The organism is Methylobacterium sp. ap11, from assembly GCF_900110515.1.
Classification (GTDB): Bacteria; Pseudomonadota; Alphaproteobacteria; order Rhizobiales; family Beijerinckiaceae; genus Methylobacterium; species Methylobacterium ajmalii.
Genome location: NZ_FOEB01000002.1, coordinates 342,433 through 452,685, shown reverse-complemented (window position 1 = coordinate 452,685; position 110,253 = coordinate 342,433). Strand labels below are relative to the sequence as shown.

Genomic DNA, 110,253 nt, shown 5'->3' with positions numbered 1-110,253 from the left:
TCGACCTGCTCACACACGCGGACGATCTCGGCCGGCAGATCCGCCGCCAGGGTGCCGCCGCAGCAGGGGCACTGACCCCGGCGGTGGGCCACGACCTCGTCGGGATCGGGGCTGAGCGTGCGGCTGTGCCCCTCGTGACCGGGTTTGGCGCCGCCCGGCTCGGCCTGCTCGCGCCGCTCCTTGCGATCGGTCGAGGCCGGCTTGGAGGAGGTGCGCGAGGTCTTGTCCGGCCGCTGCAGCCGCAGCACCGGCTCGATCAGCTCCTGCTTGCTCAAACGCTCAAGATCGCTGCGGCTCATCTCACGAGAGAATCAGCGAAATCAGCTCTCGGCAAGAGGCGCTGCGAGTGCACGCCATCGGCTCCTCGCCGGCGTCACGCCGCGACCGAGCGCACCCCCTGAGTAATTACCCTGAGGTGTTGACGCTCGGAGATCGCACGCGATCTATGATCGCCAGCACCTCAGGATGAGGTGGAGGGTAGGATAGAAAATCCTCTCGCGATTGTGCCGTCGCAAGGCAAAAAGGCTCCGATTCTTCTCGCACAGCGGATGACGATCGAGCTCGGCGCCACGCTGGCGGCGCTGGTCGGCATTCTGCTCGCGGCGATCCGTTACATGCCGGCGCGTCACGGCGTGGGGGTTCGGGACAGTCCCGCGGATCGGCAGGTGCTCCATCGCACCGCCGGCCCGGCATCGACGTTCGACCTTGCCGCCGGACGCTCGGAGGAGCATGTTTTTCCGTCAAACCGCCAAGCCGGGCCGGGCGGACCCCGTCGGCCCGGGATCTCGCGCAGGAGGCGGGGCGCGAGGTGCCGCGCCCGTCGCCCTCCGACCCATCAGGAATGCGCCGCCTTGGAACAGAGGCCTGACGCCGCCGCCGGCCTGCCGGACGACCTCCTTGCCCGCCTCGCCTTCGAGGGCGCGCCGGTCGCCCTCGCCTGCGTGAACGGCTCGGACGGGCGCATCGCGGCCGCCAACCCGGCGCTGGCGGCCCTGCTCGGCACGGCGCCCGGTCGCCTGATCGGGCGGACCCTCGGCGAGGGTGGCGGCGACCCGGCGACCGGGGAAACGATCTGGCACCGGGCGGATGGATCGACCGTCCGGCTGAGGCTGCGCGCCGGGCCGGAGCGGGACGGGCATCGCGTCGTCGCGGTCGACGCCATCTCGGAGGAGCCGACGCCCCGCGCGGATCCGCTCCGGGAGCACGGGCATCTCGCGCTCGCCGCCGCGGGCCTCGGCGAGTGGAGCTGGAGCCCGGCGGACGGCCGCGTCGTCCTGTCGGACCGGGCCGCCGCGATCCTGGGATACCCGGCCGGGGCGACGCCGGCCTGGGCGGATCTGCGGGAGGCGGTCGCCCGCGACGACCTCGACCGGCTGCGCGCCGCGGTGGAGGACGCCGTCGCCAAGGCGATCCCCTACGCGGTCGAGCTGCGGTTCCGCCGGGCCTGCGACGGCCAGGAGGCCTGGATCTCGGCCCGCGGCCGGGCGATCCCGGGGCCCGACGGGGCGCTCGCCGGCATGGCCGGCATCGTCCAGGACGTGACCGCCCGGGAGGAGGCGCGGCGCGCCCTGCACGACCGCGAGCAGCGGCTGCGGGTGGCGACCACGGTGGCGGCGCTCGGCATCTTCGAGTGGCACGTGCTGGCCGACCAGTCGCTCTGGGAAAACGAGCGCATGTGGGAGATTTTCGGCCGCCGCCCGCAGGACGGCACCATCAGCATGCGCGAGTTCTTCCGTACGGTGGTGCACCCGGAGGACAAGGCGGCGTTCCGCCAGGCCGTGACCGCGGCGCTCCACAGCGACGGGGTCCTGCACGCAACGACCCGCATCCGCCGCAGCGGTCCCGACGACGCCGGTACGGCCTGGCGGACCATCGAGATGGCCGGCCGCTTCGAACGCGACGGGCCGGCCGGCCTGCCGAGCCGGCTCATCGGCGTCGTCGCCGACATCACCGACCGGCGGCTCGCCGAGGAGCGTCAGTCGCTGCTGATCCGCGAGCTGCACCACCGGGTGAAGAACACGCTCGCCACCGTCCAGGCGATCGTCGGCTCGACCGCCCGCACCGCGTCGAGCATCGACAGCTTCTACGAGGCGTTCGTCGGCCGGATCATGTCGCTCGCCCACACCCATTCGGTGCTGACCGAGGACGTCTGGCAGACCGCCTCCCTGCGCACCCTGCTGGAGAACGAGCTGCGGCCCTACGCCGACGGCGCGATGCTGCCGGGGACCGGCGGGCGGGTCGAGCTCGACGGCCCCGCGGTCGACCTGCCGTCCGAGATCGCCGTCCCGATCGGCATGGCGATCCACGAGCTCACCACCAACGCCGCCAAGTACGGCGCCCTGTCGAACCGGGCCGGGCGGGTGCGGATCCGCTGGAGCCTCGAATCCGGGCCGGACCGTCCGCGCCTGCGCTTCCATTGGCAGGAATCCGGCGGCCCCGCAGTGGCGCCGCCGACCCGCCAGGGCTTCGGCTCGCGCCTGCTGCAGCGGGTCCTCACGACCCAGGTCCAGGCCGAGGTCGCGACCGACTACGCGGCCGGCGGCCTCGTCCTGACCATGCTGGCACCGCTGCCGGTCCGAAACGCCGCGCTCAACCCGCTGGCGGCGTTGTGAGCGGGCGGGCCGGGAGGGGGCGTTTCCGAGCCGTCACGCGCTGCGGGCCGCGCCCTCGCCGCCGGCGCTGCGAAACGCCTTCAGCTCCTCGATCGACGCGAAGTGGAAGCGCCCGGCCGGCGTCTCGGCGTCGATCGTGCCGTCGGCATACATCGTGTAGGTGTTGTCGCCGGCGTCGTAGGTGCCGATCACCGCCTTGCCCGGCGGCTCCTCGGGCGCGGGCTCCTCCCGGGCCGTTTCCTCTTGGACCAATTCCTGCTGGGCCGATTCCTCTCGGCCCGGCTCTTCCGCGATGGGTTCGGAGACCGGCGCGACGGGCGGCTCCTCCACGATCGGCTGGCGCGCCTCTTCGGGGTGCGTCGGCAGGGGAAGCGAGGGCTCGGGCGGCGCGACGGCCGGGGGCGGTTCGGCCTCGACGACCGGGTCCGGCAGGTGGGATTGCGGCTCGTGCGCGGGCGCGGCCTGTTCCGGGGGCACGGCCTCCGGCGGCGCGGGCTGGTGAGGCTCGTGAAGGTGAGCCTCGTGCAGGTGAGCCTCGTGAAGGTGAGCCTCTTGCGGCAGGGCCGGGTCGGCGTCGTCGGCCCGGCGCAGGCGGAGCTCGCTGGCCGCGAGCCCGACCGCCGCGGCGCCGGCCGCCAGGGCGGCGGCGTTGCCGAGGCCCGTCGGCTCGGAGGGCTGCGGCGCGGGGACCGGGAGCGTCCCGTGGGCCGCATCCTGGACCGGCAGCGGCGCCGTCGGGATCGGCGGCATCACCGGCTCGCTGCGGGCCGGGCGGACCGGGCCGGGGGGCTCGGGGAAGGCCGGCGCCGCGGCGAGCGGCGTGGCCGCCCGGTCGGACCGCAAGGCGCGCTCGATGCGCCCGAGCCGAGCGACCACGGCCGCGAGGCCGAGCAGCACCGCGCCCCCGCTCGCCCCGACCGTGCCGGCGATCACCATGGTCCAGCCGACCTCGAGCCGGATGAACGGAATGCCCTGGACCATCGCGGCGAGACCGCCGATCAGCATCAGGAGGGCGAGCACGGACAACGCAACGATCATCGGATTCTCGGAGGTGGCGGCACGAAGCGGGTCGATCCCGGCGGGCGATCGGGGACAGCCGGACGGTCGGCCGGGAGCCGTCGCCCCGCCCGCCCGCGCGACAGGCTTAAAGGTGCAGGCCGCATTTGCAAAATCGCCACGCTTGAACCGCCCTCGACGGCCTGCAGCAGGCCGCCAAAGCCCGGGACGGCGCCGCCGGGTTGGGCCGAGCGGCGTTGCCGCCGGCGCACGGCCGACTTAGGTAGACGCGGGTGACGCGGCGGCTTCCCCGGGAAGCGCCGCGAGGACCCGAGCGATCCGGAGACACGCCATGGCCTTCACGCTGCCCGAACTCCCCTACGCCTACGACGCGCTGCAGCCCTACATGTCGAAGGAAACCCTGGAGTTCCACCACGACAAGCACCACAAGGCCTACGTCGACACCGGCAACAAGCTGCTCGAGGGCTCGGAGCTCGCCGGCAAGAGCGTCGAGGAGGTGGTAAAGGCCTCCTACGGCCAGAACCAGCCGCTGTTCAACAATGCCGGCCAGCACTACAACCATATCCACTTCTGGCAGTGGATGAAGCCGAACGGCGGCGGCGCCATTCCGGGCGCGATCGAGAAGAAGATCGCCGAGGACCTCGGCGGCACCGACAAGTTCAAGGCCGACTTCATCCAGGCCGGCGTGTCGCAGTTCGGCTCCGGCTGGGCCTGGCTCGCCGTGAAGAACGGCAAGCTCGAGATCATGAAGACCCCCAACGGCGAGAACCCGCTGGTGCACGGCGCCAAGCCGATCCTCGGCGTCGACGTGTGGGAGCACTCCTACTACATCGACTACCGCAACCGCCGTCCCGACTACCTCAAGGCGTTCATCGAGAACCTGGTGAACTGGGAGCACGTCGAGAAGATGTACGGCGAGGCGATCGCCTGATCGGCGCCTGAGCGTCGGAAATCGAGAGCCCCCTCCCCGCCCGGGCGAGGGGGCTTTTCTATGCCGCGGGCCCCGGCACGAGCCGCAGGCTTTCCCGTTCCAGGAACGCCGCGAAGCGGTCGGAGCCGAGATAGGCGAGTTCGCGCGGCCGGCTCGCCACCACGGGATCGAGGGCGCGCAAGGCCTCGTCGCTCTCGCCCGGATGGCACATCACCACCGGGGCGGGCCCGAGCGCTCCGAAGCTCCGCTCGAAGGCTTCCGCGAACCCGTCGCCCTCGGCGAAGTTCGAGAAGCCGGAGAAGCCGCGATTGGTGGCGAACCCCGCCCGCCGGGCCGCCGCGCGAAAGCCGAGCCCGAGCCCCGCGACGACGGCCGCCTTGCGGGCCTGCGGGCGGGCGAGGATCGCCGCCGGACGATCGCCGGGATCGCGCAGCCAGCCGCGCCAGCCCCGCGCCGCCAGCGCCCCGAGGAGCGCACCGCGCACGCCGGGCAGGACGTGGACGTGCTGGTGCCCGTCGACGAAATCCGGCAGCCGGCCCATCGCCTGCGCGAAGGCGTCGAGCTGACGCTCGATCTCGCCGCGGATCTCGGCCGCCGGCAGGCGTCCCGACAGGCTCGCGGAGAGAATCCGGCCGAGCGGCGGCAGGCGCCCGTCCGGCGCCAGACGCGGCATCGCGCCGAGGGGCGCCCCCGCCGTCAGGGTGAGGTGGAGCCCGAGCCCAACCGTGCCGGCGAGTTCCCGCAGTGGCGGAGAGTCCGCGCGGAAGGCCGGGATGTTGGTCATCGACCCGGTGGCTGATATGCGGCCCTCCCGCGCCAGTTCGAGGATGCCCCGGCTGACGCCCGGGCTCAGGCCGTAATCGTCGGCGCAGAGCACGACCGGGCGCCGTTCAGGAAGCATGGCTTAGATCTCGCGCATGAACCGCCGGTGCCCTGCACCGGCCCGATGACCGATCGCCGCCGGCTCGCGCCGCGGCGCGACACCGAAACGAGGGACAGCACCGTGGAGCTGTTCGCACACCCCGCGCCGGTCGACCTGAGCGTCGTCATACCGGTCTTCAACGAGAGCGCCAACGTCGCCCCTCTGCTCGCGCGCCTCACCCCGGTGCTCGAGCGGCTGACGCCGGCCTGGGAGGTGGTGTTCGTCGACGACGGCAGCCACGACGAGACCGCCGCCGTGGTGGCGGCCCACCACGCCGCGGAGCCCCGCATCGGCGCGGTCTCGTTCAGCCGCAACTTCGGCAAGGAGATCGCCATCGCGGCCGGGCTCGACCATGCCGAGGGCCGCGCCGTGGTGATCATGGACGCCGACCTGCAGCACCCGCCCGAGCTGATCGCGGCCTTCTGGGAGCGCTGGCGCGAGGGCAACGTGATGGTCTACGCCCAGCGCACCGACCGCGACGACGAGAGCGCGATGCGGCGCGGTTTCGCCCGGCTGTTCTACCGGCTCTTCGCCCGCTTCGGCGAGATGCCGCTGCCGGAGGGCGCCGGCGACTTCCGGCTCATCGACCGCAAGGGCGTCGAGGTGCTGCGGGCGCTGCCCGAGCGGGCCCGGTTCTCGAAGGGCCTGTATTCCTGGATCGGCTTCCGCTCGGTCGGGGTGCCCTACCAGGTCGAGGAGCGCCAGCACGGCAGCTCGAAATGGAGCTTCCGCAAGCTCTTCCGCTTCGCCTTCGACGGCATCACCTCGTTCTCGACCGTGCCGCTGCGGGTCTGGACCTATCTCGGCGGCACGATCGCCGCCGTGGCGCTGCTGGCGGCGCTCTACTTCGTCGCCGACACGCTGCTGCGCGGGCCGGACGTTCCGGGCTACGCCTCGCTGATCGTCTCGGTGATGTTCTTCTCGGGCGTGCAGCTGATGTCGCTCGGCATCATCGGCGAGTATATCGGCCGCATCTTCGCCGAGGTGAAGCGACGCCCGCTCTACGTCGTGGCCGAGCGCATCGGCCCGGCGGCGGTCGGCCACGACCGCCTGGTCCGCGACGACCGCCGCGGCGAGCGGCGTGCCCGGTATTCCGGCGCCGTGTGAGCCCCGCGCGCAACCGCCACGCTGTGCTATGGAGCACGGCATGATTCGCAGCATCCTCTCGGTCGGCGGCTGGACGCTGGTCTCCCGCGCCACCGGCTTCCTGCGCGACGTGGTCATGGCCGCCGTGATGGGCGCCGGACCGGTCGCCGACGCCTTCGTGGTGGCCTTCCGGCTGCCGAACCACTTCCGTGCCATCTTCGGCGAGGGGGCGTTCAACGTCGCCTTCGTGCCGACCTACGCGGCGCTCGACGCGGAGGCCGGGGCCGCGCGCGCCTTCGCCGACCGGGTCTTCACCCTGATGCTGCTGGTGCAGATCGCGCTGCTGGCGCTCGCCCTGCCGCTGATGCCGGTGATCGTGCGGGCGCTGGCGCCCGGCTTCGCCGACGAGCCCGAGAAATTCGCGCTCGCGGTGACGCTCACCCGCATCACCTTCCCGTACCTCCTGTTCATCACCCTGGTGACGCTGCTGTCGGGCATCCTCAACGCCCGACGGCGCTTCGCCGCCGCCGCCGCCGCGCCGGTGCTGCTCAACGTCTCGCTGTTGGCCGCGCTCGCCCTCGCCTTCCTGTTCCCGAATGCCGGTCATGCCGCCGCCTGGGGCGTCGCGGTGTCGGGCGTGCTGCAATTCCTGCTGGTCTGGGCCGATGCGCGCCGGGCCGGGCTCGCCCCGTCGCTGGTGCGCCCGACCCTGCGCGATGCCGGAATGCGCCGGTTCTTCCGGATGCTGGGACCGGCGGTGATCGGCTCGGCCGGCGTGCAGATCGCGATGTTCGCCGATACGATCATCGCCTCGTTCCTGCCGACCGGCGCGGTCTCGGCGCTCTACTACGCCGACCGGCTCTACCAGTTGCCCTTCGGGGTCATCGGCATCGCAGCCGGCACGGTGCTGCTGCCGGAAATGAGTCGGCGCATCGCCGCGGGCGACCAGGACGGGGCGCATGCGGCGCAGAACCGCGCCACCGGCTTCTCGCTCGCCCTCTCGGCGCCGTTCGCGGTGGCGTTCCTGCTGGTGCCCGACCTGATCATGACCGCGCTGTTCCAGCGCGGCGCCTTCGACGCGGAGGCGGCCGCCCGCTCGGGCGCGGTGCTGGCCGCCTACGGGCTGGCGCTGCCGGCGGCGGTGCTGATCCGCAGCATCGTGGCGAGCTTCTACGCCCGCCAGGACAGCCGCACGCCGGTCGTCGCCTCGCTCACCGCGGTCGCGGTCAATGTCGGCCTGAAGGTGATGCTGACGGGACCGCTGGGGGTGATGGGCCTCGCGCTCGCCACCGCCGCCGGGGTCTGGGTCAACGTGCTGATCCTGTTCTGCCTCGCCTACGGCCGCGGCTGGACCGCGCCGAGCCGGACCCTGATCGTCACCGCCGGCGGGGTGCTGGCGGCCTGCGTGGTGCTCGCCGGCTGCACGCTCGGCGGCCTACCCCTCATCGACGGCCTGATGCCGGCGCTGCCGCGCTTCCGCGACCTCGCGGTGCTGTCCGCGCTCGGCGCCGCCGGGCTCGTCGCCTACGCGGCGACCCTGCTCGTGGCGCTACGGCTGTTCGGGGTGCGGCTGAAGCGGGTCTGACGCGAGACGGTCACGTCGCCCCGCGGGCTGATGTGGGCAGCGCGCCCGCCCGGTCCCGACGACCGGACGGGCTGGCCTTCCGGGTCAGACGCGGGCTTCCTCGAAGGCCCGCACCCACTCGGCGCAGATGCCGGAGCGCACGATGTCGTCGAGGCCGAACTCCACGATCGGGATCGGCATCATCCGGCTCTTCACCAGATGGATCACGGTGCGCAGGCCCGAGGTCTCGCGCAGGTCGGTCTGCGAGACATCGCCGTTGATGATGACCTGGGTGTCGTCGCCGATCCGGGTCAGGAACATCTTGATCTCGGCCGGGGTGGTGTTCTGGGCCTCGTCGAGGATCACCAGGCAGTTCTTGAAGGTGCGGCCGCGCATCACCTCGAACGGCACGACCTCGATGTCTCCGGCCTTCACGGCGATCTCGAAGGCGCCCTCCCCCATGCGCTCCTTCATGGTCTCGGTGAGGGGAGCGACCCAGGGGGCGATCTTCTCCTCGATGCTGCCGGGGAAGAAGCCGAGGGAGCGGCCGGAGGGCACGTTCGGCCGGGTGATGACCACCTTGGCGACCCGGCGCTGGCGCAGCAGGTCGGCGGCGCGGGTGCCGGCGATGTAGGTCTTGCCGGTCCCGGCAGGGCCGAGGACGATGACTTGCGGGTGGGAACCAAGGGCGTCGAGATATTCGGCCTGGCGGGCCGTCATCGGCTGGATCGGTGGCGGGTTGCGCTCTTCCTCGAAGCGAGTGCGGTGCACTCGGATCGGGCGGTCATCAACCAGTTCAAGTCGTGCGCGTCGTCTCTTCACGGATCAACACTCCCACTGGACTTGCGGTGCCGATTGTCGTGTGCCCTCTCGTGTCCCTGTTCTCCTGCGTTGTTCTGACGGCTTTAAGCCTCGGGAGGCCGCGACGGTTCCGGACGGGGTTGACGCAGGCGGTGGACAAGTCCGCCTGTTTCGACCGTCAGGGTAAGCAGAGGATGATGAACGAGCAATTGTCGCGCCGCACCATGCCGTTGCGAAACGGCGCGGGGCCGGTACGGAACGGCAAATTGTGATGAAAACCACACAGCGGCGCAGTGGCCGGGACGGTCGATGCGGATCGATGCGATCCGCGGGCCGGTCGAGGTCGCCACCTGATCGCCGCTCCCGGTCTGCCTCGAAGCCCCTCCCCGCCGGCGTCAGGCCGGCTGGACGAAGCTGTCGAGCACCATCTTTCGGCCGGCCTTGTCGAAGTCAACGGTGAGCTTGTTGCCGTCGACCGCCGCCACCGAGCCCGGCCCGAATTTGGTGTGGAAGATCCGCGCCCCGGCCTCGAAGGCGGACGGCGTGCCGGTGGATTTCGCCACCAGCGTCCCCTCGATCTGCTGCGGCCCGCGCCGGCCGGGCGAGGTGCTGCGCCCTCCCCCGCCAAAACCCCCCTGGCCGTAGCGGTCCTGGCCGGCGGTCTGGGCCTGCGCCCGCTGCCAGCCCGGGGTGGAGTAGGACGAGCCGAAGGCCGGCGCCTGGCGGTCGAAGCGCGACGGCCCCTGCGAGAAGCTCGCCGGCGCGTCGCGCACCTCGACGCTCGCCTCGGGCAATTCGTCGATGAAGCGGCTCGGCACGGTCGAGGACCACAGGCCGTGGATGCGGCGGTTGACCGCGAACGAGATTTTGGCCCGCTTGCGCGCCCGGGTGAGGCCGACATGGGCGAGGCGGCGTTCCTCCTCCAGGCCCGCGCGCCCACTCTCGTCGAGGGCGCGCTGGTTGGGCATCAGCCCGTGCTCCCAGCCGGGCAGGAAGACGGTGTCGAACTCGAGCCCCTTCGCCGCGTGCAGCGTCATCAGGCTCACCCGGTCGCCGCCCTCGGCCTCGTTGACGTCCATCACCAGCGAGACGTGCTCGAGGAAGCCGGCGAGGTCCGGGAACTCCTCCATCGAGCGCACCAGCTCCTTCAGGTTCTCGAGCCGCCCGGCCGCGTCGGCGGTACGCTCCTTCTGCCACATCTCGGTGTAGCCGGATTCCTCCAGGATCGTCTGGGCCACCTCGGTGTGCGGCTGGTCCTCCAGGAGCTTGGCCCAGCGGGAGAAGCTCTGGCACAGGGCGCGCACCGTCGAGCGGGGCTTGGGCTTCAGCTCCTCGGTCTCGCTCATCATGCGGGCCGCCTGGAGCAGCGGCACGTTGGCGCGGCGGGCCAGGCCGTGCAGGGCCTGGAGGGTCGCGTCGCCCAGGCCGCGCTTGGGCGTGTTGAAGATCCGCTCGAAGGCGAGGTCGTCGGAGCCGTTGGCGACGATGCGCAGATAGGCGAGCGCGTCGCGGATCTCGGCCCGCTCGTAGAAGCGCGGGCCGCCGACGACGCGGTAGGGCAGCCCGAGCTGGACGAAGCGGTCCTCGATCTCGCGCATCTGGGCCGAGATCCGCACCAGCACGGCGATCTCCGACAGCTTGTGGCCCTTGGCCTGCAGGCTCTCGATCTCCTCGCAGACGAGGCGCGCCTCCTCTTCCGAATCCCAGGCGCCGGTGACCGTGACCTTCTCGCCTTCCGGGCTGTCGGTGCGCAGGGTCTTGCCCAGCCGCCCTTCGTTATGGGCGATCAGCACGGACGCCGCGGCCAGGATGTGGCCGGTCGAGCGGTAGTTGTTCTCCAGCCGCACCACCAGGGCACCCGGAAAATCGTGCTCGAAGCGCAGGATGTTGTCGACCTCGGCGCCGCGCCAGCCGTAGATCGACTGGTCGTCGTCGCCGACGCAGGCGACGTTGCGGTGCCCCTGCGCCAGGAGCCGCAGCCAGAGATACTGGGCGACGTTGGTGTCCTGGTACTCGTCGACCAGAATGTAGCGGAAGCGCTGCTGGTAGTTGGTGAGGATGTCCGGGTTCTCCCGCCACAGCTTCAGGCACAGCAGCAGCAGGTCGCCGAAATCGACCGCGTTGAGCGACTTCAGCCGCTCCTGGTAGGCGGCGTAGAGCGCCCCGCCCTTGCCGAAGCCGAAGGCCGAGGCCTCGCCCGCCGGCACCTGCTCGGGGGAAAGGCCGCGGTTCTTCCAGCCGTCGATCGTACCGGCGAGGCTGCGGGCCGGCCAGCGCTTCTCGTCGAGGTCGGCCGCCGCGATCACCTGCTTGAGGAGCCGGAGCTGATCGTCGGTACCGAGAATCGTGAAGTCGGAGCGCAGGCCGACGAGTTCGGCGTGGCGGCGCAGGATCTTGGTGCCGATGGCGTGGAAGGTGCCGAGCCACGGCATCCCCTCGCCGGCCGCGCCGATGAGCGCGCCGATGCGCTCCTTCATCTCCCGGGCGGCCTTGTTGGTGAAGGTCACCGACAGGATGTCGAAGGGCCGGGCGCGGCCGGTGGCGATCAGGTGGGCGATCCGCGTGGTCAGCACCCGGGTCTTGCCGGTGCCGGCGCCGGCCAGCACCAGGATCGGCCCGTCCGTCACCTCGACGGCGCGGCGCTGTTCCGGGTTCAGCCCGTCGAGGTAGGAGACGCCCTGGGGCACCACCGCGGCGCGGGCGCGGGCGGAGATCGAGGTGGAGCCGGTCCCGGCGATATCGCGAGTCATGCCGGCATCACTGGACCAAAACGCGAACGGCGTCGAGGGTGCGGGACGCATGGGAGCCGGATGCCGGCGGGTCTCCGCGGGACCCGGAACCTTGCGGGGAGGAACCTTGCGGGGAGGAACCTTGCAGCAGGCGCCGCGTCGTCCCCACCTGACAGGTCTCGTCCGCGGAAAAGGTCCCCGATGCGCGCCCACAGCCTCCTGATCCTCGCCGCCATGGCGGCGCCCCTCCCGGCCCTGGCCCAGAACCAGGCCCCGGTGAACCGCGCCCAGCAGCGGGTCGAGGGGATCAACCGCTCGATCGAGAGCAGCGGCGAGATCCGTGGCATCCAGCAGCAGAACCGCTTCGAGACCAACCAGCTCCAGGGCCAGATCCAGCGCCAGCAGAGCCTGCCTCCGGCGCCCCTGCCCCCGCTCGGCGTGCGGCGCTGAGCCGGCGGCCGTCCGGCGTCAGTGACGGACCCGGGCGCCGGCGGCCGCGAAGGCCATGGTGTCCGGACGGTGGTGGCCGCGGGCCGGGATGCCGATCACACGGCCGAGATCGTCGGGCCGCGGCAGCCGGGCATGCGAGCCGAGCATGACCGCGAGGTTGGCCTGGATGTCCTCCGGGAACGGCGCGACGCGCCGCGTCTCCGGATCGACGTGGAGGGAGAGATTCTCCGACGAGGCGGCGACCCAGCCCTCGGTCGCGTGGCGGATCTCGGAGTAGAAGTGCAGCCGCTTCTCGTCGAAGGCGATGAGCTGCAGCGTGACCCGGATCGGGTCGTCGAGCACCAGTTCGCGGCGATAGCGCACGTGTACTTCCGCCGCGAAGGTCGTGCCGCGTCCGCTCTCCATGTAGTCCGGCCCGAGGCCGACGACGCCGAACGCCTCGTCCACCGCCCGGTCGAACAGGACGTGGTAATACGCCATGTTGAGGTGGCCGTTGTAATCGATCCATCCCGGCTCGATCACCATCGTGGACGACACGAACGGCGCGAAGAAGAAGATCGAGGCGGGGCGGTCGTCTGCCATTGTGGGGCTCCCGATGGCGCACGCGGGATGACAAGGGCGCCCAGGCACGTACCACGCTCGGGCCCGGGATGCACCCCCGCCCGCCTTGCACCTTGGGTCAAGGAGCCACCCCCGCAGCGCACTTCTCCGTGACCGATCCGGCGGATATGCCGTGGGGATCCGGCCTGATAGGGTGGCCGGCACAAGGCCGGGACGCACTTTCCCCACGGCGCCCGCCAGTCCGTTTCGGGAGTCGACACCGCCATGAACGCCCTGAGCCCCACCCCGTCGCGCGAGCGCCCGAGCCCAGAGACCGTCGAGGCGGTGATCCGCGAGCTGATCGCGCAGTTCGGCGACCGCGTCGTCACCTCGCAGGCGGTGCGCGAGCAGCATGCCAGCACCCTGACCTGGGTCACCAACCAGCCGCCGGACGCGGTGGTCTACGCCCTGAGCACCGAGGACGTGCAGGCGATCGTGCGGGTCTGCGCGGCGCACAAGATGCCGGTCGTCGCCTTCGGCACCGGCACGTCGCTGGAGGGCCACGTCAACGCGCCGTACGGCGGCATCTCGATCGACATGAACGGGATGAACAAGGTCCTGGCGGTCCATGCCGAGGACCTCGACTGCGTGGTCCAGCCCGGCGTCACCCGCAAGGCGGTGAACGAGCACCTGCGCGACCAGGGCCTGTTCTTCCCGATCGACCCCGGCGCCGATGCCTCGCTGGGCGGGATGGCGGCGACGCGAGCGTCGGGCACCAACGCGGTGCGCTACGGCACGATGAAGGACAACGTCCTGTCGCTCACCGTCGTGATGCCGAACGGCGACGTCGTCCGCACCAGCCCGCGGGCGCGCAAGACCTCGGCCGGCTACGACCTGACCCGGCTGATGGTCGGCTCGGAGGGGACCTTCGGCATCATCACCGAGCTGACCCTCAAGCTCGCCGGCATCCCGGAGGCGATCTCCGCCGGCGTCTGCCCCTTCCCGAGCATCAAGGCGGCCTGCGACGCCGTCATCGTGACGATCCAGTCCGGCCTGCCGGTGGCCCGCATCGAGCTCCTCGACGAGGTCCAGGTCGCGGCCTGCAACGCCTACTCGAAGCTCACCCTGCCGGAGACCCCGCTCCTGCTGGTCGAGTTCCACGGCACCGACGCCAGCGTGCGCGAGCAGGCCGAGCGCTTCGGCGAGATCGCGGCCGAGTTCGGCGGCGGGCCCTACGAGTGGGCGACGAAGGCCGAGGAGCGCACCCGCCTCTGGCAGGCCCGTCACGACGTCTACTGGGCGGCGGTCGGCATGCGGCCGGGCGCCAAGGTCATCGCCACCGACGTCTGCGTGCCGATCTCGCGACTCGCCGAATGCGTCGACGAGACCAAGCGCGACATCCTCGAATGCGGCATCACGGCGCCGATCGCGGGCCATGTCGGCGACGGCAACTTCCACACCGCGCCGCTGGTGATGATGGACGACCCCGACGAGATCGCCCGGGTCTCCGGCTTCATCGAGCGCCTGGTCGCCCGCGCCGTCGCCATGGAGGGCACCTGCACCGGCGAGCACGGCATCGGCCAGAAGAAGATGCACTTCATGGAGCTCGAGCACGGGCCCGAGGCGCTGAACCTGATGCGGGTGCTGAAGCGGGCGATCGACCCGGATAACATCATGAATCCGGGGAAGGTCGTGGCGGTGTAGGCCTCGACGTCTTAACGCCTGGAGCGAAGCGGCTCTGTCGGCGTTTGCGCCGACAGAGCCGCTTCGCTCAACGAAAACCAGACGAACCCTACGGCAGCACCACCACCTTCGTGCCCACCTTCACGCGACCATACAGGTCGATCACGTCCCGGTTGGTCATGCGGATGCAGCCCGAGGACACCGCCGCGCCGATCGTCTCCGGCTCGTTCGAGCCGTGGATGCGGTAGAGCGAGGAGCCGAGATAGAGCGCCCGGGCCCCGAGCGGGTTGTCGTTGCCGCCGGCCATGTAGCGCGGCAGGTCGGGCCGGCGCTTGATCATCTGCTCGGGCGGGCGCCAGGCCGGCCATTCCTTCTTCATCGTCACGGTCTTGGTGCCGGACCAGGAAAAGCCCTCGCGGCCGACGCCGACGCCGTACTGGACCGCCTCCTGGTTCGGCAGGATGTAGTAGAGCCGGCGCTGGCTGGTCGAGATCACCACCGTGCCGGGCTTGTAGGGGCTGTTCCAGCCGATGGTCTGGCGCGGCACGCCCTGCTGGCGGAAGACCGTCAGGAAGTCGGCGATCGGCCCGCGGTCGAGCAGGCTGATGGCGTGGGCCGGTGCCGCCAGGCTCAGAAGCGTGGCCGCCGTCAGGAGCGGTGTCAGCAGGCGCCGCGGCGCGGTCAGTCGGGTCATCGTCCCCTCCCGTTCGGTTAACGTCGAACGGGTTGGCCGCCGGGCTGTGGCGAAAACAGGGCGGAAACAATCGCCGGACGGTCCATGGTGCATCCGCGCCACAGGCCGGCGGGCGGCGGATTCGCCGATTCCGCGGCCTGTCGCGGCGGCATGAAGCCGATCGGCTGGCGCTGCGGTCCCTCCTGCTCGAGGGTCCGTTGCAGCGTCTCGCGAAGTGCCGCGTCGAAATGGCCCTTCGGGCCCCGGCTGCGGTCCCGCGAGGCCTCATCCCGGGAGGATCATCCCGCCGAAAGGGTCACCCCTTGAGGGTTAGGGTGCCGAGATCGCCCAGTCCTCCCTCCGGCAGGAGGCCGCGCAGGGTCGCGGTGAGGGAGAAGCCGGTGGCGGTGCGCTCGATCTCGTAGAGGTGGTAGCCGGCACAGTGCTTGAGCGCCCCGCCCCGGGCCGAGGCCGAGGGCGCGCCGATCACCGGCACGCGCCGCCCCCCCGGGGACATGACGAAGGCGACCGAACCGACATGGTTATGGCCGTGCAGCACGAGGTCGGCGCCGACCCGGCCGATCATCGCCTCGAAGGCGTGGGCGTCGGTGAGGTTGCGCCCCGCCTTGGCGCCGCCGACATGCGGCGGGTGATGGATCATCACCACCCGGCACGGCCGCTCGGGCTCGGCGGCGAGGTCCCGGAGCATCGTTTCGGCGGCCCGGATCTGGTCGGAGCCGAGGCGCCCGCTCGCCACGAAGGGTGCGGTCGGGATCGCCGAGGAGAGGCCGACGAGGGCCAGCGGTCCCCGGCGGCGCAGGTAGGGAAACGCCTTCTCGCCGCCGGCATCGTCCCGGGTCCAGGGGCCGACCGCGTCGAGGAGGCCCTTGAGCGAGCCGCGCACGTAGGCGTCGTGGTTGCCGGGCACGAAGCTGACGAAGCCGGGCTCGCCGAGCGCCTCCATGAAGGTACGGGCGGTCTCCCATTCGCTCGGCAGGCCGATGTTGCACAGGTCGCCGGTGCAGGCGATGTGGTCGGGGGCGCTCGCGCGCAGGTCGGCCACCAGGGCGGCCAGGATCTCCATGTCGTGCGTGAGCTTGCGGCCGCGGCTCCAGTTCACCCAGCCGGTGGCGCGCTTGCTCATCAGCTGGCGCAGCCGCGGGCGCGGCAGCGGGCCGACATGGGGGTCGGTGAGGTGGGCGAGGCGAAAGGTCATCGAGGGCGGCAACGCATGAGCGAGGATCAGGTCCGCTTCACGGATGTCGCGGCGGCTCTCCCGTAGCAGCGGACCGGGCCGTCACACACCCCCTTCGGGCTCGTGACACGCCTCGCAGAGCTTGTTGCCGTCGAGATCGCGAAAGTAGGCGCCGTAATAGGCCGGATGATAATGCGGCCGCAATCCGGGGAGCCCCTCGCAGGTGCCGCCCGCCGCCAGTGCCAGGGCATGGCAGCGATCGACGCTGGCCCGCGAGCGGGCGGTCAGCGCCGTCATGAGCCCGTTGCCCGGATTCGGGGCATCGCCGTCCCACGGCCGGCCGACGATCACGAGGGGCCGGTCGGCGTCGCGCGGCATCCAGCCGGCCCATCCGTTCTCCGGCTCGTGGAAGCGGAGCCTGAGGCCCAGCTCCTCGAACAGGGCGGCATAGAACGGAACCGCGCGGGCGAGGTCGGCGGTGCCGAGGCAGACATGCGAGATGACGCTCATGGCCGGGGGCCGCTCCCTCGGTGATGGGGGTCGGGTTTCAGATTCCGGCGTACATCCGCCCCGGGTTGAACAGGCCGGCGGGATCGTGGGCGGCCTTGAGGCCGGCGGTGATCCGCATCAGGGGTTCGGACAGGGGCTCGAAGACCGGCACCGCGGCGCGCACCGCATCGGGCGCCCGCACCAGCGTGGCGTGACCGCCCGGGGCGAGGGCCGCCCGGACGACCTCCGCCCCCGCATCGCCGGTCGCCGGGGTAGCGAGCCAGATCAGGCCGCCGCCCCAATCGTAGAACCAGCGCGCCGGGCGCGCCGCGGCGATGGCCGCCGCGACGGCGGGTCCGCGCCCCGGCGCGGTCGAGAGGCGCCACACCGCCTCGTCGCCGCCGGCGAAGGGCAGGACGTCGCGCACCGCGCGCCACTGCGAGGCAGCCTCCTCCCCCTCCCGCGTCGCCGGGGGGGTAAAGCCGCGCAACAGGCGGGTGAGCTGGCCGAGGCGGTAATCGACGGAGGCGGAAAAGCCTTCGATGCGCAGGAGCGTGCGGGCCGGGCCGTCGATCCCCTCCGGCAGGTGCGCCGCGCCGGTGATCTCGAACGGCGAGCCGAGCGCCACGCTCATCGCCTCGACGGCGCGGGCATCGTCGAGGCCCGCGAGCACCAGGGTCGCGGTGCGCTCGGGCACGGGCAGTACCTTGAAGGTGACCTCGGTGAGGAACCCGAGCGTGCCCCAGGAACCGGCCATCAGCTTCACGAGATCGAGGCCGGTGACGTTCTTCATCACCCGGCCGCCGGACTTCACCGCCTCGCCGCGCCCGTTGACGAAGCGCACGCCGATCAGGCTATCGCGGGCCGCCCCCCCGGCGATGCGCCGCGGGCCCGAGACGTTGCCGGCGGCGACCGCGCCGATCGTCGGCTCGCCGGTCGAACCCAACAGCGGGCGGTGGTCCATCGGCTCGAAGGGCAGCATCTGGCCGCCCCCGGCGAGCCGCGCCTCGACCTCGGCGAGCGGCGTGCCGGCCCGGGCCGCGATGACGAGCTCGGCCGGCTCGTACAGGGTGATGCCGGTCAGCCCCGCCGACGAGAGCGTCGCCTCGTCCTGCGCAGGCCGGCCGATCCCCGCCCGGGTGCCGCCGCCGACGAGCCGCAGCCGCTCGCGCCGCGCCGCCGCCTCGCCGATCAGAGTCGCGGCCTCGGCCTCGCTGCGGGGCTGGTAGGTGCTCATCGCGGGGCTCGCTCGGGCTGGGCCAGGGTCGCGCCGGAGCGCGAGGATCGGGGCGCGGATCATTGCGGGCAACCGGAGCCGGTTGCAAGCAGGTGCGGCGTTGATGAATTGGGGCCAAGGCAACGGCCTCAAGCCGCCGGCATACCTCGGCCGACGCGCGCGAGCACCGCGCTGCGCAGGCCCGCGATGTCGAAGCGCCAGACCAGGGCGCCGTAGACGAGGCCGCCGACGCCGAGGCAGGCCGGCAGGGCGAGCCAGGGCGCGAGGCCGCGCAGGGGCAGGAGCGCGGCCGTCATCGCCGCGGTGGCGAGCACGACGGCCAGCGGATCGCGCCAGGGCATCCGCAGGCGGCCGGGGCCGGTCAGCGCCCGCAGGCCGAGGAACAGCAGGGCGGCGACGAAGCCGAGGGATTGCGCCGCCGCGATGCCGGCCGGGCCGAAGGGACCGGCGAGCGCCAGGGCGGCGACGAGGTTCACCAACGCCCCGAGGCCGCCGGCGGCGACCAGCGGCAGGGTCCGGCGGCGGATCTGGAAGATCGGGTTGAGGGCGAAGTTCATCAGCGCCAGGGCGACGAGGCCCGGCAGCAGGAGGAGCGTGTAGCCCACGAAATGGCCGCGATACGCCTCCGGCACCGCGATCGCCTCGAGCGCCGGGGCCACGGCCCAGAAGCCCGCAGCACTCGGCAGGATCAGCGCCAACACGACGGCGCCGTTGCGGGCGACCTGCTCCTCGCCGGCCTCGTGGCCGCGGGTCTCTGCGGCGAGAACCGCGATCTGGAACAGCAGGAGATCGAGGGCGGCCCCGAGCGTGCTGAAGATCCGCCCGCCGATATCGGCCGCGAGCGAGAAGTAGCCGGCCTCGGCGAATCCCGCGGCGGCGGCCACCGCCGAGCGGTTGGCGAAGGGCATCAACTGGTAGACGACGTTGGCGGCGACCACCGGCAGGCCGTAGGCCATGAACAGGCGAAGGGATTCGCGGCGGCGGGCGGCCTCGTGCGCGGTCGGCGGGTCGCCGAGCGCCCGGTGGACAAAGAACGCGGCGAGGAACTGGCTCAGGCCCCCGGCGAGCATCACCGCGGCGGCGTCCCGCGTCGTCCAGGCGGTACCGACCATCATCACGAGGGCGAGGCCGTTCTTGACCAGGACCAGCCGCAGGTAGAGCCCGCCGACGAAGCGCGCGCGGGCCAGCGCCGCCTGGTAGTCGAACAGCCCGATGCCGATCGCGGCCCCGGCCGCGGCCGCCGCCAGCAGGGCCGGCTCGCCGAAGGCCGGCCGGCCGGCCAGCGCCATGAGCGCCGCGCCGGCAAGCCCGATCGCGGTGGCCGCGTAGGCCCGGTCGAGCATGGCACGGATCCACGGCTCGGCCGCCCGCACCCGCTCCGAGTAGAACCGAGTGGCCGAGAGGCGCAGCCACTCGAACAGCAGGATGTTGAGCACCACCGCGCCGGCCGTGCCGAGGGCGAAGCGGCCGAAATCCGCCGGCCCCAGGATCTGCGCGATGAGCAGGCCGAGGGCCAGGTTCAGGACCGCATTGACCACGAAGGCCGCGATGACCGCCATTGGTGTCGCACTCGTCAGGGTGCCGGGCGTCCTGTCCGGCGTGATTCGCTGGTTTGATCCCGGATCGCGTCCGAGGTGAAGCGCGGCCGGCGACCGGCTATCCCGCCCGTGCCAGGGGCCGCGCCCGCCCCTCCTGCCCCGCCACGTCGCGATACACTCGCTCCAGCCCGTCGAGGTGGCGCTCAAGGGTCAGCGGGTCGGCCCAGAACAGGTCGTAGGCGGCGCGCCCCATCCGGAGCGCAGTGGCGTCGTTGGCGAGGTGGCCCATGGCCTCGGCGAGCGAGCGGGAATCGTTGGAGCGGAACCACAGCCCGCTCTCGCCGTGGCGCACCGCCTCGCGGCCGGCGCAGACGTCGCTGACGATCACCGGGGTGCCGAGGGCGAGGGATTCGAGCACCGTGAGGGGCTGGCCCTCGTACCAGACCGACGGGAAGACGAGCGCGCGGGCGCCGCGCAGCACCGCCTTCACCTGATCGGGGCTCTGCCAGCCGAGGAAGGACGCCTCGGGGTATCGGGCCTCGAGCTCGGCCCGGGCCGGGCCGTCGCCGGCGAAGACCGCCCGCGCCCCGGCGAGCCGCGCCGCCTCGGCGAAGATCCCCGGCCCCTTCTCGGGCGAGAGGCGGCCGACGAACACGAAGTCGCCGGGCGGTCCGGCGCGGTGCCCGAGGGGCGCGACGTCGACCGGGTTCGGCACGTCGAAGTAGCGCGTCGTCGCGGGCAGGTAGGGCGCCAGCACCTCGCGCTGCAGCCGGCTGATCATGACCATCGCGTCGATGCCCTCGACGAGGCCGGTGCGGCGCATCAGGGCGTGGCGGGCGACGCGCAGGAGCTTGCGCGGATAGGTGCGCGAATCGCAATTGTGGGTCAGGCAGGCCGGCCCGTTCGGCACCCGGTGGCAGGTCGCGGCGACCGGATAGTCGTAGAAGCCGCCGTTCGGGCAGGCGAGGTAGTATTCGTGCGCGGTGTAGACCACCGGCGCGGCGCTCGCCCGCAGCACCGGCCCGATCGAGGGCGACAGGGCCTTGGCCCAGGCATGGACGTGCACCACCGTGTCGCGCGGGTCGGATTCGGCAACGAGGTCGCGCAGCTGCGCCGCGGCCGGCGCGTTCCACAGCCACTGCACCCCGAAGGCGGCGAGCGAGCGGGCCTTGGTCACGTCGGTCTGGCCGAGCAGCACCGTGCGCACCCCGGCCTCGGCGAGGCGCGGATCGGCCGGGCCGACGGCGGCGAACAGCACGACCTCGTGGCCGCGGCGGGCGAGCCCGATCGCGCTCTCCAGCGAGACCTTGGCCTGGCCGCCGTTGATGTAGGCGTGGTCGGCGACGAGGACGATTCTCACCGCCGCCCCCGCTCGGTCTGGCCGGGACCCTCATGCAGCATCGGTCGGGCTTCCTTGGGGCGACGCGGATCGGAATCGAGGATGGGTCGGACGCCTTAAGGAAACGCCTAAGCGCCCGGCGGCCGCGGCCCTTGCGCTGCGGGTCCCATCGGGCCATCCGGCTTAGACCATGCGTCCCAGCTCCTCCCCCGCCTCTGCGATCCTGCTCGCCGCCCTCGGCATCGGGCTCCTCTCCCTGATGGACGCCACCATCAAGGGCCTGTCCGACCGCTACGGCGTCACCGAGATCGCGTTCGCCCGCTACCTCGTCGGCACCGTCGTGATGGCGGGCGTGCTCGGCGCCCTGCGCCCCGGCTGGCCCTCGGCCGAGACTTGGCGCACCAACGGGCTGCGAGCCGTGCTGGTCGTCGCGACGGCGCTCTGCTTCTTCCACGGCCTGTCGGTGCTGCCGCTGGCCGAGGCGCTGGCGCTCTCGTTCCTGAGCCCGATCTTCATCGCGCTGTTTGCCGCGCTCCTCCTGCGCGAGCGGGTGCGGCCGCCGGTCTGGGCCGGGCTCGTCGTCGGCTTCCTCGGGGTCGGGATCGTGGTGGCGGGGCAGGTCGGGGCGGAAGGCGCGCAACGCGGCGCCGGCTCGGCCTGGGGCATCGCCGCGATCCTCGCCTCGGCGCTGACCTACGCGCTCTCGATGGTGCTGCTGCGCGCCCGCGCCCGCCACGACCCGGTGGTGACCATCGTGGCGATCCAGAATGCCGGCCCCGCCGCGATGCTGGCCGCGCCCGCCGCCTGGACCTGGACGCCGGTCGCGGCCCCGGACTGGGCGCTCCTCGTCCTCGTCGGCCTGCTGGGCGTCGCCGGCCATCTGGTGCTCAGCCGCGCCTACGCGCAGGCCGAGGCCTCGCGGCTCGCCGCGATGGAATACACCGCCCTCCTGTGGGCGATCGGCCTCGGCTACGTCGCCTTCGGCGAGGTGCCGGGCGTGGCGACGCTCGCCGGCGCCGGGCTGATCCTCGCGGGCTCGGCGCTCGCGGCCAGGCGGTGAGCGGGCGTCAGAACCAGCCTTTCAGCTTGAAGTAGACCGCCGGCACCAGCGCGCTCGCGACGATCACCGCGAGCCCGAACGGGTAGCCGAAGGTCCAGTCGAGCTCCGGCATGTGCTTGAAGTTCATGCCGTACACCGACGCCATCAGGGTCGGCGGGATGCCGATTACCGAGACGACGGTAAGCACCCGGAAGGTGTTGTTCTGCTCCATGTTAATGAGGCCGAGGGTGGCGTCGAGCAGGAACTGCACCGTCTCGGAGAGGCGCGTCTCGAACTCGTCCAGCGAGGCGACGTCGAGGCGCAGGCTCTCGAACCGGGCCTTCTCCTCGGCCTTGAGCCAAGTCTCGGCCTCGCCCGCGACGTAGGGCAGGATGCGGCCCAGCCCGAGCAGCGAGGCGCGCAGCTTCGCCAGCGCCTTGCCGCGCCGGCCGATGGCGCGCAGCAGGCGCCGCAGGGCGAGGTCGCGACGCTTCGGGGCCGCTCCCTCGCGCCGGCCGTGGCCGTTGGCGCTGGTGTCGAAGGTGAAGATCCGGGTCGAGAGCGAATCGAGCTCGTCGCTCATCGTCTCGAGGCTGTCGGCCATCCGGTCGATCAGCTCCTCATTGAGCGCCAGGAACGTCTCGACGCTGGAGGCCGGCCCGTCGCGCTCGGCCTGGCGCGCCTTCACGGTGTCGAAGGCGGCGAGCGGCTGGAACCGCACTGTGAGCAGGCGCTCGGGCGTCAGCACGAAGCCGAGGGGGCGCAGGCTCAGGTCGTCGTCCCGGAACGAGACCATCGGGGTGCTGAGATAGAAGGCGTCCCGGCGCCGGTTGAGGCGGCGGGAATTCTGCACCTCGCTGAGCGCGGAGCGGGACGGGACCGCGAGCCCGGTCACCGTCTCGGCCAGCGCGGTCTCGGCCTCGCTCGGATCCTCGAGGTCGAGCCAGGTGCCGTGGGGCGGCAGGGGCCGCGCCGCGCAGGCCTGGCCCTCGGCGACGACGCCCTCCGGGCCGTGCAGCGTGATCATGACCGGATGGGCTCCTGATGGGCGGGTTCGGCTGTCCCGAGCCGCCCGATTGTGCCGTACGTGCCACAGGCCAGCGCCTTGACTCGGTCCCGCGGCCCGATTATCTCCACGCCAGCCTTAGCACTCACCTGATGGGAGTGCTAATGCCCCGGTTGAGAGGCGGCTTCGGCGCCAGCACCAACCGCAATGCGTTCTGCGAAGCAAGAGGGCAGCACATGCAATTCCGTCCGCTGCACGACCGTGTCGTCGTCCGTCGCATCGAGAGCGAGGAGAAGACCAAGGGCGGCATCATCATCCCGGATTCCGCCAAGGAGAAGCCGCAAGAGGGCGAGATCGTCGCCGTCGGCCCCGGTGGCCGCGACGAGTCCGGCAAGCTGACCCCCCTCGACGTCAAGGCCGGCGACCGCGTCCTGTTCGGCAAGTGGTCGGGCACCGAGGTCAAGATCGACGGCAAGGACCTCCTCATCATGAAGGAGTCCGACATCATGGGCGTGCTGGCGTAAGCCCACCCCCCTGAGATGCCCTGAAGCCTGACGGCGGCGCCCCGCACGGGAAGCCGACGCCGGAGGGTTTTTCCCGAAACACCGATCGACAGTGAGGAATCACCATGGCAGCGAAAGACGTTCGTTTCGCCTCTGACGCCCGCGAGAAGATGCTGCGCGGCGTCGACATCCTGGCGGATGCCGTGAAGGTCACGCTCGGCCCCAAGGGCCGCAACGTCGTGATCGAGAAGAGCTTCGGCGCTCCCCGGATCACCAAGGACGGCGTGACCGTCGCCAAGGAGATCGAACTCGCCGACAAGTTCGAGAACATGGGCGCCCAGATGGTGCGCGAAGTGGCCTCGAAGACCAACGACATCGCGGGTGACGGCACCACCACCGCCACCGTGCTGGCCCAGGCGATCGTCCGCGAGGGCGCCAAGTACGTCGCCGCCGGCATGAACCCGATGGACCTGAAGCGCGGCATCGACCTCGCCACCCAGGCCGCCGTGAAGGACATCCAGAGCCGCGCCAAGAAGGTGTCGGCCTCGGAGGAGATCGCCCAGGTCGGCACGATCTCGGCCAACGGCGACAAGGACATCGGCGAGATGATCGCCCATGCCATGCAGAAGGTCGGCAACGAGGGCGTCATCACGGTCGAGGAGGCGAAGACCGCCGAGACCGAGCTCGACGTCGTCGAGGGCATGCAGTTCGACCGCGGCTACCTCTCCCCGTACTTCATCACGAATGCGGAGAAGATGATCGCCGAGCTCGAGGATCCCTACATCCTCATCCACGAGAAGAAGCTGTCGTCGCTCCAGGCGATGCTGCCGGTGCTCGAGGCCGTCGTCCAGACCGGCAAGCCGCTGCTGATCGTCGCCGAGGACATCGAGGGCGAGGCGCTCGCCACCCTCGTCGTCAACAAGCTGCGCGGCGGCCTGAAGGTCGCGGCCGTGAAGGCGCCGGGCTTCGGTGACCGTCGCAAGGCCATGCTCGAGGACATCGCGATCCTGACCCAGGGTCAGATGATCGCCGAGGACCTCGGCATCAAGCTCGAGAACGTGACCCTCCCGATGCTCGGCCGCGCCAAGCGCGTCCGCATCGAGAAGGAGAACACCACGATCATCGACGGCGCCGGCGAGAAGTCGGACATCGAGGCCCGCGTCCAGCAGATCAAGGCGCAGATCGAGGAGACCACCTCGGACTACGACCGCGAGAAGCTCCAGGAGCGTCTGGCCAAGCTCGCGGGCGGCGTCGCGGTGATCCGCGTCGGCGGCGCGACCGAGGTCGAGGTCAAGGAGAAGAAGGACCGCGTCGACGACGCCCTCCACGCCACCCGAGCGGCGGTCGAGGAAGGCATCGTCCCCGGCGGCGGCACCGCTCTCCTGCGCGCCAAGAAGGCCGTGGCCGCTCTCACCAGCGACAACGCCGACGTCCAGGCCGGCATCAAGATCGTCCTCAAGGCGCTTGAGGCCCCGATCCGCCAGATCGCCGGCAATGCCGGTGTCGAGGGCTCGATCGTGGTCGGCAAGATCACCGACAAGGGCGACTCGGAGACCTACGGCTTCAACGCCCAGACCGAAGAGTACGTCGACATGATCCAGGCCGGCATCGTCGACCCGGCCAAGGTCGTGCGCACCGCCCTGCAGGACGCCGCTTCGGTGGCCGGCCTGCTGGTGACGACCGAGGCGATGGTCGCCGACGCCCCGAAGAAGGAGAGCGCTGCTCCGGCCATGCCCGGCGGCGGCATGGGCGGCATGGACTTCTAAGTCCAGCCACCCAGTCTTCGAGAGACGGGAGGGGGTCGCCGCAAGGCGGCCCCTTTTCCGTCGGGGCGAGCTGCGATCGCGAGGCGTGACGGATGCCGGATCCGCCCTCGCGGATGAGCGCGCTCCTGCATTGGATTTGCCCGATGCTCCGGACTCTCCTCTTGCATCGCCCGAGATGCAGAGGTCGCTCTCGGGAGTGCCGAGTTTCGGTCAGTTCCTGGCGTCGTCCGGACTGTACGACGGGGACCTGATCTGGACTTTTGATGTCCCGTCGGGTCGCAGCGTGGCCCACGACACGGCAGGTTGCGCGTTGCGGGAGCTTACGGCCATCCCTGGTCTGCGGGCTTGCAGGCTCACGCTTCCCCCTCGAGATGTGTGGATGCGCTAGCCTGTCTGCCGAAGGGGATGGCGAGCGGAGCGGATTTGATCACCCCGGGCTTGCCGCCGACCCCGCCAGCAACCCGCCGTCGAGGTTGATCTCCGCCCCCGTCATGTAGGCGGCCTCGTCCGAGGCCAGCATCGCCGCCACCGCCGCGACCTCCTCCGGCGTCCCGAAGCGCTTGAGCGGGGTGTCGGCGACCAGGGCGGCCATCCGCGCCTCGCGGTCGGGGCCCTCCCCCAGCATCGGCTCCCAAATCGGGGTCAGGATCGCGGCCGGGTGGAGGGAGTTGCAGCGGATCGCCCAGCCCTGCTGGGCGCAGTAGAGCGCCACCGTCTTGGTGTGGTTGCGGATCGCGGCCTTCGACGAGGCGTAGGCGGCCGCCGCCGGGATGCCGACCAGGCCGGAACGCGACGAGACGTTGATGATCGAGCCTCGCCCCCGCGCCTTCATCGCCCGGATCGCGTAGCGGCAGCCGAGGAAGGTGCCGTCGAGGTTGACGCGGTGGACCGCCTGCCAGTCTTCCAGGCTCGCATGTTCGGGGTCGTGGACCACCGGGCCGGCCTCGAAGCCAGTGATGCCGGCATTGTTCACCACCACGTCGGCGACCGGGATGGCCTCGGCCAGGTGCAGCCAATCCTCCTCCCGGGCGACATCCAGGCGGATGAACCGCGCGCCGATCTCGGCGGCGGTCGCGGTACCGCTCGCCTCCTCGATGTCGGTGACGACGACCTCGCCGCCCTCCTGCCGGAAGCGGGCCGCGATGGCGCGGCCGATGCCGCGGGCGGCGCCGGTGATGAGGCAGGTCTTTCCGGTCAGTCGCTGCATGGTAACCTCACCAGGCGGGATGTGACCAATCTGCTGATCAAAAACCCTTCCCATTCTCGACCTCGTCCTGAGGTGTCGGTTCAACGATGGTGGACCGACCTCGAAGGAGGGTTCCAGATATCGCCGCGATCCCTGGAGCCCTCCTTCGAGGCTGCTGCAAGCAGCAGCACCTCAGGATGAGGTCGTGGGCGGGACGGGTAGGATGCACGCAATTCGCATCCTGTCCGAGTTGATCGGAGTTCGGGGAGACCGTGACCTCATCGCACGGCAAGTCGAGGACTAAACCGCCTCACCCCAGATCCAGCCTCCCCTGCCGCCCGTCGAGCGTCACGCCCTCGTGCGCCAGGAGCCACTGCTTGCGGTGGAGCCCGCCGCCATAGCCGGTGAGCGTTGCGTTCGCCCCGATCACCCGGTGGCACGGCACCACGAGGCCGACCGGGTTAGCGCCGTTGGCGAGCCCGACCGCCCGCACCGCCTTGTCGCGGCCGAGGCGTTGCGCCAGGGCGCCGTAGCTCAGGGTCGTGCCAGCCGGGATAGCCCGGAGCGCCGCCCAGACCTCCCTCTGGAACACGGTGCCGTTGGTGCGCACCGCGAGGCGGTCGATCGCCCGGAGATCGCCGGCGAAATAAGCCGCGATCGGCTCGGCGAGAGCGGGCGGCGGGGCGGCCTCGTTCAGGGAGAAAGCGGTCCCGTAATGCAGCCGCAGCAGGCGCCGCATCCGCGCCTCGTGGTCCGACCAGTCGAGGGCGCGTAAACGCGCGTCCTCGTCGAAGACCAGCAGCATCGTGCCGATCGGGGTCGGCAGGGTGCCGAGGAGGAAGGGAGCGACGGACATGCCCGAGCTTAAACGCCGTTGGGAGCCGCCGCGACGGACGCAGCGGCCCGTCCACCGCTCAGTCGAGCCAGCCCTTCAGCTCGCGGGCGACGACGTGCTCGATCACCCGCATGCCCTCCGGGCCGTCGTTGAGGCAGGGCAGGTAGGCGAAGTGGGTGCCGCCGCCATCCTCGAAATAGTGCCGGTTCTCGCCGTCGAGCTCTTCGAGCGTCTCGAGGCAATCGGCGGTGAAGCCGGGCGCCACGATGGCGAGGCGCTTCACGCCCTGCGCCGCCAGCTCCTTCACGGTCTCGTCGGTATAGGGCTTCAGCCATTCCTCGTTGCCGAAGCGCGACTGGAAGGTCGTCCGCATCCGCTCGGGCGAGTAGCCGAGCGCCTCGCGGATCAGCCGGCCGGTCTTCACGCACTGGCAGTGATAGGGATCGCCCTTCATCAGGTACGATTTCGGCACGCCGTGGAACGAGGTGAGGATGACTTCGGGCTCGAAGTCGAGGGCGGCGAGGTCGCGGCGGATCGCGCTCGCCACCGCGTCGATGTAGACCGGGTCGTCGTGGTAGGGCGGCGAGACCCGCACGGTCGGCTGCCAGCGCATCTTCATCAGCGCGCGAAAGGCCTGGTCGCAGGCGGTGGCCGAGGTGGCGGCGGCGTATTGCGGATAGAGCGGCACCAGGAGGATGCGGTCGCAGCCCTGGTCGAGAAGCGCCTGGATGCGCTGGTCGACCTCGGGCTTGCCGTAGCGCATCGCCCAGTCGACCACGACCTTATCGCCCATCGCCGCCTGCAGCTTCTCGGCCTGGCCGCGGGTGATGGTCTTGAGCGGGCCCTCGTCGCGCTCGTTGTTCCAGACCGAGGCGTAGTCGCGGCCCTTCGGCCCGGGGCGCTTGGTCAGGATAACGAGGTTGAGGAGCGGCCACCAGACCGCGCGCGGCACCTCGATGACGCGGCGGTCGGACAGGAACTCCTTGAGGTAGCGGCGCATCGGCCAGTAGCTGGTGCCCTCGGGCGTGCCGAGATTCATCAGGAGCACGCCGATCCGGCCCCAGCGCACGGCCGGATGGCCGGCGGGCAGCGCTCCGGCCTGGCCGGCGGAACCCGCACCGGCCGGGCCGACGGGAGTGGCGCCGCGGGCGAGCGTGGCGTTCGGAGTCACCTCGTTCATGATCGTCCGGTCTGTGCTGCGGCCCGGCAGGATGGCGCGTCCGGGCTCGTCTGTCTTCGCGTCGGGTGACCGGGTACATAGCGCAAAGGCCGCGCGAACCAACGTGTCGCGACGCTGCACCGGGCCGGATCGGCGCGGGAAAACCCGGGCTTGCGTCGCTGCGGGACATCCAACCGTCGGAATGCCCGTGCGACACTGCCGGTCCCCCGCTGCCGGAGCCCCGCATGACCTCGCCCAGCCGCCGCCAGACCCTCGCCCTCGGCCTCGGGGCCGGCCTCGCCGGGCTGGCCGGCGCGACCCCGGCCGCCGCGCGGGCCCCCGACGTCGACTTCACCCTGGTCCTCGTCAACGACATCTACCGGATGGGGGCGGTGGACGGCCGCGGCGGCTTTCCAAAGCTCGCCGCGGTAGTGAAGGCCGAGCGCGCGCGGGGCCGGCCGGTCCTGGTCTGCCATGCCGGCGACACGCTCTCGCCCTCGCTCCTGTCGGGCATCGACCAGGGGCGGCACATCATCACGCTCACCAACCTGATCCGGCCGGACGTGTTCGTGCCGGGCAACCACGAGTTCGATTTCGGGCAGGCGGTCTACCTCGAGCGGATGCGGGAGGCGGCCTTTCCGGTCTTTGCCGCCAACCTGCGCCGGGCCGACGGCACGACGGTGCCGGGCACGAGCGAGTCGACGATCCTGACCCTCGGCGGCATCAAGCTCGGGGTGGTCGGCATCGCCCTCCCGGAAACCGAGGCGAAGTCGCAATCCGGCGACTGGACCTTCGGTCCCGCCGTCGCGACGCTCGCCCGCGAGGCCACGGCGCTCCGGGCGGCCGGGGCCGAGATGGTCTTGGCGGTCTGTCACACCGACCGGGCGACCGACGAGGCCCTGGTGGCGAGCCGCCACGCCGACATCGTGCTGTCGGGCCACGACCACGACCTAGCGCTGCGCTACGACGGCCGCACCGCCTTCGCCGAATCCGGGCACGACGCCGAGTACGTCACCGCCATCGACGTCAAGGCGGAGGGGAGCGGCAAGGCCCTGACCTGGAGCGCCTCCTTCCGCATCCACGACACCGCCGAGATCGAGCCCGACCCCGAGGTCCAGGCGGTGGTGGCACGCCTCGAAGGCGAGCTGTCGCGCGAGCTCGACCAGCCGCTCGGCCGGGTGACCGATGCCCTCGACACCCGCACCGGCGCGGTACGCCAGGGCGAGAGCGCCTTCGGCGACCTCGTGGCCGACGCCCTGCGCCACGCCGCGGGCGCCGAGATCGGCCTGATGAATGGCGGCGGCATCCGCGGCAACCGGCTCTACCCGGCCGGCACCGAACTGACGCGCCGCGACGTCCGGACCGAGCTGCCCTTCGGCAACACGTCGGTGCTGGTGCGGATCAGCGGCGCGGTCTTGCGCGCCGCCCTCGAGAACGGCTTTTCCGAGATCGGACGCCCCTCCGGGCGGTTTCCCCAGGTCTCGGGCATCGCCGTCACGGTCGACCCGATGCGCCCGGCGGGCCAGCGCGTCGTCGCGGTCACGGTCGGCGAGACGCCGCTCGACCCCGCCCGGACCTATCTGGTGGCGGCCAACAACTTCATGCTCGGCGGCGGCAACGATTACGGCATGCTGGCCCAGGGCGAGACCCTGGTCGGCACCACCGACGGCACGCTCGTCGCCAACGTGGTGATGTCCTACATCCAGGCCAACGCGCCCCTGACCATCCGCACCGGGCGCCTGACGATCCGCTGATCCTCGAGGTCCGATGCCGACAGACGATTCCGTCGCGGGCGCGCTCGCCCGTTTCCGCGCCTCCGGCTCGCCCTGGCTCGCCCTGCCGTTCTTCGAGGACGGCAGCGCCGAGCGGGTGGCGGAGGCGGTCGACGCCCGGCGCGAGGCCGGCGCCCGGGTGCTGCCGGCGCCGGAGAACATCTTCAACGCGCTCGCGCTGACGCCGCTCGACGACGTGCGGGCGGTGATCCTCGGCCAGGACCCCTACCCGACCCCGGGCGACGCCCACGGCCTCGCCTTCTCGTATGTCGGCGGGCGCCGTCTGCCGGCCTCGCTCAAGGTGATCCTCGCCGAGATGGCGGAGGAGACCGGCGCCCCGGTGCCGACCTCCGGCGACCTCTCGGGCTGGGCGCGCCAGGGCGTGCTCTTGCTCAACGCCGCGTTGACCGTCGAGGCGGGCAAGTCCGGCGCGCACATGAAGCTCGGCTGGTCGGCCCTCACCGACCAGGCGGTCGAGGCGGTTTCGAGGACGCGCCCGGCGGTCGCCTTCCTGCTCTGGGGGGCGCCGGCCCGCCAGCGCGCCGCCCTGATCGACGGCGAGAAGCACCTGGTGCTGGAGGCCGGCCACCCGTCCCCCCTCAACCGCAAGGCGGATTTCCGCGGCAGCCGGCCGTTCGGCCAGGCCAATGCCTGGCTGGAGGAGAAGGGGCTGGAGCCGATCGACTGGCGGCTCGGGTGAGCGACCGGCGTCGCTCGAAAGACCGGCATCCGCCGGTTTCCTGTGTCGCCACCTCCAACATGATATCGGCGCTCCTGCGTGACGCGCCTGAATACCCCCAGGGCTCGATCCCGGCGCTGCAGGGCCCTTCCCCCTGCCCCTCCCGCACCGAGTGCGCGGGCATCGCTCCCCGATCGAGCGTGGCCGCGACCGGCCACGCGGCCTAGGATGGCCGAAACGGGAGGGACGCATGAACATCTTCGACGGGCCGGAGGCCCTGAAGGCGGCGATCGGGCAGGAGATCGGGATCGGCGAGTGGATCACCGTCGACCAGGCGACGATCGACCGCTTCGCCGAGGCGACGGGCGACCACCAGTGGATCCACGTCGATCCGGAGCGGGCGGCGCGGGAATCGCCCTACGGCGCCACGGTGGCGCACGGCTACCTGACCCTGTCGCTGGTGCCGCGCTTCATCGCCGGGGTGAGGCGCCTCGACGGCCTGCGGCTCAGCCTGAATTACGGCCTCGACCGGGTCCGCTTCCCCGCTCCCGTGGTGGTGGGCTCGCGCCTGCGCGGCCGGGTGCGGGTGGCCGCCGCCCTCGACGTGCCGCCGCGCGGCCTGCGCACCACCTACGGCGTGACCGTGGAGATCGAGGGCGGCGAGAAGCCGGGCTGCCTCGCCGACGCCGTGGTGCTGCACCATTGGTGAACCGCAGCCCGCCCGGCGGATTGTCCACCGGGCAGAGAGCGGGGCCGTACGGATGACCTTCGAGGCGGAGAGGCGCGCGCTCCAGCGAGTGGTGGCGGTGGCCGGGCTCGTGCCGGTGCTGGGCGGGCTCTACGGCGTGCTGTTCGGCCAGGCCGGCCTCGGCGGCGGCAGCGTCGACATCTCGACCGACAGCCACCTGCGCTACCTGTCGGGCCTGCTCCTCGGGATCGGCCTGTTGTTCTGGTCGACGATTCCGGCGATCGAGGGCCGGACCTCGCTGTTCCGCTTCCTGACCATGGTGGTGGCGCTCGGCGGCCTCGCCCGGCTGCTCGGGCTGTGGCTCACCGGGGTGCCGTCGCTCACCATGCTGGCGGCGCTCGGCATGGAGCTCGTCGTCACGCCGCTCCTGTGCCTGTGGCAGATCCGGGTGGCGAACCGGGCCGGGGAGCAGGCGCCCCCGGCCCTTCCGAACCCATGACCGACCGCCTCAGGCGACCGGACCCGACACGCCGGCCTGCTCGAAGGTCGCCATCTCGCGGTGGCAGGCCACCGCCGCCTTGACGAGCCCGAGCGCCAGGGCGGCGCCGCTGCCCTCGCCGAGGCGAAGGCCGAGGTCGAGGAGCGGGCGCAGGCCGAGGCGTTCCAGCACCGCGGCGTGGTTGCCCTCGGCCGAGACGTGGCCGGCCAGGCAGTGGTCGAGGGCGCGGGGATCGACCGCATGGAGGAGCGCCGCCGCCGCGGTCGAGACGTAGCCGTCGATCACCACCGGCACCCGCTGGAGACGCGCCGCCAGGATCGCGCCCGCCATGGCGGCGATCTCGCGCCCGCCGAGGCGCGCCATCGCGGCGAGGGGATCGTCGAGATGGCCCTGGTGGCAGGCGAGCGCCGCCTCGACCGCCGCGACCTTGCGGGCGTGACCCGCCTGGTCCACGCCGGTGCCGCGGCCGACCCAGGAGGCCGGCTCGCCGCCGAACAGCGCCGCGTAGATCGCGGCCGCGACCGTGGTGTTGCCGATGCCCATCTCGCCGACGCCGAGCCCGTCGGTGCCCGCCGCCACCGCTTCCATGCCGAACGCCATCGTGGCGACGCAGGCCTTCTCGGTCATCGCCGGCTCGGTGGTGATGTCGCCGGTCGGCATGTCGATGGCGAGGTCGAACACCTTGAAGCCGAGGCCGTAGGCGCCGCAGATCTGGTTGATCGCCGCGCCGCCGGCCGCGAAGTTGTCGAGCATCTGGCGGTTGACCGCGGACGGATAGGCCGAGACGCCGCGGGCCGCCACGCCGTGGCTGCCGGCGAAGACGCAAACCAGCGGCCGGTCGAGGGTCGGGGGCGCCTTGCCCTGCCAGGCCGCCATCCAGGCCGCCAGGAACTCGAGCCGGCCGAGGCTGCCCGGGGGCTTGGTCAGCACGGAATCGCGGGCCGAGACCTCGGCGGCGGCGGATTCGTCCGGCCCCGGCATGGTGGCGAGCAGGCGGCGGATGTCGTCGAACGGGGCGGCGTCGGTCGTGTCGGCAGTCATGGATTCTCTCGCTCCGCGGGGTTTCCCCCGCCGGGGCGGGGCTTCCCCGCCCGGTGGGCTTTCGTGGGCCGAGCAGATACAGCAAAATGCCGCGTGGGCGCGAATCCGGCGTACGGATCGCCCTCGGGCGTCGGGATGCGTGGTGTGATGGCGACGGGCGTGAGAGCGGGGCCGGGCGAAGCCGACGACGAGTTCGAGCCGCCGCCGCGTTCCGGCCCGTGGCCGCCGCTGCGCGACCTCGCCGCCTGCCTGCGCTTCTACAGCCGCCTGCCGGTCCCGGCCCTGCCGGGCGAGACCGACCGGCACGCCGCCCCCGACTTCCGCACCGTGCCGCGGATGCTGCCGCTCGCCGGCGTGGTGATCGGCCTGCCGGGGGCGGTCGCGCTCGCCGCCGGGCTCGCTCTCGGGCTCGGGCCGTTCCTCGCCGCGACCCTGGCGCTGACCGTCTCCACCCTGGTCACCGGGGCCCTGCACGAGGACGGGCTCGCCGACGTCGCCGACGGGTTCGGGGGCGGCCTGACGGTGGCGCGGCGCCTCGAGATCATGCGCGACAGCCGCATCGGCGCCTACGGGGCCGCCGCCCTGGTCCTGTCCTGTGCCCTGCGCATCGGGGCGCTGGCGACGCTCGCCGAACGGATCGGCTGGCGCGTCGCGATCGCCCTGCTGGCGGTCGCGGCGCTCTCTCGCACCGCCGCCCTGTGGCCGCTCTGCCGCCTGCCGCCGGCCCGGCCGGACGGCGCCGCCCACGCGGTCGGCCGGCCGAGCGGTGCCACCCACGCCACCGCCTGGGCGCTCTGCCTCGCGGTGCTCGTCGCGGCCGGCCTCCTCGGCCTGCCCTGGCTCGGCCTCGCGCTCGCCGGTCTCCTGGCCTTCGGGGCCGCCTGGACGCTGTCGCGGATGGCCGCGCGCCTCGTCGGCGGCCAGACCGGCGACGTCATCGGGGCGTGCCAGCAGACCGCCGAGATCGCCGCCCTCCTCGCCCTCGTGATCGCGGTTCCCGCCTGATGCCCGCCTCCTCCCCCTGCATCCGCCTCTGCGTCCTCGATCCCGTCACCGGCCTGTGCGAGGGCTGCGGCCGCACCGGCGACGAGATCGCCGCCTGGGGCGCCCTCGCCGAGCCGGAGCGGCTGCGGATCATGGCGGGACTGCCGGCCCGGCTCGCCGCGGCCTATCCCGAGCCCGAGCCGGCGCCCTCCCCGGCCCCCGTGGTCGCCTGACCGGTGCCGGGCGCGGTCGGCATCGGGCTCCTGCTGCTCGCCTGCGCCTACGCGCTCAACGCCGTCGGCGGGCGCGAGCTTGCAGGCCTGCGCCCCGACGAGGCGGCGGGGCTCGCGGGCGGGTTCGCCGCCGCGCTGCTCCTCCTCAACGGCGTCGGGAACCGGTTCCGGACCGGCTTCGGCGAGGGCGTCCTCGCTCTCCTGGTCTGGGGCGTCGTCGGCGCCGGGCTCGCCTCCCTCTACGTCTACCGCGACCAGGCCCGCGACCTCGCGTTCCGCACCCTCGGCGAGATGGACCCGGGCCAGCCCATCCCCGGCGCCGGCAACGAGGTGACGATCGCCCGCCGGGTCGATGGCGGCTTCACCGTCCAGGCGGCGGTGAACGGACGGCGCCACGCCTTCGTGTTCGATACCGGCGCCAGCGCCGTCGTGCTCACCGCCGAGACCGCCGCGGCGCTCGGCCTGCACCCGGCCCCATCCGCCTTCCGGGTCCAGGTCCAGACCGCCAACGGCCGCACCGCCGCCGCCCCGGTGGTGCTCGACACGGTGGCGGTCGGCCCGATCGGCGAGACCCGCGTCTCCGCCCTGGTCACCCGCCCGGGGGCCCTGAGCGTGAACCTACTCGGGATGAGCTTCTTGGAGCGCCTGGCCTCCTACGAGGTCCGGGGCAGCCGGCTGATCCTGCGCGGGGCGCGGGGCTGAGAGTGCCGGATGCCAGCCCAGACCGCGACCGGCTGGAGCGCTTCACAATCGCGGTACGCGACACTGGAGAAAGTGGAGGCCGACACGCGGGCGTTCCGCCCCCTTTCCCGGACGACTGGAGCGGTAGCGGAAGGAGATCCGGGATCCAGCAGAAGACATGCCGCGAAGCGGCTCAATCTGTTGCACCGTCGCAGACACAGAGACGCTTCGCGACTTTTCGTGCTGGATCCCGGATCTCTTTCCGCTTCGCTTCAGTCGTCCGGGAAAGGGATTGGTGTGCAATGGGTCATGGAGCCTGGCGGCACGGCTCCCGGCCGGGGTCGTGTACCGTGGCACTGCAATCACGAAGCTTTCCAGGCCTTCGATTGTTGCTGCATCGTCTACGACGAACCAGAATCCACGTCGTCGAAACATGCTCGAGGCGGCCTTGTCACAGCCGCTTCTCGAAGAAGAAATCCGGGTAGGGATCGTCGTTGAAGCGGTCGATCTCGACCCAGCCGGTGCGGCGGTAGAGCGCCAGCGCCTCGGTGAGCGCACTGTTCGAATCGAGCCGCAGGGTGGTGATCCCGAGGGTCCGCGCCGCGCTCTCGGCGGCCTCCATCAGCCGGCGGGCGAGGCCGAGGCCGCGGGCGGAGGGGCAGACCCAGAGCCGCTTGATCTCCGCCATGTCGCCGCCCTTGCCCTTGAGCCCGACGCAGCCGATCGGCAGCCCGTCCGAGACCGCGACCAGGAAGGCGCCGCGCGGGCGCATCATGTCGGCGGCCTCCGGGTCGCGGGAGAGCGCGACGTCGAAGCCGGTCGAGAGGCGGCGTCCGAGCTCGGCGTAATAGGCCGTGAGGCAGTGCAGGGCCGCCTCCCCGCGCGGATCGGTCTCATCGATCGCGATCCGGTCGCGGCCGAGCACCGTCGCGACGAGGTCCATGGCACGCAACAGCTCCTCGCCCTTCGGGAAGCGGGCGAGCAGCTCCGCCGCCCGGTCGTTCGACAGGGCCTCGTAGGCCGAAAACTCCCGCCGTCCGGCCTCGGTCAGGGCCGCGACCCGGCGCCGCGCATCGCCCGGGTGGGGCAGCGTGACGACCAGTCCCTCCTCCTCCAGGCCGCGCAGGAACCGGCTCAGCAGGCCGGAATCGAGCCCCAGATAGTCCCGCAGGAGCCCTACCTCGCCGCGTCCGTGCCCGATGGCGTTCAGCACCCGGGCGGCGCCGAGCGGCCGGCCGCGACCGAGGAACGAGGTGTCGAGAGCCCCGACCTCGGCGGTCACGGCCCGGTTGAAGCGGCGGATGCGGCTGGTGGGATCGATCGGCATTTCTCTGACGTAAGTCAGAGATTTTTCGGCGTCAATGGATGCGCGGATGCACCACGAAAAAAGCCCCGGCCGCTTGCGGGCCGGGGCTTCTGGTCTCGTCCGTCCGGGGGCATCGGCGCCCCCGGGGATCGCGGCTCAGTTGTTCCGGTTGCCCATCAGCGAGAGCAGGAACTGGAACATGTTGATGAAGTCCAGGTACAGGGTCAGGGCACCGAACACCGACACCTTGGCGGCGGCCTCGCCGTCGAAGTTGCCGTAAAGGTACATCTCCTTGAGCTTCTGCGTGTCGTACGCGGTCAGGCCGGCGAAGATCAGGACGCCGATGACCGAGATCGCGAACTGCAGCGCGCTCGAGGCCAGGAAGATGTTGACCAGGCTGGCGATCACCAGGCCGATCAGGCCCATCACCAGGAACGAACCGATGCCCGAGAGGCTGCGGGTCGTGGTGTAGCCGTAGAGGCTCAGGCCGCCGAAGGCCGCCGCGGTGATGAAGAAGACCTGGACGACGCTCGCCCCGGTGTAGCGGATCAGCAGCGTGGACAGCGACGCACCCATCACCGCCGCGAAGGCGAAGAAGGTGGTGCGCGCCGTCGCCGCCGACATCCGCTCCATGCGGAACGAGAACAGGAAAATGAAGGCGAGCGGCGCGAGCGCGATCACCCACATCAGCGGGGTGGCGTAGAGCGTGCGGCCGAAGCTGGTCAGCGGGATCGAGCCGATCCGCGCCACCGCGTCCGCCGACGAGGTCGCCACCGCGAGCTTGTTGATGCCGACCGCCACCAGCCCGGAGATGCCCAGGCCGATGATCATGTTGTTGTATACGCCGAGCATGAACGCGCGCAGGCCCTGGTCGACCTGCACCTGGCCCTGGGCGTAGCCGGTCGGGCCGCCGTAGCCAGTCGCGTTGCCCTGCCGGAACGGGCTGTTCTCGAATGCCATGGGAGTTTCCTTCGGAAGCTCTCTAGCGTGAATGAATGCGGTGCGAGGCTCTCACGCGACCCTCGGACGCTGGTTGCGTCGTGCCGGCATCCGGTCCCTCGCGGGGCCGAACGCCTTGACCGGAATATGTGGCGCGCCCACGGGGTGCACAAGGGCGTGAGCCAATCTTGACCGGGCGAGGCCGGCCAAAACGCAACGTCCATCCGCCGCAGGGCGGCAGATGGATTAAAAACCCTAAAGATTTCGTAGGTACTGGGCCGGCTTCTGCCCGAGGATGCGCCAGGTGCCGGCGAGCCCGAGCACGATGGCGGCGGCGACCGCGAGGCCGGCCGCCACGACCGCGCCCGACAGGTCGAGGGCGAAGTCGAGCCGCATCACCCGGGTCAGGATCACCCAGCCCGCGAGCGTGCCGGCAGCGAGCCCGAACAGCGCGGTGGCGAGGCCGAGCGCACCGTACTCCATCGCGTAGGCGGCGAGCAGCCGCCCCCGCGTGGCGCCCAGCGTCTTCAGCACCACCGCGTCGTAGAGCCGGGCGCGGTGGCCGGCGGCCAGCGCGCCGGCGAGCACGAACAGGCTGGTGGCCACCGCCACCGCGCTGGCGCCGCGGATCGCGAAGACGAGCTTGCCGACGAGGTCGTTGACCGCATCGAGGGCGTCCTTCACCCGCACGCTGCTCACCGAGGGAAATTCCTTGGCGGCATCACGCAGGATTCTGGCCTCCAGGGCGGCGTCGGGCCCCTCCGGCAGGGTCAGCGTCGCGAGGTCGCTGTGCGGCGCCCCCCGGAAAGTGCCGGGCGAGAACACCATCACGAAGTTGATGCCGAGGTTGCGCCACTCGACGTGGCGCAGGTTGGCGATCGGGACGGTGAGGCTGCGCCCGAGCACGTTGACCGTGACGGTGTCGCCGACCTTGAGGTTCAGGCTGCGGGCGAGCTGCTCGTCGAAGGAGACGAGGGGCTTGCCGGCCTCCTCGCCCTTCCACCACGTCCCCGCGGTGATCGTCGAGCCGTCCGGCAGATCCTCCGCGTAGGTGATGCCGCGGTCGCCGTCGAGCACCCAGGCGGCATCCTCGCCGGCCTTGATCCGGCCCGCCGGCACGCCGTTCAGGGCGGTGATCCGCCCGCGCATCATCGGCACCCGCTCGATCTTGGCCCGCGGCGCGGCCCGGCCGAGGAACTGGTCGAAGGCCTCCGCCTCGCGGCCCGGGATGTCGAGGAAGAACAGGCTCGGCGCCTTGGCGGGCAGAGAGCGGGTCAGCGTCCGGGTGATGTTGGCGTCGATCAGACTGAGCGCGACGAGGAGCGTGATGCCGAGGCCGAGGGAGAGCACGATCGACGGGGTGAGCGCACCGGGCCGGTGGAGGTTGGCGAGCGCCAGCCGCGGCGCGGCCCGGCGCGGGCGCGGCAGGCGGCGGGCGAGCGCCATCAGCCCGAGGGCGACGAGGCGGAGCAACCCGAAGGCCAGCCCGGCCGCCGCGATGAAGATCAGCGCCACCCACCGGTCGTAGGCGGTGGCGATCGCCAGCGCGACGAGGCCGGCGAGCGCCAGCGCCAGGATCGCGAGGTAGCGCGGCCGCGGCCGGCGCCGGTCGGGATCGACGGTATCGCGGAACAACCCGGACACCGCGACGTCGTGGGCGCGCCCGAGCGGCCCGATCGCGAAGGCGAGCGCCGTCAGCACCCCGTAGAGGGCCGCGACCGCGAGTTCCCCCGGGACCAGCGTCGGGTTGAGCGGGAGCGGCAGCAGCGACCCGAAGGCGGCGTCGAGGGCGAAGGGCAGCACGGCGCCGACGACGAGGCCGGCAAGGATGCCGATCCCGGAAATCAGCATCACCTGCGTCAGGTAGATGCCGACCACCCGGCTTCCCGGCGCGCCGAGACTCTTGAGGGTCGCGATCGAGGCGCGCTTGCGCTCGACGAAGGCCCGCACCGCGTTGGCGACGCCGACCCCGCCGACGAGGAGCGCGGTGAGGCCGACCAGCGTCAGGAACTGGGTGAAGCGCTCGATGCTGCGGGCGAACCGCGGGTCGGCGTTGAGCCGCGAGCGGATCTCCCAGCCGGCCTCCGGCAGGGTTTGGCGCGCCTCGGCCATCACCCGCTCGACCGCCGCGTCGTCGCCCTGCGGCAGCATCACCCGGTAGACGAAGCGGTTGAGGCTGCCGGGCTGGACGAGGCCCGAGGCCTTGAGCGCGTCGAGCGAGACCATCAGGCGTGGCCCGAAGCCGATGCCGCCCGCGATCTTGTCGGGTTCGCTCGTGAGCACCGTGCGCAACACGATCTCGGCCCCGCCGACCGTGAGGCGGTCGCCGAGCTTGAGGTCGAGGCGGGCGAGGAGCGCCGGGTCGGCGGCGGCGCCGTAGGCGCCGTCCGCCTGCGAGAAGATCGCGGCGGCCGGCAGCGGCGGCTCGGTGACGAGATCGCCCACCGCCGGATAATCGGGCCCGACCGCCTTCAGCTCGACCAGCGCCGCGCCCTTGTCCCCGGCCGAGGCCATCGCGCGCGTGAAGCCCACCACCGAGACGCGGCCCCGCGCATCGAGGAAGACCCTTTCCTGCGGGCTCGCCTCCCGGTGGATCAGCCCGAACGTCACGTCGCCGCCGAGGATCTTCCGGCCCTCGCGGGCGAGCCCGTCGGAGAGCGAGCGCGATAGCGAGGCGACGCCCGCGATGGTGGCGACCCCGATGGCGATGCAGGCGAGCAGCACCGTGAAGCCGCGCAGGCCCCCGCGCAGCTCGCGCAACGCCAGGCGCAGGGTCAGGGGCAGGCGCGACGGGCGACCGGCCCCAGCGGGAGGACCGGGAGGACAACCACCGGGGAGCGTGGGAAGGCTGCCGTGCATGGGGGTCCCTACGCGCTCACCGCGGTGTCGATCAGGCCCGAGCGCAGCCGCACCGTGCGGTCGCACAGCCGGGCGAGGCCGGGATCGTGGGTGACCAGCACCAGGGTCGCGCCGCGGTCGCGCTTGAGGGCGAAGAGCAGATCGACGATCTGCGCGCCGGTCGCCTCGTCGAGGTTGCCGGTGGGCTCGTCCGCGACCAGGATCGCGGGCTCCGGCGCGATCGCGCGGGCGATGGCGACGCGCTGCTGCTCGCCGCCGGAGAGCTGAGCCGGGTAATGGTGCAGCCGGTGCCCGAGGCCGACCGCCTCCAGTTCCCGCGCCGCCCGGACATGGGCATCGGGCGCGTCGGCGAGTTCGAGGGGCAGCGCGACGTTCTCGAGCGCCGTCATGGTCGGCACGAGGTGGAAGGACTGGAAGACGATGCCGATGCGCCGGCCGCGAAAGCGCGCCAGCGCATCCTCGTCGAGTCCGGCGAGGTCCGTGCCCTCCACCACCACCCGCCCCGAATCCGGCCGCTCCAGCCCGGCCATGGTCATCAGCAGGGTCGACTTGCCCGAGCCCGACGGCCCGACGAGGCCGACCGCCTCGCCCGGGGCGACGTCGAGCGAGATCCCCTTGAGGATGTGGACCCGGGCGGCGCCGCGGCCGAGGCTGAGATCGACGCCGTGGAGCGCGATCGCCGGTCCGGTGGCCTTGTCGGTCATGCGCGAAGAGCCGATCTGTACGCGGCGACCGGATCGGTCGCGGCCGGAGGTGACGAGTGGGACGGACCAACGCAAGACAGGCGGCCCGCCGGCCCGATATGGGCCGTGCATCCCTGGTCCGCCATGATGGCCGCCGCGCGGCGCTCGCATTTCTGATCGTGTCGCTGCTGATGACCCTGACCACGCCGCTCGGCGCCGCCGAGCGCCCGCTCGCCCTCGTCGCGCTCGGGGACAGCCTGACCGCGGGCCTCGGCCTGCCGGCCGACGCCGCCTTCCCGGCACAGCTCGAAGCCGCCCTGAAGGCGCGGGGCCATGCCGTGACGATCGCCAATGCGGGCGTCTCGGGCGATACCGCGACCGGCGGGCTCGACCGGGTGGCGTGGTCGGTGCCGGACGGGACCGACGGGGTGATCCTGGAACTCGGCGCCAACGACATGCTGCGCGGCACCGACCCGGCGGTGACCGAGAAGGCCCTCGACACGATCGTCGCCGGGCTCAAGGCCCGCGGCATCCCGGTCCTGCTCGCTGGGATGCGGGCGGCGCCGAATCTCGGGCCCGATTACGTCAAGCGCTTCGACGCGATCTACCCGAGGCTCGCCGCGCGCTACGGCCTGGTCCTCTACCCGTTCTTCCTCGACGGGATCGCGGGCGACCGCAGCCTCAACTTGCCCGACGGCCTGCACCCGACCAAGGCCGGGGTGGCGCGGATCGTCTCCGGCATCCTGCCGAGCGTGGAAGAGTTTCTGACGCGCCTGCGCAAGGGAGCGTAGCCGCCATGCCGCGCCTGTTTACCGGGATCGAGGTCCCGCCCGAGACCGGTCTGATGCTCGGGGCCTTCCGGGGCGGCCTGCCGGGCGCCCGCTGGGTCGAGCCGTCGGACTACCACGTCACCCTGCGGTTCATCGGCGACGTCGACGGCGGCATGGCCGAGGACATCGCCGCGGCCCTGGCCGAGGCCAAGCCCCGCCCTCCCCTGACGCTCGCCCTCGACGGGCTCGCGAGCTTCGGCGGCGAGCGCCCGCACGCGCTCTTCGCCCGGGTGGTGCCCGATCCCGACCTCGCGGAGCTACAGGCCGAGCACGAGCGCATCCTGCGCCAGCTCGGGGCGGAGCCGGACACCCGGCGCTTCACGCCGCACGTGACGCTGGCGCGGCTCAAGCGCGGCGCCGGCCCGGACGGGGTGGCGCAATACCTCGCGATGCAGCCGGTGTTTCCGCGGCTGACCTTCACCGCCCGGCGGGTGGCGCTCTACTCGGCGCGGGATTCGGTCGGCGGCGGGCCCTACGTGGTCGAAGCGGCCTATCCGCTGGACGACGACCCGGACCCTCTCGGCCCGGCCTGAGCCTCCCCCCAAACGGGTGATGGCGGCTCCACCCCGATCCCATAAAGTGGGCGGACTGCCTCGCTCATCGGCATGCGCCCACGCCATCGACCTCCAAGTCTCGAACTCGGCGTGGGCGCTTCCTTGCCTGGATGACCGGCGCGGCGTCCCTACAGCCGGCGCAACGCCACGCTCTCAATCCGGTGGCTCGCGCCTTTGGCGAGGATCAGGCTGGCGCGCTGGCGCGTCGGCACGATGTTGTCGCGCAGGTTCAGGAGGTTGATGCGGTTCCACAGCCCGTCGGCGGTGTTGAGCGCTTCCTCCTCGCTGATCTCCGCGTATTTCCGGAAGTAGGACAGCGGATCGCGGAAGGCGGTGTGGCGCAGGCGCAGGAAGCGGTTGACGTACCAGCGATGCAGGTCGTCCTCGTGCGCGTCGAGATAGACCGAGAAGTCAAAGAAATCGGACACGAAGGGGATCGCGGTGCCGTCCCGCGGCAGGCGCGCCGGCTGCAGCACGTTCAGCCCCTCGACGATCAGGATGTCGGGCCGGTCGACCACCGTCGTTTCCCCCGGCACCACGTCGTAGACGAGGTGGGAGTAGAGCGGCGCCGCGACGTGGCGCTTGCCGGCCTTGATGTCGGCGAGGAAGCGCAGCAGCGTCGGGGTGTCGTAGCTCTCCGGAAACCCCTTGCGCTCCATCAGGCCGAGGCGGTTCAGCTCGGCATTCGGAAACAGGAACCCGTCGGTGGTGACGAGGTCGACCTTCGGGGTGTTGGGCCAGCGGGCGAGCAGGGCCTTGAGCACACGGGCGGTGGTCGACTTGCCGACCGCGACAGAGCCGGCGACCCCGATGATGTAGGGCACCTTCACCTCGCGCTCGGCGAGGAGGAAGCGCTGGGTCGCCTTGAACAGCCCCTGCGTCGCCGCGACGTAGAGCGAGAGCAGCCGCGACAGCGGCAGGTAGATGGCGATGACCTCTTCGAGCGAGATCGGGTCGTTGAGCGATTGTAGCCGCATCACGTCCTCGGCCGTGAGGGTGAGCGGCGTGTCGGCGCGCAGGTGCGCCCATTCCTCGCGGGAGAAGACCCGGTAGGGCGAGAGGTGGTCGGTCGCCTCGTCGAGGCTCGCGGCGAGCTGCGCCGCGCCCAGCGTCGGGGCCGAGCCGGGCCCGAGCCGGTCGTTGATGCCCGCCTCGCTCATGCGGGCCTCCTCGCGGCCTTCTCGGCGATGCCGCTCTGGGCGGTGCGCCGCTCCAGCTCGGCCATCACGGCCTCCAGCGGCACCTCGGCGGCGCGCAGCACCACCAGCAGGTGGTAGAGCACGTCCGCCGCCTCCGCGGTCAGCCCGTCGCGGTCGCCCTGCACCGCGGCGATCGCGGCCTCCACCGCCTCCTCGCCGAGCTTCTTGGCCGGCCGCGCCGGCCCGCCGGCCACGAGCTTGGCGGTGTAGGACTCCTCCGGCGAGGCGGCGGCCCGCTCGCGGACGATGCGGTCGAGGTCGGCGAGGGAGAAGGCGGTCATCAGGCTGCCATTGGAGTTGTGCGCGAACCCTGGGGCCGGCGGAGCCGGGTGGTCAAGCGGCTTCGCGCGTCCGTCCCGGCCGCAATGGTCGGACGGTCACGGCGTCGGGTCGAGCCGCATGGCGAGGCCGGCCGCCGCCATGTGGGCCTTGGCCTCCCCGACGGTGTGCTGGCCGAAATGGAAGATCGAGGCGGCGAGCACCGCGCTCGCGCCCCCGTCGCGCACGCCCGCCACGAGGTCGTCGAGGCCGCCGACGCCGCCCGACGCGATCACCGGCACGGTGACCGCATCGGTGATCGCCCGGGTGAGCCCGATGTCGTAGCCCGAGCGCATTCCGTCGCGGTCCATCGAGGTGACGAGCAACTCGCCCGCGCCCTTCGCCGCCACGAGGCGGGCGAACTCGATCGCGTCGATCCCGGTGGGCTTGCGGCCGCCATGGGTGAAGATCTCCCAGCGCGGGGCCTCGCCCTCGCCCGAGACCCGCTTGGCGTCGATCGCCACGACGATGCACTGCGCGCCGAATTTTTCCGCCGCCCGCGCCACCAGGTCCGGGTCGTTCACCGCCGCGGTGTTGATCGACACCTTGTCGGCCCCGGCGAGCAGCAGCGTGCGGATATCCTCGACCTTGCGCACGCCGCCCCCGACGGTGAGCGGCATGAAGCAGGCCTCCGCCGTGCGGCTCACCGCGTCGAGCAGGATGCCTCTCGCCTCGTGGCTCGCCGTGATGTCGAGGAAGCAGAGCTCGTCGGCCCCGGCCCGGTCGTAGGCCTTGGCGGCCTCGACCGGATCGCCGGCGTCGCGCAGCTCGAGGAACTGGACGCCCTTGACGACGCGGCCGTCCTTCACGTCGAGGCAGGGGATGATGCGGGTCTTGAGCACGGTTCTGAGGCTCTACTCGTAGAGGAAGGGGCGCGACATCGCCTCGTCCCGCGTGAAGGGACAGGCCGCCGGGAACGTCGTCGCGGCAAGACCGGTCTCGCGCAAGGCGTCGAGACGAGCCTGGCGGTAGGCGCGCTCGAAGGCTTCGTCGAGCCGCGACTTCAAGCTCGGATTGTCGCCGAAGACCTCGATCACGTGCTGACGATGCGTCGCGATCGAGATCGCCCAGCTGGCGCTGCGGTGGCCGGGCTGGAATTGCCATTTCAGCATGTGAAGCTGGATCAGCGCGTAGAAGCTGACGAGGCGATTGAACTCCGAGCGACCCACGCTCTCGATCTCCTCGGCCAGGTTCTCCCGGTCGAGGACCGAGAGGTTGCCGGCGCGGAGCGCCGCAGCCTGCTCCATCGCCCAGCCGTAGATGTCGTCGGCATAGGCCGTCGTGGGTCGTAGGGGAGCCGAGCGTGCAGGCGCGGGCCTGGATTTGCGGGTCGCGGCCGTCATGCGGTCAGAGGCCTCCGGGAAGCGGCCATGATCCTACCACGCCACGGACCCCTCCGCCTCACCCCGCCCGGGCGCCCTTCGCCCGCGCGATGGCGGCGAGCGCTTCCTTCGGGTCGATGCGGCCGTCGTAGAGGGCCCGGCCCGTGATGGCGCCGGCGAGGCCCGCGCAATCGGGCTCGAGGATGCGGTGGACGTCCTCGATCGAGGCCAATCCCCCGGAGGCGATGACCGGGATCTTCACCGCCTGGGCGAGGCCGAGCGTCATCGGGATGTTGAGGCCCTTGAGGATGCCGTCGCGGGCGATGTCGGTGTAGATGATCGCGGCGACGCCGGCATCCTCGAAGCGCCGGCCGAGCTCTTCCGCCGTCACCGTCGAGGTCTTGGCCCAGCCCTCGACCGCGACGCGCCCGTCCTTGGCGTCGATGCCGACGGCGATCTGGCCCGGGAAGCGACGGGCGGCCTCGCGCACGAAGGTCGGGTCCTTGACCGCGGCGGTGCCGATGATGACCCGGCTGACGCCCTTGGCGAGCCAGCCCTCGACGGTGCGCATCTCGCGGATGCCGCCGCCGAGCTGGACCGGGATCGTCACCGCCGCCAGGATCGCATCGACCGCCGAGGCGTTCATCGGCGCGCCCGCGAAGGCGCCGTCGAGATCCACCACGTGGAGCCAGGGGAAGCCCTGCTCCTGGAAGGTGGTCGCTTGCGCGGCCGGATCGTCGCTGAAGACGATGGCCTGGGCCATGTCGCCCTGCACGAGGCGGACGCAGCGCCCTTCCTTGAGATCGATGGCCGGAAACAGGATCACGCGTCGTCACCGCAAGGCTGGAGTTGGTCGGGGGGCCGGCGCCCGGTCAGGGGCGCCAGCGCAGGAAGTTGCCGATCAGGCGAAGGCCGAGGGTCTGGCTCTTCTCGGGGTGGAACTGGGTGCCGGCGATGGTGCCGCGCGCCACCATGGCGGTGACCGCCCCGCCGTAATCGGCGCTCGCCACCACGTCGTCGGGCTCGGCCGGGCTGAGCGCGTAGCTGTGCACGAAATAGGCGTGCAGGCCGTCCGGGCCGGTCGGGATGCCGTCGAGGAGCGGGTGGGGCCGGCGCTGCTGCAGCGTGTTCCAGCCCATATGCGGCACCTTGAGGCCGGGATCGGCCGGCGTGATCGGGGCGACGTCGCCCGGGATCCAGCCGAGGCCCGGCGTCACCTCGTATTCGAGGCCGCGGCTCGCCAACAGCTGCATGCCGACGCAGATGCCGAGGAACGGCCGGCCGCGCCCGTGCGCCGCCTCGGTCATCGCCTCGACCATGCCCGACACGGCGTCGAGCCCGCGCCGGCAATCCGCGTAGGCGCCGACGCCCGGCAGCACGACCCGGTCGGCCGCCGCCACGGTCGCGGGGTCGGAGGTGACGACGATGCGGGCCTCGGTGCCGGCCTCGCGGGCGGCGCGCTCGAAGGCCTTGGCGGCCGAGTGCAGGTTGCCCGAGCCGTAATCGATGATGGCGACGGTGTCGGCGCTCAACGGAGCTTCTCCCGGATCGCGCCGCCGGCCCGGGGCGGCGCGCATGATGGTGGGGTTGCGGGGCTCACCGTTGGCCCTGCGCTTCCGGAAACAGGCCGAGCGCCGGGCTCTCGGACCGGGCATGGGCCGGAGCGACGGGCCGCGACGGGGGACTGCCCATCCGCGCGCCCTCCTCCCGCAGCCAGCGGGCGACGAACTTGACCTCGGCCTCCTTGGCGTCCGAGGCCGTCACCGCGTCGCGGATCGGGCGGCCGGTGCGGGCATAGGTCCAGCGCCGCAGGGACGAGGCCTCGAGCCCGACGAGCCAGGACAGGAGGAGCGCGATGGCGAAGCCCGCCGCCGTGCTCAACCCCAGCGCGAGCCCGGCGAGCCAGACCACGATCTCGGCCGCCAGCACTATCAGGCCGGCGAGCCAGAGCCGGTGCCAGAAGAACCACAGGGCGGAGAACCAGAAGGCCGGCCAGACGAAGGCGTCGGGCACGAGCTTGGCGCGGTCCAGGGCCTCCGGCTCGGCGGGATCGACCTCGTCGGGCAGGTGCAGGGTGTAGGTGGTCATCCGTTCCCCCCGGGATCCGTCGTTGCGGCCTTAGAGCGAGCCCTTCGTCGACGGCACGCGGCCGCCCTCGCGGGGATCGACCTCGACGGCGTGCCGCAAGGCACGTGCCAGGCCTTTGTAGCAGCTCTCGGCGATGTGGTGCTGGTTGTCGCCGTACAGCGTCTCGACGTGCAGCGTGATGCCGGCATTCATCGCGAAGGCCTGGAACCACTCGCGCACCAGCTCGGTGTCGAAGGCGCCGATCTTCTCGCGGGCGAAGGTGGTGCGGAAGACCAGGAACGGCCGGCCGGAGATGTCCACGGCGACCCGGGTCAGTGCCTCATCCATGGGCAGGTGCAGGTCGGCGTAGCGGCGGATGCCACGCTTGTCGCCGAGCGCCTGGGCGAAGGCCTGGCCGAGCGCGATGCCGCAATCCTCGGTGGTGTGATGCTGGTCGACGTGGAGGTCGCCCGTGACCTTGATGTCGAGGTCGAACAAGGCGTGCCGGGCGAGCAGCTCCAGCATGTGGTCGAGGAAGCCGACCCCGGTCGCGATGCTGGCCTTGCCGGTGCCGTCGAGGGTGAGGGCGACGCTGACGTCGGTCTCGGCGGTGCGCCGGTCGACGCGGCCGGCGCGGAGGGGGGTGTCGGTCATCGGGGAGGTGCTGTCGCCAACGGAAAACGGGCTGCCTTGTTAAAAGGCAGCCCGCGGAAACGCCAGGGGTGATCCCGGCTTTATACCCTCGCGCGCATCAGGCGCTTCAGCGACCGGGGGTCAGCCCGCCGCCAGCACCCGCGCGCAAACCGCGTCGAGCTTGGCCATCAGGGCCGGGTCGCGGTGGGTCGGGGCGGTCATGATCGCGCCGTCCAGCGCCCGGTCGGAGCCCGCCGGGCACGGCACCCGCTCGGCCGGAAGGTCGCGAGCGAGGCGGCTGACCAGGCGGGCGGCCTTCGCGGCGTTGGCACGGGCGACCGCCACCACGGCGGCGACGTCGACCGCGCCGTGCTCGGGGTGCCAGCAATCGAAGTCGGTCACCATGGCGATCGTCGCGTAGGTGATCTCGGCCTCGCGGGCGAGCTTGGCCTCCGGCATGTTGGTCATGCCGATCACGTCGTAGCCCTGCGCCTTGTAGGTGAGCGACTCGGCGTAGGAGGAGAATTGCGGCCCCTCCATGCAGACGTAGGTGCCGCCCTTCCTGACCGCGATCTCCTCGGCCTCCGCCGCCTCCAGGATGCAGGCCTGGAGCGCCGGCCCGACCGGATGGGCCATCGAGACGTGGGCGACGCAGCCGTTGCCGAAGAACGACGAGGTCCGGCCGACCGTGCGGTCGACGAACTGGTCGACGAGCACGAACAGGCCCGGATAGAGCTCCTGCCGGAACGAGCCGCAGGCCGAGAGGGCGACGATGTCGGTGACGCCGACGCGCTTCATCGCGTCGATGTTGGCCCGGTAGTCGATGCCCGACGGCGAGAGCCGGTGGCCGCGGCCGTGGCGCGCCAGGAAGACCACCGTCGTGCCGCCGATGCGGCCGATCCGCAGGGCGTCCGAGGGCTCGCCCCAGGGCGAGGCGACCGCCTCCTCGCGCACGTCCTCCAGCCCGGGCAGGTCGTAGACGCCCGACCCGCCGATCACTCCGAGCACGGCCTTGACCATGGGGTTCTCCTTCGTGTGGCCGAAACGATGTGTGGTCGAAACGAAAGAGGCCCCTCGCGGGGCCTCTGGTATCGCTCTCGGGTGCAGGTCAGCTCGTCTTGTGCAGCTCGGGTTGCAGCCCGTGCGTCTCGCCGCCGACGTCCGACCAGATCTTCTTCTTCACGTAGTAGAGCAGTCCGGCCAGCACCAACAGGAACAGGATCGCCCGCAGGCCCAGCGACTTGCGCGCCAGGAGGTGGGGCTCGGCCGTCCACATCAGGAAGGCGGTGACGTCGCGCGAGTACTGGTCGACCGTCTCCGGTACGACCGGCTGGCCGTTGGCGCCCTTGGCGTAGGTCACCTGACCGTCGCTGAGGGGCTTGGGCATCGCGATGACGTGGCCCGGGTAGTATTCGTTGTAGTGGCCGCCCGGCGGCACAGTCACGTCCTTCGGCGGCTCGTCCTTGTAGCCGTTGAGGAGGGCGTGGATGTAGTCCGGGCCCTGCTCGGTGTAGCCGACGAAGGGCAGCCAATCGGTGATGAACCACAGGCCGCCGCGGGCGAAGGTGCGGGCCTTGGCCATCAGCGACAGGTCCGGCGGCGCCTTGCCGCCGTTGGCGGCGGCCGCGGCCTGCTCGTTGGGGAACGGCGCCGGGATCTTGTCGGCCGGGCGGCCGGGCCGCTCGAACATGTCGCCGGAATCGTTCGGCCCGTCCTTGACCTTGTACTCGGCCGCCAGCGCCTTGACCTGGGCGGCGGAGAAGTCGGGTCCGCCCTCCTGCTCGAGGTTGCGGAAGCGGATGTAGCTCAGGCTGTGGCAGTTCGAGCAGACCTCGCGGTAGACTTGGAAGCCCCGCTGCAGCTGCGCCTGGTCGAACGTGCCGAACACCCCCGAGAAGGTCCACTTCTCGCGGTGCGGCACCGGCCCGTGGTCCTCCGCCGAGGCGGCGCCGGCCGACAGGATCGCGGCGAGAGCGGCCGCCACGAGAGTACGTGTTCTGATCATTCCCCTCGATGCCCCTTGCGGCGTCGTCATTCTGATGGGCGGTCGTGAGGCGGGAGCCCGCGGCCCCCGCCCCTCGGCGTCGCTTATCCCTTGATCGAGGGAGCGGCGGCGGCGCCGGCGGGAAGGCCGGACGAGCCGACCTGCTTGCCCGGGCCGGTGACGCTCTCGAGGATCGAGCCCGGCAGGGGCTTGGGCGTCTCGAACAGGCCGACCAGCGGCATCACGATCAGGAAGTGGGCGAAGTAGTAGACCGTGGCGATGCGCGAGGCGAGGACGTAGCCGCCCTCCGGGGGCTTCGAGCCGAGCCAGCCGAGCAGGAAGCAGCAGAAGATGAACAGCCAGAAGAACTGGCGGTAGATCGGCCGGTAGTTGGCCGAGCGGACCCGCGAGGTGTCGAGCCAGGGCGCGAGCGCCAGGATGATCACCGCGCCGAACATCAGCACCACGCCGCCGAGCTTGTCCGGCACCGCCCGCAGGATGGCGTAGAAGGGCAGGAAGTACCACTCGGGCACGATGTGCGCCGGCGTCACGGCGGGGTTCGCCGGGATGTAGTTGTCGGCGTGGCCGAGGTAGTTCGGCTGCAGGAAGATCCAGTAGGCGAAGAAGGCGAAGAACACCACCACCGCGAACACGTCCTTGATGGTCGCGTAGGGGGTGAAGGGCACCGCGTCCTTGCCGGTCTTGATCGGGATGCCGGTCGGATTGTTCTGGCCGGTGACGTGCAGCGCCCAGACGTGCAGGACGACGACGCCGGCGATCATGAACGGCAGCAGGTAGTGCAGCGAGAAGAAGCGGTTGATGGTCGGGTTGCCGACCGAGTAGCCGCCCCAGAGCAGGCTCTGGATCGTGTCGCCGACGATCGGGATCGCCGCCAGGATGTTGGTGATGACGGTGGCGCCCCAGAACGACATCTGGCCCCACGGCAGGGTGTAGCCGAGGAACGCGGTCGCCATCATCAGCAGGTAGATGATCACGCCCAGGATGTAGAGCACCTCGCGCGGGGCCTTGTACGACCCGTAGTAGAGGTTGCGGAACATGTGGACGTAGACCGCGATGAAGAACATCGAGGCGCCGTTGGCGTGCATGTAGCGCAGCAGCCAGCCGTAGTTCACGTCGCGCATGATGTGCTCGACGGAGTTGAACGCCTCGGTGGCCGAGGGCTGGTAGTGCATCGCCAGCCAGACGCCGGTGATGATCTGGGAGCCCAGCATCACGATCAGGATCGCGCCGAACGTCCAGAAGTAGTTCAGGTTACGGGGAACCGGGAACGCGATGAACGAGGAATGGACCAGGCCGACGATCGGCAGCCGGGCCTCGAACCACTTCGCGATGCGGCTCTTGGGTACGTAGGTTGTGGCGTGTGCGCTCATGGGGCAGCCCGCGTCTGGCGTTGCTTCACGATCGGCTCGAGGATCAGGCGGTGGCGCCTTCGCCGATGCGGACCTTGCTGTCGCCCTGGAAGGCGTAGGGCGGGATCGGCAGGTTGATCGGCGCGGGCCCGCGGGTCACGCGGCCCACCGCGTCGAACTGCGAGCCGTGGCAGGGGCAGCCCCAGCCCTCGTGGCCGTTGGCGTTGGCGATCGGCACGCAGCCGAGATGGGTGCAGTTGCCGTAGGCGACGAGCCAGGTCTCGTGACCGTCCTTGACGCGGCCGAGGAACGGCGCCGGGTCGATCATGCCGCCGGGCGGCGTCGCCTTCATGTCCGTCACCTCCTTGGCGGTGAGGTGGCGCACGAAGATCAGCTTGCCGCGCCAGAACACGTTGACGATCTGGCCCTCGGCGATCGGCGAGAGATCGACGTCGATCGGGGCGCCGGCGGCGATCGTCTCGGCGTCGGGCGCCATCGAGGCGACGAAGGGCCAGGCCAGAGCGGCGGCCCCGACCACGGCGCCCGCACCGGTGGCGAGGAACAGGAAGTCCCGGCGGGTCGACCCGTGGGGATGCGCGGCGTCGGAGGGGGCGGCGGTGGTGGCCAAGTTCCGGCTCTCCCGAGAGATCGTTGACGCAAGAATCGTTGACGGCGGCGGGCCCGCCGCCGGCGCGGCGCGCGGCATGGGACCCGCTGGAAGGATCGTCGGGGTTCGTCGAGCCCCGATCCTGCCGGACCGAAGCACCTCCCCGCTCATCGCGGCAATGCGACCGGGCGTCGCCGCGCGGGTAGCTCTCTGGCACGGCCAAGCCCCGGAATCCAGGGCGAAAAGGCGCGTCGAACCAGAGGAATTCCAGATTTTCCGCGAGTGTGTTGCAGGGCGTGCCGCACTGCACCGGAGCGGCCCGGAGGCCGCCCCGGCCGGGCGCGAAAGGGGCTACTCGGCGGCGGCGCCGACGCGGCCTTGCACCGCGGGTGCGCCGGTATGGCTCAGGCGCAGCACGGTGATCATGCCGACGATGCCCGCGCAGGCGATCAGCAGCAGGCCGCCGGTGAAGCTGCCGGTCCAGTCCTTGATGGCGCCGACGGCGTAGGGGGCGACGAAGCCCGACAGGTTGCCGATCGAGTTCACCACCGCGATGGCGCCGGCGGCCGCGGCCCCCGACAGGGTCTCGGTCGGCAGCGTCCAGGTGATCGGCAGCGCGCCGAAGATGCCGAGGGCGGCGCCCGAGAACAGCACCACCTTGACGATCGGGTCGCCGACCAGCGCCGCCCCGACGGTGCAGAGTGACGCGCAGGCGAGCGCCGCCGCGAGGTGGTAGCGGCGCTCGCGCTTGGCGTCCGAGCGCTTGCCCCACCACAGCATGCCGACGGTGCCGACGGCGTACGGGATGATCATCACGAAGCCGGTCTGGGCGTTGGTGAGCCCGAAGCCCTTGAAGATCTGCGGCAGGAAGAAGCCGAAGGCGTAGAGCAGCGCCACGGCGCCGAAATACACCACCGCGATGGCGAGCACCCGCGGGTTGAGGATCTCCTGGGTCAGCGGCACGTGGCCCTGGCGCGGGTTGCGGGCGGCCTCGGCGGCGAGCGTCTGCTCGAGCCAGGCGCGCTCGTCGGCGGCGAGCCACTTGGCGTCGGCCGGGCGGTCGGTGAGGTAGAAGTAGGTCATCACCGAGAGCACCACCGCCGGCAGCGCCTCGATCACGTAGAGCCACTGCCAGCCCTTGAAGCCGAGCGCGCCGTCGAGCTCGAGCAGCAGGCCGGAGATCGGCGAGCCGATGACGCTGGAGAGCGGGATCGCCACCATGAACAGCGAGACGATGCGGGCGCGGTAGGCCGCCGGGAACCACAGCGTCAGGTAGAAGATGATGCCCGGGAAGAAGCCGGCCTCGGCGGCGCCGAGGAGCAGGCGCATGATGTAGAAGCTGGCCTCGCCGCCGACGAAGGCCATGCCGCCGGAGATCAGGCCCCAGCTCAGCATGATGCGGGCGATCCAGCGCCGCGCGCCGAACTTCTCGAGCGCCAGGTTCGAGGGCACCTCGAAGATGAAGTAGGTGATGAAGAACAGCCCGGCCCCGAGGCCGTAGGCGGTGGCCGAGATGCCGAGGTCCCGGTTCATCGTCAGCGAGGCGAACCCGACGTTCACCCGGTCGAGATAGGCGACGAAGTAGCAGACGATCAGGAACGGGATCAGGCGCCAGCTGATGCGCCTGATGGTACGGGCTTCGATGTCGGACGTCACGGCTGTCTCCTCCCCGGCGCGTCGTTGGCGCGGCCGAATTTCAAGCGGCGGCCGGGTTGCGACGCCCGGCTCTGGCGCCGGGATGACCGGATTGTCGCCGGTTGGCAAGCAGCGACGATCTGCGGAGGCCCGCGCACTTGTGGGAGGGGCCTCTTCTGGTCTAGTGCTCGCCCTCCCCGCCGGTGACGCCCCGCAGCGAGGCCGCGTGGCCGCGCGCTCGCCCCGGCGCCGTTCGAGATCTTTGAAGAAGTTCGCCATGGTCACGCCACGCCGAGACAGCGGCGCCGTCAGGCCCCAGCTCACCGCAGCCCGGGTGCTCGTCGTCGAGGCCCGCTACTACGAGGACATCGCCGACGAGCTGCTCGCCGGCGCGACGGCCGCCATCGCGGCCGCCGGCGCCGAGGCCGTGGTCGTCACGGTGCCGGGCGCGCTGGAGATTCCCCAGACGGTGGCGATCCTGCTCGAGGCCGCCGCCCGCGCCCACAAGCCCTACGACGCCGTGGTGGCGCTCGGCTGCGTCATCCGCGGCGAGACCGGCCACTACGACATCGTCGCCGGCGAGAGCGCCCGGGCGCTGATGGACCTGTCGGTCGTGCTGCGCCTGCCGCTCGGCAACGGCATCCTCACCGTCGAGACCGAGGCCCAGGCCCAGGCCCGCGCCCGCGTCGCCGAGATGAACAAGGGCGGCGGCGCCGCGGAAGCGGCGCTGGCCGTGCTGGCGCTACGCCGCGCCGAGGAGGCGGGCCGCCAGGACCGCACCATCGGCTTCACGCCCCGCCGCACCCCGGAGACCGAGTGAGATGAAGCCCGCAGAACGCAGCGGCGCCCGCCTCGCGGTGGTCCAGGCCCTCTACGAGATGGAGATCTCCGGCAAGGGCGTCATCGATGCGCTGGCCGAGTTCGAGGCCTTCTGGATCGGCCAGGTGATCGACGAGGTCGAGCACCCGCCGGCCGAGACCGCCTTCTTCCGCGACCTCCTGCGCGGCACCGTCGACGAGCAGCGGGCGATCGACCAGCGCCTCGACGCGGCGCTCGCCGCCGGCTGGCCCCTGCGCCGCCTCGAGGCGGTGGTGCGGGCGATCCTGCGCGCCGGCGCCTACGAGGTGATGTTCCGCCGCGACGTGCCGGTGAAGGTCGCGATCTCCGAGTACGTCGACGTCGCCCACAGCTTCTACGAGGGCGAGGAGCCCGGTCTCGTCAACGCGGTGCTCGACAAGGTCGGCCGCGCGGTGCGGCCGGAGGATTTCAACAAGGGGTCGCGCGCCGGCTGAACCGGGGTGCCGCGGGGCAGCGGTGTCGAACCGTCGATAAAAATCTTCAGGTTCTTGCGTTAGGCCATTGCGGTCCGGCCGGGCTGGGTCCTAGCTGTCGGCTGAGGTTCAGGCGGATCGTGCTCCCCTGGCACTCCGCCCCTCGCCGCGAGACCCCTCCCCCGCGATGTCCCGCCCTGTCCTGCCCCGCCCGACCGAAGACGAACTGATCGCCCGCTACTTCGCGCCGCTGGCCGGCGAAGGCGGGCTGTCGCTGCGGGACGACGCGGCCCTGCTGACGCCGAGCCCGGGACACGACCTGGTCTTGACCACCGACGCGGTCGTCGCGGGCGTCCATTACTTTCCCGACGATCCCGCCTCCTCGATCGCCTGCAAGGCGCTGGGCGTGAACCTGTCGGACCTCGCCGCCAAGGGCGCCGAGCCCCGGGGCTTCCTCCTCACCCTGGCGCTCTGCGACGAGTGGGACGAGGCCTGGCTCGCCGATTTCTGCACCGGCCTGAGCGAGGCGGCGGCGCTCGCGAGCTGCCCGCTCCTCGGCGGCGACACCGTGCGGGCGGCGGGCCCCACGCTGCTCGGCATCACGGCGATCGGCGAGGTCCCGTCCGGCACGATGGTGCGGCGGGGCACCGCGCGGGCCGGCGACCGGATCCTCGTCTCCGGCACCATCGGCGATGCGGCGCTCGGCCTGAGGCTGCGGCAGAAGCCCGTGGCGCCGTGGGGCGAGGCGCTGACCTACCCGGTCCGCGCCGCCCTGGTCGACCGCTACCTGCATCCCCGCGCCCGCCTCGCCCTCGCGCCGCACCTGCGGGCGCATGCCCGGGCCGCCATGGACGTCTCGGACGGCCTCGTCGGCGACCTCGCCAAGATGATGCGGGTGGCGGACCTGAGCGCCGAGATCGCGATCGATCGCATCCCCCTGTCGGAGGCCGCCCGGGCCGCCCTCGCGGTCAAGCCGGACCTCCTCGACGTCGCGCTCACCGGCGGCGACGACTACGAGATCCTGTGCACGGCCGATCCCGCCGCGGTGCCGGCCCTGCGGGCGGCGGCCGAGCGGGCCGGCGTGCCGCTCTCCGAGATCGGCACCGTGACCGAGGGCGGCGCCCCGCCGGTGTTCCGCGACGCGGCCAGCGGGATCCGCCACTTCCGCGCGGGCTCCTTCAGCCACTTCTAAGGCGATCGCTGCGGCGCGGCAGGATCAGCCGGAGCTCGCGCGAGACGATCCCGCGGCCGAGGCGCGGCGCCGAAAGTCTCAAGCGGACGAAGCTTGGGAGCATTTGCGCTCGGGTGGGAAGTTTGGCACGACTGTGAACGCGGATCCGTGCTGTCGCGCGGCCCCCGCTCACAAGGGAGGGAGGCCCGCGTCGCGAAAACGGCCGCTCGCCATCTCGGCCGTCCGACGTCGCGGGATAAGCCCGACAATCAAGGACGGTAGAATGACCGCACTCCTGCTCATCATCCTGGGCGGCCTCTGCGCCGTCGCCTACGGCATCGTCACCATCAACGACGTCATGCGGCGCGATGCCGGCACGCAGCGCATGCAGGAGATCGCCGGCGCGATCGCCGAGGGCGCCCAGGCCTACCTGCGTCGCCAATACGCCACCATCGGGGTCGTCGGGGTCGTCCTGTTCGGGCTCCTCGCCTGGTTCCTGGGCCTCAAGGTCGCCATCGGCTTCCTCATCGGCGCCGTCCTGTCGGGCATGGCCGGCTTCATCGGCATGAACGTGTCGGTGCGCGCCAACGTCCGCACCGCCCAGGCCGCGGCGCAGTCGCTCGGCGCCGGATTGTCGGTCGCGTTCAAGTCGGGCGCCGTCACCGGCATGCTGGTCGCCGGCCTCGCGCTCCTCGGCGTCGCGCTCTACTACACCTACCTCACCCGCATCGCCGGCCTGAGCCCGGCGAGCCGCGAGGTGATCGACGCCCTCGTGGCGCTCGGCTTCGGCGCCTCGCTGATCTCGATCTTCGCGCGGCTGGGCGGCGGCATCTTCACCAAGGGCGCCGATGTCGGCGGCGACCTCGTCGGCAAGGTCGAGGCCGGGATCCCCGAGGACGATCCGCGCAACCCCGCCACCATCGCCGACAACGTCGGCGACAACGTCGGCGACTGCGCCGGCATGGCGGCCGACCTGTTCGAGACCTACGCGGTCACCCTCGTCGCCACCATGGTGCTGGCGGCGATCTTCTTCTCGGGCCAGACCGATGTCGGTGGCCGCAACGTGCTCGAGACCATGCTGGTCTACCCGATGGCGATCGGGGCGGCCTGCATCGTCACCTCGATCATCGGCACGTTCTTCGTGCGGCTCGGCTCCAACCAGTCGATCATGGGGGCGCTCTACAAGGGCCTGATCGGCGCCGGCGCGCTCTCGATCGTGGCGATCGCCGGCCTCAACCTCGTGATGTTCGGCGGCTTCTCGACCCGCTTCACCACGGCGGGCGGCGAGAGCTTCACCTCGCTCAGCCTGTTCCTGTGCGCGGTGGCCGGGCTCGTCATCACGGCGCTGATCGTCGTGATCACCGAGTACTACACCGGCACCGGCTACCGGCCGGTCAAGTCGATCGCCCACGCCTCGGTCACCGGCCACGGCACCAACGTGATCCAAGGCCTGGCGATCTCGCTCGAATCGACCGCGCTCCCGGCGATCGTCATCGTCGCCGGCATCATCGTCACCTACGGGCTCGCCGGCCTGTTCGGCATCGCCATCGCGGTCACCGCCATGCTGGCGCTCGCCGGCGTCGTCGTCGCCCTCGACGCCTTCGGACCGGTCACCGACAATGCCGGCGGCATCGCCGAGATGGCGGGGCTGCCCAAGGAGGTGCGCAAGTCCACCGACGCGCTCGATGCGGTCGGCAACACCACCAAGGCGGTCACCAAGGGCTACGCCATCGGCTCGGCGGGCCTCGGCGCGCTGGTGCTGTTCGCCGCCTACACCTCGGACCTGAACTACTTCATCAAGAACGCCTCCCCGACCCAGTACCGCTTCTTCCAGGGCGTCACCGTCGACTTCTCGCTTCAGAATCCCTACGTCGTCGTCGGCCTGCTGCTGGGCGGCCTGATCCCCTACCTGTTCGGCGGCATCGCCATGACGGCGGTGGGCCGGGCCGCGGCGGCGGTGGTCGAGGAGGTCCGTCGCCAGTTCCGCGAGAAGCCCGGCATCATGCAGGGGACCGAGCGGCCCGATTACGGCCGCGCCGTCGACATGCTGACCAAAGCGGCGATCAAGGAGATGGTGGTGCCCTCGCTGCTGCCGGTGCTGTCGCCGGTGGTGCTGTTCTTCGTGATCCAGGCCATCGCCGGCAAGGGCCAGGCCTTCGCGGCGGTCGGCGCGATGCTGCTCGGCGTCATCCTCACCGGCCTCTACGTCGCGGTCTCGATGACGTCGGGCGGCGGCGCCTGGGACAACGCCAAGAAGTACATCGAGGACGGACACCACGGCGGCAAGGGCTCCGACGCCCACAAGGCCGCGGTGACCGGCGACACCGTCGGCGACCCCTACAAGGACACCGCCGGCCCGGCGGTGAACCCGGCGATCAAGATCACCAACATCATCGCGCTGCTGCTGCTGGCGATCCTGGCGCATAGCTGATCGACGGCGGATCCGACGATCCGCCTGCGAGCCTCGCACAGTGTCGCCTGGACGGTGGAACAGGCAGGGGCGTCATCGCGCGATGGCGCCCCTCACCCGTCCAGGCCGATGGACCCCACGGCAAGTCGCGTCGACGGTGCGACGGCGTGACCGGTCGCGGACGATCAGCGGCGTCCCTGGCCTCCGACGGCATCGTGGGACAGCCTGTCCTCCAGGCCGATGCGGCCTGCCGCTCGCCCCGGGAACGGGATGGTGAAAGCATCGTGGACGAGCCCAAGGCCCGCGAATTCTACTGCGCCTTCCTCGGCTTCGCGCCAAGCTTCGAGCACCGATTCGAACCGGGCTCGCCGCTCGACATGGAGGTCGCCCGCGCCGGTCTCCGGCTTCTCCTCTCCGAGCATCACGGCGATTCCAGCCCGGGCTCGACCGTGTTCGTGCCGATGCGAGACCTGCGGTTCTACCACCGCGAACTGACGAACAAGCGGTACGGCTACGCACGGCCCGGCATCGAGCAGGCTCCCCGGGGGGAGATACCGGAGGTGGTGGACCCTTTCGGAAACCGGCTTCGCGTCTGTCAGTACCGGGACGCCGAATCCGGGCGCCGGTCCGGCACGGTGTCGAGAGGAGACCCTCGCGATGGCTGTCGACATCACACGTGAAAGCGCTCATCGCGAGCCTGCCGGCCGTGACCTCGGCGCCGCATTTCCATCGCACGGCGTTCCGCACGCCCCGCAAGATTTTCGTGACGCTCGACGAAGCGGGTCGCGACATCACCCTGATGTTCGACCCGGACCATCGCGATTTCATCTGCGAGCAGGTGCCTGCCGCCTTCAGCCCCGTTCCGGGTGGCTGGGGCCGGGGGGGCGCCACGCGGTGCGACCTGATGGTCGTCGACGAGGAGACCCTGCTGTCCGCCCTGACGGCGGCCTACCGCCTCGCCGCTCCGAAGACCCGGCGCCGGAACGAGGAACCGTGAGGTCGTTCGGCGAACCGGGATGAGCCTGGGCCCGTGGGTGGCACGCACGCCCGATGCGGCGACGGCGTAGCGACGGGTGGGGCCGCCTCGACGTCGTGCGTGCCATCGCGGTCTCTCCTATGCCGGCATGCAGAGCGCCCGGGCCGCCGCGTCCGGGGATATCCGGGGACGTGGCGGCGGCATGATCGTGGCGGGGCATGGCGGCGGGTCGTCATCATCGTCGTTCCGGCGGCCCGGGCGCCAGCCGATGGTCCACGCGGTGCGCGAACGACGCCGTGGGGACGGCCGGCGCGCCGGAGGCGGGCCGGAGCCCCGCGAAGCGTCGCGATCGAGCTCGGCCAGGGCTTCCAGCACGGAATCCACCGCGACCGGCTCGGCCCGGCAGCCGGTCAGGCAGCGCAGGCCCGGGGCGTTCTCCAGCGCGCAGGCATCCGAGGCCCAGGAGGCCAGGATCGCGCGCTTCTCCGCCCGCGACAGGCGCGGATGCGCCAGCACCTCCCGCGGGTGCCGGAACACGTCGCCGGGTGCGACGAGGGCCTGCCACGCCTCGGCCGACGCGGGCCGGCCGGCAGGCGGGTTGATCGGCCCGGCATGGATGGGGCCGGCATGGATAGGGCCGTCATGGATAGGGCCGTCATGAGACAGACCGAGCGGGGTGAGATGTGTCTCCATCGACATGGGTTCATCCTCCCTGATGGTGCGTGAACTGGCACGACAAGGGGTTCACGCCCCGGGGGCGAGAGGCCTCCGAGGGTCCGTTCGTCAGTTTTCAGCGGATGACCGCAGGGGTCAGGCGGCCTTGGATCGGTCCTCGACCTGATGCTCCACCTGGACCGACGCGTTCTGGACCCGCGCGTTGTCCTGCCCCAGAGCCGCCTGGCTGCCGCCGATGGCGATGCGGCGCGGCTTCAGCGCCTCCGGCACCTCGCGCTCGAGGTCGACCGAAAGCAAGCCGTTCTCCAGGCGGGCGCCGATGACCTTCACGTGGTCGGCGAGGCTGAAGGTCTGGCGGAAGGCGCGCGCCGCGATGCCACGGTGGAGGTGTCGCGCTCGCCGTCCCGGTCCTTCTTCTGGCCGGTGACGACCAGGGTGGTGTCGTGCTGGGTCAGCTCGATCTCGTCCTGCGAGAAGCCGGCCACCGCCATGGTGATGCGGTAGGCGTCGTCGGCGACCTTCTCGATGTCGTAGGGCGGCCATTGCTGCGTCGACGGCTCGAGCCGTGCGGCCTGGTCCAGCATCGAGAACAGCCGGTCGAAGCCGACGGTCGAACGGTAGAGCGGGGCGAAGTCGAAGGTCCTCATGACCACATCCTCCTTGGAGCAACGTGATGACTTGGATCGGGTCAGGCTTCGGGTCCCCGGACGCTCGGTCCGAGGCCCGATCTGCGAGCCCGTTCGGGCCTCGCGCGTGTGGAACGCGGGCACCGCGTTCCGGTTCCCGTCTCTGGCGATTTTTCTCCGCGACCGGGCAGCGCAGGGTCAGATCTGGGCTTGGCCGCCGTCCACGACCAGCTCGATGCCGTTGACAAAGCTCGCATCGTCCGAGGCCAGGAACAGGGCTGCGCGCCTCTCCAGTCCGGACCAGCCGGCGTGATGCGGTCCGACGATCAGCCCGCCTCGGTCAGCCCCCCTCGACCGCCGCCCGCGCCTCCGTCAGCCGCGCCGCGTAGCGGGCGATCAGGTCGACTTCGAGGTTGAGCCTGTCGCCGACCCGGCGCTCGCCCCAGGTGGTGACGGCCAGCGTGTGGGGGATCAGCAGCACCGTGAAGGTGTCGCCCTCGACGCCGTTGACGGTGAGCGAGGTGCCGTCCAGGCAGACCGAGCCCTTCTCGGCGACGAAGCGGGACAGACCCGGGGGCGCCCGGAGCACGAAACGCTCGCTCGGAGCCCAAACGTCGCCGGCCTGGCCGGTCACCGGCTCGCGGGCGACGATCTCGGCGAGGCCGTCGACATGGCCGGTGACGAGGTGGCCGCCGAGCTCGTCGCCGATCCGGAGCGAGCGCTCCAGGTTCACCCGCGTGCCCGGGGCCCACGCGCCGACGGTGGTGCGCGCCAGGGTCTCGGCGGCGGCGTCGACCTCGAAGGTGCAGCCGCCCTCGCGCGGTGTGACCGTGACGGCGGTGAGGCAGGGGCCCGCACAGGCGATCGAGGCACCGATCAGGATCCCGGCGGGGTCGTAGGCGCAATCGATGGCGATGCGCTTGAGCTTGGAATCGCCGGACACCGCGGCGACGCGGCCGACATCCGAGACGAGGCCGGTGAACATCTACGGGCTCCGTACGTGGCAGGTGAAGAGATCGGTGCCGATCCGGACCTCCTCGGCAACCGGGAAGTCCGGCGAGGCGAGGCGCGCGGCGAGGTGCGGGCCGACCGCGGGCAGGCCGGGCTGCCCGAGGGCGCGGTCGCCGGTGACGAGGAGGCACTCGTCGACGAGGTTCTCGCGCGCCAGCGCCTCGGCGAGCGTCGGTCCGCCCTCCGAGCAGATCCGGGTCAGCCCGAGGGCGCCCAGGACCCGCATCGCCTCCGGCAGGTCGATGCGGCCGTCCGGCGTCACCGGCACCCGCTCGACCTCCGCTCCGGCGGCGGCGAGGGCGCCCTCCGCCAGGGCGGGGGCATCGGGACCGCACAGGATCAGGGTCGGCACGACCGCGCTGGTGCGCACGAGGCCGGCGCTCGGCGGCGTGCGCAGGGCGGGGTCGAGGACGACGCGCAGGGGCGAGCGGTCCGCCATCCCGGGCAGGCGCACGGTGAGCTGAGGATCGTCGGCGAGCACCGTGCCGACGCCGACCATGATGGCGTCGCAATGGGCCCGCTGCAGGTGGATCTCCGCGGTGGCGCGGGGGCCGCTGATCATCAGCCGCCCCTCCCCGCCCGCCGCGTAGCCGTCCGCCGTGCGGGCGAGCTTGAGGAAGAGCGCGGGCCGGCCCCGGACGACCCGGCTGACGTGACCGCGCTGGTCGCGCGCCGCCTCCGCCCCGAGGAGACCGACCGACACCGCGATGCCCGCCTGCGCCAGCCGGGCGTGGCCGCGCCCGGCGACCCGCGGATCGGGATCGTCCATGGCGCTCACCACCCGGGCGATCCCCGCCTCGATGGTGGCGTCGGCGCATGGCGAGGTGCGGCCGTGATGCGAGCACGGCTCGAGGGTGACGTAGAGGGTGGCGCCGCGGGCCGCCTCGCCGGCCGCCGCGATCGCGACGCGCTCGGCATGCGGCCGGCCGCCCGCCTGCGTCACGCCCTGGGCGAGGATCCGCTCAGCGCCCGGGGGACCGCCGACCAGCACGGCGCCCACCGACGGGTTCGGCCAGGCGCGGCCGAGATGGCGCCGGCCGAGGGCGAGGGCGAGGCGCATGTAGCGCCGGTCGGCCTCCTCGCGCGTCGGATCCGGCGCGCTCACGGCGCGCGGGTCCGGGACCGGCGGGCCGGCGGCGGCTCCTCGGCGGCCGGCTCCTCCCCGGGCGTCGCCGCCGGGAGCGCGGCCTGCGCGGCGCCGGCCGCGAGGTGGCCGAGCAGCTCCTCGAAGTCGCGGGCCTCGCGGAAGTTCTTGTAGACCGAGGCGAAGCGCACGTAGGCGACGTCGTCGAGGCCCTTCAACCCCTCCATCACCGCCTCGCCAATCGCCTCGCTGGTCACCTCGGCCTCGCCGGAGCTCTCCAGCCGGCGGGTGATGCCGCTCACCAGGCGCTCGATCCGCTCCGCCTCGACCGGCCGCTTGCGCAGGGCGGTCTCGACCGAGCGCTGGAGCTTGTCGCGGTCGAACGGGACCTTGCGGCCCGAGCGCTTGACGACGATCAGCTCGCGCAGCTGCACCCGCTCGAAGGTGGTGAAGCGGCCGCCGCAATCCGGGCAGATGCGCCGGCGCCGGATCGCCGAGCTGTCGTCGCTCGGCCGGGAATCCTTCACCTGCGTGTCGAGGCCGCCGCAATAGGGGCACCGCATCGGCCGCCCGTTCCTCTGTGTACGAAAAAGGGCCGGTCCCGCGAGGGACCGGCCCCGGAAGGGGCGTGTTCTAGAGCGCTCCCGGCGGAAGGGGAAGCCGGGAGATCGCTCTCGCGATCAGGCGTAGACCGGGAAGCGGTCGGTCAGGGCGTGGACCGCGCGCTTGGCCTGCTCCTCGGCGCCGGCATCGCCCGCCTCGCCGGCGCTGTGCAGCCCGTCGAGGACCTGGACGATCAGCTCGCCGACCTTCTTGAACTCGGCGACGCCGAAGCCGCGCGAGGTCGCCGCCGGGGTGCCGAGGCGAATGCCCGAGGTGATGGTCGGCTTCTGCGGGTCGAACGGCACGCCGTTCTTGTTGCAGGTGATGCCGGCGCGGGTCAGCGCGGCCTCGGCCGCCTTGCCGGTCAGCTCCTTGGAGCGCAGGTCGACCAGCATCAGGTGGTTGTCGGTGCCGCCCGAGGTGATGTCGTAGCCGCCCGAGATGATGGTGTCGGCGAGCGCGCGGGCGTTCTCCACCACCTGCTTGGCGTAGAGCTTGAACTCGGGGGTCAGCGCCTCGCCGAAGGCCACGGCCTTGCCGGCGATGACGTGCATCAGCGGGCCGCCCTGGAGGCCCGGGAACACCGCCGAGTTCAGCTTCTTGGCCAGCGCCTCGTCGTTGGTCAGGATCATGCCGCCGCGCGGGCCGCGCAGGGTCTTGTGGGTCGTGGTGGTGACGACGTGGGCGTGCGGGAACGGCGACGGGTGCACGCCGCCGGCCACCAGGCCGGCGAAATGGGCCATGTCGACGAAGAAGACGGCTCCGACGCTGTCGGCGATCTCGCGGAACTTGGCGAAGTCCCAGTGGCGCGGGTAGCCCGAGCCGCCGGCGATGATCACCTTCGGCTTGTGCTCCTGGGCCAGGCGCTCGACCTGCTCCATGTCGATGCGCTGGTCCTCGCGGCGCACCGTGTAGGAGACCGGCTTGAACCACTTGCCCGAGACGTTCGGGGGGGCGCCGTGGGTGAGGTGGCCGCCGGCCGCCAGATCGAGACCGAGGAAGGTGTCGCCCGGCTGCATGGTGGCCATGAACACGGCCTGGTTCGCCTGGGAGCCGGAATTCGGCTGCACGTTGGCGAAGTCGCAGCCGAACAGGCGCTTGGCGCGCTCGATGGCGAGGTTCTCGGCGATGTCGACGAACTCGCAGCCGGCGTAGTAGCGCCGGCCCGGATAACCCTCGGCGTACTTGTTGGTCAGCACCGAGCCCTGAGCCTCGAGCACGGCGCGCGAGACGATGTTCTCCGAGGCAATCAGCTCGATCTCGTGCTGCTGACGGCCGAGTTCCTGCGCGACCGCGCGGGCGATCTCGGGATCGGCATCGGCCAGCGACGCGGAAAAGAACGAATTGGACCGGGTGTTGGCGGCGGTGCCCACGCTCATGATGGCCTCGGAGTTGTCGGGAGCCGCCCGGGCGAAGTGCCGGTGCGGAAGTCAAGGACGGGGATCGGCCAGCTTCTACACGCGGGCGACGGGGGAGTCCAAGGCCGGAGCGCCGCACATTTGTCTGTGAGCGACATCTCCCGCCGCCTGCGGGTCGAGGTCCCGGACCTCGCATCGGGGCGATCGGTTCCGTTGACCGGTCGGCCGGGGCCGATCCGCGTGCAGGGTGGATTTGAAACGCCGGAAAAGGAACTCAAAAAAATCTAAAGCGCCGTTGATGAAAATTCGTGGCTCGCCGGACGTCCCGCACGAGCCGGCGCGGCCCTCGCGATCACGGACCAGCCCGGCCCGGCCAAAAGCCCTGAACAGGCCCGTCGCGCCGCTCGGCGCCGGCTCTCCATCCGAGCCTCTACGAAGAACGCCTGCCTTAATCCAAGGTCACGAAAATTTTATCGACAATCCAGCCGGCACGAACTTCTGTGTCGTTCGGATCACTCGACGCGAGAAACCGAAGAGAAACCATCCGTATCTGCCAAGGAAGCACGGCACCGTGGCCTGTCAGCCCTAGGCAGCGCAGCGTTGCGGCGCCACGGATCGTCCGCCTTTTGATTGCACGAGAGGGAAACCGCGCTTCATGTTCAAGTCGTTGCTCACCGCCGGCGCCGCCGTCGCCCTGTCGGTCGGCGCCGCCTCGGCCGCCGACCTGCCGCGCCGGGTCGCGCCGCCGCCGGTCTTCACGCCGGTGCCGGTCTTCACCTGGACCGGGGCCTATTTCGGCATCAATGCCGGCTACGCCTATACGGAGGCCGATACCGTCCGCACGGTCGGCATCGGCGCGCTCCAGGCCAACGTGACCAACGGGCTTCGCCGCGAGGCGGTCCCGCTGGCGCAGGACGGCTTCACCGCCGGTGGCCAGGTCGGCTACAACTACCAGTTCACGCCCGGCTCCGGCATCGTCGTCGGCCTTGAGGCCGATGCAGCCTACACCGACCTGAACCGCCGCCGCACCGAGTCGATCTTCCTGCCGGCGTTCAACGCCAACCAGCTGACCAACACCTACCGGGCGGATCTGAGCTTCCTCGGCACGGTGCGGGGCCGGATCGGCTACGCCTTCGACCGGTTCCTGGTCTACGGGACCGGCGGCTTCGCCTACGGCGACGTGACCCAGACGGTCGCGTTCCAGACCGGCGTGCCGCAGACCTACTTCGGCAACCGCTCGCGGATCGAGACCGGCTACGCCTATGGCGGCGGCGTCGAGTACGCCCTGCCGACCGACTCGTTCCTGAACTTCTTCAAGTCGAATGCGGTGACGCTGAAGGCGGAATACATCCGCTACGACCTCGGCAGCCGCAACCTCCTGGTCGCCTCGACCGGCGGTCCCGGCGTCGGCTACATCTCGCGCTTCCGCACCGAGGGCAGCCTGGTGCGCGCGGGCCTGAACTTCAAGTTCGGCACGTTCTAGCGCATGTTTCGACGAGGCGGATGCCGGCTCGTCGAAGGAAATGCGGCAAAATCGAAAAGCTGGAGAGCTTCGCGATCGCGACGCGCTCTGGCGTCTGCTCCGCCCCGGGCTTCAGGCCCGGGGCGGTTCTCTTTCAGTAATGCGGCGGCGGGGGCTCGTCTCCGGCCTCGGCCGGCCGCTCGGCCATCTCGCGCACCCGCTCGCGCAGGGCGGCGAGGTGCCGCGTCAGGAGGTCGATCGCGCTCCACTGCTCGGTGACGATGCGGTTCAGGTCCTCGATCGTCGCGTCCTGGTGGGCGATACGGGCTTCCAGCGCGTCGAGGCGTGATTCGGGATCGGGGGTCATGAGGCGGTCCACTCACGTGAAAACGGCCCGGGCGCAAGCCCGGGCCGTTTTCGATTCAGGCCGTCGAACGGCGATCAGTTGGTCTGGTCGTCGTCGGGAGCGTCGGGGTTGAAGTTGCGCGGGCCGGCGGCGGCGGCGGCCATCGAGGCGGTCGGGGCGCCGGCGCCGTCGCGCTTGTAGATGTCGTCGCGGAACTGCACGAGGCCGTCCGGGGTCGACCAGGCGGTGATGTAGGTCCAGTAGACCGGGATCGGCGCCACTGGCCGGGCATCGACCCGCTGGCCGCCCTGGATGATCGCCTCGATCGTGTCCGGGTTGGCGTTCGGGGTGCCCTGCAGGATCCAGGACACGTATTCGCGCACGTTCTGCACGCGCACGCAGCCCGAGGAGACGAAGCGGAAATCGTCGCCGAAGATGCCCTTGGCCGGCGTGTCGTGCATGTAAACGCCGTGCGGGTTCGGGATGTTGATCCGCACGAAGCCCATCGAGTTCAGGTCGACGCCCGGATCCTGGCGGAAGCGGTAGCGGGTCGCCTCGTCGGAATGCCAGTTGACCTGGGACGGCGGGATCTCGCGGTCGCCGTTGAAGATGCGGATCTTGTTGTCGGTCAGGTAGGCCGGATCCTTCTGCATCTTCGGGATCAGGTCCTTCTTGATGATCGAGGCCGGCACCGTCCAGTAGGGGTTGAAGTTCACCTCCTGGATCTTGGCGTTCATGATCGGCGATTGACGGTCGATCTTGCCGACGCCGGCGGCGTGGCGGGTCGCGACGTGGTCGCCGTCGACCGTCTCGACGAGGGCCGCCGGGATGTTGACGATGACGTAGCGCTCGCCGAGGTTGCCCGAGTACGAGCGCAGGCGCACCGCGTTCAGCTCGAGCTGGCGCAGGCGCACGTCCGCCGGGACGTTCATCGCCTGGACGGTGGTGACGTTCATCGCACCGGTCTGGTTCAGGCCGTGGCGGGCCTGGAACCGGCGCACGCCGGCCTCGACGTAGGAATCGTAGACCGGCGAGGAGCCGGCCGCCGGGTCGAGGTCGCCGGAGACGATCAGGCGCTGGCGCAGGGCGGTAACCGCCGGGCTCTTCGAGCCGACGCGCAGGCGCTCGGCGCCCGCCACCGCCTGCCAGCCGCCGCGGGCGACGATGTCGCGGTAGCGCTCGACCATCTGCTCGGTCGCCGCCAGGGTCTGGGGCGAGAGGATCGGCGTGTTCGAGCGCTGCACGCGCATCGTGGCGGCGGAATCGTAGTTCTGCGCCCACTCAGCCTGGGCCGGCGCGCCGCCCCGGTCCTGGGCCAGGGCCGGGAAGGCGGTGGCGGCCAGGAGAGCCAGGCCGAGCGAACCGGTGAGGGAAACGCGTGTCAGCATGGGAAATCTGCTCTCGAACCTGTGACGCGGGGCGAATAGTTCGGCATCGTGCCGCTTGCGCCCCATTCTATGGCCCGTGACGGTGCCGGTGTGCGGTTAAGACTCCATGAGGAGCAGGCCAGATTGTGGCGCCGGGCGGGCGCCGCTGTGGAGCCTTCAGCTGGGCTGTGGACTGCGGCAATCGCGCAACAGGATACGGACGATGCGGCTGTGGATCCCGGGCCCTGGACATTCCGCACCATGGCGCGACCGCGACGCCTGGGCTATGTCGGACGCATGAACGATCTGAGGCACGGACGGAGCGGGAGGACGGCGCGGTGGCGCGCGGTCGCCGCCGTGCTGTCGCTCTACGGTCTCGTGCTCCAGGCCTTCCTCACCGGCCTGTCGCCGGTGCCGGCCGCCGCGGGCGCCGGCATCATCTGCCAATCCCATCAAGGGGCCGGCGGGAGCGAGGCGGTCGCCCACGCCCATGCCTGCTGCACCGTCGCCTGCCCGGGGCTCGCCGCCCCGCCGGAGCCGGCCGTCGCCGAGGCCTGGCCCGCCCGCACGGCGACCGACCTGTCCTGGCCCGGCGAGGCCGCCGCGCCGATCCGCGGCCCGCCCGCCCGTCCCGCCTCCGCCCGCGGTCCACCGGCCGCGTGACGCCCATCGGGCAGCGCCGCTGCCCATGCCCCGTCACGCTCGTTCCCGGACCCGACCTCCCATGACCTTTTCGCTCCGCGCCGGCCTCGCCGCCGCGCTCTCCCTCGCCGCCGCCCCCGCCCTCGCCCACGCCGTCCTGGCGGTCACGCAGGCAAGCCCGAACCAGACCTATCGCGGCGTGGTCCAGATCGGGCACGGCTGCGACGGCCGGGCCACCAAGTCCGTCACGGTCACGATCCCCGAGGGCGTGATCGCCGCCAAGCCGATGCCGAAGGCCGGCTGGGAGCTCGCCACCGCGAAGGGGCCGTACGCCCGCGCCTACCCGTCCTACCACGGCACCGTCGCCGAGGGCGTGAAGACGATCACCTGGACGGGGGCGCTGCCGGACGACCAGTACGACGAGTTCGTCTTCCAGGCCCGCCTCACCGACGCCGTGGCGCCGGGTGGCACGGTCTACTTCCCGGTGCGCCAGGATTGCGACGGCGCCGTCGCCGACTGGCGCGAGATCCCGGCCGCCGGCCAGTCCGCCCGCGACCTGAAATCGCCCGCCCCGGGCGTGCGGATCGTGGCCGCCGCCACCGCGGCTCCCGCCGCCGCGCCGATGGCTGCCCCCGCGACCGTCAAGGCCGGCGACCTCGCCATCACGGCGCCGTGGATCCGGGCGACGCCCGGCGGCGCCAAGGTGGCCGGCGGCTATCTCGAGGTCACCAATACCGGCAAGGAGCCGGACCGGCTGCTCTCGGCCTCGATCCCGCTCGCGGCCCGCGGCGAGGTGCACCAGATGTCGATGGACAAGGGTGTCGCCAAGATGGCGCCGGTGGAGGGCGGCCTCGTCGTCAAGCCGGGCGAGACCGTGGCGCTGAAGCCCGGCGGCTACCACCTGATGTTCCTCGACCTGAAGGGACCCGCCAAGGCCGGCGAGACCCTGGAGGGCACCCTCACCTTCGAGCGCGCCGGCACCGTCCCGGTCCGCTTCGCCGTCGGCGCCATCGGGGCGTCGGCGCCGGAGGCGGGCGGCCACCACCATCATTGATGGGGCGGCTGGAGCCTGGCTGGATCGTACGGCGTTCCCCTCCGCTTGAGCCGCAGGGCTGATCGGACAACGGGGAAGGCGCGGATCTCCCCTCTCCTGGCATGCCGGGGTTGCCCGATATCGCCTGGAGAGAGAATCCCGCGGTCGATCTCCTAAGCGTTGCCGCGTCCGGTCCTGCGAGAGCGCTAAGTCGGACTCCGCCGGCACAGCGCTCGGGTCTTAAAGCCCAGGTCTTAAAGCCCAAGTCTCAAAGCCCAAGACGACACCGGTTGGCGCGACTTTCGACCGATCTCTCCTCGATCGGCGCGCAACCTCCAATTCGAGAACTCCCTTCCCCTCGCCCGCGCCGTCGAGCCCCTCCCCGGCTCCGGCCCGCGAAAGGTCGCGCCGTCATGTCCCTCGTTCTCCGGGGCGGCTCCGTACTGCCCGCTCTCCTCTGCCTCGCTTCTCCAGCCTCCGCCCAGCCGACGGCTGGCGCCCTGCCCCTCGAACAGATCGAGGTGGCGGGCCCCACCGTCGCTGCGGCCGGGGGCGGCTCGCTCACCGTTCCCTCGGTGGCCGAGCAGCGCCGCAGCCTCAACCAGACCGTCGGCTCGGTCGGGTTCGTCGACGCGGCCGACATCCAGAACCGCTACGCCAACACCCTGCGCGACGTGATCAAGGACGTGCCGGGCGTCACCGTACAGGAGCGCTACGGCCAGGAGGTGCGCCTCTCGATCCGCGGCTCGGGCGTCGCCCGCGGCTTCCACCTGCGCGGCATCGAGCTGCTGCAGGACGGGATTCCACTCAACCTCGCCGACGGGTCCGGCGACTTCTACCAGGTCGATCCGCTCGCCCTGCGGTCGGTCGAGGTCTACAAGGGCGGCAACGCCCTGACCTTCGGCGCGACGACGCTCGGCGGCGCGGTCAACCTCGTCACGCCGACCGCCCGCACGGCGCTGGCGCCGACCATCGTGCGGATCGACGGCGGCAGCTTCAACGCGGTGCGGGAGAATTTCCAGGTCTCGCGGGTCGTCGGCCCGGCGGACTTTCTCGTCAACGGCACGATCACCAACGCCGACGGCTTTCGCCAGCACGAGGTGCAGCGGACGCAGAACTTCAATGCCAATCTCGGCTACCAGATCGCTCCCGGCGTCGAGACCCGGTTCTATGCCGGCCTCTACTTCACCGACCAGAAGCTTCCCGGCGCGCTCACCCTCGACGAATCGCTGCGCACGCCCCGAATCGCCAACCCGGCGGCGTTGTCCGGCAACCAGTCGCGCCAGGTCGCGACCGAGCGGATCGCCAACCGGACCTCGTTCCTCCTCGACGTCGGCAAGCTCGACATCGATTCCTGGGCGATCCACAAGTCGCTCTACCACCCGATCTTCCAGGTCATCGACCAGGACGGCTGGACCTACGGCGTCTCGCCGCACTGGGCCGGCACCTTCGACGTGGCGGGATTTCGCAACGACACGATTTTGGGCCTGCGCGCCTATGCCGGCCAGAACACCGCGCTGCAATTCGTGAACGTGGCGGGAAACCGCGGCGCGCAGACCCGCAACAGCCTGCAGAGCGCCTCGAGCCTGGAAGCCTATGGCGAGAACCGGTTCTGGTTCCTGCCCGACGTGGCGCTGATGACCGGCGCCAAGCTGTTTTCGGCCAACCGCACCTATAGCGACAAGGGCGGCCTGCCCGGCAACCTCGCGGCGCAGTTCGCCAACAGCACCTACGAGGGCGTGAACCCGAAGATCGGCCTGCTCTGGCAGGCCCTGCCCGACCTCCAGGTCTTCGGCGACCTCACCCGCTCGCGCGACGTGCCGGATTTCTCCGATCTCGTGCAGTCGAATGCGGCCAACACCACCTTCGTGCCGCTCCAGGCCCAGCGCGCCTGGACGGTGGAGGCCGGCGCCCGCGGGCGGATCGACCGCCTCGGCTTCGACGTGACGGTGTATCGGGCCGAGATCCGCGACGAGCTGATCAACTTCTCGATCAATGCGGGCCTCGGCATCCCGGCCGCGACCTTCAACGCGCCGCGCACCCGCCACCAGGGCGTCGAGGCGGCTGTCTCCCTCGATCTCGTCCGCGACCTCACCGGCGTCGGCGACAGCCTGACGCTGACCCAGATCTGGACCCGCAACGACTTCCGCTTCGTGCGCGATCCGGTCTATGGCGACAACCGGATCGCCGGCCTGCCGCGCGACGTCCTGCGCACGGTGCTGGCCTATGCGCGCGGCTCGTTCACGCTCGCGCCGTCGCTCGACTGGGTGCCGACCGGCGCCTTCGCCGATCACGCCAACACCCTGCGGGCGCCGGGCTACGCCCTCGTCGGCCTGCAGGCCTCGGTCAGTGTCGATCCCGGCCTGACTCTCTTCCTCGACGCCCGCAACCTTACCGACGCGCGCTACGTCTCAGACGTCTCGGCGGTGACCAACGCCGCGGCGCTCACCGGCAGCGCCGCCCGGATCTTCTATCCGGGCGACGGGCGCAGCGTGTTCGCGGGGCTGCGCGGCACGTTCTGACGCGGACGGTGCCCGCGGGCGAGCCTACTTCGCCCCCGGCCCGTAGGGCGGCCGCGGGATCGCCCGGTGGGCGGCCCGCAGGGCCGCCGACCAGCGCTCGCGCAGGTCGTGGAAGTAGGGCTCGCCGGCCTCGATCCGGTGCAGCACCTCGGTGTCGCAGGTGTTGCGGCGGATGACCGCGAGGTCGATCGGCAGGCCGACGCCGAGGTTCGACCGCATGGTCGAATCCATCGAGACGAGGCCGACCTTGAGAGCGTCGTAGATGTCGGTCTTGAAGGTCACGGCGCGGTCGAGGATCGGCTTGCCGTATTTGTGCTCGCCGATCTGCAGGAACGGCGCGTCCTGGCTGCAGGCGATGAAGTTGCCGGCCGAGTAGATCATATAGAGCCGCATCGGCCCGTCGCCGATCTGGCCGCCGAACAGGAACGACACCTCGAAGCGCAGCTGCGCCGCCTCGAACCCGGCGCGCTCGATCGCCCGCACCTTGCGGATCGCGCGGCCGATGAGCTGGGCGGCGCGGAACATCGTCGGCGCGTCGTAGATCGTCTCGGGCTTGCCGGTGTCGGGGTCCTCGACGCCCTCGGTCAGGAGCGAGAGCACCGACTGGGTCACCGAGAGGTTGCCGGCGGATGCGAGCGCCAGCACCCGCTCCCCGGGCTTGGTGAACATGTGGAGCTTGCGGTAGGTCGAGATGTCGTCGAGCCCCGCATTCGTGCGGGTGTCGGCGATCATGACGAGACCCTCCTCCACCAGGATCCCGACGCAATAGGTCATGATTCACCGCCCCCCGGCGATCGTCAGGCGGGCGGTCCGGCACCGCGCGCGGCGCCACCCTGGCTCAGGCCGTATCGCGAATCCAGCCGAATTCGTTGACGCCGCGTGAGGTGGCGCCCGCCTATCGCGGCGGTGCCACAGAGGTCAGCCGGCCTGGGCCTGGCGCTGGACGGCGCGGCCGGGCGCGACGGCGTCGGTTTCGCGGTCGTCCTCGCCCGTCGCCGGGTTCTGGCTCTGCTGGGCCTGCGCCTGGGCGCGGGCGTCGTCGACCCGGACCCGGACCGTCATGGTCTCGGTGCCGCCGCCGGTGCGGCTGCCGCGGACCGGGGCGGCGTCGAGGTAGTCGAGGCCGATCGTCACCCGCAGGTGGGTCTCGGTCACCGCAATGCCGTGGGCGGGATCGAACCCGACCCAGCCGAGATCCGGCACCCGGGCCTCGACCCAGGCATGGCCGGCCTCCTGCTCGGGAGCGTCGGGCCGCCAGCAATAGCCCGAGACGTAGCGCACCGGGATCTCGAGGTGGCGCGCCGCCGCGATGAAGACGTGGGCGAGGTCCTGGCCGACGCCCTTGCGCAGGGCGAAGGCCTCCGCCGCCGTGGTGGCGGCCCCGGTCGGGCCGGGCGCGTAGTCGACCGTCTGGTGAACGCCGGCAAGCAGCCGGTGCAGCCGGTCGAGCCGGTCGCTCGCACCGCCGGCGACCTCCTCGGCGAAGGTCCGGATCGCCTCGTCGGCGACGGCGAAGCGCGATTCGCGCAGGTAGAACGGGTCGGGCAGCCACTCGGAGATGCCGCGCATCACCCCGTGGGTCTCGGTGGTGTCGACCTCCCCGACGACGCGGATCGCCAGGGCCTCCTCGGGCCCGTCGGCGCTGAAGACGTGGACGATGTTGCCGAAGCCGTCCTCGCGCCGGACCAGGCGGCCGTCCACCGTCGGCTCGATGCGCCAGGAGCGGACGTGCTGCCCGTCATGGTCCCGCGGCGTCAGCCGCAGCATCTGGATCAGGTTCCGGGCCGGGTTGTCGTACTGGTAGACCGTCTCGTGGACGACGCGGATGCGCATGGGATCGCGAAGCTCGCTGTCACGATAAAAGCTGGGCCGTGCGGAGCGGTGCTATACACCCTCCCGCGCGAGGGGGGAACCGGAGGGCGTCCCCCATCCCTGCCCCCGACCCGGCGGGGCTCACACGAGATACTGCTCGATGATCGCCGCCCCGAGGCGGTTGTTCTCGGCGATGAACTCCTCGATGAACTCGTGCAGGCCGGAGGCGAAGATCTCCTCCACCGTCAGGTCGTCGAGCCTCGCCAGCATGCCGCGGGCGAGGCGCTGGCTCGGCCCGTGGCGGCCATACGCATCGGCGATGAGGTCGAGGTTGCGCACCAGCATGCCGTAGCAATTGGCGAGCGAGCGCGGCATCTCCCGGTTGAGGATCAGGAGGTCGGCTACCAGCCAGGGCTTGATGCTCTCGCGGTAGACCCAGTGATAGGCGGTGAGCGCCGAGACCTCGCGCAGGATCGTGGTCCACTGGAAGTAGTCGAGGCTGCCGCCGACCCGCTCGGTCTCGGGCAGGAGGACGTGGTACTTCACGTCGAGGATGCGGGCGGTGTTGTCGGCGCGCTCGATGGCGATGCCGAGCCGGGTGAACCAGAACGCGTCGTTGCGCAGCATCGTCCGGTAGGCCGAGCCGTCGAAGGCGAGCGACACGCCCTTCACCCAGTCGAGGAAGCGGGCGAACTCCTCCCGGGTCATGTCCCGGCCCTCGAAGCTGCGCAGGTGCAGGTAGGCCTCGTTGATCGCCTCCCACATCTCGCTCGTCAGCGCCGTGCGCACGCTGCGGGCGTTCTCGCGGGCGGTCTGCAGGCAGGACCGGATCGAGGACGGGTTGTTGGGGCTGAAGGCCAGGAAGTCGCGGACGGTGTGCTCGTTGACGCTGTCGTAGAGCGGGCGGAACAGCTCGATGTTGCCGGCCGAGGCGAGCGCGGATTCCCACTCGTTCGCGTCGCTGCCGCCGTAATTGGCCGGCAGGGCCGAGAGGCGGAGCGCCGCATCGAGGATGCGGGCGACGAAGTCGGCGCGCTCGGCGTAGCGCGAGAGCCAGTAGAGGTTGTCGGCGGTGCGGGAGAGCATGGCGGCGGAAGGAGGCTCACGCTGTGGCGGTGCGGGCGGACCGGGCCGGGCGCGGGGGCGCACGGCCGGGTCCTGAATGCGGGGCGGGCGGCGCGGGGCCGCGGTTCAGCCGTCGAGCACCCAGGTGTCCTTGGTGCCGCCGCCCTGGCTCGAATTGACCACGAGCGACCCCTCCTTGAGCGCCACGCGGGTGAGACCGCCCGGCACGATGCGGATGTCGTCGGCGCCCGCGAGCACGAAGGGCCGCAGGTCGACGTGGCGGGGCGCGACGCCGGAGGCGACGAAGGTCGGGCAGGTCGAGAGCGCCAGCGTCGGCTGGGCGATGAAGCCGTCCGGCGCGTGGCGCAGCTTGCGGCCGAACTCCTCGATCTCGCGCTTGGTGGCGTGGGGGCCCACCAGCATGCCGTAGCCGCCCGAGCCGTTGACCTCCTTGACCACGAGGTCCCCGAGATTGGCGAGCACGTGCGACAGCGCCTCCTTCTCGCGGCAGCGCCAGGTCGGCACGTTGTGCAGGATCGGCTCCTCGCCGGTGAAGAAGCGCACGATCTCCGGCATGTAGCTGTAGACCGCCTTGTCGTCGGCGATGCCGGTGCCGACGGCGTTCGCCAGCGTGACGTTGCCACTCTGGTAGGCGCTCATCAGCCCCGGCACGCCGAGGACCGAATCGGGCCGGAACACCAGGGGGTCGAGGAAGTCGTCGTCGATCCGGCGGTAGATCACGTCGACCCGGCGCGGGCCCTCGGTGGTCCGCATGTAGACCACGTCGTCCTTGGTGAAGAGGTCGGAGGCCTCGACGAGGTCGACGCCGAGCTTGTCGGCCAGGAACGAGTGCTCGTAGAAGGCCGAGTTGAACCGGCCGGGGGTGAGCAGCACCACGCTCGGGTCGCGGGCGGCGCGCATCGGCGCGAGGCTGCGCAGGGTGGCGAGCAGCGCGTCCGGATAGGCCTCGACCGGGGAGACCCGGTGCTTGGAAAACAGCTCGGGGAAGAGCCGCAGCATCACCTCGCGGTTCTCCAGCATGTAGGAGACCCCCGACGGCGTGCGGGCGTTGTCCTCCAGCACGAAGAACTGGTCTTCGCCGGTGCGCACGATGTCGATGCCGGCGATGTGGACGTACTTGCCGTGCGGCACCTCGAAGTCCCGCATCTCCAGCCGGTAATGCGGGTTGCGGTAGACGAGGTCGCCCGGGATGATCCCGGCCTTGATGCATTCCTGCGGGCCGTAGATGTCGGCCAGGAACATGTTGAGCGCGGTGACGCGCTGCTTGAGGCCGCGCTCCAGGAAGCCCCATTCGGGCTTGGTCAGCACCCGCGGGATGATGTCGAACGGGATCAGCCGCTCGGTCGACTCGTTGTCGCCGTAGACCGCGAAAGTGATGCCGATCCGGCGGAAGAACAATTCCGCCTGGCTGCGCCGCGTGTCGAATTGCTCGGGCGGAGTCGTGTCGAGCCAGGTCTTGAGCGCCGCGTACGCCTCGCGCACGGCGGCCGGGTCCAGTCCGCTCTCCTGGGCACCCGTCATCTCGTTGAACGCACTGAGCGGCATGGGCGTCCCTCTGTTTGCGCCGAAGCTAGACGCAAGACGGGGGCCAAGGCAAAGGAAATGCGTCCTCTCCCGCCCGGCGTCACCGCTCTTTGCGCAGGGTCAGGCGGGACGGAGCCGGCGCGGCCGGTGCCGGCGCGAATCTGATGAAATTTTAGGCGAAATTTGGCCGCGGGATCGGTCGCGCGCCGTCAGATCAGCTTCAGCCCGCGGAAGCTCGCATGGCCCTCGCGACCGACGATGATGTGGTCGTGGACCACGATGCCGAGGGGGCCGGCCACCGCGACGATGTCCCGGGTCATCTTGATGTCGGCCTGGGACGGCGTCGGGTCGCCCGAGGGGTGGTTGTGGACGAGGATCAGGGCGGTGGCGGAAAGTTCGAGGGCGCGCCGCACCACCTCGCGGGGATAGACCGGGGTGTGGTCGACGGTGCCGCGGCCCTGGACCTCGTCGGCGATCAGGCGGTTGCGCTTGTCGAGGAAGAGGAGCCGGAACTCCTCGCGCGGCGCGAACGCCATCGCGGCGCGGCAGTAATCGATCACGGCGGCCCAGGACGACAGGAGCGTGCGCTCGGCCACCGCGCCGCGGGCGAGGCGCCGGCCGGCCGCCTCCATGATCTTGAGGTCGGTGACGACGGCGGGGCCGATCCCGTCGACCTCCATCAGCCGCTCGGGCGGGGCGCTGATCACCTCGGCGAAGCTGCCGAAGCGGGCGATCAGCGCTTTGGCGATGGGCTTCACGTCCCGGCGCGGGATGGCGCGAAAGAGCACCAGTTCGAGGAACTCGTAGTCGGGCAGCGTGTCGCCCTGCGCGAAGCGGGCGCGCAGGCGGTCGCGGTGGCCGTGGTAGTGCGGCTCCTCGGCCTTCGGCGGGGCCACGGCGGGCGCGCCCATCTCCGCGAAACCCGGATCGCTGCGGGGCGGGCGGGCCATGGCGCGCTCAGGCGGTGGCGGCGGTGTCGATCGGCTTGTCCAGCCCCTTGGGCGAGAGCGTGAAGATCTCGAATCCGGTCTCGGTCACCGCCACGGTATGCTCGAACTGCGCCGAGAGCGAGCGGTCGCGGGTCACCGCCGTCCAGCCGTCGGCCAGCACCTTCACGTGCGGGCGGCCGAGGTTGATCATCGGCTCGACGGTGAAGAACTGGCCCGGCTTCAGGGCGACGCTGTAGCTCGGCTCGACGTAGTGCAGGATGGTCGGCGCGTCGTGGTAGGTCCGGCCGAGGCCGTGGCCGCAGAAGTCGCGCACCACCGAGCAGCGCTCGCCCTCCGCAAAGGCCTGGATCGCCGCGCCGATGTCGTTGGTGGTGCCGCCCGGCTTGATCGCCGCGATGCCGAGCATCAGCGCCTCGTGGGTGATCTCGCACAGACGCGCCGCCTTGCGGGGCACCTCTCCGACATAGGCCATGCGGCTCGAATCGCCGTGCCAGCCGTCGACGATCAGGCAGATGTCGAGGTTGACGATGTCGCCCTCGCGTAGGGGCTTGTCGTTCGGGATGCCGTGGCAGACGACGTGGTTGATCGAGGTGCAGATCGACTTCGGGTAGCCGCGGTAATGCAGCGAGGCCGGGTAGGCGCCGTGGTCCATCGCGAAGGTATAGGCGAGGCGGTCGAGCGCCTCGGTGGTGACGCCGGGCGCCACCGCCTCCATCAGGAGGTCCAGGGCCTCGGCGGTGAGCCGGCCGGCCTTGCGCATGCCCTCGAAGGCCTCGGGGCCGTGGATCGGCGGCTCCTGCCGGCGGCCGTCCTTGACCGCACTCTGCTCGTCACGACTCATCGGGGGCCCGAAAAAGATGCTGCTGGCGCGGCGTGGGATGCCGTTCGATGTAGGGGGTTCCGGCGACGAAGCCAAGGACCCGAGAAGCCAAGGACCCGAAACGATCCGCGCGCTCAGCGCGGATCGACCCAGGCCCGCGGCCGGCCCCCCTCGCGCTGGGCGATCCGGGCCACCGGACGCGGCGCGGCGTACCGCGCGGCGACGTTGTGGCGGCGCGCCCGCCGGGCGACCCGGCGCGGGCGCCGGCCCGATTCGCCCCAGGCGGCGCCGACGACCCCGCCCACCACCGCGCCGATCGGCCCGGCGACGAGGGCGCCCGCCACCGCACCGGCCCCGGCGCCGACGACGGTGCGGCTCTGCGCCTGCGCGGCCGGCGCGGCCAGCAGGGAGGCGCCGAGGGCGGCGGCGAGGAGGGCGAGCCTCGGCGGGAAGCGGGTCACGGGCGATCCTCTCGTATGATGAAGCCTTGTCGGGGCCCCGATGCCGCAGGACCGTGACCAAACGGCGGCGGATGGCCCCGGGCGGCGCCTGCCCGCGCCCGCACCCCCAGAGAGCTTCACGATCGCGTTGCGATCGCGAAGCTCTCTAGGATTTTGATTTTGCCGCATTTTCGTCGACGAACCGGCATCCACTTCGTCGGAAAATGCTCTAGGCGCGGCGCCGCCGAGGGGCTAGGAGAGCGCGAGGATCGGGGCCCCCGCGCCCCGCGACAGGATCGGGGCGCCACGCCCCGCGCAGTCAGGAACCCGGACGCGATGGCAGACAAGGCGGTCCCGCACTTCCACAACCAGGACGGCGTCCAGGTCATCCAGGTGGGCTCGAAGGAGTTCATGTGCATCGGCGCGCTGCCGCCGTTCGACCATCCCCACGTCTTCCTCGACATGGGCGCCGATTCCGAGATCATCTGCCAGTACTGCTCGACGCTGTACCGCTACAACCCGAGCCTGAAGGCCGGGACCGCGGCGCCGGCCTCCAGCGTCTGGGACGACCGCGCTCGCCTCGCGGCCGAGTAGGCGTTGGCGCTCCCCCCCGCGCAGGGACGGCCGGTCGCCGACCGGCCGGGCCTGCGCGTCGCGATCGTCGGGGCCGGTATCGGCGGCCTGACCGCCGCCCTGGCGCTCGCCGCCCGCGGCCACGCGGTGACCCTCGTCGAGCGCCGCACTGCCTTCAGCGAGGTCGGGGCGGGCCTGCAGCTCTCCCCCAATGCCAGCCGGGTCCTGACCGATCTCGGCCTCGGCCTGCCGCTGCGCCGCGTCGCCGGCGAGCCGGAGCGGGTGCGCATCCGCGGCATCGCGCACGGCCGCGAGATCGGCGAAATCGCCCTCGGCGCCGCGATGCGCGAGCGGTTCGGCGCGCCCTACTGGGTCGTTCACCGCGCCGACCTCCAGACCATCCTGCTCGACGCCGCCCGCGGCCGCCCCGGCATCCGCCTGCTCGTCGGCCGCACCGTCGCGGGCGTGCGCGACGCCCCCGACCACGCCACCCTGACGCTCACCAGCGACGGTGGCCGCAGCGAGACCCTGGAGGCCGACCTCGTGGTGGCGGCCGACGGCGTGCGCTCGGCCCTGCGCGCCGCCCTCGACCGACGGCCCTTGCGCCCCCGCGGCGAATCGGCCTGGCGCGCCACCCTCCCGCGCGAGGCGGTGCCCGAGGTTTTTCTCGCCGACGAGACCGGCCTGTGGCTCGGCCCGCGCCGCCACGTCGTGCATTACCCGATCAATGCCGGGCGCCGGCTCAACCTCGTGGCGGTGATGCCCGACCAGCCCGGCGGCGAGGACTGGGCCGGGGCGGGCGACCCCGCGCGCCTGCGCGCCGCCTTCGCGGATGCCGTCCCGCCGCTCGCCGACCTGCTCGCCCGGCCCGAATCCTGGCTGGTCTGGCCGCTTACCGACCGCGCCGCCGCCCGCCCGATGGCCCGCGGCCGGATCGCGCTTCTGGGGGATGCCGCCCATCCCGTACTGCCCTTCCTGGCCCAGGGCGCCGCCATGGCGATCGAGGACGCCGCGGTGCTGGCCCACAGCCTCGAGGCCGACCGGCCGGTGCCGGCCGCCCTGTCCGCCTACGCGGCCGCCCGGGTCGAGCGGGTGCGCCTGATCCAGAGTCACGCCCGCCGCAACGGCCGCGTCTACCACGCCGGCCCCCTTGTCGCGGCCGCCCGCGACCTCGTGATGGGACGCCTGCGGCCCGAGCAGATGACCGAGCGCTACGCCTGGCTCTACGGCTGGCGTCCGACCTGAGGGTTGCAAGACCGCGACGGGGCCTTGATCTGGGCCCCGCCCCCGGCTAACCCGGACGGATCGGGCAAGCCCCGCGCGGACGTGGCGGAATCGGTAGACGCACGAGACTTAAAATCTTGCGACCTCTGGTCGTGCGGGTTCGAGTCCCGCCGTCCGCACCACCCACGGTACACGACAGGGGCGTGAAGCCTGTCTGCGTCAAGGCTTTCCCATACACAACCTCATCCTGAGGCGCGAACGCAGTGAGCCTCGAAGGAGGGCTCCAGAAATCGCAGCGACATCTGGAGGTCTCCTTCGAGGTCAGTCGATCTTCGATCGACTAACACCTCAGGATGAGGTCGCGGGCGGGAGAGATAATCGTCGCAGATTCACACCATTGTCGCATATTGTCTGCATCGACAAGAAAAGAAAGCTATTTGCAATTCCATAATGCGTCTTATTTTCAAATATGTTCATATGCAGTAAATTATAAATTGAATCCTTTCGCGCCCGCCAATGGTCGCTTGACTTCGGGCAGGCGACGAATTTGTGATTGTAGCCATGTCTTTATTCTCCATCATCATTAACTACGGCGGTAGGGTGGTCGAAGAACCTCCCCTTCACGGCATGGTTCCCCGGGCGCCACGATCGATGCACTCACCAACGTGGTGATGCGGACACATTCAGACTGAGTATTTGTAGAAGAGCGCGGCTCAGCACTGCTGCCGGCCAGCCGAGCAGGGCCGTTGGCGTCAGGTGCAGTGGCAGATTGGTGCCAGGATGCGGCCCGGATCAGGCGCGGGGTTTCGCCTCTCCCCGCGCCTCTTGCGGGGTCGGTGATTGAAGCGGGACGGGTCACTGGGTCAGGCCAACGCCTGGATCGGCCCCCCGACCTTCGGTGCCCGCATCACCGCCCCCATCACCGCCACCGCGGCAGCCCCCGCCGCACGGCAGGACGGCGCCGTCGTCGGATCGATGCCGCCGAGTGCCACGACCGGCATCAGTGCGGCCGCCTCACCCAGGGCGCCGAGCCCCAGAGCCGGCCCATACCCCGGCTTGCTGGCCGTCAGAAAAATCGGGCTTAGGGTCACGTAATCCGCCCCTGCCTCCCGCGCCGCCCGCACCTCGGCCAGCGAATGCGCCGAGACGCCGAGCAGCGCCCCCCGCCCCAGCCGCGCCCGGGCCGGGGCGACCGCTTCCGCGTCGCCGAGCTGGACGCCGGCCGCCCCCACCTGCGCCGCCAGTTCCACGTCGCGCCCGATGGTGATCGCGCCGCCGACCCGGGCCAGCTGGGCGGCGAGATGTTCGGCGAGGGCCGCCCGCTCCGAGGCGGGCAGGTCGCGGTCGCGCAGCCAGACCCAGCGGGCGCCGGCCGCGAGGCAGGCGGCGACGCGGGTCTCCAGCGGCTCGGGGCAGCCGTGCCGGTCGGTGACGATCAGGAGGCGGGCGGGCAGGCTCACGAGCCGACGAGGCCGAGCTGGGGACTCGACGGCTCGGCCCGGGCGCGACGCGGGATGCGGCCGGCCCGGTGCGCGAGGCGGCCGGCCTCGACGGCGTGGCGCATGGCGGCGGCCATCCGCACCGGATCGTCGGCCTTGGCGACGGCGGTGTTGAGGAGGACGGCGGCAGCCCCCAGCTCCATCGCCACCACCGCGTCCGAGGCGGTGCCGATGCCGGCATCCACGATCACCGGCACCGGGGAGCGGCGGCAGATCAGCTCGAGGTTCGCCGGGTTGGCGACGCCCATGCCGGAGCCGATGAGCGAGCCCATCGGCATCACGGCGGCGGCCCCGAGATCGGCGAGCCGGCTGCACACCACCGGATCGTCGTTGCAATAGGGCAACACGACGAAGCCGGACTCGACCAGCTGGCGGGTGGCCTCGATCGTCTCGGCGACGTCCGGGTAGAGCGTCTCGCGGTCGCCGATGACCTCGACCTTGATCCAGTTGGTGCCGAGCGCCTCGCGGGCGAGCTCCGCGGTCATCACCGCGTCACGAGCGGTCTCGCAGCCGGCGGTGTTGGGCAGGAAGCGCGCGCCCTTCAGCCGCGCCACCGTGTCCGAGCCGTGGCCGTGGAGCGAGATACGACGGATCGAGACCGTCACCACCTCGGCCCCGCTCGCCCGCACCGCCTCGCTCATGATGGCTTGCGTCGGGTAGCCGGCGGTGCCGATGAGGAGGCGCGAGGCGAGCGTCGTGCCGGCGATGACGAACGGGTCGTCGTGGGAGTCGGTCATGGGGTTTCTCCAGATTTCATAGGCAGTTCGTAGGAGCGTGTTGCCGATATCCCGCCCACGACCTCATCCTGAGGTGCGGGCGATCGAAGATCGCTGAGCCTCGAAGGAGGGCTCCAGAAGCCGCTGCGATCCCTGGAGCCCTCCTTCGAGGTCAGTCCATCTCTGATGGACTGACACCTCAGGATGAGGTCGAGAGTGGGGGAAGGAGAAAGCGTCCGTGATGCTGCGCGACCCCATTGAACGATCTGACAACCACTACCCACCCTGCATGGCGCGCACGATCTCGACGCGGTCGCCCTCGCCGAGCGGCGTCTCGGCCCAGGCGCGCTGGCGCACCACGGCGCCGTTGAGGGCGATGGCGAAGCCCTGGGGGCCGGGCAGATCGAGGTCGGCGGTCTCCTCGCGCCACAGGGCGTCGAGGGTGGCGGCCGCGCTGTCGCGGGGCTCGCCGTTGACGAGGATCTTCATGGGGTCTCGCGGGAGGACGGGGTGAAGCGGGCAAGGCCGAAGGGCGCGGCGACCGGCAGCGTCTCGCCGCGCAGGACCAGGGCGGCGACCGCCTCGGCGGTGACGGGGGCGAGCAGGTAGCCGTTGCGGTGATGGCCGGCGGCGAGCACGAGGCCCGGCCGCGCCTCGCCGAGAATCGGGGCGTCGTCGTCGGAGGTCGGGCGAAAGCCGCTCCAGACGCCGACCACCCGCATCTCCTCGACGCCCGGGAGGGCGCGCCGGGCGCCCTCCAGCAGGGCGTAGAGCCCGCCGGCGGTGAGGTGGGGGTCGAAGCCGGTCTCCTCCACGGTGGCGCCGACGATCAGCGTGCCGTCGGCCTTCGGCGCCATGTGGACCTGCTCGGTCCAGACGACGTGGGAGAGGTGGCCGCTGCGCGGCGTCATCTGCAGCGCCACCGACTGGCCCTTAAGCGGGCGCACCGGCAGGGCGAGATCGGGGATCAGCCCCCCCTCCCCGGCCCAGGCCCCGGAGGCCAGCACCGTGGTGCCGGCCCGCAGCGCGCCGGCCGAGGTCTCGATGCCGGTGACGCGCCCGCCCTCGCGGGTGAGCGCCGTGACGGTCGTCTCCTCGACGAGCCACCCGCCGGCCGCCCGCAGCGCCTGGCGCAGGGCCGCCATCACCCGGGCGGGGTCGACCTGGTGGTCGTCGGGGCAGAAGAGGCCGGCGGTGACGGTGGGGCGCAGGCCCGGCTCGCGGGCGCGCACCGCAGGGCCCGACAGCCACTCGGCGTTAAGCCCGTCGCGCCGCTGCAGTTCGTGGCGGAAACGCAGGCGCTCGACCTCGTCGCGGCCGAGCGCGATCACGAGCGTGCCCTCGCGGCGGTAATCGATGGTGAGACCGGATTCGGCCTCCAGCTCGTCGCGAAACGGGTGCCAGAGGCGCTGGCTCTCGACGCAGAGCGGCGACAAGCCCTCGCCGCCGGGCTCGTGCTCGGCGGCCGCCGCCAGCATGCCGGTGGCGGCAAGGCTCGCCCCGTCCCCGGCTCTGCCGCGCTCGATCACCGCGACGGCGAGGCCCGCGCGGGCGAGCCGCCACGCGACCGAGAGCCCGATCAGCCCGGCGCCGATCACCGCGACATCGGCGCGCTCCGGCAGGCGGTCGGTCCCCGGGGATGTGGCCGGCCCGCTCCGCCGTCCGATCGTCTGCGCCCTGGTCGCGTGCACCCTCGTCTCCACGGTGGCCCGAAGAGAGTTGGACAGCGCCCGGTGGCCGGATGATGCGCGGGGCCTGAGACGGCCTGTCCAATCCCTACGCCGGTATGAGCCGGATCAGGTTCGAAGGATTTCCGCGCCGACCGAGGCCGAAGGGCCTGCAGTCCAGCGGTGTCTCAGCCCCTTGCCGGGGATCTCCCTGGAACGGCCGGAATTTGGCGAGCGGGAGCCGGTTCGTCAACCGCCTGCGACCGCCCGCCGTGCCGGGCGGCGCGAAATCGGCAGCCCTTCAATCAGCAACCCTTGCCGGGCCGGTAGATCGCCATCTCCTCGGCGATGCCGTCGAGGGGATGGGTGCCGAGCAGCTCGGGATCGCCCCACAGGAAGTCGACGAAGGGCTTCGACATCAGGAGCGGCTCGGACAGGATCTTGTTGAGCTTGGCGAGCCGGCTCGCCAGATTCACGTCGCGGCCGATGACGGTGAAATCGAGCCGGGCGCCGGAGCCGACATTGCCGTAGGCCGCCTCGCCGTGGTGGAGCGCGATGCCGATCTCGATGCGGGTGGGAAAGCGCCCGGCGCGGTTGGCCTCCTCGACGCGACGCAGCGCGGCCTGCGCGGCCGAGAGCGCGCCCTGCGCCGCGCCGCCGAGGTCGTCGCCGCTCTCGCGGAAGATCGCGAGGAGCCCGTCGCCCATGTATTTCAAGACCTCGCCGCCCTCGCTCTCGATCGGCGGCACCAGGCAGTCGAAATAGGTGTTGAGCAATTCCACCGAGGCCTCGGGCGTGAGCGCGTCGGTGAGGTGGGTGTAGCCGCGCATGTCGGCGAACAGGATCGCCGAGCGGATCCGCTCGACCTGGCCGCGGCGGATGAAGCCGGCGAGGATCGCCTGGTGCGGCCCGTCGCCGACATAGACCCGCAGCACGTGGTCGAGCCGGGCGTTGAGGCCGCGCATCTCCATCACGGCCGACAGGGTCGGCACGATGAAGCGCAGGATGGCGAGGTCGTCGTCGCGAAAGCCGCGGGGATCGCGGGTCGCGAAGGTGACGCCGTTCCTGGTGCCGTTGGTGAAGAACAGCGGCACGGTGATGTAGTGGGTGTAGCCCGCGCCTTTAAGCTCCGGGACGATGCTGAACCGGTCGTCGGGCGTCTCGCGTAGATCGAGGATCAGCCACTGCCCGGTGGCGTAGACATGCGCGAACGGGCTGCGCGAGAGCGCCTTCTCGGTCGCCTCGCCGTGGGGAAAGAGGCGGAAGCTGACGCCGTCCTCCCGGGTCCAGAACCGGCCTACGCCGGAATAGTCCGAGTGCAGGGCGTCGATGGCGGTGGTCGCCCGGTCGACCGGCACGCCGAGGTCGTTCAACCGCTCGGCCATGCCGGCCAGGAGATCGCCGGATTCCGGCAGCCGCGCGCCCTCGCTGAGCAGCCAGTCGCGCAGGGCCACGCATTCGCGAAACAGGCCGATCGGAATGTCGCTCGCCTCCGACCCGTCCGCCGCGGCCGTGGGCGTCGGAGCGGAGTTGAGGCGAGGCTGGTCGTGCATGGCTCTGACATGGGCTTCGCCGTGCGGAACGGCAAGGCTTGGAAGGGGGGATCGAATGGGCCGGCCGGCCGTTCCGGCATGGCCGGGTGGAACCTTGGCGGTCGGGCCCGGATCTGGTAGCGATCGAGACGCCCCCGGGACATCCTCCCGCCCGGCCGTAAGCGTCTCACGTCAAGCAACGCGCTCCCTGGGTGGTTCCACCGGGCGGGCCGCGTCGCCTCGCTCCGGGCGGATCCCTCCGCTTCGAAAGACGCGTCATGCCCTCCCTCATCGTTCCGCGCCGCCTTCCGGCCGGCACCGCGCCGCTGGTGACCGCCTTCCTGCTCTCGATCCTGATGACCTGCGTCGTGTCGGGCATCGCCACCCTGCTCAGCCTCGGGCCGACGCCCGACGCGCTGTGGCACTGGCCCCGCGCCTGGGGCCTCTCCTGGCTCGTCGCCTTCCCGACCCTGCTGCTCGTCCTGCCGCTGGTGCGCCGCGCCGTGGCGCGGATCGTGGCGCCGCTGTAACGACGAAGGCCCGGGAGGCGGCTGCCTCCCGGGCCTTCCCGGTCCGTGCGGATGTCCGGGCTCAGTTGTCGAGGAAGCTGCGCAGCTTGCGCGACCGGCTCGGGTGCTTGAGCTTGCGCAGGGCCTTGGCCTCGATCTGGCGGATACGCTCGCGGGTCACCGAGAACTGCTGGCCGACCTCTTCGAGGGTGTGGTCGGTGTTCATGCCGATGCCGAAGCGCATGCGCAGCACGCGCTCCTCGCGGGGGGTGAGCGAGGCGAGCACCCGGGTGGTGGTCTCGCGCAGGTTCGACTGGATCGCCGCGTCGATCGGCAGGACGACGTTCTTGTCCTCGATGAAATCGCCGAGGTGGGAATCCTCCTCGTCGCCGATCGGGGTCTCGAGCGAGATCGGCTCCTTGGCGATCTTGAGGACCTTGCGGACCTTCTCCAGCGGCATCGCCAGCTTCTCGGCCAGCTCCTCCGGGGTCGGCTCGCGGCCGATCTCGTGCAGCATCTGGCGCGACGTCCTGACGATCTTGTTGATCGTCTCGATCATGTGCACCGGGATGCGGATCGTGCGGGCCTGATCGGCGATCGAGCGGGTGATCGCCTGCCGGATCCACCAGGTCGCGTAGGTCGAGAACTTGTAGCCGCGGCGGTACTCGAACTTGTCGACCGCCTTCATCAGGCCGATGTTGCCCTCCTGGATCAGGTCCAGGAACTGCAGGCCGCGGTTGGTGTACTTCTTGGCGATCGAGATCACCAGCCGAAGGTTGGCCTCGATCATCTCCTTCTTGGCCTGGCGGGCTTCGCGCTCGCCCTTCTGGACCATGTGGACGATCTTCCGGTACTCCTGGATCTCCAGGCCGGTCTCGGAGGCGAGCGAGATGATCTGCTCGCGCAGCGTGAGGATGTTGACCGCACCGCGCTCGGTGAAGTTCTTCCAGCCCTTGCCGCCGAGCTTGGCCACCCGCTCGACCCAGTGCGGATCGAGCTCGTAGCCCTGGTAGTGGAGGAGGAACTGGTCGCGGGCGACGCCGTGGTTCTCGGCGAGCCGCATCAGGCGGCCCTCGTGCGAGATCAGCCGCTTGTTGATGTCGTAGAGCTGCTCGACCAGCGCCTCGATGCGGTTGGCGTTGAGCGAGAGCGACTTCACGTCGGCGACGACGGTGTTCTTCAGCTCGGAATAGCGCTGGCCTTGCGATTCCGAGGCCGCCGCGCCCTTGAGCCGGGTCTCGGCCTGCTCGGCCTGCACCTTGCGCAGCTTGCGGTAGTTCTCGGCGATCGCGTCGAAGGTCTCGAGCACGCGCGGCTTCAGCTCGGCCTCCATGGCCGACAGCGACACGTTGTTCTCGAGGTCGTCCTCGTCGCCCTCGCCGTCCGGCGGGGTCTCGCCCTCGGCGTCGCCCTCCTCCTCGGACTCGGCCTCGCCCTCGGCGGGACCGCCGCGGCCGTCGGGGCCGGCATAGGTCGCCTCGAGGTCGATGATGTCGCGCAGGAGCACCCGGCCGTCGACGAGCTCGTCGCGCCAGATGATGATGGCCTGGAAGGTCAGCGGGCTCTCGCACAGGCCGGCGATCATCGCCTCGCGCCCGGCCTCGATCCGCTTGGCGATCGCGATCTCGCCCTCGCGGGAGAGAAGCTCGACCGAGCCCATCTCGCGCAGGTACATCCGCACCGGGTCGTCGGTGCGGTCGGTCGGCTCCTTGGTGGTCTCGGCGCGAAGCGCGACCGGGCGGGCGGCGGCGACCTCGGCGACTTCGCCGCCCTCGCTCGCCTCCTCCTCCTCGGCGCCCTCCTGGGCCGGGGCCTCGCCCTGCTGCTCGTCGGCCTCCTCGGCCTCCACCACGTTCACGCCGAGCTCGGACAGCTGACCCAGCACGTCCTCGATCTGCTCGGAGGTGAACTCCTCCTGGGGCAGCACCTCGTTCAGCTCGTCGTAGGTGACGTAGCCGCGCTTCTTGGCGAGCTTGATCATCCGCTTGACGGAGGCATCCGTCAGGTCGAGGAGCGGGCCGTCGGTCTGCTGCTCGGGGGCCGCTTCGGTCTCGTCTCGTTCCGTTGCCTTCGTCGCCATGCTCAGCCTATGCTTCCCGGTGTCGGCAGTGCCCGGGCGGGGAGACTCCCGCCGTGCCGGCACCGTGATGTCGCGTCGGGCGGCGCGGGTGCCGTCCCAGGATCTCACGCAGAATTGCAAGCCATTCTATCGGCTTGCCGTAAACCAGTCCGGGCGCAAGCCGCAAGTCGTGCGCGGCGTCACGGCGCTTCCGTCACCCCGTTTGCCTCCGAACCGACCTCGGCCGCCTCGACAGCCGAGAGCTGGTTCCTCAGGTCGAAAAGCCAGGCTTGGTTGGCTTCGGTCTCCGCCTCCGCGAACGCACGCTCGGCCGCCCGAAGTTCGCTATGTAGCGTTCCCGCCTTGCGGTGCAAGATCACGGCCTGCTGGAACGCGTCCTCCAGCCGCACCGGATCGGCGTGCGGATCGAGCAACCAGCGGTCGCCGGGGCGCACCAGGGTGGCGATTCGGCCCGCAGCCGCCGTGAGCCCGGCCCGTTCGAGCCGCGCGTCGAGGAGGGCGGCGTCGCTCACTCCTCCCTCCGCCGCGAAGTCGAGGAGGACGCTGCGCAACGCCCGCGCATCCGCGCCCTCGAACGCGACCTCGGCCAGTTCCTCGGCCTCGCGCGCCAGGAGTTCGGGATGGACCAGGAGAGCCGCGACGATCAGGGCCTCGCGCGAGGACGAGCCGCCGGAGAACAGCGAGGAGCGGGCGAGCAGCGGGCTCGCCCGGGCGGTGAGCCGCGGCGAGACCGGCGCCGGCGGCGCCCCGCGAGCCCGCGGCACGAAGGGCGCGCGCTCGCGGCCGTAGGGGCGGTCCCCCCCGCCGCCCGGCTGGCGGCTGGCGTTGTTGGGGCTCAGGGAGCGCAGGCGCGCCTCGATCTCGTCGCGGTAGTAGCGCTTCAGGGTCTCGTCGCGGATGCCGCCGACGATCTCGCGCAGGCGCTGGGCGAGGCCGGCCCGGCGCTCCGGCGTGTCGACCGGGCTCATCTCGGTCTCGCGCGACCACAGCACGTCGACGAGGGGCTTGGCGCCGTCGAGCACCCGGTCGATGGCGCCCGGGCCGCCCGAGCGCAGGAGGTCGTCCGGGTCCTGGCCCTCGGGCATCAGGGCGAAGCGCAGGGATTTCCCGGGCGCGAGCGCCGGCAGGGCGACGTCGAGGGCGCGGTAGGCGGCGCGCCGCCCCGCGCCGTCGCCGTCGAAGCACAGGATCGGCTCGTCGGCCATGCGCCAGAGCAGGGCGAGCTGGTCCTCGGTCAGCGCCGTGCCGAGGGAGGCCACCACCTCCGGATGGCCGGCGAGCGTCATCGCGATGGCGTCGACGTAGCCCTCGACCGCGATCACCCGGCCGGTATCGTGGGCGCTCTTGCGGGCGGCATGGTGGTTGTAGAGCACCCGCCCCTTGTGGAAGAGCGGCGTCTCGGAGGAGTTCAGGTATTTCGGCTTGGCGTCCGGGCTCATGCCGCGGCCGCCGAAGGCGACGACCCGGCCGCGCACGTCGCGGATCGGGAAGATCACCCGGTCGCGAAAACGGTCGAACGGGACCTTGATGTCGTCGCCGGTGGTGAGAAGGTTCAGCTCCACCATCAGCTCGGCCGGCACGTCCCGGGCGGCGAGGTGGTCGCGCAGCGCGTAGCGCTCGGGCGGCGCGTAGCCGAGGCGGAAGGTGCGGCGGATCTCGCCGTCGAGCCCGCGCCCGGCGAGGTAGTCGCGGGCGCGGCCCCCGGCCCGGCCGGCGAGCTGCTCCTCGAAGAAGGTGCAGGCGAGCTCCATCACCTCGAGGGCGCCGCGCCGCCGGGTCTCGCTCTCGCGCGAGGCCTCGCTCGGGGCCGGCAGGGCCACCCCGGCCTCGGAGGCCAGGCGCTCCACCGCTTCGGGGAACGAGACGCCCTCCGTCTCCATCAGGAAGGTGAAGATGTCGCCGTGCTTGCCGGAGGAGAAGCAGTGGTAGAACTGCTTCTGGTCGTTGACGTAGAACGAGGGCGACTTCTCGGCGTTGAACGGCGACAGGCCGCGCCATTCCCGCCCCGCCTTCTTGAGGCGCACGCGCCGGCCGACGACATCGGAGGCCGGCAGGCGCGAGCGGATCTCTTCGAGCAGGTGAGGCGGATAGCGCACGATGGATTCCGGTTGAGGGACCTGCCTTGTAGCGCGTCTTGGTCAGCGGAGTCCTAACGGGGGCGGGCTGGCCGCCCGACGCGGCCGTCAGGCCGCCCGATGCGGCCGTCAGGCCGCCCGGACCGTGGCGAGGAAGCGGGCGACCTCGGCCGAGAGCTGCTCGGATTGCCGCGACAGCTCGGAGGAGGCGGCGAGCACCTGGGAGGCCGCGGCGCCGGTCTCCTCGGCCGCGCTCGCCACCGCGGTGATCGTGTCCGTGACGGCGTGGGTGCCGGTGGCGGCCTCCGCCACGTTGCGGACGATCTCGCGGGTCGCCGCCCCCTGCTGGTCGACGGCGCTGGCGATCCCGACCGACACCCGGTCGATCTCGGCGATCCGGCCGGTGATCGCGTCGATCGCCGTGACCGCGTCGCCGGTCTTGCCCTGGATGCGGCCGATCTGGCCGGTGATCTCCTCGGTCGCCTTGGCGGTCTGGCCGGCCAGTTCCTTGACCTCGGCGGCCACCACCGCGAAACCGCGGCCGGCCGCGCCTGCGCGTGCCGCCTCGATGGTGGCGTTGAGGGCGAGCAGGTTGGTCTGCGCGGCGATCGACGAGATCAGCCCGACGACGTCGCCGATCCGCGACACCGCCTCGCTCAGCTCGCGCATGTGCCCGGCGGTGCCCGCGGCCTCGTCGACGGCGGTGCGGGCGAGCGCGGCCGAGCCGGAGACCTGGCGGCCGATCTCGCCGACCGAGGCGCCGAGTTCCTCGGCGGCCGCCGCGACCGTGCCGACGTTCTCGGCGGTCTGGCCGGCGGCGGCGGCGACGGCGGTCGAGCGCCCGGCGGTCCGGGTGGCGCCCTCGGTCATCACCGCGGCGGTGGCCTGGAGTTCGGTGGCGGAGGCCGCGACCTGGCCGACGATGCCGCCGACGGCGTGCTCGAAGGCATCGGCCATCTGGCGCATGCCGGCCCGGCGCTGCTCCTCGGCCGAGGCGCGGGCGAGGGCCGTCTCCTCCTCAAGCGCCCGGCTGCGGATCAGGTTGTCGCGAAACACCTGCACGGTGGCGGCCATCGCGCCGATCTCGTCGCGGCGTCCCAGGGCCGGCACCGTCACCGTGGCGTTCCCGTCGGCCAGGGACTGCATCGCGCCGGTCATCCGCCGGATCGGCAGGGCGATGCCGAACTGTGCCACCGCGCAACTCAGGGCCACGAGCAGGAGGGCCGCCCCGAACAGGGCCGCGTTGACGAGCAGCCGGCGCTGGGCCGCCTCGGCGGAGACGTCGGCCGATTCGACCCCGAGGGCCAGGGCCTCGTTCGCCACCGCCACGATGGTGTTGAGCTTCGGGGTGACGAATTTCTGCCACTCGGGCAGGGTCATCGCGGGTTCGGCGCCCGGCGCGAAGGCGCGCAGGTTGCGCTGGAGCGCCGCCGTCACCTCGGGGGTGAAGTAGACCGCCTGCGCCGTCGCGACGGCGGCGGCGATGCGCGGCGGCATCTCGCCGGTCGCGGCCTCGACGAGCCTCCACGTTGCCTCGTAGCGGCCGCGCAGGACCTGTGCCGCCTCGGCCTGCTCGGTCGTCATCGGCTTCTGGCTCGACAGGACGGTGTTGACCATCACGGCGAGCGATCCGGCGGTGGCCCGGGTCGACCAGGCGTTGTTCTTGGCGCTGGTCAGCCCCCGGGTCGTGGGATCGAGGTGGGCCATCTGGCGCTCCAGCGCGGTGGAGACCCGCTCGAGCCGGGCGAGCACCGCGTCGCCGGTCTGCAGCACCCGCGGGGCCAGGGCCTTGTCGCGGGCGCCCGCGTCGAGGCCGTAGGCCTCGTCGGCCATGCGCCGCAGGGCGAGCTGGTCGTTGTAGCCGGATTCGAGGTCCTTGAGCGCCCCGGCGAGGCCCGGCACGGCGAGGTCGGCCGGCGCGGCGAGGAGCGTCCCGATCGCGGCATCGACCCGGCCGCGATGGCCGTCGATGACCTTGCGCATCGCCCCGACCTGCTCGCCCGACAGGCCCAGGGTGGCGGCGGTGTCGCCGCGCTCCGAGCGGAACGCCTGCATCGCCTCGAGGATGCGCTGGTCGAGCTTCGCCGCGGCGGCGACGGTATGGGCGTCGCGGTAGCCGCTCCAGGCCTGGAGCACCCCGTCGAGCGTCATCGCGCCGACGATCGCACCAAGCGCCAGAGCGATCCCGAGCACCTGGGCCCGGATGGACAACAACGAACGCACCGCGACCCCCTGGCTGCCGGAAGCCGCCGGGCTTCACGTCGGCAAGATCGCAGATAACAATAACTTCCCTAATGAAGGCCTAACTGCCGCGAGAGCGTGCCTCAGGGTCGTCTCTCAAAGTACCGAGCACCTTCGAAGTATCGGGACGCAACCGAACGACCGGCACCTTGCCGCCCGGGCATCGCGCGATACTCACCCGGTCGCCAACAGGCCGGCTCGCCCGGGAAGGGCCCCCTCGACGGGGGCCCGGACCGTGTCAGGACAACATCCCCTTCACCAGGCCGCTCGCCTTGGCGAAGTCCATCCGGCCGGCATAGGCGGCTTTCAGGGCGGCGATGACCTTGCCCATGTCCTTCTGCGAGGCGGCGCCGGTCTCGGCGATGGCGGCCTGGATCGCCGCGCGGGTCTCGTCCTCGTCCATCTGCTGGGGCAGGAACTGGGCGATGATCGCCGCCTCGGCGCGCTCGCCCTCGGCAAGCTCGGGGCGCCCGCCCTGGTCGTAGACCGTCGCCGATTCGTTTCGCTGCTTGATCATCTTCTGGAGCAGGGAGAAGATCTCCTCGTCGGCCAGCGGCTCCTTGCCGAGGCCGCGGGCCTCGATGTCCTTGTCCTTCAGGGCGGCCTGGATCAGCCGGACGGTGGCGAGCTTCGCCTTGTCGCCGCCCTTCATGGCGTCCTTCATCTCGGCGGTGAGGCGCTGGCGCAGCATGCCGGTCTCCTGGTGTTCTCGTTGGGGGCGAGGCACTTGCACGATTCCTGCAAGGCTCTTGAAAGTCGAGGCGCTTGAGGGGATACCGGAGCATCCCCAGATTGACCGGGCCGCCGCCGGCCTCGTAAACAGCCGGCCGCGCCCGTCGGCCGGACCCGGCCGCGACATAAGCGAGTTCAACATCATGCTGCAAGACGACGCGGCCGCCCCCGCGCAACCCGAAGGCTGGGCCGAGCCCGTCGCGACCGCCCTCCTGGTGCTCGCCGACGGCACGATCCTGGAGGGTTTCGGCATCGGCGCCACCGGCGAGGCCGCCGGCGAGGTCTGCTTCAACACCGCGATGACCGGCTACCAGGAGATCCTGACCGATCCGTCCTATGCCGGGCAGATCGTCACCTTCACCTTCCCCCACATCGGCAACGTCGGCACCAACGACGAGGACCTCGAGAGCCTCGACGCGGCGCCGGCCTCCGGCGTGCGCGGCGCGGTGATCGCGTCGGCGGTCACCAACCCGTCGAACTGGCGGTCGTCCAGCCACCTCGACGGCTGGCTGAAGGCCCGCGGCATCGTCGGCATCACCGGCGTCGACACCCGGGCGCTGACCGCGCTGATCCGCGACCGCGGCATGCCGAACGCCATCCTGGCCAACGACCCGGCGGGCCGCTTCGACCGCGAGGCCTTGACCGCCAAGGCCGCCGCGCTCCCGCCGATGGAAGGCCTCGACCTCGTGCCGCCGGTGACGAGCAAGGCCTCGACGACCTGGGGCGAGACCTCCTGGCAGCACCCGGCCGGCTACGGCAACCGGGCGGCGGGCGAGGGCCTCAAGGTCGTGGCGATCGATTACGGCGTGAAGCGCAACATCCTGCGCCTCCTGGCCAAGGCCGGCTGCGACGTCACCGTGATGCCGGCCACCGCCACCGCCGACGAGGTGCTGGCGCTCAAGCCCGACGGCGTCTTCCTGTCGAACGGCCCGGGCGACCCGGCGGCGACCGGCGAGTACGCCGTGCCGGTGATCCGCGCCCTCCTCGACCAGAAGGTGCCGACCTTCGGCATCTGCCTCGGGCACCAGCTGATGGGCCTCGCGCTCGGCGGCCGCACCGTGAAGATGAGCCAGGGCCATCACGGCGCGAACCACCCGGTGAAGGACCACACCACCGGCAAGGTCGAGATCGTCTCGATGAACCACGGCTTCGCGGTCGATCCGTCGAGCCTGCCTTCGAACGCCGTCGAGACCCACGTCTCGCTGTTCGACGGCTCGAATTGCGGCCTGTCCCTCACCGACCGCCCGGCCTTCTCGGTGCAGCACCACCCGGAGGCCTCGCCGGGCCCGCAGGACAGCCACTACCTGTTCGACCGGTTCGTCAGCCTCATGCGCGAGACGAAGGCCAGCAACGCGTAACTTCGAAAAAGGTTGCGGCCGGTTCCGGTCGCAGCCACAAAAAACCCGAACTCGCGGCCGATTCTCCCGGCCGTCCACGGGGCCTTCGAGCGACGACGATCCAACGATCGTCGCGGGGCCGCGAATTCGGGGGCCTGCCCAGTGATCGACCACGCCGCGACCGACAGCTTCTCGCGCCTGCACCGCACCTTCACCACCCATCTCGGCATCGCCGTGGGCCTGGCCTGGGTGACGACCCTGGCGGCCGCAATCCAGGCGCCGTGGGTGCGCAACATCCGGGCGCTGATGGACCCGATGGCGACCCGCGTCGAGAGCACCTGGTCGTTCCTGTTCGCGATGCCGGTGGTGCTGACGCTGGCCTGGCTCGGCGCCGTCTACGGCCGCGAGACCCTGCGCGAGCTGCGCGCGCTCCCCAACGACGCCGCCGAGTTCGCGCTCGCCGCCGTCGTCGCCTTCGCGGTGTTCTACCTCTCGATCGACCGGGCGATCTCGGTCCTGCTCATCGGCGCCTAAAACCCGCGTCGCGCCGGGAACGGGAGGATCGGCGTGGTCTCCTCCTGGCGCGAGTTCTGGGACCGCGACACCCCGATCTACGTCAGCGCCCGTCACAAGGCCCGGCACTATGCCGGGCTCGCGGACGAGATCGCCGCCCTGGTGCCGCATCCGGGCGCCGTCGTCCTCGACCACGGGTGCGGCGAGGCGCTCTTCGCCGACCGGGTCGCCGAGGCCTGCGGCCGGCTCCTCCTCTGCGACGCCTCCCCGCGCCGGCGCGACGCCCTGGCACGACGCTTCGCCGGCTCACCCACGATCGCCGTGCTGGCCCCCGAGGACGTCGCCACCCTGCCCGCGGCGAGCCTCGACCTCGTGGTGGCGAACTCCCTGGCACAGTACCTCACCGACGCGGAGCTCGCCGTCTGCCTGCGCGACTGGCGCCGCGCGCTCAGGCCCGGCGGCCGCCTGGTCCTCGCCGACGTGATCCCGCCGCAACTCGGCGCCGTCGCGGACGCGACCGCGCTCCTCGCCTTCGCGCGGCGCGAGGGGTTTTTGGCAGCGGCCCTCCTCGGCCTCGCCCGCACCCTCCTATCGGATTACCGCAGCCTGCGCCGCCGGCTCGGGCTCACGCGCTACGACGAGACCGCGATGCTGGCCCGGCTGCACGAGGCCGGCTTCACCGCCGAACGGATGCCGCGGAATCTCGGGCACAACCAGGGGCGGATGGCATTCACGGCGCGGGCGTGAGGGATCGAGGCCAGACTGCGCTCACAACGCCTGGAACATCACCAACGCATCGACATCCCCGTGGATCGGGTGCCGAAACGCCAGAGGCAGGCGCCCGACCGTCTCGAAGCCGAGGGAGTGCCACAGCCGCACCGCCCGCTCGTTGGTGCTGACGACGAAGTTGAACTGCATGCCCCGGTAGCCGCGGGCGCGGGCATGCGCGAGGGAATGCTCGGCCATCCGGCGGGCGATCCCGCGCCCCGTCGCGCCCGTCCGCGTCATGTACCCGCAATTGCAGACGTGGCGTCCGCCGCCGGCCTGGTTGGCCCGCATGTAGTAGGTGCCGACGACCTCGCCTGCCTCCTCGGCGACGAAGGTCTCCTTGTCCGGCCCCATCCAGTAGGCCAGGGCCTCCCCCTCGCCCATCTCCGGGTCGAGGGTATAGGTCTCGCCGGCGCGGATCACCGGCGCGAGGATCGACCAGAGGGCGGGGGCGTCGTCGGGGCGGGCGGGGCGGATCGGCATGGCGCCGCTCATAGCGGCAGGAGGCCGGGTGCGGAAGCGCTGCGGCCCGGCCAGGCGGTATTTCGCCGCGCGCCGCTTGCCTGCCCTCGGACAGCGCCGAGGTAAGTCCTTACAGAAGATCGATCGGAGAACCGGGATGGCGCTGTCGCGTCGCTCCCTCCTGGCCGGGGCGGCCGTGCTGGCCGCCTCCGCCAGGGCCCGCGCCGCCGCGGAGGTGGAGGTCGTGGTGATCGGCGCCGGGGCCGCCGGCCTCGCCGCGGCGGCGGCGATCCGCCGGAGCGGCCACGGCGTGGTGGTGCTGGAGGCGCGGGGGCGCATCGGCGGGCGCGCCTTCACCGAGACCGCCCTCGGCGCCGGGCGGAGCTTCGATGCCGGCGCGCAATACGTCCACTGGGCCGAGCGCAACCCCTGGCGGGAGATCGTCCGGGCGTCGGGCGTGCGCACGAGCGACGAGTCCACCGGGTCCTGGCCGGTGCTGGTCAGGGACGGCGTGCGCGCGAGCGAGGACGAGCGGCGCCGGCGCCGGGCCGGCTTCGGGCGGGTCAGCGGCCTCCTCGACCATCCGGCCGGGCCCGACCGCGCGGTGGCGCAGGCCGTGGCGGGCGAGGACGACGCGGTGCGGGCCGCCGCGACGGGGCTCACCCGCCTGACCCTCGGCGAGGAGCCGGACCGGGTGTCGTCCGCCGATTACGACCAGCTCTGGTCCGGCGAGGACATCTGGGTCGACGGGTACGGCGCCGTCGTCGCCCGCCACTATGCCGAGCTGCCGGTGCGTGTCGGCATGCCGGCGACGGGGATCGACTGGCGCGGCCCGGGGGTGGCGGTGGAGACGCCGGGCGGCACCCTGCGGGCGGCCTGCGCGATCGTCACCGTGCCGGTCGGCGTGCTGGCGGCGGGCGGCGTGCGCTTCACCCCGGACCTGCCGGCGTCGACCGCCGCGGCCGTGGCAGGCCTGGGGATGGGCGCCTACACCAAGATCGGGCTCGCCCTCGACCCGGCCAAGGCGAAGGATCTTCGCGACGCCGTGATCCTGACGAGCGGCACACCGGGCTTCACCGCCTACCTGGAGATGCGGCCCTTCGACAGGCCGATGGCGGTGCTGCATTGCGGCGGCGACGGCGCCCGCGCCCTGTGCGAAGCCGGCGAGCCGGCCGCGCTGGCGGCGGCGACCGACCATCTGGCGAGCGTGTTCGGGGCCGAGATCCGCGGCGCCGTGTCGGGCGGGCGGCTCGCGGCGTGGTGGACCGATCCGTTCAGCCGGGGCAGCTACTCGGTCGCGCGGCCGGGGCGGCTCGCCGCCCGCGAGGCCCTGCGGGTTCCCCTCGCCGAGCGGGTGTTCTTCGCCGGCGAGGCCGCGGCCGGCGGGGGCGCGATGACGGTGGGCGGCGCGACGCTCGACGGGGAACGGGCGGCCCGCGCGGTGCTGGCCCGGCTCGGGTCCTGACGGGTCGGTCTCGGGTCCGGACGGGTCAGTGCAGCGTCTGGCGCGGCCCACCGGCCGGCCGGCGCTCCCAGGCCTGGACCAGGCTGCCGGAGACGCCGCCGTCGCACAAAAGCGTGCTGAGGTCGCAGAACGCGCGCTCGCTCACCGCGAAGTCGGTCGCGGTCTCGAAGTCGTCGGGCTCGTCCTCGGTCGAGGCGGTGAACCGGTCGAAGGCGGCGGACATCTCCGCGAAGGCGAAGGCCACCGGCATGGTGCGGAACACCGTGACGCCGTCCGCCTCGACGTCGCCCGTATCGAGGTCGCGCATGCGCACGACGTAGCCGTCGGCGTGCTCGGCGATCTCGTAGCGCCAATGGCGGCCTTCGCAGGCCGCAAGGATCGTCGCGCCCATCACCCGCGCCCTCCGTCTCGGTCGAGGAGCGAATGCGGGGCGGCCCGGAGGGTTCCGGCGCGCCCGGGTCGCAGGGGCCGCCTACCGGGTGCGCGCCCCGAACTCGTAGGCCGCGCGGCCGCTGACGCGCAGCGAGGTGCCGTTGCCGAGATCGACGAAGCCCGGCGCGCCGCCAGCGCGCACCGCCTGGGGCGCCTCGCGGCATTCGGGCCGGTCGGGCAGGCGCACGCCGGGCGGCGCATCCTGCGGGCACAGGCGCGCCGGGCGGGCGCCGCGCTCTCCGGCCAGGGCGGGCGACGCGAGGACGCCCGGGGCGATGGCGAGGGCGGCCAGGACGAGGGAGGTAACGACGAGGGCGGCGGAGGGACGTGCGGTCACGGGATCGAGGCTCGGCGACGGGTCGGCGCCAGGATAGCGCCTCGCCCCGCGCGAGGCGAGCGGGGACGGCCGCTCAGCGCCGGCCCCGCCCCATGTCGGCCGGGGTGACCGTGACGGTGATCGCGCGCCCGTCGCGCTCGACCTGGAGCGCGACGCCGCGGCCGACGCCGCTCGCTTCGAGGGCCGCGGTCAGGTCGGCCAGGCGCCGCACCGGGCGGCCGTTCACCCCCATGATGATGTCGCCGAGTTCCCCGCTCGACGAATCGACGCCCTGGAGGCCGGCCTGGGCGGCCGGCGAGCCCGGCAGCACTCGCACCACCACGATGCCGTCGATGCCGAGGCGCGCCGCCGCGTCCTCGCTCGCCGCCACGATGCCGATGCCCGGGCTCGGGGTGCGGCCGGTGCGGATCAGGTTCGGCACCACCCGGTTGACCACATCGACGGGAATGGCGAAGCCGATGCCGGCGCTGGCGCCCGAGGGCGAGAAGATCGCCGTGTTGACGCCGATCAGCCGCCCGGCGGAATCGAGCAGCGGCCCGCCGGAATTGCCAGGGTTGATCGCCGCGTCGGTCTGGATCACGCCCGAGAGCTCGCGGCCCTCCGCGGTCGGCAGCCGGCGCTGGAGGGCGCTGACCACGCCGGTCGTCAGGGTGTGGTCGAGGCCGAACGGATTGCCGATCGCGTAGGTGAACTGCCCGACCTTGAGGTCGGCGGAGGTGCCGATGGCGATCGGCGGCGGCGCGGCGGTCACCCGGCCGAGCTTCAGCACCGCGAGGTCGTAGTTCGGATCGGTGCCGGCGAGCGTCGCGGGCACGACCTCGCCGGTCGACAGCCGCACCTGTATCTCGCCGCCGCCCTGGATGACGTGGTTGTTGGTCACGACGTGGCCGGCGGCGTCCCAGACGAAGCCCGACCCGGTCTGCTCGCCCCCGCCCTGCCGGCGCTCGCCGGTCTCGGGATCGAAGGAGATCATGCCCTGGCGCGGCTTGGCGAAGACGTAGACCACCGAGGGGGCGGCACGCTCGAACAACGCCACGGTCGAGGCTTCGGCGGGGGCGAGGTCGCCCCGCGCCGTCACCGCCCGCGGCGCCTCGGCCGAGAACATGAGGCTCGTCACGTAGGGCTGCGCCACGAAGAGGGCGAGCAGCACCAGGGCCGCCGCGACGGCGATCCTCAGGAAGCGATCGGGCACCGGTTGTCTCACTCCGTGATGGACCTCGCCGGGGCGGGTCCTGCCCCAGGGCAAGTGGGCCGGGCCGGCACGGCGTCAATCGCCCCGCCGGCCGCGAACGGCCTCGGCCGGCTCACGACGGCGACCAGGGTGTAGGAAATGATCATCAGGAGGAACCACGAGCCGAATTTCTGCGGCGACACCGCGGCCCAGCCGGCGGCCTGGTGCGGGTAGATCCAGCCCCGCGTCGCCGTGCCGATGTTCTCGGCGCACCAGATGAACAGCGTCACGAGGAGGAGGCCCAGCAACAGCGGCATCCGCCGGTGGACCCGCCAGGCCTTGAAGTGGATCACCGCCGGGCCGAACAGGAGAGCGGCCGCCGCGAACAGGACGGGGCGCAGGTCGGCGACGACGTGCTGGGTGAAGAAGTTGGCGTAGATCGCCAGCGACAGGATCGCGAGCGTCCAGAGCGGTGGGTGGCGGGTGAAGCGGAAGTCGAACAGGCGCCAGACCCGGGCGAGGTAGGAACCGACGCTGCCATACAGGAAGCCGGTGAAGAGCGGCACGCCGCCCAGGCGCAGGAGACTCGGCTCCGGATAGATCCACGAGCCCATCCTGGTCTTGAACAGCTCCATGGCGGTGCCGACGACGTGGAAGACCAGGATGACCTTGGCCTCCTCCCAGGTCTCGAGCCGGAAGGCCAGCATCGCGACCTGGATGGCGACCGCCGCGAGCGTCAGGACATCGTAGCGGGCGAGCGGCGCGCCGGCCGGGTAGACCAGGTGGGTGAGGATCAGGAGCCCGCACAGCGCCCCGCCGAAAAGGCAGGCCCAGCCCTGCTTCACGCCGAAGCGCAGGAATTCGTAGATGCCCGCCGCCACCGGGCCGCGCGCCCGCGCCCATTCCCCCAGGCGCGCCTCCCGGGCGGACAGGCGCGCGAGCGGCGCCCAGAGCCGCGCGGCACTGCCCGGTGGCCTCGCGTCGCCGCCGAGTGGCGCCGGGGCCGGAGGACCCGGCAAGGTTGCAGGCATGGGGCAGGGTCTCTAGGCTCGAGGCCTTCCCCATACGAAAGGTCCGGAATGCTCCGCAAGCCGTCGCCGTCCCATTGCCTCCTCGCCCTTGGCCTCCTCGCCCTTGGCCTCCTCGCCCTCGCCGCGCCCCTCTCGCCGATCGTCCCCGCGAGCGCGACCGAAGCGTCTCCCCGCCAGAACCGGGCTGAGGCCTGCACCCGCGCCCGCAGCGACGGCGAGCGCCAGGCGCTCGGCTGCTGGCGGCTGCGGCACGAGGCGGGGCGCGGCCAGCGCATCCATGGCGGCGCGGCGGTCGCGGACTTCTACGCCACCGTCCCGGCGGAGCGGGAAGCCGCCGACGCGAAGGCCGACCAGCGGCGCCGGGACTGGGCCCGGGCACGGGCCCGCGAGAAGATGGCGGTGAGTGAGTGAGGTGTGCTGAGCTACGCCGTGCGGAGTATTCCGCGTCGATGTCCCGTTGACGGACCGACGCTCTGACACCCTCCGCGTCATCCTGGAGCCGCGAAGCGGAACCCGGGATCCATGACCGCTGACGATACTGGATGACGCGGAACCCTGTTCGTCTCGTTTGGACAGGTTGGCGGTTATGGATCCCGGGTTCTCGCTTCGCGAGCCCCAGGATGACGTGGAGCTAGGAAGACCTGGAGCCAGGAAGACGTGGAGGGTGTGATGTCGTCCAGAAACCGCACCAGCAACGTACGTCGTGGGCCGGCTCGGTCCCCCTACGAAACCCTCATGAGCCCCAGCGACACCGCCTGGCTCCTGTTCCTGACGCCCGTCGCCGTGCTGACGACGCCTTTCGCGGTGATCTGCGTGACGGGCCGCCAGGACCGCGCTCGAGACGCGCCCTGAGGCGCGCCGCCCCTCGACCTTCCGCCCATTGGCCGCGGGCGGACCCACGCCTATAAGTCCCGGTCAAGGAACGCCAACAACGAGAGCCGCAGGCCGATGACCCGCATCCCGGATTTCTCGGAAATCGCCTTCGCGCCGGCCGCGGCCGCGAGCGCCGCCGCGTCGGCCGCCGAGCCGTGGATGACGCCCGAGGGCATCCCAGTGAAGGCGGCGTACGGCCCGCAGGACCGGAAGGGCCTCGACCTCGCGGGCTCCTATCCGGGCATCGCGCCGTTCCTGCGCGGCCCGTATCCGACGATGTACGCGACCCAGCCCTGGACGATCCGGCAATATGCCGGCTTCTCCACCGCCGAGGATTCGAACGCCTTCTACCGCCGCAACCTGGCGGCCGGGCAGAAGGGCCTGTCGGTCGCCTTCGACCTCGCGACCCACCGCGGCTACGATTCCGATCACCCGCGGGTCTCGGGCGACGTCGGCATGGCGGGCGTGGCGATCGATTCGATCTACGACATGCGGACGCTCTTCTCGGGGATCCCCCTCGACGAGATGACCGTGTCGATGACGATGAACGGCGCGGTGCTGCCGGTGCTGGCGCTCTACATCGTCGCGGCCGAGGAGCAGGGCGTCGCCCCGGAAAAGCTCGCCGGCACGATCCAGAACGACATCCTCAAGGAGTTCATGGTCCGCAACACCTACATCTACCCGCCGGCCGGGTCGATGCGGATCATCTCGGACATCTTCGCCTACACCTCGGCCCACATGCCGAAGTTCAACTCGATCTCGATCTCCGGCTACCACATGCAGGAGGCCGGCGCGACGCAGGACCTCGAGCTCGCCTACACGCTCGCCGACGGCGTCGAGTACATCCGCGCCGGGCTGGCGGCGGGGCTCGACATCGACAAGTTCGCCCCGCGCCTGTCGTTCTTCTGGGCGATCGGGATGAACTTCTTCATGGAGGTGGCCAAGATGCGGGCGGCGCGCCTGCTCTGGGCCTCCCTGGTCAAGGACTTCTCGCCGAAATCCGACAAGTCGCTGGCGTTGCGCACCCACTCGCAGACGAGCGGATGGTCGCTGACGGCGCAGGACGTGTTCAACAACGTCACCCGCACCTGCGTCGAGGCGATGGCGGCGACGCAAGGGGGCACCCAGTCGCTCCACACCAACGCGCTCGACGAGGCGCTGGCGCTGCCGACCGACTTCTCGGCCCGCATCGCCCGCAACACCCAGCTCTTCCTGCAGCAGGAGAGCGGCACCACCCGGATCATCGATCCCTGGGGCGGCTCCTACTACGTCGAGCGGCTGACCCAGGACCTCGTCGCCCGGGCCTCGGCCCATATCCGCGAGGTCGAGGCGCTCGGGGGCATGGCGAAGGCCATCGAGGCCGGCATCCCGAAGCTGCGCATCGAGGAGGCGGCGGCCCGCACCCAGGCGCGGATCGATTCGGGCCAGCAGGTCATCGTCGGCGTCAACCGCTTCAAGCCCGACGGCGACCGGGCGATCGACCTCCTGCGCGTCGACAACGGCAACGTCCGCACGCTCCAGATCGACAAGTTGAAGCGCCTGCGCGGCGAGCGCGACGCCCAGGCGGTCGAGGCGCGGCTCGCCGCGCTCACCGAGGCGGCCAAGGGCTCCGGCAACCTGCTCGCGCTCGCCGTCGAGGCGGCGCGGGCCAAGGCCACGGTCGGCGAGATCTCGGAGGCGCTGGAGCGGGCCTGGGGCCGCCACCGGGCCGAGATCCGGGCGATCTCGGGCGTCTACAAGCGGGAGATGGGCGGCATGTCGGCGGCGGTCGAGCGGGTGCGCGGGCTGGTCGAGGCTTTCGAGGAGTCGGACGGGCGCCGTCCCCGCATCCTCGTCGCCAAGATGGGCCAGGACGGGCACGACCGCGGCCAGAAGGTCATCGCGTCGGCCTTCGCGGATCTCGGCTTCGACGTCGATATCGGGCCGCTCTTCGCCACCCCCGAGGAGGCGGCGCGCCAGGCGGTGGAGAACGACGTCCACATCGTCGGCGTCTCGTCGCTCGCCGCCGGCCACCTGACGCTGGTGCCGGAACTCAAGCGGGCGCTCGACGAGGCGGGGCGCCCCGACGTGATGATCGTCGTCGGCGGCGTGATCCCGCCGGGCGACTTCGCGGCGTTGCGCCAGGCCGGCGCCTCGGCGATCTTCCCGCCCGGCACCGTGATCGCGGAAGCGGCGGCGGAGCTCATCGCCGAGCTGAACGGGCGGCTCGGCTACGCCCCCCGGGCGGCGGCCGAGTAGCGGCGCGGGCCGGGTCTCAAAACGGTCACGGTTTCGGCGCCAAGGGCGGGTCCCACCGCCAAGGCCCGATTCGTCCTCCGTGTTTGCCGACGCCCCTTCCCTCCCCGGTCCCGCCTCGGCCCCCCGTCAGGCGCTGAACCTGCGCTGGCTCGCCGGCAGCCTGCTCACCGGCGTCGCCGGCGCCGGCCTCATCGGCCTCGCGCTCTCGCTCGCCTCCGTCGACGGCATCGTGCCGGTGCCGCCGGAGCGTGCGGTGCCGTCCCATGGCGACGGCGGCGCGGGCGACGCGGCCCGCAAGGGCGACCGGCTGGTGCGCGACGAGATGATCGTGGCGGCCAAGACCGCCTTCAAGGCGCCGATGAGCGAGCGCGCCGGCGAGCGCGAGGTGATCCGCGTCCACTCCTACGTGCAGATCGCCACCGAGCTCCCCTTGCGCGCGCCCGACGTGCCGGTGCCGCCCTTCGATCCCCTGCGCAGCGCCCGGATCGAGGCGCCGCCGGCCCTGGAGGGCGATTCCGACCCGGCCGAGACCGCCGTGACCCTGGTGCGAAGCCCGCTCGCCGAGGCGCCGCTGGAGGCGGATGCCCCGGCCCTGTCGGAGGCCGAGGTCGACGCGATGGTGGCCGAGACCCAGACCCTCGCCAACGGCGCGCTGCCGCCGGCCTTCCCGGCCGAGGGCCTGCTCTCCCGCGCCCTGCGGCCGGCGGCCATCCCGGACGAGGCCGGGCCGGAGGCGCGGTTCCGCAACATCGAGGTGCGGATCCTGCCCGAGAACCTGACCGAGATCGCCGAGACGGCGACCGCGGGCGAGGAGGCCGGCCGTCGCCTGTTCGAGGAGCGCGACCTGGTATTGGCCAAGGACCAGAGCCTCGCCGACCTCCTCAAGCGCAACGGCGCCGGCCCGGCGCGGCTCTCCGCCCTGATGGCGGCCCTGAGCGAGCGGGCGCGGACCGACCTGTCCGAGGGCCAGCACGTCCGCCTCCTGATCGCGCCGGAGGGCGACCACGAGCCGAAGGCCGGGAACGGCGAGAGCCGCGGCATCGCCCGGGTCACCCTCTACGGCGAGGACGGCATCCAGGAGATCGTGGCGGCCAACGACCGCGGCGGCTTCGTCTCGGTGGCCCCGCCCCGGCCGGGCGCCGCGCAGGACGACGACGAGGAATCCGGCGTCACCCTGTACGAGAGCCTCTACGGCACCGCGCTCAAGAACGGCGTGCCGCGCCCGATCATCGAGGAGATGGTGATGGCGCTCGCCACCTCCACCGACCTCCAGCAGCGCACCGGCGCGGGCGACCGGGCCGAGCTGTTCTTCACCGAGGACGAGGATGCCCGGCCCGAGCTGCTCTACGTGGGCCTGCGCGTCCACGACGAGATCTACGGCCTGTACCGCTACCGGGTGCCGGGCACGTCCGAGGTCGACTATCTCGACCCGAACGGCCGCTCGAGCCAGAAATTCCTGATGCGCCGGCCGGTCGCCGAGGGGCGGATCTCGTCGCCCTTCGGCCTGCGCCTGCACCCGATCCTCGGCTATGCCCGCCCGCATAACGGCGTCGACTGGGCGGCGACCCGCGGCACCCCGATCATGGCGACCGGCGACGGCACCATCGTGTCGGCCGGGGCCCGGTCGGGCTACGGCAACCGGGTCGAGATCCAGCACGCCAACGGCTACACCACCGCCTACAACCACATGGCCCGGATCGCCCGCGGCATCGCGCCCGGCGCCCGGGTGCGCCTCGGCCAGGTGATCGGCGCGGTCGGCACCACCGGCCTCTCGACCGGCCCGCACGTCCACTACGAGGTCGCGATCAACGGCCGCTTCGTCGACCCGATGAAGATCCGCCTGCCGAGCGCCCGCGAGCTGACCGGCCCGAGCCTCGCCGCCTTCCGCCAGGCCGAGGAGCAGATCGACGCCCTGCGCCAGAAGCACGGCGGCAAGACGGTGGCGGAGCGGACGTGAGGCGCGTCAGCCGAGATCCGCGAGCGCGACGCCGAGCGCCGTGAGCGCATCCGCCTGCGGCCGCAGGATCGCCTCCCGGGGCAGCTCCGTCACGTCCCGGTAGCCCGCCGTCGCCGGTTCGCGATGGACGCTCGCCGTGCGCTCCTGCGCGTCGATCACCCAGTATTCCCGCACCCCGTGCCGCGCGTAGAGCACCGCCTTGCGGCCCCGGTCGTAGGCGAGGCTGGAGGCCGCCACCTCGATCACCAGCAGGATCTCGGAACCCGGGATGGTGCAGAACCCCTCGGGCGAGGCGCTGCGGGCGCTCACCGGCGCGAGCAGAAGATCCGGCTCCAGCAACAGGTTCGGCCGAAGCTGGAGCGTGCTCTCGATGCCGAGATAGATCGTGTCCGGGAGCGCCGGGACGAGACGGCGCATCAGCGCGTTCTTCACGACGTCATGCGCGAAGCCCTTAGCCGCCATTTCGACCAGCTCGCCGTCCAGGAGTTCGATCCGCTCGTCCTCGCGCAGGATCCCGGATTCCAACATCAGCCGCAGGTCGCCGGCCGTGAAGCGGCGGGGGAGCGGGCTGTCGGGCGTGACGTGGATGGTCATCGCTGCTCGCGGCGTCAAACGATCCCGCCACACTATCAGGTCCGGCCCGCGAAGGCACGCGATCCACGGTTGACCGCACCCCGCTCGCGCATCCGTCAATTGACAGGCACGGCCGGCCGCCGCGAAGTTGTTATCGCTAAAAGGTGCGAGACAACGCCCCCGGCCGCGCCCCACGCGGCCGCCCTCCCCCACGGCGTCGCTCGGCGCCGGACAACCCGAACGGAAGCGCCCATGATACGCCTGACCGTGAACGGCTCCGTGCGCGAGGTCGAGGCCGAGCCCGATACGCCGCTGCTCTGGGTGATCCGCGAGCAGGTCGGTCTCACCGGCACCAAGTACGGCTGCGGCATCGCGCAGTGCGGCGCCTGCACGGTCCATATCGACGGGCAGGCGGTGCGCTCCTGCTCGCTGCCTGTCTCCGGCGTCGAGCCGGGCCAGAAGATCGTCACCATCGAGGGCCTGAGCCCCGACCGGTCGCATCCGGTGCAGAAGGCCTGGGCCGCGCTCGACGTGCCGCAATGCGGCTTCTGCCAGTCGGGCATGATCATGGCGGCCGCCGCCCTGCTGGCCCAGACGCCCAAGCCCAGCGAGGCCGAGATCCGCCAGGAGATCACCAACATCTGCCGCTGCGGCACCTACAGCCGGGTGCTCGCCGGCATCACCCTCGCCGCCGAAGGCGGCGAGACCGGCCGTGGCTGAGGGAGGCCTTCAGATGACCGATACCGCCTTCCCCGCCCTGTCCCGCCGCTTCTTCCTCGCCGGCTCCGCCGCCGCGGCCGGGGGCCTCGCGCTCGGCTTCGACCTCCCCGGCGCGGCCGCGGCGCCCGATGCCGCCGCCCCGGAGATCAACGCCTGGGTGGTGGTGCGCCCCGACGAGACCGTGGTGATCCGCATCGCCCGCTCGGAAATGGGCCAGGGCACGCTCACCGGCCTCGCCCAGTTGGTGGCCGAAGAGCTCGGCTGCGACTGGGCCCGCGTCACCACCGAGTACCCGACCCCGGGCCAGAACCTCGCCCGCAACCGCGCCTGGGGCGATTTCTCCACCGGCGGCAGCCGCGGCATCCGCGAATCCTACGTCGCGGTGCGCCAGGGCGGCGCGGCCGCCCGCACCATGCTGGTCGCGGCGGCGGCCGCGGAGTGGAAGGTTCCGCCCGGCGAGTGCCGGATCGAGAAGGGCGTGATCCACCATCCAGCGTCCGGCCGCTCCACGACCTTCGGCAAGGTGGCGGCCGCCGCGGGCCGGATGGAGGTGCCCAAGGACGTGCCACTCAAGGACCCGAAGGACTGGACCATCGCCGGCCACCCGGTGAAGCGCCTCGACACGCTGGAAAAGACCGACGGCTCGCAGGTCTACGGCATCGACCTCAAGCTGCCGGGCATGCTCAACGCTGCGATCCGCGACTGCCCGGTCGTCGGCGGCACGGTGAGGAGCGTCGACGCCGCGGCGGTCGAGAGGATGCCCGGCGTGCGCAAGGTCGTGCGGGTCGGCGACAGCGCGGTGGCGGTGGTGGCCGACACGTTCTGGCGCGCCAAGCAGGCCGTCGAGGCGCTCCAGATCGTCTGGGACGAGGGCCCGAATGCCAAGGTGTCGAGCGAGACGATCGCCGCGACGCTGAAGGAGGGTCTCGACGCCCCAGAGGCCTTCGTCGGCAACAAGGCCGGCGACGCGGGCGCCGCGCTGAAGGGCGCGGCCAAGGTGGTCGAGGCGACCTACGCCTATCCGTTCCAGAACCACGCCACGATGGAGCCGATGAACGCCACGGCGCGCTGGACGCCGGAACGCTGCGAGGTCTGGACCCCGACCCAGAACGGCGAGGCCGCGCTCGCCGCGACCGCCGAGGCGGCGGGCCTCTCGGCCCGCCAATGCGACGTCACCAAGATCCATCTCGGCGGCGGCTTCGGCCGGCGCGGCGCCACCCACGACTGGGTCCGCCAGGCGGTCCTGATCGCGAAGGAACTCCCCGGGACCCCGGTCAAGCTGATCTGGACCCGCGAGGAGGACATGACCCACGGCCGCTACCACCCGGTGACCCAGTGCCGGATGCGCGCGGCGCTGGACGAATCCGGCAACCTCACCGGCCTGCACATGCGGATCTCCGGCCAGTCGATCCTGGCCGGCATCATCCCGGGGCGGCTGGCACCGGACGGCAAGGACCCGGTGGTGTTCCAGGGCCTCAACCCGGGCGGAGCGGAGGCCGCGATCGGCTACACGATCCCAAACCTCCTCATCGACCACGCGATGCGCAACCCGCCGATCATCCCGGGCTTCTGGCGCGGGGTGAACACCAACCCGAACGCGATCTACCTCGAATGCTTCCTCGACGAGGTGGCGCACGCGGCAGGCCAGGATCCACTCGCCTTCCGGCGCAAGCTGATGGAGAAGCACCCCAAGCACCTCGCCGTGCTGAACGCGGTGGCCGAGCGGATCGGCTGGGACACCAAGCCGGCCGCGGGCGTGCACCGGGGCCTCGCCCAGATCATGGGCTTCGGCAGCTACGTGGCCGCCGCCGCGGAGGTCTCGGTCGCCGACGACGGCAAGATCAAGGTCCACCGCATCGTCGCCGCCACCGATCCGGGCGTGGCGATCAACCCGCAGCAGATCGAGGCGCAGGTCGCCGGCTCCTTCGTGTACGGCCTGTCGGCGGCGCTCTACGGCGAGTGCACGGTGAAGGACGGGCGGATCGAGCAGACCAATTTCGATACCTATCCCGTCCTGCGCCTCGACGAGATGCCGAAGGTCGAGGCGATCCTGATGCCGTCCGGCGGCTTCATCGGCGGGGTCGGCGAGCCGACGATCGCGGTGGCGGCCCCCGCCGTGCTCAACGCGGTCTTCGCCGCCACCGGCAAGCGGGTGCGCCAGATCCCGGCGCGCCACACGGACCTGAAACGCGCGTGAGGGCCTCGCTCCTCCTCGTCCTCCTCGCCACCACCCCGGCGGCGGCCTCGCCGCCGGGCGCCTCGTCCTGCTCGGGGTGCCACGGCGCCCCCGGCGGGGCGGTGCCGAGCCTCGCCGGCCACTCGGCCGAGGACATCGCCGCGTCGCTTGCCGCCTTCCGGTCGGGCGCCCGCCCAGCCACGGTGATGAACCGCATCGCCAAGGGCTTTTCCGACGACGAGAGCCGGGCGATCGCCGCCTGGATCGCGGGAGGCGGCCCGTGACGGAGCTCGGCCGTCGCGCGGTGCTGGCGGGGCTCGCCGCCGCCCTCTCCCGTCCCGCCCTGGCGCAGAATGCCCGCGGGCGCGTCGTCGTGGTCGGCGGCGGCTTCGGCGGGGCCACCGCGGCGCGGGTCCTGCACCGGGCCGGCCACGCCGTCACGCTGGTCGAACCGGCGGAGACCTACTGGGCCTGCCCGTTCAGCAACGAGGTGATCGCGGGCCTGCGGCCGATGTCGGCGCAGGCCTTCGGCTACGACGCCTTGCGGGCGAGCGGGGTGACGCTCGCCCGCACCAGCGCCGAGGCGATCGACGGGGCGGCGCGCCGGGTGCGGCTCGCTGGCGGCGCCAGCCTCGACTACGACCGGCTGATCCTCTCGCCCGGCATCGCGCTGCGCTTCGACGCCCTGCCGGGCTACGACGCGGCCGCCGCCGAGGCGATGCCGCATGCCTGGAAGGCGGGCGCGCAGACCGAATTGCTGGCCCGAAAACTCGCCGCGATGCCCGAGACCGGCACGGTGGTGCTGTCGGTGCCGGGCAACCCCTATCGCTGCCCGCCCGGGCCCTACGAGCGGGCGAGCCTGATCGCCCACTACCTCAAGACCCGGAAACCCCGCGCCAAGCTGATCGTGCTCGACGCCAAGGACACCTTCTCGAAGCAGAAGCTGTTCGAGCAAGCCTGGAAGGCGCTCTATCCCGATA

Annotated in this window: 104 protein-coding genes, 1 tRNA gene, 3 pseudogenes and 1 riboswitch (1 of these 109 only partly in view); of the genes and pseudogenes, 43 read left to right on the top strand and 65 right to left on the bottom strand. The window is 71.7% G+C overall.

Translation table 11 applies throughout. From position 1 onward, the window contains the following. A pseudogene (locus BMX97_RS04555) lies at positions 1 to 299 on the bottom strand (IS66 family transposase); the annotation flags it as partial. 552 nt (positions 300 to 851) lie between these two features. Between BMX97_RS04555 and BMX97_RS04550 the strand changes: the two are divergent. Further along, complete coding sequence (locus BMX97_RS04550; RefSeq protein ID WP_244538275.1) at positions 852 to 2,612, top strand: sensor histidine kinase; 1,761 nt, start codon at positions 852 to 854, stop codon at positions 2,610 to 2,612. A gap of 33 nt (positions 2,613 to 2,645) precedes the next feature. Here the strand turns inward: BMX97_RS04550 and BMX97_RS04545 are convergent, their stop codons facing one another. Next, complete coding sequence (locus BMX97_RS04545; protein WP_177202120.1) at positions 2,646 to 3,650, bottom strand: hypothetical protein; 1,005 nt, start codon at positions 3,648 to 3,650, stop codon at positions 2,646 to 2,648. A 310-nt stretch (positions 3,651 to 3,960) separates the two neighbouring features. On the opposite strand from BMX97_RS04545, the gene BMX97_RS04540 reads away from it, so the two are divergent. Next, positions 3,961 to 4,560: a superoxide dismutase gene (locus tag BMX97_RS04540; protein ID WP_060850279.1), complete on the top strand. Its 600-nt coding sequence runs from the start codon at positions 3,961 to 3,963 to the stop codon at positions 4,558 to 4,560. Between the two features lie 58 nt (positions 4,561 to 4,618). Here the strand turns inward: BMX97_RS04540 and BMX97_RS04535 are convergent, their stop codons facing one another. Beyond that, a complete protein-coding gene (locus BMX97_RS04535; RefSeq protein ID WP_091745820.1) occupies positions 4,619 to 5,461 on the bottom strand; it encodes a ChbG/HpnK family deacetylase in 843 nt (280 codons plus the stop codon). Positions 5,462 to 5,563: 102 nt separating this feature from the next. On the opposite strand from BMX97_RS04535, the gene BMX97_RS04530 reads away from it, so the two are divergent. Together BMX97_RS04530 and murJ are read left to right on the top strand one after the other, a co-directional pair. Next, positions 5,564 to 6,589, top strand: a complete 1,026-nt coding sequence (locus BMX97_RS04530; RefSeq protein ID WP_091745934.1) for a glycosyltransferase family 2 protein — start codon at positions 5,564 to 5,566, stop codon at positions 6,587 to 6,589. Between the two features lie 40 nt (positions 6,590 to 6,629). Further along, the gene (murJ, locus tag BMX97_RS04525; protein WP_091745931.1) at positions 6,630 to 8,153 is read left to right on the top strand and encodes a murein biosynthesis integral membrane protein MurJ; all 1,524 of its coding nucleotides are present in this window, start codon (positions 6,630 to 6,632) and stop codon (positions 8,151 to 8,153) included. Between the two features lie 84 nt (positions 8,154 to 8,237). On the opposite strand, the gene BMX97_RS04520 is transcribed toward murJ, so the two are convergent. Beyond that, a complete protein-coding gene (locus BMX97_RS04520) occupies positions 8,238 to 8,954 on the bottom strand; it encodes a PhoH family protein (protein ID WP_060850282.1) in 717 nt (238 codons plus the stop codon). 374 nt (positions 8,955 to 9,328) lie between these two features. Then, the gene (locus BMX97_RS04515) at positions 9,329 to 11,683 is read right to left on the bottom strand and encodes an ATP-dependent helicase (protein WP_091745817.1); all 2,355 of its coding nucleotides are present in this window, start codon (positions 11,681 to 11,683) and stop codon (positions 9,329 to 9,331) included. Positions 11,684 to 11,863: 180 nt separating this feature from the next. Between BMX97_RS04515 and BMX97_RS04510 the strand changes: the two genes are divergently transcribed. Then, a complete protein-coding gene (locus BMX97_RS04510; protein WP_091745814.1) occupies positions 11,864 to 12,112 on the top strand; it encodes a hypothetical protein in 249 nt (82 codons plus the stop codon). A gap of 18 nt (positions 12,113 to 12,130) precedes the next feature. Here the strand turns inward: BMX97_RS04510 and BMX97_RS04505 are convergent, their stop codons facing one another. Then, entirely contained in the window at positions 12,131 to 12,694 is a 564-nt protein-coding gene (locus tag BMX97_RS04505) for a thioesterase family protein (RefSeq protein WP_060850285.1), read from the bottom strand. A 243-nt stretch (positions 12,695 to 12,937) separates the two neighbouring features. Here BMX97_RS04505 and BMX97_RS04500 point away from each other — a divergent pair, with 243 nt between their 5' ends. After that, complete coding sequence (locus BMX97_RS04500) at positions 12,938 to 14,356, top strand: FAD-binding oxidoreductase (protein WP_091745809.1); 1,419 nt, start codon at positions 12,938 to 12,940, stop codon at positions 14,354 to 14,356. A gap of 88 nt (positions 14,357 to 14,444) precedes the next feature. On the opposite strand, the gene BMX97_RS04495 is transcribed toward BMX97_RS04500, so the two are convergent. From BMX97_RS04495 to BMX97_RS04470, 6 genes are all read right to left on the bottom strand, one after another. Next, complete coding sequence (locus BMX97_RS04495; protein ID WP_091745806.1) at positions 14,445 to 15,029, bottom strand: L,D-transpeptidase; 585 nt, start codon at positions 15,027 to 15,029, stop codon at positions 14,445 to 14,447. Between the two features lie 295 nt (positions 15,030 to 15,324). Next, positions 15,325 to 16,224 carry a metallophosphoesterase family protein gene (locus BMX97_RS04490; RefSeq protein WP_091745803.1) on the bottom strand — a complete coding sequence of 300 codons (900 nt, stop codon included), beginning with the start codon at positions 16,222 to 16,224 and terminating at the stop codon, positions 15,325 to 15,327. Positions 16,225 to 16,305: 81 nt separating this feature from the next. Continuing rightward, positions 16,306 to 16,713, bottom strand: coding sequence for a VOC family protein (locus tag BMX97_RS04485; protein ID WP_091745800.1), 408 nt, complete (start codon positions 16,711 to 16,713; stop codon positions 16,306 to 16,308). A 37-nt stretch (positions 16,714 to 16,750) separates the two neighbouring features. Beyond that, the gene (gene glcE, locus BMX97_RS04480; RefSeq protein WP_091745797.1) at positions 16,751 to 17,929 is read right to left on the bottom strand and encodes a glycolate oxidase subunit GlcE; all 1,179 of its coding nucleotides are present in this window, start codon (positions 17,927 to 17,929) and stop codon (positions 16,751 to 16,753) included. 128 nt (positions 17,930 to 18,057) lie between these two features. Further along, the gene (locus BMX97_RS04475) at positions 18,058 to 19,488 is read right to left on the bottom strand and encodes a lipopolysaccharide biosynthesis protein (RefSeq protein WP_091745795.1); all 1,431 of its coding nucleotides are present in this window, start codon (positions 19,486 to 19,488) and stop codon (positions 18,058 to 18,060) included. Positions 19,489 to 19,585: 97 nt separating this feature from the next. Beyond that, positions 19,586 to 20,827: a glycosyltransferase family 4 protein gene (locus BMX97_RS04470; protein WP_091745792.1), complete on the bottom strand. Its 1,242-nt coding sequence runs from the start codon at positions 20,825 to 20,827 to the stop codon at positions 19,586 to 19,588. 169 nt (positions 20,828 to 20,996) lie between these two features. Here BMX97_RS04470 and BMX97_RS04465 point away from each other — a divergent pair, with 169 nt between their 5' ends. After that, positions 20,997 to 21,866: a DMT family transporter gene (locus BMX97_RS04465; protein ID WP_091745788.1), complete on the top strand. Its 870-nt coding sequence runs from the start codon at positions 20,997 to 20,999 to the stop codon at positions 21,864 to 21,866. 7 nt (positions 21,867 to 21,873) lie between these two features. Here BMX97_RS04465 and BMX97_RS04460 read toward each other — a convergent pair whose 3' ends face one another. Beyond that, positions 21,874 to 22,872, bottom strand: a complete 999-nt coding sequence (locus tag BMX97_RS04460; protein ID WP_091745786.1) for a magnesium transporter CorA family protein — start codon at positions 22,870 to 22,872, stop codon at positions 21,874 to 21,876. Between the two features lie 215 nt (positions 22,873 to 23,087). On the opposite strand from BMX97_RS04460, the gene groES reads away from it, so the two are divergent. Both groES and groL read left to right on the top strand, forming a co-directional pair. Beyond that, a complete protein-coding gene (gene groES / locus BMX97_RS04455) occupies positions 23,088 to 23,375 on the top strand; it encodes a co-chaperone GroES (RefSeq protein ID WP_048428985.1) in 288 nt (95 codons plus the stop codon). Between the two features lie 104 nt (positions 23,376 to 23,479). Beyond that, on the top strand, positions 23,480 to 25,120 hold the full coding sequence (gene groL / locus BMX97_RS04450; RefSeq protein ID WP_060850024.1) for a chaperonin GroEL: 1,641 nt from the start codon (positions 23,480 to 23,482) through the stop codon (positions 25,118 to 25,120). Positions 25,121 to 25,547: 427 nt separating this feature from the next. On the opposite strand, the gene BMX97_RS04445 is transcribed toward groL, so the two are convergent. The 3 genes from BMX97_RS04445 to hemH all read right to left on the bottom strand — a co-directional run bounded on the left by BMX97_RS04445 (position 25,548) and on the right by hemH (position 28,321). Next, complete coding sequence (locus BMX97_RS04445; protein ID WP_091745784.1) at positions 25,548 to 26,327, bottom strand: SDR family oxidoreductase; 780 nt, start codon at positions 26,325 to 26,327, stop codon at positions 25,548 to 25,550. A 289-nt stretch (positions 26,328 to 26,616) separates the two neighbouring features. After that, on the bottom strand, positions 26,617 to 27,162 hold the full coding sequence (gene ogt, locus BMX97_RS04440) for a methylated-DNA--[protein]-cysteine S-methyltransferase (protein ID WP_091745781.1): 546 nt from the start codon (positions 27,160 to 27,162) through the stop codon (positions 26,617 to 26,619). Between the two features lie 58 nt (positions 27,163 to 27,220). Next, entirely contained in the window at positions 27,221 to 28,321 is a 1,101-nt protein-coding gene (gene hemH / locus BMX97_RS04435; protein ID WP_091745778.1) for a ferrochelatase, read from the bottom strand. Between the two features lie 224 nt (positions 28,322 to 28,545). Here hemH and BMX97_RS04430 point away from each other — a divergent pair, with 224 nt between their 5' ends. The 4 genes from BMX97_RS04430 to BMX97_RS04415 all read left to right on the top strand — a co-directional run bounded on the left by BMX97_RS04430 (position 28,546) and on the right by BMX97_RS04415 (position 31,938). Next, positions 28,546 to 30,054 carry a bifunctional metallophosphatase/5'-nucleotidase gene (locus BMX97_RS04430; RefSeq protein WP_091745774.1) on the top strand — a complete coding sequence of 503 codons (1,509 nt, stop codon included), beginning with the start codon at positions 28,546 to 28,548 and terminating at the stop codon, positions 30,052 to 30,054. A gap of 13 nt (positions 30,055 to 30,067) precedes the next feature. Continuing rightward, positions 30,068 to 30,772 carry a uracil-DNA glycosylase gene (gene ung / locus BMX97_RS04425; RefSeq protein WP_091745772.1) on the top strand — a complete coding sequence of 235 codons (705 nt, stop codon included), beginning with the start codon at positions 30,068 to 30,070 and terminating at the stop codon, positions 30,770 to 30,772. Between the two features lie 229 nt (positions 30,773 to 31,001). Then, positions 31,002 to 31,460: a MaoC family dehydratase gene (locus tag BMX97_RS04420; RefSeq protein WP_091745769.1), complete on the top strand. Its 459-nt coding sequence runs from the start codon at positions 31,002 to 31,004 to the stop codon at positions 31,458 to 31,460. Between the two features lie 52 nt (positions 31,461 to 31,512). Continuing rightward, positions 31,513 to 31,938: a DUF4345 domain-containing protein gene (locus tag BMX97_RS04415; RefSeq protein WP_091745766.1), complete on the top strand. Its 426-nt coding sequence runs from the start codon at positions 31,513 to 31,515 to the stop codon at positions 31,936 to 31,938. Between the two features lie 9 nt (positions 31,939 to 31,947). Here BMX97_RS04415 and cobT read toward each other — a convergent pair whose 3' ends face one another. Beyond that, a complete protein-coding gene (gene cobT, locus BMX97_RS04410) occupies positions 31,948 to 32,979 on the bottom strand; it encodes a nicotinate-nucleotide--dimethylbenzimidazole phosphoribosyltransferase (protein ID WP_091745763.1) in 1,032 nt (343 codons plus the stop codon). A gap of 147 nt (positions 32,980 to 33,126) precedes the next feature. Between cobT and BMX97_RS04405 the strand changes: the two genes are divergently transcribed. The 3 genes from BMX97_RS04405 to BMX97_RS04395 are packed head-to-tail and all read left to right on the top strand — an operon-like array spanning position 33,127 to position 34,898. Further along, on the top strand, positions 33,127 to 33,984 hold the full coding sequence (locus BMX97_RS04405) for an adenosylcobinamide-GDP ribazoletransferase (RefSeq protein ID WP_177202119.1): 858 nt from the start codon (positions 33,127 to 33,129) through the stop codon (positions 33,982 to 33,984). After that, positions 33,984 to 34,196 carry a DUF1289 domain-containing protein gene (locus BMX97_RS04400; RefSeq protein ID WP_091745757.1) on the top strand — a complete coding sequence of 71 codons (213 nt, stop codon included), beginning with the start codon at positions 33,984 to 33,986 and terminating at the stop codon, positions 34,194 to 34,196. The genes BMX97_RS04405 and BMX97_RS04400 overlap by 1 nt, the downstream gene beginning before the upstream one ends. 3 nt (positions 34,197 to 34,199) lie before the next feature. Further along, positions 34,200 to 34,898 carry a retropepsin-like aspartic protease family protein gene (locus BMX97_RS04395; RefSeq protein ID WP_091745754.1) on the top strand — a complete coding sequence of 233 codons (699 nt, stop codon included), beginning with the start codon at positions 34,200 to 34,202 and terminating at the stop codon, positions 34,896 to 34,898. Between the two features lie 430 nt (positions 34,899 to 35,328). Here the strand turns inward: BMX97_RS04395 and BMX97_RS04390 are convergent, their stop codons facing one another. The 4 genes from BMX97_RS04390 to BMX97_RS04375 all read right to left on the bottom strand — a co-directional run bounded on the left by BMX97_RS04390 (position 35,329) and on the right by BMX97_RS04375 (position 40,685). Then, entirely contained in the window at positions 35,329 to 36,204 is an 876-nt protein-coding gene (locus BMX97_RS04390; RefSeq protein WP_091745751.1) for a bifunctional helix-turn-helix transcriptional regulator/GNAT family N-acetyltransferase, read from the bottom strand. Positions 36,205 to 36,339: 135 nt separating this feature from the next. Further along, positions 36,340 to 37,143 carry a Bax inhibitor-1/YccA family protein gene (locus tag BMX97_RS04385; RefSeq protein ID WP_060850137.1) on the bottom strand — a complete coding sequence of 268 codons (804 nt, stop codon included), beginning with the start codon at positions 37,141 to 37,143 and terminating at the stop codon, positions 36,340 to 36,342. Between the two features lie 234 nt (positions 37,144 to 37,377). Next, a complete protein-coding gene (locus tag BMX97_RS04380; RefSeq protein WP_091745748.1) occupies positions 37,378 to 39,981 on the bottom strand; it encodes an ABC transporter permease in 2,604 nt (867 codons plus the stop codon). A gap of 8 nt (positions 39,982 to 39,989) precedes the next feature. Then, positions 39,990 to 40,685: an ABC transporter ATP-binding protein gene (locus BMX97_RS04375; protein WP_091745745.1), complete on the bottom strand. Its 696-nt coding sequence runs from the start codon at positions 40,683 to 40,685 to the stop codon at positions 39,990 to 39,992. Positions 40,686 to 40,855: 170 nt separating this feature from the next. Between BMX97_RS04375 and BMX97_RS04370 the strand changes: the two genes are divergently transcribed. Then, positions 40,856 to 41,455: an arylesterase gene (locus BMX97_RS04370; RefSeq protein ID WP_244538282.1), complete on the top strand. Its 600-nt coding sequence runs from the start codon at positions 40,856 to 40,858 to the stop codon at positions 41,453 to 41,455. Positions 41,456 to 41,460: 5 nt separating this feature from the next. Further along, positions 41,461 to 42,027 carry an RNA 2',3'-cyclic phosphodiesterase gene (gene thpR / locus BMX97_RS04365; protein WP_091745738.1) on the top strand — a complete coding sequence of 189 codons (567 nt, stop codon included), beginning with the start codon at positions 41,461 to 41,463 and terminating at the stop codon, positions 42,025 to 42,027. Between the two features lie 149 nt (positions 42,028 to 42,176). Here thpR and coaA read toward each other — a convergent pair whose 3' ends face one another. From coaA to BMX97_RS04300, 13 genes are all read right to left on the bottom strand, one after another. Beyond that, positions 42,177 to 43,157: a type I pantothenate kinase gene (gene coaA / locus BMX97_RS04360; RefSeq protein WP_058617119.1), complete on the bottom strand. Its 981-nt coding sequence runs from the start codon at positions 43,155 to 43,157 to the stop codon at positions 42,177 to 42,179. Positions 43,158 to 43,204: 47 nt separating this feature from the next. Next, entirely contained in the window at positions 43,205 to 43,528 is a 324-nt protein-coding gene (locus BMX97_RS04355) for a phosphoribosyl-ATP diphosphatase (RefSeq protein WP_060850133.1), read from the bottom strand. 96 nt (positions 43,529 to 43,624) lie between these two features. Next, positions 43,625 to 44,407, bottom strand: a complete 783-nt coding sequence (gene hisF, locus BMX97_RS04350; RefSeq protein WP_091745732.1) for an imidazole glycerol phosphate synthase subunit HisF — start codon at positions 44,405 to 44,407, stop codon at positions 43,625 to 43,627. A gap of 12 nt (positions 44,408 to 44,419) precedes the next feature. Beyond that, positions 44,420 to 44,908: a DUF29 domain-containing protein gene (locus BMX97_RS04345; protein WP_091745729.1), complete on the bottom strand. Its 489-nt coding sequence runs from the start codon at positions 44,906 to 44,908 to the stop codon at positions 44,420 to 44,422. Between the two features lie 58 nt (positions 44,909 to 44,966). Continuing rightward, positions 44,967 to 45,713: a 1-(5-phosphoribosyl)-5-[(5-phosphoribosylamino)methylideneamino]imidazole-4-carboxamide isomerase gene (hisA, locus tag BMX97_RS04340; RefSeq protein WP_091745727.1), complete on the bottom strand. Its 747-nt coding sequence runs from the start codon at positions 45,711 to 45,713 to the stop codon at positions 44,967 to 44,969. A 46-nt stretch (positions 45,714 to 45,759) separates the two neighbouring features. Beyond that, positions 45,760 to 46,419, bottom strand: coding sequence for an imidazole glycerol phosphate synthase subunit HisH (hisH, locus tag BMX97_RS04335; protein ID WP_091745724.1), 660 nt, complete (start codon positions 46,417 to 46,419; stop codon positions 45,760 to 45,762). A gap of 64 nt (positions 46,420 to 46,483) precedes the next feature. After that, complete coding sequence (locus BMX97_RS04330; RefSeq protein WP_091745722.1) at positions 46,484 to 46,975, bottom strand: DUF2628 domain-containing protein; 492 nt, start codon at positions 46,973 to 46,975, stop codon at positions 46,484 to 46,486. A 30-nt stretch (positions 46,976 to 47,005) separates the two neighbouring features. Next, entirely contained in the window at positions 47,006 to 47,608 is a 603-nt protein-coding gene (hisB, locus tag BMX97_RS04325; protein ID WP_060850127.1) for an imidazoleglycerol-phosphate dehydratase HisB, read from the bottom strand. Between the two features lie 120 nt (positions 47,609 to 47,728). Continuing rightward, positions 47,729 to 48,607: an S-methyl-5'-thioadenosine phosphorylase gene (locus BMX97_RS04320; protein WP_091745720.1), complete on the bottom strand. Its 879-nt coding sequence runs from the start codon at positions 48,605 to 48,607 to the stop codon at positions 47,729 to 47,731. 88 nt (positions 48,608 to 48,695) lie between these two features. Further along, entirely contained in the window at positions 48,696 to 49,592 is an 897-nt protein-coding gene (locus BMX97_RS04315) for a cytochrome c1 (protein ID WP_091745718.1), read from the bottom strand. 83 nt (positions 49,593 to 49,675) lie between these two features. After that, positions 49,676 to 50,962 (bottom strand): cytochrome b, encoded by a 1,287-nt coding sequence (locus BMX97_RS04310; RefSeq protein ID WP_091745716.1) that lies wholly within the window; start codon positions 50,960 to 50,962, stop codon positions 49,676 to 49,678. Between the two features lie 43 nt (positions 50,963 to 51,005). Further along, on the bottom strand, positions 51,006 to 51,569 hold the full coding sequence (petA, locus tag BMX97_RS04305) for a ubiquinol-cytochrome c reductase iron-sulfur subunit (RefSeq protein ID WP_091745714.1): 564 nt from the start codon (positions 51,567 to 51,569) through the stop codon (positions 51,006 to 51,008). 330 nt (positions 51,570 to 51,899) lie between these two features. Continuing rightward, entirely contained in the window at positions 51,900 to 53,204 is a 1,305-nt protein-coding gene (locus BMX97_RS04300; RefSeq protein ID WP_091745712.1) for an MFS transporter, read from the bottom strand. A gap of 256 nt (positions 53,205 to 53,460) precedes the next feature. Here BMX97_RS04300 and ribH point away from each other — a divergent pair, with 256 nt between their 5' ends. From ribH to BMX97_RS04270, 6 genes are all read left to right on the top strand, one after another. Continuing rightward, the gene (gene ribH / locus BMX97_RS04295; RefSeq protein WP_091745928.1) at positions 53,461 to 54,003 is read left to right on the top strand and encodes a 6,7-dimethyl-8-ribityllumazine synthase; all 543 of its coding nucleotides are present in this window, start codon (positions 53,461 to 53,463) and stop codon (positions 54,001 to 54,003) included. Position 54,004: 1 nt separating this feature from the next. Then, positions 54,005 to 54,475: a transcription antitermination factor NusB gene (gene nusB, locus BMX97_RS04290; protein ID WP_060850121.1), complete on the top strand. Its 471-nt coding sequence runs from the start codon at positions 54,005 to 54,007 to the stop codon at positions 54,473 to 54,475. A gap of 166 nt (positions 54,476 to 54,641) precedes the next feature. Then, positions 54,642 to 55,646 carry a thiamine-phosphate kinase gene (gene thiL / locus BMX97_RS04285; protein ID WP_091745710.1) on the top strand — a complete coding sequence of 335 codons (1,005 nt, stop codon included), beginning with the start codon at positions 54,642 to 54,644 and terminating at the stop codon, positions 55,644 to 55,646. Between the two features lie 262 nt (positions 55,647 to 55,908). Continuing rightward, complete coding sequence (locus tag BMX97_RS04280) at positions 55,909 to 58,056, top strand: sodium-translocating pyrophosphatase (RefSeq protein WP_091745709.1); 2,148 nt, start codon at positions 55,909 to 55,911, stop codon at positions 58,054 to 58,056. A gap of 263 nt (positions 58,057 to 58,319) precedes the next feature. After that, positions 58,320 to 58,715, top strand: a complete 396-nt coding sequence (locus BMX97_RS04275; RefSeq protein WP_244538274.1) for a glyoxalase superfamily protein — start codon at positions 58,320 to 58,322, stop codon at positions 58,713 to 58,715. Beyond that, positions 58,712 to 59,032, top strand: coding sequence for an MmcQ/YjbR family DNA-binding protein (locus tag BMX97_RS04270; RefSeq protein ID WP_244538273.1), 321 nt, complete (start codon positions 58,712 to 58,714; stop codon positions 59,030 to 59,032). The genes BMX97_RS04275 and BMX97_RS04270 overlap by 4 nt, the downstream gene beginning before the upstream one ends. 117 nt (positions 59,033 to 59,149) lie before the next feature. Here BMX97_RS04270 and BMX97_RS04265 read toward each other — a convergent pair whose 3' ends face one another. From BMX97_RS04265 to glyA, 7 genes and pseudogenes are all read right to left on the bottom strand, one after another. Beyond that, a complete protein-coding gene (locus tag BMX97_RS04265; RefSeq protein WP_244538272.1) occupies positions 59,150 to 59,710 on the bottom strand; it encodes a hypothetical protein in 561 nt (186 codons plus the stop codon). 111 nt (positions 59,711 to 59,821) lie between these two features. Next, a pseudogene (locus BMX97_RS04260) lies at positions 59,822 to 60,333 on the bottom strand (Hsp20 family protein). A 177-nt stretch (positions 60,334 to 60,510) separates the two neighbouring features. Further along, positions 60,511 to 60,597: pseudogene (locus BMX97_RS33515) on the bottom strand (oxidoreductase); the annotation flags it as partial. 55 nt (positions 60,598 to 60,652) lie between these two features. After that, entirely contained in the window at positions 60,653 to 61,297 is a 645-nt protein-coding gene (locus tag BMX97_RS04255) for a riboflavin synthase (RefSeq protein ID WP_091745705.1), read from the bottom strand. Continuing rightward, positions 61,298 to 62,383 (bottom strand): bifunctional diaminohydroxyphosphoribosylaminopyrimidine deaminase/5-amino-6-(5-phosphoribosylamino)uracil reductase RibD, encoded by a 1,086-nt coding sequence (gene ribD, locus BMX97_RS04250; RefSeq protein ID WP_091745921.1) that lies wholly within the window; start codon positions 62,381 to 62,383, stop codon positions 61,298 to 61,300. 41 nt (positions 62,384 to 62,424) lie between these two features. Next, complete coding sequence (gene nrdR / locus BMX97_RS04245) at positions 62,425 to 62,970, bottom strand: transcriptional regulator NrdR (protein WP_091745703.1); 546 nt, start codon at positions 62,968 to 62,970, stop codon at positions 62,425 to 62,427. Positions 62,971 to 63,087: 117 nt separating this feature from the next. Further along, positions 63,088 to 64,389 (bottom strand): serine hydroxymethyltransferase, encoded by a 1,302-nt coding sequence (gene glyA / locus BMX97_RS04240; RefSeq protein ID WP_091745701.1) that lies wholly within the window; start codon positions 64,387 to 64,389, stop codon positions 63,088 to 63,090. A gap of 634 nt (positions 64,390 to 65,023) precedes the next feature. Here glyA and BMX97_RS04235 point away from each other — a divergent pair. Further along, complete coding sequence (locus BMX97_RS04235; RefSeq protein WP_091745699.1) at positions 65,024 to 65,851, top strand: outer membrane protein; 828 nt, start codon at positions 65,024 to 65,026, stop codon at positions 65,849 to 65,851. A gap of 133 nt (positions 65,852 to 65,984) precedes the next feature. Here BMX97_RS04235 and BMX97_RS04230 read toward each other — a convergent pair whose 3' ends face one another. Further along, a complete protein-coding gene (locus tag BMX97_RS04230) occupies positions 65,985 to 66,197 on the bottom strand; it encodes a SlyX family protein (protein WP_091745697.1) in 213 nt (70 codons plus the stop codon). Positions 66,198 to 66,271: 74 nt separating this feature from the next. Beyond that, positions 66,272 to 67,564 carry a L,D-transpeptidase family protein gene (locus BMX97_RS04225; protein WP_091745695.1) on the bottom strand — a complete coding sequence of 431 codons (1,293 nt, stop codon included), beginning with the start codon at positions 67,562 to 67,564 and terminating at the stop codon, positions 66,272 to 66,274. Positions 67,565 to 67,840: 276 nt separating this feature from the next. Between BMX97_RS04225 and BMX97_RS04220 the strand changes: the two genes are divergently transcribed. From BMX97_RS04220 to BMX97_RS04210, 3 genes are all read left to right on the top strand, one after another. After that, on the top strand, positions 67,841 to 68,206 hold the full coding sequence (locus BMX97_RS04220; RefSeq protein ID WP_091745693.1) for a hypothetical protein: 366 nt from the start codon (positions 67,841 to 67,843) through the stop codon (positions 68,204 to 68,206). Between the two features lie 61 nt (positions 68,207 to 68,267). Further along, the gene (locus tag BMX97_RS04215) at positions 68,268 to 69,239 is read left to right on the top strand and encodes a copper chaperone PCu(A)C domain-containing protein (RefSeq protein ID WP_091745692.1); all 972 of its coding nucleotides are present in this window, start codon (positions 68,268 to 68,270) and stop codon (positions 69,237 to 69,239) included. Between the two features lie 392 nt (positions 69,240 to 69,631). Then, positions 69,632 to 71,740: a TonB-dependent receptor family protein gene (locus BMX97_RS04210; protein WP_091745690.1), complete on the top strand. Its 2,109-nt coding sequence runs from the start codon at positions 69,632 to 69,634 to the stop codon at positions 71,738 to 71,740. Positions 71,741 to 71,764: 24 nt separating this feature from the next. On the opposite strand, the gene BMX97_RS04205 is transcribed toward BMX97_RS04210, so the two are convergent. The 7 genes from BMX97_RS04205 to BMX97_RS04175 form a co-directional block, all read right to left on the bottom strand. Next, on the bottom strand, positions 71,765 to 72,514 hold the full coding sequence (locus BMX97_RS04205) for a proteasome-type protease (RefSeq protein ID WP_060848744.1): 750 nt from the start codon (positions 72,512 to 72,514) through the stop codon (positions 71,765 to 71,767). 144 nt (positions 72,515 to 72,658) lie between these two features. Continuing rightward, positions 72,659 to 73,573, bottom strand: coding sequence for a transglutaminase family protein (locus tag BMX97_RS04200; RefSeq protein ID WP_091745688.1), 915 nt, complete (start codon positions 73,571 to 73,573; stop codon positions 72,659 to 72,661). A 120-nt stretch (positions 73,574 to 73,693) separates the two neighbouring features. Further along, complete coding sequence (locus BMX97_RS04195) at positions 73,694 to 74,638, bottom strand: alpha-E domain-containing protein (protein ID WP_091745685.1); 945 nt, start codon at positions 74,636 to 74,638, stop codon at positions 73,694 to 73,696. A 105-nt stretch (positions 74,639 to 74,743) separates the two neighbouring features. After that, on the bottom strand, positions 74,744 to 76,183 hold the full coding sequence (locus BMX97_RS04190) for a circularly permuted type 2 ATP-grasp protein (protein ID WP_060848742.1): 1,440 nt from the start codon (positions 76,181 to 76,183) through the stop codon (positions 74,744 to 74,746). A 188-nt stretch (positions 76,184 to 76,371) separates the two neighbouring features. Continuing rightward, entirely contained in the window at positions 76,372 to 77,073 is a 702-nt protein-coding gene (radC, locus tag BMX97_RS04185) for a RadC family protein (RefSeq protein ID WP_244538281.1), read from the bottom strand. Positions 77,074 to 77,119: 46 nt separating this feature from the next. Next, positions 77,120 to 77,953 (bottom strand): type I methionyl aminopeptidase, encoded by an 834-nt coding sequence (map, locus tag BMX97_RS04180; protein ID WP_091745681.1) that lies wholly within the window; start codon positions 77,951 to 77,953, stop codon positions 77,120 to 77,122. A 113-nt stretch (positions 77,954 to 78,066) separates the two neighbouring features. Further along, the gene (locus tag BMX97_RS04175; RefSeq protein ID WP_091745679.1) at positions 78,067 to 78,393 is read right to left on the bottom strand and encodes a DUF456 family protein; all 327 of its coding nucleotides are present in this window, start codon (positions 78,391 to 78,393) and stop codon (positions 78,067 to 78,069) included. 315 nt (positions 78,394 to 78,708) lie between these two features. On the opposite strand from BMX97_RS04175, the gene BMX97_RS04170 reads away from it, so the two are divergent. From BMX97_RS04170 to BMX97_RS04160, 3 genes are all read left to right on the top strand, one after another. Next, complete coding sequence (locus BMX97_RS04170) at positions 78,709 to 78,966, top strand: zinc-finger domain-containing protein (protein ID WP_048428697.1); 258 nt, start codon at positions 78,709 to 78,711, stop codon at positions 78,964 to 78,966. A 3-nt stretch (positions 78,967 to 78,969) separates the two neighbouring features. Beyond that, positions 78,970 to 80,190 (top strand): FAD-dependent oxidoreductase, encoded by a 1,221-nt coding sequence (locus tag BMX97_RS04165; RefSeq protein WP_244538271.1) that lies wholly within the window; start codon positions 78,970 to 78,972, stop codon positions 80,188 to 80,190. A 75-nt stretch (positions 80,191 to 80,265) separates the two neighbouring features. Next, a tRNA-Leu gene (locus BMX97_RS04160) sits at positions 80,266 to 80,351 on the top strand. A gap of 681 nt (positions 80,352 to 81,032) precedes the next feature. On the opposite strand, the gene BMX97_RS04155 is transcribed toward BMX97_RS04160, so the two are convergent. The 5 genes from BMX97_RS04155 to BMX97_RS04135 form a co-directional block, all read right to left on the bottom strand. Continuing rightward, positions 81,033 to 81,629 carry a thiamine phosphate synthase gene (locus BMX97_RS04155; RefSeq protein WP_091745677.1) on the bottom strand — a complete coding sequence of 199 codons (597 nt, stop codon included), beginning with the start codon at positions 81,627 to 81,629 and terminating at the stop codon, positions 81,033 to 81,035. Next, on the bottom strand, positions 81,626 to 82,405 hold the full coding sequence (locus tag BMX97_RS04150) for a thiazole synthase (RefSeq protein ID WP_091745674.1): 780 nt from the start codon (positions 82,403 to 82,405) through the stop codon (positions 81,626 to 81,628). The genes BMX97_RS04155 and BMX97_RS04150 overlap by 4 nt, the downstream gene beginning before the upstream one ends. A 255-nt stretch (positions 82,406 to 82,660) precedes the next feature. Next, positions 82,661 to 82,873 (bottom strand): sulfur carrier protein ThiS, encoded by a 213-nt coding sequence (thiS, locus tag BMX97_RS04145; RefSeq protein ID WP_091745671.1) that lies wholly within the window; start codon positions 82,871 to 82,873, stop codon positions 82,661 to 82,663. Next, a complete protein-coding gene (thiO, locus tag BMX97_RS04140) occupies positions 82,870 to 84,051 on the bottom strand; it encodes a glycine oxidase ThiO (protein WP_244538280.1) in 1,182 nt (393 codons plus the stop codon). The genes thiS and thiO overlap by 4 nt, the downstream gene beginning before the upstream one ends. Positions 84,052 to 84,139: 88 nt before the next feature. After that, positions 84,140 to 84,273: riboswitch (TPP riboswitch) on the bottom strand. Between the two features lie 83 nt (positions 84,274 to 84,356). Beyond that, entirely contained in the window at positions 84,357 to 85,604 is a 1,248-nt protein-coding gene (locus BMX97_RS04135) for an adenylate/guanylate cyclase domain-containing protein (protein ID WP_091745667.1), read from the bottom strand. A 257-nt stretch (positions 85,605 to 85,861) separates the two neighbouring features. Between BMX97_RS04135 and BMX97_RS04130 the strand changes: the two genes are divergently transcribed. Continuing rightward, a complete protein-coding gene (locus BMX97_RS04130) occupies positions 85,862 to 86,113 on the top strand; it encodes a DUF2798 domain-containing protein (protein ID WP_091745665.1) in 252 nt (83 codons plus the stop codon). Positions 86,114 to 86,174: 61 nt separating this feature from the next. Here BMX97_RS04130 and rpoD read toward each other — a convergent pair whose 3' ends face one another. From rpoD to BMX97_RS04110, 4 genes are all read right to left on the bottom strand, one after another. Next, positions 86,175 to 88,172, bottom strand: a complete 1,998-nt coding sequence (gene rpoD, locus BMX97_RS04125) for an RNA polymerase sigma factor RpoD (RefSeq protein WP_091745663.1) — start codon at positions 88,170 to 88,172, stop codon at positions 86,175 to 86,177. 179 nt (positions 88,173 to 88,351) lie between these two features. Then, positions 88,352 to 90,268 carry a DNA primase gene (gene dnaG / locus BMX97_RS04120; protein ID WP_091745661.1) on the bottom strand — a complete coding sequence of 639 codons (1,917 nt, stop codon included), beginning with the start codon at positions 90,266 to 90,268 and terminating at the stop codon, positions 88,352 to 88,354. A gap of 108 nt (positions 90,269 to 90,376) precedes the next feature. After that, the gene (locus BMX97_RS32685) at positions 90,377 to 92,470 is read right to left on the bottom strand and encodes a methyl-accepting chemotaxis protein (RefSeq protein WP_091745659.1); all 2,094 of its coding nucleotides are present in this window, start codon (positions 92,468 to 92,470) and stop codon (positions 90,377 to 90,379) included. A gap of 256 nt (positions 92,471 to 92,726) precedes the next feature. Further along, the gene (locus BMX97_RS04110) at positions 92,727 to 93,179 is read right to left on the bottom strand and encodes a GatB/YqeY domain-containing protein (RefSeq protein ID WP_060848729.1); all 453 of its coding nucleotides are present in this window, start codon (positions 93,177 to 93,179) and stop codon (positions 92,727 to 92,729) included. A gap of 184 nt (positions 93,180 to 93,363) precedes the next feature. Between BMX97_RS04110 and carA the strand changes: the two genes are divergently transcribed. The 3 genes from carA to BMX97_RS04095 all read left to right on the top strand — a co-directional run bounded on the left by carA (position 93,364) and on the right by BMX97_RS04095 (position 95,817). After that, positions 93,364 to 94,578 (top strand): glutamine-hydrolyzing carbamoyl-phosphate synthase small subunit, encoded by a 1,215-nt coding sequence (gene carA, locus BMX97_RS04105; RefSeq protein ID WP_091745657.1) that lies wholly within the window; start codon positions 93,364 to 93,366, stop codon positions 94,576 to 94,578. Positions 94,579 to 94,719: 141 nt separating this feature from the next. Further along, on the top strand, positions 94,720 to 95,091 hold the full coding sequence (locus BMX97_RS04100; RefSeq protein WP_091745655.1) for a hypothetical protein: 372 nt from the start codon (positions 94,720 to 94,722) through the stop codon (positions 95,089 to 95,091). 33 nt (positions 95,092 to 95,124) lie between these two features. Then, positions 95,125 to 95,817 (top strand): class I SAM-dependent methyltransferase, encoded by a 693-nt coding sequence (locus BMX97_RS04095; RefSeq protein ID WP_091745653.1) that lies wholly within the window; start codon positions 95,125 to 95,127, stop codon positions 95,815 to 95,817. A 21-nt stretch (positions 95,818 to 95,838) separates the two neighbouring features. Here BMX97_RS04095 and BMX97_RS04090 read toward each other — a convergent pair whose 3' ends face one another. Continuing rightward, positions 95,839 to 96,321, bottom strand: a complete 483-nt coding sequence (locus tag BMX97_RS04090; RefSeq protein ID WP_091745651.1) for a GNAT family N-acetyltransferase — start codon at positions 96,319 to 96,321, stop codon at positions 95,839 to 95,841. Positions 96,322 to 96,457: 136 nt separating this feature from the next. Here BMX97_RS04090 and BMX97_RS04085 point away from each other — a divergent pair, with 136 nt between their 5' ends. Continuing rightward, positions 96,458 to 97,765 carry a flavin monoamine oxidase family protein gene (locus BMX97_RS04085; protein WP_091745649.1) on the top strand — a complete coding sequence of 436 codons (1,308 nt, stop codon included), beginning with the start codon at positions 96,458 to 96,460 and terminating at the stop codon, positions 97,763 to 97,765. A 25-nt stretch (positions 97,766 to 97,790) separates the two neighbouring features. On the opposite strand, the gene BMX97_RS04080 is transcribed toward BMX97_RS04085, so the two are convergent. The 4 genes from BMX97_RS04080 to BMX97_RS04065 form a co-directional block, all read right to left on the bottom strand. Beyond that, on the bottom strand, positions 97,791 to 98,156 hold the full coding sequence (locus BMX97_RS04080; protein ID WP_091745647.1) for a hypothetical protein: 366 nt from the start codon (positions 98,154 to 98,156) through the stop codon (positions 97,791 to 97,793). A gap of 81 nt (positions 98,157 to 98,237) precedes the next feature. Further along, a complete protein-coding gene (locus BMX97_RS04075; protein ID WP_244538270.1) occupies positions 98,238 to 98,534 on the bottom strand; it encodes a hypothetical protein in 297 nt (98 codons plus the stop codon). Positions 98,535 to 98,607: 73 nt separating this feature from the next. Beyond that, positions 98,608 to 99,726 (bottom strand): S1C family serine protease, encoded by a 1,119-nt coding sequence (locus BMX97_RS04070; protein ID WP_060848722.1) that lies wholly within the window; start codon positions 99,724 to 99,726, stop codon positions 98,608 to 98,610. Positions 99,727 to 99,734: 8 nt separating this feature from the next. Continuing rightward, on the bottom strand, positions 99,735 to 100,736 hold the full coding sequence (locus BMX97_RS04065; RefSeq protein ID WP_091745643.1) for a DUF817 domain-containing protein: 1,002 nt from the start codon (positions 100,734 to 100,736) through the stop codon (positions 99,735 to 99,737). A gap of 48 nt (positions 100,737 to 100,784) precedes the next feature. Between BMX97_RS04065 and BMX97_RS04060 the strand changes: the two genes are divergently transcribed. The 3 genes from BMX97_RS04060 (at position 100,785) to BMX97_RS04050 (ending at position 105,804) form a co-directional block, all read left to right on the top strand. Continuing rightward, the gene (locus BMX97_RS04060; RefSeq protein WP_091745641.1) at positions 100,785 to 101,147 is read left to right on the top strand and encodes a hypothetical protein; all 363 of its coding nucleotides are present in this window, start codon (positions 100,785 to 100,787) and stop codon (positions 101,145 to 101,147) included. Between the two features lie 537 nt (positions 101,148 to 101,684). Further along, a complete protein-coding gene (gene scpA / locus BMX97_RS04055; RefSeq protein WP_091745639.1) occupies positions 101,685 to 103,847 on the top strand; it encodes a methylmalonyl-CoA mutase in 2,163 nt (720 codons plus the stop codon). Between the two features lie 79 nt (positions 103,848 to 103,926). Beyond that, positions 103,927 to 105,804, top strand: a complete 1,878-nt coding sequence (locus tag BMX97_RS04050; RefSeq protein ID WP_091745637.1) for a M23 family metallopeptidase — start codon at positions 103,927 to 103,929, stop codon at positions 105,802 to 105,804. A gap of 6 nt (positions 105,805 to 105,810) precedes the next feature. Here BMX97_RS04050 and BMX97_RS04045 read toward each other — a convergent pair whose 3' ends face one another. Then, positions 105,811 to 106,398, bottom strand: coding sequence for a Uma2 family endonuclease (locus BMX97_RS04045; protein ID WP_091745635.1), 588 nt, complete (start codon positions 106,396 to 106,398; stop codon positions 105,811 to 105,813). Between the two features lie 231 nt (positions 106,399 to 106,629). Between BMX97_RS04045 and BMX97_RS04040 the strand changes: the two genes are divergently transcribed. The 4 genes in view from BMX97_RS04040 to BMX97_RS04025 are tightly spaced (at most 13 nt apart) and all read left to right on the top strand, a layout consistent with a single transcriptional unit that may run on beyond the window. Further along, entirely contained in the window at positions 106,630 to 107,097 is a 468-nt protein-coding gene (locus tag BMX97_RS04040) for a (2Fe-2S)-binding protein (protein ID WP_091745633.1), read from the top strand. 13 nt (positions 107,098 to 107,110) lie between these two features. Then, positions 107,111 to 109,294: a xanthine dehydrogenase family protein molybdopterin-binding subunit gene (locus tag BMX97_RS04035; protein WP_091745631.1), complete on the top strand. Its 2,184-nt coding sequence runs from the start codon at positions 107,111 to 107,113 to the stop codon at positions 109,292 to 109,294. Continuing rightward, positions 109,291 to 109,557, top strand: coding sequence for a c-type cytochrome (locus tag BMX97_RS04030; protein WP_091745629.1), 267 nt, complete (start codon positions 109,291 to 109,293; stop codon positions 109,555 to 109,557). Before BMX97_RS04035 ends, BMX97_RS04030 begins: the two co-directional genes overlap by 4 nt. Beyond that, positions 109,554 to 110,253, top strand: the 5' portion of a protein-coding gene (locus BMX97_RS04025; RefSeq protein ID WP_091745627.1) for an NAD(P)/FAD-dependent oxidoreductase. The gene runs 554 nt beyond the window's last position; only the first 700 of its 1,254 coding nucleotides appear in the window; the start codon lies at positions 109,554 to 109,556; its stop codon lies off the right edge, out of view. Before BMX97_RS04030 ends, BMX97_RS04025 begins: the two co-directional genes overlap by 4 nt.

Coding starts and splice junctions, on each gene's coding strand:
- BMX97_RS04545 (WP_177202120.1), bottom strand. CDS start 3,650: ATGATCGTTGCGTTGTCCGTGCTCGCCCTCCTGATGCTGATCGGCGGT.
- BMX97_RS04540 (WP_060850279.1), top strand. CDS start 3,961: ATGGCCTTCACGCTGCCCGAACTCCCCTACGCCTACGACGCGCTGCAG.
- BMX97_RS04535 (WP_091745820.1), bottom strand. CDS start 5,461: ATGCTTCCTGAACGGCGCCCGGTCGTGCTCTGCGCCGACGATTACGGC.
- murJ (WP_091745931.1), top strand. CDS start 6,630: ATGATTCGCAGCATCCTCTCGGTCGGCGGCTGGACGCTGGTCTCCCGC.
- BMX97_RS04515 (WP_091745817.1), bottom strand. CDS start 11,683: ATGACTCGCGATATCGCCGGGACCGGCTCCACCTCGATCTCCGCCCGC.
- BMX97_RS04510 (WP_091745814.1), top strand. CDS start 11,864: ATGCGCGCCCACAGCCTCCTGATCCTCGCCGCCATGGCGGCGCCCCTC.
- BMX97_RS04505 (WP_060850285.1), bottom strand. CDS start 12,694: ATGGCAGACGACCGCCCCGCCTCGATCTTCTTCTTCGCGCCGTTCGTG.
- BMX97_RS04500 (WP_091745809.1), top strand. CDS start 12,938: ATGAACGCCCTGAGCCCCACCCCGTCGCGCGAGCGCCCGAGCCCAGAG.
- BMX97_RS04495 (WP_091745806.1), bottom strand. CDS start 15,029: ATGACCCGACTGACCGCGCCGCGGCGCCTGCTGACACCGCTCCTGACG.
- BMX97_RS04490 (WP_091745803.1), bottom strand. CDS start 16,224: ATGACCTTTCGCCTCGCCCACCTCACCGACCCCCATGTCGGCCCGCTG.
- BMX97_RS04485 (WP_091745800.1), bottom strand. CDS start 16,713: ATGAGCGTCATCTCGCATGTCTGCCTCGGCACCGCCGACCTCGCCCGC.
- glcE (WP_091745797.1), bottom strand. CDS start 17,929: ATGAGCACCTACCAGCCCCGCAGCGAGGCCGAGGCCGCGACTCTGATC.
- BMX97_RS04475 (WP_091745795.1), bottom strand. CDS start 19,488: ATGGCGGTCATCGCGGCCTTCGTGGTCAATGCGGTCCTGAACCTGGCC.
- BMX97_RS04465 (WP_091745788.1), top strand. CDS start 20,997: ATGCGTCCCAGCTCCTCCCCCGCCTCTGCGATCCTGCTCGCCGCCCTC.
- BMX97_RS04460 (WP_091745786.1), bottom strand. CDS start 22,872: ATGATCACGCTGCACGGCCCGGAGGGCGTCGTCGCCGAGGGCCAGGCC.
- groES (WP_048428985.1), top strand. CDS start 23,088: ATGCAATTCCGTCCGCTGCACGACCGTGTCGTCGTCCGTCGCATCGAG.
- groL (WP_060850024.1), top strand. CDS start 23,480: ATGGCAGCGAAAGACGTTCGTTTCGCCTCTGACGCCCGCGAGAAGATG.
- BMX97_RS04445 (WP_091745784.1), bottom strand. CDS start 26,327: ATGCAGCGACTGACCGGAAAGACCTGCCTCATCACCGGCGCCGCCCGC.
- ogt (WP_091745781.1), bottom strand. CDS start 27,162: ATGTCCGTCGCTCCCTTCCTCCTCGGCACCCTGCCGACCCCGATCGGC.
- hemH (WP_091745778.1), bottom strand. CDS start 28,321: ATGAACGAGGTGACTCCGAACGCCACGCTCGCCCGCGGCGCCACTCCC.
- BMX97_RS04430 (WP_091745774.1), top strand. CDS start 28,546: ATGACCTCGCCCAGCCGCCGCCAGACCCTCGCCCTCGGCCTCGGGGCC.
- ung (WP_091745772.1), top strand. CDS start 30,068: ATGCCGACAGACGATTCCGTCGCGGGCGCGCTCGCCCGTTTCCGCGCC.
- BMX97_RS04420 (WP_091745769.1), top strand. CDS start 31,002: ATGAACATCTTCGACGGGCCGGAGGCCCTGAAGGCGGCGATCGGGCAG.
- BMX97_RS04415 (WP_091745766.1), top strand. CDS start 31,513: ATGACCTTCGAGGCGGAGAGGCGCGCGCTCCAGCGAGTGGTGGCGGTG.
- cobT (WP_091745763.1), bottom strand. CDS start 32,979: ATGACTGCCGACACGACCGACGCCGCCCCGTTCGACGACATCCGCCGC.
- BMX97_RS04405 (WP_177202119.1), top strand. CDS start 33,127: ATGGCGACGGGCGTGAGAGCGGGGCCGGGCGAAGCCGACGACGAGTTC.
- BMX97_RS04400 (WP_091745757.1), top strand. CDS start 33,984: ATGCCCGCCTCCTCCCCCTGCATCCGCCTCTGCGTCCTCGATCCCGTC.
- BMX97_RS04390 (WP_091745751.1), bottom strand. CDS start 36,204: ATGCCGATCGATCCCACCAGCCGCATCCGCCGCTTCAACCGGGCCGTG.
- BMX97_RS04385 (WP_060850137.1), bottom strand. CDS start 37,143: ATGGCATTCGAGAACAGCCCGTTCCGGCAGGGCAACGCGACTGGCTAC.
- BMX97_RS04380 (WP_091745748.1), bottom strand. CDS start 39,981: ATGCACGGCAGCCTTCCCACGCTCCCCGGTGGTTGTCCTCCCGGTCCT.
- BMX97_RS04375 (WP_091745745.1), bottom strand. CDS start 40,685: ATGACCGACAAGGCCACCGGACCGGCGATCGCGCTCCACGGCGTCGAT.
- BMX97_RS04370 (WP_244538282.1), top strand. CDS start 40,856: ATGACCCTGACCACGCCGCTCGGCGCCGCCGAGCGCCCGCTCGCCCTC.
- thpR (WP_091745738.1), top strand. CDS start 41,461: ATGCCGCGCCTGTTTACCGGGATCGAGGTCCCGCCCGAGACCGGTCTG.
- BMX97_RS04355 (WP_060850133.1), bottom strand. CDS start 43,528: ATGACCGCCTTCTCCCTCGCCGACCTCGACCGCATCGTCCGCGAGCGG.
- BMX97_RS04345 (WP_091745729.1), bottom strand. CDS start 44,908: ATGACGGCCGCGACCCGCAAATCCAGGCCCGCGCCTGCACGCTCGGCT.
- BMX97_RS04330 (WP_091745722.1), bottom strand. CDS start 46,975: ATGACCACCTACACCCTGCACCTGCCCGACGAGGTCGATCCCGCCGAG.
- hisB (WP_060850127.1), bottom strand. CDS start 47,608: ATGACCGACACCCCCCTCCGCGCCGGCCGCGTCGACCGGCGCACCGCC.
- BMX97_RS04320 (WP_091745720.1), bottom strand. CDS start 48,607: ATGGTCAAGGCCGTGCTCGGAGTGATCGGCGGGTCGGGCGTCTACGAC.
- BMX97_RS04315 (WP_091745718.1), bottom strand. CDS start 49,592: ATGATCAGAACACGTACTCTCGTGGCGGCCGCTCTCGCCGCGATCCTG.
- BMX97_RS04310 (WP_091745716.1), bottom strand. CDS start 50,962: ATGAGCGCACACGCCACAACCTACGTACCCAAGAGCCGCATCGCGAAG.
- ribH (WP_091745928.1), top strand. CDS start 53,461: ATGGTCACGCCACGCCGAGACAGCGGCGCCGTCAGGCCCCAGCTCACC.
- nusB (WP_060850121.1), top strand. CDS start 54,005: ATGAAGCCCGCAGAACGCAGCGGCGCCCGCCTCGCGGTGGTCCAGGCC.
- thiL (WP_091745710.1), top strand. CDS start 54,642: ATGTCCCGCCCTGTCCTGCCCCGCCCGACCGAAGACGAACTGATCGCC.
- BMX97_RS04280 (WP_091745709.1), top strand. CDS start 55,909: ATGACCGCACTCCTGCTCATCATCCTGGGCGGCCTCTGCGCCGTCGCC.
- BMX97_RS04265 (WP_244538272.1), bottom strand. CDS start 59,710: ATGTCGATGGAGACACATCTCACCCCGCTCGGTCTGTCTCATGACGGC.
- BMX97_RS04255 (WP_091745705.1), bottom strand. CDS start 61,297: ATGTTCACCGGCCTCGTCTCGGATGTCGGCCGCGTCGCCGCGGTGTCC.
- ribD (WP_091745921.1), bottom strand. CDS start 62,383: ATGCGCCTCGCCCTCGCCCTCGGCCGGCGCCATCTCGGCCGCGCCTGG.
- nrdR (WP_091745703.1), bottom strand. CDS start 62,970: ATGCGGTGCCCCTATTGCGGCGGCCTCGACACGCAGGTGAAGGATTCC.
- glyA (WP_091745701.1), bottom strand. CDS start 64,389: ATGAGCGTGGGCACCGCCGCCAACACCCGGTCCAATTCGTTCTTTTCC.
- BMX97_RS04235 (WP_091745699.1), top strand. CDS start 65,024: ATGTTCAAGTCGTTGCTCACCGCCGGCGCCGCCGTCGCCCTGTCGGTC.
- BMX97_RS04230 (WP_091745697.1), bottom strand. CDS start 66,197: ATGACCCCCGATCCCGAATCACGCCTCGACGCGCTGGAAGCCCGTATC.
- BMX97_RS04225 (WP_091745695.1), bottom strand. CDS start 67,564: ATGCTGACACGCGTTTCCCTCACCGGTTCGCTCGGCCTGGCTCTCCTG.
- BMX97_RS04220 (WP_091745693.1), top strand. CDS start 67,841: ATGAACGATCTGAGGCACGGACGGAGCGGGAGGACGGCGCGGTGGCGC.
- BMX97_RS04215 (WP_091745692.1), top strand. CDS start 68,268: ATGACCTTTTCGCTCCGCGCCGGCCTCGCCGCCGCGCTCTCCCTCGCC.
- BMX97_RS04210 (WP_091745690.1), top strand. CDS start 69,632: ATGTCCCTCGTTCTCCGGGGCGGCTCCGTACTGCCCGCTCTCCTCTGC.
- BMX97_RS04205 (WP_060848744.1), bottom strand. CDS start 72,514: ATGACCTATTGCGTCGGGATCCTGGTGGAGGAGGGTCTCGTCATGATC.
- BMX97_RS04200 (WP_091745688.1), bottom strand. CDS start 73,573: ATGCGCATCCGCGTCGTCCACGAGACGGTCTACCAGTACGACAACCCG.
- BMX97_RS04195 (WP_091745685.1), bottom strand. CDS start 74,638: ATGCTCTCCCGCACCGCCGACAACCTCTACTGGCTCTCGCGCTACGCC.
- BMX97_RS04190 (WP_060848742.1), bottom strand. CDS start 76,183: ATGCCGCTCAGTGCGTTCAACGAGATGACGGGTGCCCAGGAGAGCGGA.
- radC (WP_244538281.1), bottom strand. CDS start 77,073: ATGGGCGCGCCCGCCGTGGCCCCGCCGAAGGCCGAGGAGCCGCACTAC.
- map (WP_091745681.1), bottom strand. CDS start 77,953: ATGAGTCGTGACGAGCAGAGTGCGGTCAAGGACGGCCGCCGGCAGGAG.
- BMX97_RS04170 (WP_048428697.1), top strand. CDS start 78,709: ATGGCAGACAAGGCGGTCCCGCACTTCCACAACCAGGACGGCGTCCAG.
- BMX97_RS04150 (WP_091745674.1), bottom strand. CDS start 82,405: ATGACCGACTCCCACGACGACCCGTTCGTCATCGCCGGCACGACGCTC.
- thiS (WP_091745671.1), bottom strand. CDS start 82,873: ATGAAGATCCTCGTCAACGGCGAGCCCCGCGACAGCGCGGCCGCCACC.
- BMX97_RS04135 (WP_091745667.1), bottom strand. CDS start 85,604: ATGCACGACCAGCCTCGCCTCAACTCCGCTCCGACGCCCACGGCCGCG.
- BMX97_RS04130 (WP_091745665.1), top strand. CDS start 85,862: ATGCCCTCCCTCATCGTTCCGCGCCGCCTTCCGGCCGGCACCGCGCCG.
- rpoD (WP_091745663.1), bottom strand. CDS start 88,172: ATGGCGACGAAGGCAACGGAACGAGACGAGACCGAAGCGGCCCCCGAG.
- BMX97_RS04110 (WP_060848729.1), bottom strand. CDS start 93,179: ATGCTGCGCCAGCGCCTCACCGCCGAGATGAAGGACGCCATGAAGGGC.
- carA (WP_091745657.1), top strand. CDS start 93,364: ATGCTGCAAGACGACGCGGCCGCCCCCGCGCAACCCGAAGGCTGGGCC.
- BMX97_RS04090 (WP_091745651.1), bottom strand. CDS start 96,321: ATGCCGATCCGCCCCGCCCGCCCCGACGACGCCCCCGCCCTCTGGTCG.
- BMX97_RS04085 (WP_091745649.1), top strand. CDS start 96,458: ATGGCGCTGTCGCGTCGCTCCCTCCTGGCCGGGGCGGCCGTGCTGGCC.
- BMX97_RS04080 (WP_091745647.1), bottom strand. CDS start 98,156: ATGGGCGCGACGATCCTTGCGGCCTGCGAAGGCCGCCATTGGCGCTAC.
- BMX97_RS04065 (WP_091745643.1), bottom strand. CDS start 100,736: ATGCCTGCAACCTTGCCGGGTCCTCCGGCCCCGGCGCCACTCGGCGGC.
- BMX97_RS04060 (WP_091745641.1), top strand. CDS start 100,785: ATGCTCCGCAAGCCGTCGCCGTCCCATTGCCTCCTCGCCCTTGGCCTC.
- scpA (WP_091745639.1), top strand. CDS start 101,685: ATGACCCGCATCCCGGATTTCTCGGAAATCGCCTTCGCGCCGGCCGCG.
- BMX97_RS04045 (WP_091745635.1), bottom strand. CDS start 106,398: ATGACCATCCACGTCACGCCCGACAGCCCGCTCCCCCGCCGCTTCACG.
- BMX97_RS04040 (WP_091745633.1), top strand. CDS start 106,630: ATGATACGCCTGACCGTGAACGGCTCCGTGCGCGAGGTCGAGGCCGAG.
- BMX97_RS04035 (WP_091745631.1), top strand. CDS start 107,111: ATGACCGATACCGCCTTCCCCGCCCTGTCCCGCCGCTTCTTCCTCGCC.